This window comes from Ensifer sp. ENS09 (assembly GCF_014852425.1).
Taxonomy (GTDB): domain Bacteria; phylum Pseudomonadota; class Alphaproteobacteria; order Rhizobiales; family Rhizobiaceae; genus Ensifer.
Genome location: NZ_JACVBP010000003.1, coordinates 1 through 115,343, shown reverse-complemented (window position 1 = coordinate 115,343; position 115,343 = coordinate 1). Strand labels below are relative to the sequence as shown.

General features: G+C 62.5%; 93 protein-coding genes, 1 tRNA gene and 1 pseudogene. 29 read left to right on the top strand and 66 right to left on the bottom strand.

Annotation, left to right across the window (positions count from 1 at the left end; all coding sequences use genetic code 11):
- Positions 1–59 precede the first annotated feature (59 nt).
- Positions 60–191 (bottom strand): annotated as a pseudogene (locus tag IB267_RS33895) (LysR family transcriptional regulator); the annotation flags it as partial.
- Between IB267_RS33895 and IB267_RS15550 the strand changes: the two are divergent.
- The 5 genes from IB267_RS15550 to IB267_RS15530 all read left to right on the top strand — a co-directional run bounded on the left by IB267_RS15550 (position 180) and on the right by IB267_RS15530 (position 6,032).
- A complete protein-coding gene (locus IB267_RS15550) occupies positions 180–1,556 on the top strand; it encodes an MFS transporter (RefSeq protein WP_371742545.1) in 1,377 nt (458 codons plus the stop codon). The pseudogene IB267_RS33895 and the gene IB267_RS15550 overlap by 12 nt on opposite strands.
- Before the next feature lie 284 nt (positions 1,557–1,840).
- Positions 1,841–3,181, top strand: coding sequence for a sugar ABC transporter substrate-binding protein (locus IB267_RS15545; RefSeq protein WP_192448418.1), 1,341 nt, complete (start codon positions 1,841–1,843; stop codon positions 3,179–3,181).
- Between the two features lie 66 nt (positions 3,182–3,247).
- Positions 3,248–4,279, top strand: a complete 1,032-nt coding sequence (locus IB267_RS15540; RefSeq protein WP_192448417.1) for an aldo/keto reductase — start codon at positions 3,248–3,250, stop codon at positions 4,277–4,279.
- Positions 4,276–5,220 (top strand): carbohydrate ABC transporter permease, encoded by a 945-nt coding sequence (locus tag IB267_RS15535; protein ID WP_192448416.1) that lies wholly within the window; start codon positions 4,276–4,278, stop codon positions 5,218–5,220. The genes IB267_RS15540 and IB267_RS15535 overlap by 4 nt, the downstream gene beginning before the upstream one ends.
- On the top strand, positions 5,217–6,032 hold the full coding sequence (locus IB267_RS15530) for a carbohydrate ABC transporter permease (RefSeq protein WP_192448415.1): 816 nt from the start codon (positions 5,217–5,219) through the stop codon (positions 6,030–6,032). Before IB267_RS15535 ends, IB267_RS15530 begins: the two co-directional genes overlap by 4 nt.
- 17 nt (positions 6,033–6,049) lie before the next feature.
- Here the strand turns inward: IB267_RS15530 and IB267_RS15525 are convergent, their stop codons facing one another.
- The 4 genes from IB267_RS15525 to IB267_RS15510 form a co-directional block, all read right to left on the bottom strand.
- On the bottom strand, positions 6,050–6,883 hold the full coding sequence (locus tag IB267_RS15525) for a DUF3313 domain-containing protein (RefSeq protein ID WP_246810726.1): 834 nt from the start codon (positions 6,881–6,883) through the stop codon (positions 6,050–6,052).
- Between the two features lie 183 nt (positions 6,884–7,066).
- Positions 7,067–8,407: a sensor histidine kinase gene (locus tag IB267_RS15520; RefSeq protein ID WP_371742544.1), complete on the bottom strand. Its 1,341-nt coding sequence runs from the start codon at positions 8,405–8,407 to the stop codon at positions 7,067–7,069.
- A complete protein-coding gene (locus IB267_RS15515) occupies positions 8,407–9,078 on the bottom strand; it encodes a response regulator transcription factor (protein ID WP_043612112.1) in 672 nt (223 codons plus the stop codon). Before IB267_RS15515 ends, IB267_RS15520 begins: the two co-directional genes overlap by 1 nt.
- A 492-nt stretch (positions 9,079–9,570) precedes the next feature.
- Complete coding sequence (locus IB267_RS15510) at positions 9,571–9,903, bottom strand: hypothetical protein (protein WP_192448414.1); 333 nt, start codon at positions 9,901–9,903, stop codon at positions 9,571–9,573.
- A gap of 408 nt (positions 9,904–10,311) precedes the next feature.
- Between IB267_RS15510 and IB267_RS15505 the strand changes: the two genes are divergently transcribed.
- Positions 10,312–11,502 carry a DUF882 domain-containing protein gene (locus IB267_RS15505; protein ID WP_192448413.1) on the top strand — a complete coding sequence of 397 codons (1,191 nt, stop codon included), beginning with the start codon at positions 10,312–10,314 and terminating at the stop codon, positions 11,500–11,502.
- Positions 11,503–11,690: 188 nt separating this feature from the next.
- On the opposite strand, the gene IB267_RS15500 is transcribed toward IB267_RS15505, so the two are convergent.
- The 10 genes from IB267_RS15500 to IB267_RS15455 form a co-directional block, all read right to left on the bottom strand.
- Positions 11,691–14,255, bottom strand: a complete 2,565-nt coding sequence (locus IB267_RS15500) for an SH3 domain-containing protein (RefSeq protein WP_192448412.1) — start codon at positions 14,253–14,255, stop codon at positions 11,691–11,693.
- A gap of 225 nt (positions 14,256–14,480) precedes the next feature.
- Complete coding sequence (locus IB267_RS15495) at positions 14,481–15,326, bottom strand: CoA ester lyase (protein ID WP_192448411.1); 846 nt, start codon at positions 15,324–15,326, stop codon at positions 14,481–14,483.
- Positions 15,323–16,540, bottom strand: a complete 1,218-nt coding sequence (locus IB267_RS15490) for a CaiB/BaiF CoA-transferase family protein (RefSeq protein WP_192448410.1) — start codon at positions 16,538–16,540, stop codon at positions 15,323–15,325. The genes IB267_RS15495 and IB267_RS15490 overlap by 4 nt, the downstream gene beginning before the upstream one ends.
- Complete coding sequence (locus IB267_RS15485) at positions 16,537–17,586, bottom strand: ABC transporter ATP-binding protein (protein WP_192448409.1); 1,050 nt, start codon at positions 17,584–17,586, stop codon at positions 16,537–16,539. Before IB267_RS15485 ends, IB267_RS15490 begins: the two co-directional genes overlap by 4 nt.
- Positions 17,587–17,613: 27 nt before the next feature.
- On the bottom strand, positions 17,614–19,713 hold the full coding sequence (locus IB267_RS15480; protein WP_192448408.1) for an ADP-ribosylglycohydrolase family protein: 2,100 nt from the start codon (positions 19,711–19,713) through the stop codon (positions 17,614–17,616).
- A gap of 16 nt (positions 19,714–19,729) precedes the next feature.
- Complete coding sequence (locus IB267_RS15475; RefSeq protein ID WP_192448407.1) at positions 19,730–20,935, bottom strand: ADP-ribosylglycohydrolase family protein; 1,206 nt, start codon at positions 20,933–20,935, stop codon at positions 19,730–19,732.
- A complete protein-coding gene (locus IB267_RS15470; RefSeq protein WP_192448406.1) occupies positions 20,925–22,346 on the bottom strand; it encodes an extracellular solute-binding protein in 1,422 nt (473 codons plus the stop codon). Before IB267_RS15470 ends, IB267_RS15475 begins: the two co-directional genes overlap by 11 nt.
- Before the next feature lie 49 nt (positions 22,347–22,395).
- The gene (locus IB267_RS15465; protein ID WP_192448405.1) at positions 22,396–23,298 is read right to left on the bottom strand and encodes a carbohydrate ABC transporter permease; all 903 of its coding nucleotides are present in this window, start codon (positions 23,296–23,298) and stop codon (positions 22,396–22,398) included.
- Positions 23,298–24,263, bottom strand: a complete 966-nt coding sequence (locus tag IB267_RS15460) for a sugar ABC transporter permease (RefSeq protein ID WP_192448404.1) — start codon at positions 24,261–24,263, stop codon at positions 23,298–23,300. The genes IB267_RS15465 and IB267_RS15460 overlap by 1 nt, the downstream gene beginning before the upstream one ends.
- Before the next feature lie 2 nt (positions 24,264–24,265).
- Positions 24,266–25,315 (bottom strand): LacI family DNA-binding transcriptional regulator, encoded by a 1,050-nt coding sequence (locus IB267_RS15455; protein WP_192448403.1) that lies wholly within the window; start codon positions 25,313–25,315, stop codon positions 24,266–24,268.
- A gap of 64 nt (positions 25,316–25,379) precedes the next feature.
- On the opposite strand from IB267_RS15455, the gene IB267_RS33285 reads away from it, so the two are divergent.
- A complete protein-coding gene (locus IB267_RS33285; RefSeq protein WP_246810667.1) occupies positions 25,380–25,871 on the top strand; it encodes a hypothetical protein in 492 nt (163 codons plus the stop codon).
- A 45-nt stretch (positions 25,872–25,916) separates the two neighbouring features.
- Entirely contained in the window at positions 25,917–26,267 is a 351-nt protein-coding gene (locus tag IB267_RS33280) for a GNAT family N-acetyltransferase (protein ID WP_246810666.1), read from the top strand.
- A gap of 93 nt (positions 26,268–26,360) precedes the next feature.
- On the opposite strand, the gene IB267_RS15445 is transcribed toward IB267_RS33280, so the two are convergent.
- The 3 genes from IB267_RS15445 to IB267_RS15435 all read right to left on the bottom strand — a co-directional run bounded on the left by IB267_RS15445 (position 26,361) and on the right by IB267_RS15435 (position 35,209).
- Entirely contained in the window at positions 26,361–27,578 is a 1,218-nt protein-coding gene (locus IB267_RS15445; protein ID WP_192448402.1) for an ABC transporter substrate-binding protein, read from the bottom strand.
- Between the two features lie 10 nt (positions 27,579–27,588).
- On the bottom strand, positions 27,589–27,954 hold the full coding sequence (locus IB267_RS15440; protein WP_192448401.1) for a hypothetical protein: 366 nt from the start codon (positions 27,952–27,954) through the stop codon (positions 27,589–27,591).
- Positions 27,955–28,027: 73 nt separating this feature from the next.
- Positions 28,028–35,209 (bottom strand): VCBS domain-containing protein, encoded by a 7,182-nt coding sequence (locus IB267_RS15435; protein WP_192448400.1) that lies wholly within the window; start codon positions 35,207–35,209, stop codon positions 28,028–28,030.
- A gap of 480 nt (positions 35,210–35,689) precedes the next feature.
- Between IB267_RS15435 and IB267_RS15430 the strand changes: the two genes are divergently transcribed.
- Positions 35,690–36,616 (top strand): transglutaminase-like cysteine peptidase, encoded by a 927-nt coding sequence (locus tag IB267_RS15430; protein ID WP_246810665.1) that lies wholly within the window; start codon positions 35,690–35,692, stop codon positions 36,614–36,616.
- Positions 36,617–36,676: 60 nt separating this feature from the next.
- On the opposite strand, the gene IB267_RS15425 is transcribed toward IB267_RS15430, so the two are convergent.
- The 9 genes from IB267_RS15425 to phnD form a co-directional block, all read right to left on the bottom strand.
- Positions 36,677–37,285, bottom strand: a complete 609-nt coding sequence (locus IB267_RS15425) for a ribbon-helix-helix domain-containing protein (protein ID WP_192448399.1) — start codon at positions 37,283–37,285, stop codon at positions 36,677–36,679.
- 3 nt (positions 37,286–37,288) lie between these two features.
- A complete protein-coding gene (locus IB267_RS15420; RefSeq protein ID WP_192448398.1) occupies positions 37,289–38,569 on the bottom strand; it encodes an HlyD family type I secretion periplasmic adaptor subunit in 1,281 nt (426 codons plus the stop codon).
- 60 nt (positions 38,570–38,629) lie between these two features.
- A complete protein-coding gene (locus tag IB267_RS15415; protein WP_192449227.1) occupies positions 38,630–40,807 on the bottom strand; it encodes a type I secretion system permease/ATPase in 2,178 nt (725 codons plus the stop codon).
- Positions 40,808–40,841: 34 nt separating this feature from the next.
- Entirely contained in the window at positions 40,842–42,203 is a 1,362-nt protein-coding gene (locus IB267_RS15410; RefSeq protein ID WP_192449226.1) for a TolC family outer membrane protein, read from the bottom strand.
- Positions 42,204–42,646: 443 nt separating this feature from the next.
- Positions 42,647–43,408: a diguanylate cyclase domain-containing protein gene (locus IB267_RS15405; RefSeq protein ID WP_192448397.1), complete on the bottom strand. Its 762-nt coding sequence runs from the start codon at positions 43,406–43,408 to the stop codon at positions 42,647–42,649.
- 247 nt (positions 43,409–43,655) lie between these two features.
- The gene (locus IB267_RS15400; protein ID WP_192448396.1) at positions 43,656–44,822 is read right to left on the bottom strand and encodes an ABC transporter substrate-binding protein; all 1,167 of its coding nucleotides are present in this window, start codon (positions 44,820–44,822) and stop codon (positions 43,656–43,658) included.
- 49 nt (positions 44,823–44,871) lie between these two features.
- Positions 44,872–45,954 carry an ABC transporter ATP-binding protein gene (locus IB267_RS15395; protein WP_192448395.1) on the bottom strand — a complete coding sequence of 361 codons (1,083 nt, stop codon included), beginning with the start codon at positions 45,952–45,954 and terminating at the stop codon, positions 44,872–44,874.
- Positions 45,954–47,750, bottom strand: a complete 1,797-nt coding sequence (locus IB267_RS15390; protein ID WP_192448394.1) for an iron ABC transporter permease — start codon at positions 47,748–47,750, stop codon at positions 45,954–45,956. The genes IB267_RS15395 and IB267_RS15390 overlap by 1 nt, the downstream gene beginning before the upstream one ends.
- A 134-nt stretch (positions 47,751–47,884) precedes the next feature.
- Positions 47,885–48,847 (bottom strand): phosphate/phosphite/phosphonate ABC transporter substrate-binding protein, encoded by a 963-nt coding sequence (gene phnD / locus IB267_RS15385; RefSeq protein ID WP_192448393.1) that lies wholly within the window; start codon positions 48,845–48,847, stop codon positions 47,885–47,887.
- A gap of 111 nt (positions 48,848–48,958) precedes the next feature.
- Between phnD and IB267_RS15380 the strand changes: the two genes are divergently transcribed.
- From IB267_RS15380 to IB267_RS15370, 3 genes are read left to right on the top strand one after another with little or no spacing between them, the layout of a single operon-like run.
- Positions 48,959–49,651, top strand: coding sequence for a response regulator transcription factor (locus IB267_RS15380; protein WP_043620592.1), 693 nt, complete (start codon positions 48,959–48,961; stop codon positions 49,649–49,651).
- Positions 49,641–51,023: a sensor histidine kinase gene (locus tag IB267_RS15375; RefSeq protein WP_192449315.1), complete on the top strand. Its 1,383-nt coding sequence runs from the start codon at positions 49,641–49,643 to the stop codon at positions 51,021–51,023. Before IB267_RS15380 ends, IB267_RS15375 begins: the two co-directional genes overlap by 11 nt.
- Entirely contained in the window at positions 51,020–52,021 is a 1,002-nt protein-coding gene (locus IB267_RS15370; protein ID WP_192448392.1) for an ABC transporter substrate-binding protein, read from the top strand. The genes IB267_RS15375 and IB267_RS15370 overlap by 4 nt, the downstream gene beginning before the upstream one ends.
- A gap of 32 nt (positions 52,022–52,053) precedes the next feature.
- Here the strand turns inward: IB267_RS15370 and IB267_RS15365 are convergent, their stop codons facing one another.
- Complete coding sequence (locus tag IB267_RS15365) at positions 52,054–53,544, bottom strand: PLP-dependent aminotransferase family protein (RefSeq protein ID WP_192448391.1); 1,491 nt, start codon at positions 53,542–53,544, stop codon at positions 52,054–52,056.
- Positions 53,545–53,653: 109 nt separating this feature from the next.
- Here IB267_RS15365 and IB267_RS15360 point away from each other — a divergent pair, with 109 nt between their 5' ends.
- Together IB267_RS15360 and aztD are read left to right on the top strand one after the other, a co-directional pair.
- Complete coding sequence (locus tag IB267_RS15360; RefSeq protein ID WP_192448390.1) at positions 53,654–54,886, top strand: benzoate/H(+) symporter BenE family transporter; 1,233 nt, start codon at positions 53,654–53,656, stop codon at positions 54,884–54,886.
- Positions 54,887–55,261: 375 nt separating this feature from the next.
- Positions 55,262–56,494: a zinc metallochaperone AztD gene (gene aztD / locus IB267_RS15355; protein ID WP_192448389.1), complete on the top strand. Its 1,233-nt coding sequence runs from the start codon at positions 55,262–55,264 to the stop codon at positions 56,492–56,494.
- Positions 56,495–56,797: 303 nt separating this feature from the next.
- On the opposite strand, the gene IB267_RS15350 is transcribed toward aztD, so the two are convergent.
- Together IB267_RS15350 and IB267_RS15345 are read right to left on the bottom strand one after the other, a co-directional pair.
- Positions 56,798–57,730 carry an N-acetylglucosamine kinase gene (locus IB267_RS15350; RefSeq protein ID WP_192448388.1) on the bottom strand — a complete coding sequence of 311 codons (933 nt, stop codon included), beginning with the start codon at positions 57,728–57,730 and terminating at the stop codon, positions 56,798–56,800.
- On the bottom strand, positions 57,730–58,998 hold the full coding sequence (locus tag IB267_RS15345; protein ID WP_210335888.1) for an N-acetylglucosamine-6-phosphate deacetylase: 1,269 nt from the start codon (positions 58,996–58,998) through the stop codon (positions 57,730–57,732). Before IB267_RS15345 ends, IB267_RS15350 begins: the two co-directional genes overlap by 1 nt.
- A 27-nt stretch (positions 58,999–59,025) precedes the next feature.
- Here IB267_RS15345 and IB267_RS15340 point away from each other — a divergent pair, with 27 nt between their 5' ends.
- Positions 59,026–59,781, top strand: coding sequence for a DeoR/GlpR family DNA-binding transcription regulator (locus IB267_RS15340; RefSeq protein ID WP_192448387.1), 756 nt, complete (start codon positions 59,026–59,028; stop codon positions 59,779–59,781).
- Positions 59,782–59,876: 95 nt separating this feature from the next.
- Here the strand turns inward: IB267_RS15340 and IB267_RS15335 are convergent, their stop codons facing one another.
- Positions 59,877–60,296, bottom strand: coding sequence for an NUDIX hydrolase (locus IB267_RS15335; RefSeq protein WP_192448386.1), 420 nt, complete (start codon positions 60,294–60,296; stop codon positions 59,877–59,879).
- Positions 60,297–60,547: 251 nt separating this feature from the next.
- On the opposite strand from IB267_RS15335, the gene dsbD reads away from it, so the two are divergent.
- From dsbD to IB267_RS15320, 3 genes are all read left to right on the top strand, one after another.
- Positions 60,548–62,356 carry a protein-disulfide reductase DsbD gene (gene dsbD, locus IB267_RS15330; RefSeq protein WP_192448385.1) on the top strand — a complete coding sequence of 603 codons (1,809 nt, stop codon included), beginning with the start codon at positions 60,548–60,550 and terminating at the stop codon, positions 62,354–62,356.
- Positions 62,353–63,177, top strand: a complete 825-nt coding sequence (locus IB267_RS15325) for a TlpA disulfide reductase family protein (protein ID WP_192448384.1) — start codon at positions 62,353–62,355, stop codon at positions 63,175–63,177. Before dsbD ends, IB267_RS15325 begins: the two co-directional genes overlap by 4 nt.
- A gap of 109 nt (positions 63,178–63,286) precedes the next feature.
- On the top strand, positions 63,287–63,895 hold the full coding sequence (locus IB267_RS15320; RefSeq protein ID WP_192448383.1) for a DsbA family protein: 609 nt from the start codon (positions 63,287–63,289) through the stop codon (positions 63,893–63,895).
- Positions 63,896–64,086: 191 nt separating this feature from the next.
- Here IB267_RS15320 and IB267_RS15315 read toward each other — a convergent pair whose 3' ends face one another.
- The 8 genes from IB267_RS15315 to IB267_RS15280 all read right to left on the bottom strand — a co-directional run bounded on the left by IB267_RS15315 (position 64,087) and on the right by IB267_RS15280 (position 72,233).
- Positions 64,087–64,317, bottom strand: coding sequence for a hypothetical protein (locus IB267_RS15315; RefSeq protein WP_192448382.1), 231 nt, complete (start codon positions 64,315–64,317; stop codon positions 64,087–64,089).
- Positions 64,318–64,441: 124 nt separating this feature from the next.
- Positions 64,442–65,146: a gamma-glutamyl-gamma-aminobutyrate hydrolase family protein gene (locus tag IB267_RS15310; RefSeq protein WP_192448381.1), complete on the bottom strand. Its 705-nt coding sequence runs from the start codon at positions 65,144–65,146 to the stop codon at positions 64,442–64,444.
- Between the two features lie 102 nt (positions 65,147–65,248).
- Positions 65,249–66,211, bottom strand: a complete 963-nt coding sequence (locus IB267_RS15305; RefSeq protein ID WP_192448380.1) for an ATP-binding cassette domain-containing protein — start codon at positions 66,209–66,211, stop codon at positions 65,249–65,251.
- On the bottom strand, positions 66,208–67,119 hold the full coding sequence (locus IB267_RS15300; RefSeq protein ID WP_192448379.1) for an ABC transporter ATP-binding protein: 912 nt from the start codon (positions 67,117–67,119) through the stop codon (positions 66,208–66,210). The genes IB267_RS15305 and IB267_RS15300 overlap by 4 nt, the downstream gene beginning before the upstream one ends.
- The gene (locus IB267_RS15295; protein ID WP_043620630.1) at positions 67,116–67,937 is read right to left on the bottom strand and encodes an ABC transporter permease; all 822 of its coding nucleotides are present in this window, start codon (positions 67,935–67,937) and stop codon (positions 67,116–67,118) included. The genes IB267_RS15300 and IB267_RS15295 overlap by 4 nt, the downstream gene beginning before the upstream one ends.
- Before the next feature lie 5 nt (positions 67,938–67,942).
- On the bottom strand, positions 67,943–68,878 hold the full coding sequence (locus tag IB267_RS15290; protein ID WP_192448378.1) for an ABC transporter permease: 936 nt from the start codon (positions 68,876–68,878) through the stop codon (positions 67,943–67,945).
- A gap of 81 nt (positions 68,879–68,959) precedes the next feature.
- A complete protein-coding gene (locus IB267_RS15285; protein ID WP_192448377.1) occupies positions 68,960–70,552 on the bottom strand; it encodes an ABC transporter substrate-binding protein in 1,593 nt (530 codons plus the stop codon).
- Positions 70,553–70,607: 55 nt separating this feature from the next.
- Positions 70,608–72,233 carry an amidohydrolase gene (locus tag IB267_RS15280; protein WP_192448376.1) on the bottom strand — a complete coding sequence of 542 codons (1,626 nt, stop codon included), beginning with the start codon at positions 72,231–72,233 and terminating at the stop codon, positions 70,608–70,610.
- 204 nt (positions 72,234–72,437) lie between these two features.
- On the opposite strand from IB267_RS15280, the gene IB267_RS15275 reads away from it, so the two are divergent.
- Positions 72,438–73,379, top strand: a complete 942-nt coding sequence (locus IB267_RS15275; protein ID WP_192448375.1) for a LysR family transcriptional regulator — start codon at positions 72,438–72,440, stop codon at positions 73,377–73,379.
- Positions 73,380–73,432: 53 nt separating this feature from the next.
- Here the strand turns inward: IB267_RS15275 and IB267_RS15270 are convergent, their stop codons facing one another.
- Together IB267_RS15270 and IB267_RS15265 are read right to left on the bottom strand one after the other, a co-directional pair.
- Positions 73,433–75,883: an FAD-dependent oxidoreductase gene (locus tag IB267_RS15270; RefSeq protein WP_192448374.1), complete on the bottom strand. Its 2,451-nt coding sequence runs from the start codon at positions 75,881–75,883 to the stop codon at positions 73,433–73,435.
- A gap of 85 nt (positions 75,884–75,968) precedes the next feature.
- Positions 75,969–76,754 carry a DeoR/GlpR family DNA-binding transcription regulator gene (locus IB267_RS15265; protein ID WP_192448373.1) on the bottom strand — a complete coding sequence of 262 codons (786 nt, stop codon included), beginning with the start codon at positions 76,752–76,754 and terminating at the stop codon, positions 75,969–75,971.
- A gap of 214 nt (positions 76,755–76,968) precedes the next feature.
- On the opposite strand from IB267_RS15265, the gene IB267_RS15260 reads away from it, so the two are divergent.
- Positions 76,969–78,006 carry a GlxA family transcriptional regulator gene (locus IB267_RS15260; RefSeq protein WP_192448372.1) on the top strand — a complete coding sequence of 346 codons (1,038 nt, stop codon included), beginning with the start codon at positions 76,969–76,971 and terminating at the stop codon, positions 78,004–78,006.
- A gap of 73 nt (positions 78,007–78,079) precedes the next feature.
- On the opposite strand, the gene IB267_RS15255 is transcribed toward IB267_RS15260, so the two are convergent.
- The 7 genes from IB267_RS15255 to IB267_RS15225 all read right to left on the bottom strand — a co-directional run bounded on the left by IB267_RS15255 (position 78,080) and on the right by IB267_RS15225 (position 88,441).
- Positions 78,080–80,095 carry a putative 2-aminoethylphosphonate ABC transporter permease subunit gene (locus tag IB267_RS15255; RefSeq protein WP_371742543.1) on the bottom strand — a complete coding sequence of 672 codons (2,016 nt, stop codon included), beginning with the start codon at positions 80,093–80,095 and terminating at the stop codon, positions 78,080–78,082.
- Positions 80,092–81,273: a putative 2-aminoethylphosphonate ABC transporter ATP-binding protein gene (locus IB267_RS15250; RefSeq protein ID WP_192448371.1), complete on the bottom strand. Its 1,182-nt coding sequence runs from the start codon at positions 81,271–81,273 to the stop codon at positions 80,092–80,094. The genes IB267_RS15255 and IB267_RS15250 overlap by 4 nt, the downstream gene beginning before the upstream one ends.
- Positions 81,274–81,354: 81 nt before the next feature.
- Positions 81,355–82,377 carry a putative 2-aminoethylphosphonate ABC transporter substrate-binding protein gene (locus tag IB267_RS15245; RefSeq protein ID WP_043616072.1) on the bottom strand — a complete coding sequence of 341 codons (1,023 nt, stop codon included), beginning with the start codon at positions 82,375–82,377 and terminating at the stop codon, positions 81,355–81,357.
- A gap of 363 nt (positions 82,378–82,740) precedes the next feature.
- Positions 82,741–84,195 carry a phosphonoacetaldehyde dehydrogenase gene (phnY, locus tag IB267_RS15240; protein WP_192448370.1) on the bottom strand — a complete coding sequence of 485 codons (1,455 nt, stop codon included), beginning with the start codon at positions 84,193–84,195 and terminating at the stop codon, positions 82,741–82,743.
- 10 nt (positions 84,196–84,205) lie between these two features.
- Positions 84,206–85,468 carry a phosphonoacetate hydrolase gene (phnA, locus tag IB267_RS15235; protein WP_192448369.1) on the bottom strand — a complete coding sequence of 421 codons (1,263 nt, stop codon included), beginning with the start codon at positions 85,466–85,468 and terminating at the stop codon, positions 84,206–84,208.
- 15 nt (positions 85,469–85,483) lie between these two features.
- Complete coding sequence (locus IB267_RS15230; RefSeq protein ID WP_192448368.1) at positions 85,484–86,686, bottom strand: 2-aminoethylphosphonate--pyruvate transaminase; 1,203 nt, start codon at positions 86,684–86,686, stop codon at positions 85,484–85,486.
- Positions 86,687–86,788: 102 nt separating this feature from the next.
- On the bottom strand, positions 86,789–88,441 hold the full coding sequence (locus IB267_RS15225; protein ID WP_192448367.1) for a Na/Pi cotransporter family protein: 1,653 nt from the start codon (positions 88,439–88,441) through the stop codon (positions 86,789–86,791).
- 117 nt (positions 88,442–88,558) lie between these two features.
- Here IB267_RS15225 and IB267_RS15220 point away from each other — a divergent pair, with 117 nt between their 5' ends.
- Positions 88,559–89,434, top strand: a complete 876-nt coding sequence (locus IB267_RS15220) for a LysR substrate-binding domain-containing protein (protein ID WP_192448366.1) — start codon at positions 88,559–88,561, stop codon at positions 89,432–89,434.
- Positions 89,435–89,461: 27 nt separating this feature from the next.
- Here the strand turns inward: IB267_RS15220 and kduD are convergent, their stop codons facing one another.
- The 7 genes from kduD to IB267_RS15185 all read right to left on the bottom strand — a co-directional run bounded on the left by kduD (position 89,462) and on the right by IB267_RS15185 (position 97,297).
- Positions 89,462–90,226 carry a 2-dehydro-3-deoxy-D-gluconate 5-dehydrogenase KduD gene (gene kduD, locus IB267_RS15215; RefSeq protein ID WP_192448365.1) on the bottom strand — a complete coding sequence of 255 codons (765 nt, stop codon included), beginning with the start codon at positions 90,224–90,226 and terminating at the stop codon, positions 89,462–89,464.
- Complete coding sequence (gene kduI, locus IB267_RS15210) at positions 90,223–91,059, bottom strand: 5-dehydro-4-deoxy-D-glucuronate isomerase (protein WP_192448364.1); 837 nt, start codon at positions 91,057–91,059, stop codon at positions 90,223–90,225. Before kduI ends, kduD begins: the two co-directional genes overlap by 4 nt.
- Before the next feature lie 38 nt (positions 91,060–91,097).
- Positions 91,098–92,963, bottom strand: coding sequence for a DUF2264 domain-containing protein (locus IB267_RS15205; RefSeq protein ID WP_192448363.1), 1,866 nt, complete (start codon positions 92,961–92,963; stop codon positions 91,098–91,100).
- Between the two features lie 76 nt (positions 92,964–93,039).
- Entirely contained in the window at positions 93,040–94,323 is a 1,284-nt protein-coding gene (locus tag IB267_RS15200) for an ABC transporter substrate-binding protein (protein ID WP_192448362.1), read from the bottom strand.
- Positions 94,324–94,367: 44 nt separating this feature from the next.
- On the bottom strand, positions 94,368–95,450 hold the full coding sequence (locus IB267_RS15195) for an ABC transporter ATP-binding protein (RefSeq protein WP_192448361.1): 1,083 nt from the start codon (positions 95,448–95,450) through the stop codon (positions 94,368–94,370).
- 34 nt (positions 95,451–95,484) lie between these two features.
- Complete coding sequence (locus IB267_RS15190; RefSeq protein ID WP_223737547.1) at positions 95,485–96,258, bottom strand: carbohydrate ABC transporter permease; 774 nt, start codon at positions 96,256–96,258, stop codon at positions 95,485–95,487.
- 112 nt (positions 96,259–96,370) lie between these two features.
- Positions 96,371–97,297, bottom strand: coding sequence for a carbohydrate ABC transporter permease (locus IB267_RS15185; protein ID WP_192448360.1), 927 nt, complete (start codon positions 97,295–97,297; stop codon positions 96,371–96,373).
- Between the two features lie 141 nt (positions 97,298–97,438).
- On the opposite strand from IB267_RS15185, the gene IB267_RS15180 reads away from it, so the two are divergent.
- The 3 genes from IB267_RS15180 to IB267_RS15170 all read left to right on the top strand — a co-directional run bounded on the left by IB267_RS15180 (position 97,439) and on the right by IB267_RS15170 (position 100,307).
- Complete coding sequence (locus IB267_RS15180; RefSeq protein ID WP_192448359.1) at positions 97,439–98,629, top strand: glycoside hydrolase family 88 protein; 1,191 nt, start codon at positions 97,439–97,441, stop codon at positions 98,627–98,629.
- Positions 98,630–98,696: 67 nt separating this feature from the next.
- Positions 98,697–99,761, top strand: coding sequence for a LacI family DNA-binding transcriptional regulator (locus IB267_RS15175; protein ID WP_192448358.1), 1,065 nt, complete (start codon positions 98,697–98,699; stop codon positions 99,759–99,761).
- Between the two features lie 246 nt (positions 99,762–100,007).
- The gene (locus IB267_RS15170) at positions 100,008–100,307 is read left to right on the top strand and encodes a hypothetical protein (RefSeq protein WP_192448357.1); all 300 of its coding nucleotides are present in this window, start codon (positions 100,008–100,010) and stop codon (positions 100,305–100,307) included.
- A gap of 91 nt (positions 100,308–100,398) precedes the next feature.
- On the opposite strand, the gene doeB is transcribed toward IB267_RS15170, so the two are convergent.
- From doeB to IB267_RS15120, 10 genes are all read right to left on the bottom strand, one after another.
- Positions 100,399–101,409 carry a N(2)-acetyl-L-2,4-diaminobutanoate deacetylase DoeB gene (gene doeB, locus IB267_RS15165; RefSeq protein ID WP_192448356.1) on the bottom strand — a complete coding sequence of 337 codons (1,011 nt, stop codon included), beginning with the start codon at positions 101,407–101,409 and terminating at the stop codon, positions 100,399–100,401.
- A 3-nt stretch (positions 101,410–101,412) separates the two neighbouring features.
- Positions 101,413–102,594, bottom strand: a complete 1,182-nt coding sequence (gene doeA, locus IB267_RS15160; protein ID WP_192448355.1) for an ectoine hydrolase DoeA — start codon at positions 102,592–102,594, stop codon at positions 101,413–101,415.
- A 34-nt stretch (positions 102,595–102,628) separates the two neighbouring features.
- A complete protein-coding gene (eutC, locus tag IB267_RS15155; RefSeq protein ID WP_192448354.1) occupies positions 102,629–103,621 on the bottom strand; it encodes an ectoine utilization protein EutC in 993 nt (330 codons plus the stop codon).
- Positions 103,618–104,619: a hydroxyectoine utilization dehydratase EutB gene (gene eutB / locus IB267_RS15150; RefSeq protein WP_192448353.1), complete on the bottom strand. Its 1,002-nt coding sequence runs from the start codon at positions 104,617–104,619 to the stop codon at positions 103,618–103,620. The genes eutC and eutB overlap by 4 nt, the downstream gene beginning before the upstream one ends.
- A 2-nt stretch (positions 104,620–104,621) precedes the next feature.
- Positions 104,622–105,398 (bottom strand): ectoine utilization protein EutA, encoded by a 777-nt coding sequence (gene eutA, locus IB267_RS15145; RefSeq protein WP_192448352.1) that lies wholly within the window; start codon positions 105,396–105,398, stop codon positions 104,622–104,624.
- A complete protein-coding gene (gene ehuD / locus IB267_RS15140; protein WP_192448351.1) occupies positions 105,398–106,060 on the bottom strand; it encodes an ectoine/hydroxyectoine ABC transporter permease subunit EhuD in 663 nt (220 codons plus the stop codon). The genes eutA and ehuD overlap by 1 nt, the downstream gene beginning before the upstream one ends.
- Before the next feature lie 2 nt (positions 106,061–106,062).
- Positions 106,063–106,722 carry an ectoine/hydroxyectoine ABC transporter permease subunit EhuC gene (gene ehuC, locus IB267_RS15135; protein WP_192448350.1) on the bottom strand — a complete coding sequence of 220 codons (660 nt, stop codon included), beginning with the start codon at positions 106,720–106,722 and terminating at the stop codon, positions 106,063–106,065.
- Between the two features lie 69 nt (positions 106,723–106,791).
- Positions 106,792–107,634 (bottom strand): ectoine/hydroxyectoine ABC transporter substrate-binding protein EhuB, encoded by an 843-nt coding sequence (gene ehuB / locus IB267_RS15130; RefSeq protein ID WP_371742580.1) that lies wholly within the window; start codon positions 107,632–107,634, stop codon positions 106,792–106,794.
- Positions 107,635–107,706: 72 nt separating this feature from the next.
- Entirely contained in the window at positions 107,707–108,492 is a 786-nt protein-coding gene (ehuA, locus tag IB267_RS15125; protein WP_043616018.1) for an ectoine/hydroxyectoine ABC transporter ATP-binding protein EhuA, read from the bottom strand.
- A 122-nt stretch (positions 108,493–108,614) separates the two neighbouring features.
- Positions 108,615–110,036: a PLP-dependent aminotransferase family protein gene (locus tag IB267_RS15120; protein ID WP_246765130.1), complete on the bottom strand. Its 1,422-nt coding sequence runs from the start codon at positions 110,034–110,036 to the stop codon at positions 108,615–108,617.
- Positions 110,037–110,103: 67 nt separating this feature from the next.
- Here IB267_RS15120 and IB267_RS15115 point away from each other — a divergent pair, with 67 nt between their 5' ends.
- The 5 genes from IB267_RS15115 to IB267_RS15095 all read left to right on the top strand — a co-directional run bounded on the left by IB267_RS15115 (position 110,104) and on the right by IB267_RS15095 (position 115,050).
- Positions 110,104–110,586 carry an Lrp/AsnC family transcriptional regulator gene (locus IB267_RS15115; RefSeq protein WP_192448347.1) on the top strand — a complete coding sequence of 161 codons (483 nt, stop codon included), beginning with the start codon at positions 110,104–110,106 and terminating at the stop codon, positions 110,584–110,586.
- A gap of 117 nt (positions 110,587–110,703) precedes the next feature.
- Entirely contained in the window at positions 110,704–112,200 is a 1,497-nt protein-coding gene (locus IB267_RS15110; RefSeq protein WP_192448346.1) for an NAD-dependent succinate-semialdehyde dehydrogenase, read from the top strand.
- A gap of 37 nt (positions 112,201–112,237) precedes the next feature.
- Positions 112,238–113,617, top strand: coding sequence for an aspartate aminotransferase family protein (locus tag IB267_RS15105; protein ID WP_192448345.1), 1,380 nt, complete (start codon positions 112,238–112,240; stop codon positions 113,615–113,617).
- A 287-nt stretch (positions 113,618–113,904) separates the two neighbouring features.
- The gene (locus IB267_RS15100; RefSeq protein ID WP_192448344.1) at positions 113,905–114,369 is read left to right on the top strand and encodes a transposase; all 465 of its coding nucleotides are present in this window, start codon (positions 113,905–113,907) and stop codon (positions 114,367–114,369) included.
- A gap of 129 nt (positions 114,370–114,498) precedes the next feature.
- Positions 114,499–115,050 (top strand): hypothetical protein, encoded by a 552-nt coding sequence (locus IB267_RS15095; RefSeq protein ID WP_192448343.1) that lies wholly within the window; start codon positions 114,499–114,501, stop codon positions 115,048–115,050.
- Between the two features lie 171 nt (positions 115,051–115,221).
- Here IB267_RS15095 and IB267_RS15090 read toward each other — a convergent pair.
- A tRNA-Met gene (locus tag IB267_RS15090) sits at positions 115,222–115,298 on the bottom strand.
- Positions 115,299–115,343 lie beyond the last annotated feature (45 nt).

Here is a 115,343-nt window from a genome sequence, read left to right as displayed (position 1 = left end):
CGGCCCTCCTCGGTGAGGCTGACGCTGCGCGTTGTCCTATGAATGAGCCGCGTCGCCATATTGTCTTCAAGACGCGCGACGCATTTGCCGACCGCCGAACGGGAAAGTCCGAGCCGCTCGGCCGCCAGGGTGAAGCTCTGGTCGTCGGCGACACGAACAAAGGCGCGCACATCGCCGAGATGGTCCAGCATCGCAAGATCCTATTGGGGACAAATCGTCCCTTTTGTTTCCACAGTACGACAGTTTATCCAAGTTTCGGAAACAGTAAACAATGCCTCGCAACGTCCCCGCAACGGGACACAGGATGGGCGCGGCGCCACATCGCGGCCCGCCCCCCGAATGAAAGAGGCAAGCGAATGAAACTCCAGGAAGAAAGCGACAGTCTGCAATCAAAGGGAGGCACAAAGAGGGAAAGTTGGCTGCCGGTCTATGCCTCCGGCCTGGCAACCTTCTGCGTCGTGACGACCGAGATGCTGCCCGTCGGATTGATGACGCCGATCGCACACGACCTTCAAACGTCGATGGGGACCGCCGGCCTGACGCTCTCGCTGCCGGCACTGCTTGCCGCACTCTTTGCGCCGACCGTGGTGCTCGTGGCCGGCAGGATCGACAGAAGGCGCATCCTGACCACGCTTCTGCTGCTGCTCGTTGTTGCGAACATCGTTTCAGCGCTCGCCAACACCATCGGCCTGCTTCTGGCGGCGCGCATCCTTGTCGGCTTTTGCATGGGCGGCATCTGGGCCGTTGCCGGCGGCCTTGCGCCACGACTGGTGCCGAGCCGGTCCGTTGGCGTCGCGACGGCAATCATTTTTGGTGGCGTTGCAGCAGCTTCGGTTCTTGGCGTTCCGGTCGGAGCCATGATCGGTGATGCGGCGGGCTGGCGCTTCGCGTTTGCCGCGATGGCGGTCTTTTGTGGGATCGTGCTCGTGGTCAATCTCTGCGCATTGCCTGCTCTGCCTGTCCATCAGTCCGTCCGGCTCGGCCAGTTCAGCAATCAGCTCTCGAACTGCCGGATCCAACTTGGCCTGGCCATCACGTTCCTGTTCGTTGCAGGGCATTTCATGGCCTACACCTTCATACGTCCGCTTCTGGAAGTTGTTTCAGGCATCGGCACGGAATGGGTCGGGCTCATGCTGTTTGCCTATGGAGCAGCCGGGATCGGCGGAAACTTTGTTGCCGGCCCTGTCGCCGCCAGGCGCACCGGCGCGACCTTGCTGTGCATTGCCGCAGCTCTTGCCGCTGTCCTCTTCGGTTTTGCCCTCTTCGGACACTCGCCTCTTGGCGGTATCATCGTCCTCATCTTGTGGGGCGTCGCCTATGGCGGCGTCTCGGTCTCCTTGCAAACCTGGATGATGAAGTCGGCACCCTCCGACGTCGAAGTCGCAACGGCGCTGTTCGTCGCGATCTTCAACATCGCCATTGCCGTCGGATCCTTTGCCGGTGGGCGCATTGTCGATCAGTTCGATCTCGGCACCAACCTGCTCCTGGCGGGCATCCTGCCGTCCCTCGGGATTCTGCTCGTGTTCAAAGCGCGTCCTGCCGCGGGCCAAGGCTGATTGACCATCGGAGGCTTGGCGAGCGGATCGTATTCTTTCCGCTGGGTGGACCGGGGCGGCTGTCGTCCCGGCTCCAGCGGGCCGGACAATCTCTCGAAGAAATTCCTACTCCCGCGACAGGGAGAGAGCAGCAAAATCATTCCGTATTAATACATAAAAAACATAGACTATGTGTGTAATGATCGAGATTTCTCGCGCATGATGCTGGCAACACGTGAGCCGGACCCGCTCCGCCCGCGACGGATGACAACGCTGGCCAAGACCAGATTTCGACGGAGGATCCCATGTCCAGTTCCATTTTCAGCCAGGCGTATCGCCGCCGCAGTGTGCTGAAAACGCTCGCCGCTGCCGGCGCCCTGCCCTTCGTCGCGCCGCTTGCCTCCTCTACGGCGCTTGCATCCGGCACCAAATATGCCGGCCGCACGGTCAATCTCCTGATCATCCAGCCGCACGTCGTGACGGGCAAGAAAATTGCCGAGGATTTCGAAAGGCTGACCGGAGCCAAGGTCAACGTCACGGCGGTGCCCTACGACCAGGTCAGCGTCAAGGCAACGCTGGACGTGCAGTCGGGCGCCAACCAGTTCGACGTCATCGACTATTTTTATACCTACAAGGGGCAGCTGGCCGACGATGGCGTGATCGAGGACGTCACCGATCTCATCGAGCGCGACAAGGCCGAGATCCAGCCGGAAGACTTCATCCAGACCATCTACGACCAGTACACGCTGCATGACGGCCGCCGTTATGGCCTACCCTATGACGGCGACAGTCATCTGCTTTTCTATAACCGCGAACTGTTTGATCGTTACGGCCTGAAAGCGCCCGCCACCTGGGACGAATACAACGAGAACGCCAGGGTGATTACCGAGGCGGAAAAGAAGAACGGGATCTATGGTGCGGCGGTTCTGGGCGCGAAGATCCCGGTCATCATTCTGTCCACCTATGCCAACCGGCTCACCGGCTTCGGCGGCAACTTCCTGAAAGCGGACGGCACCTCGGCGCTCGACAGCACGGAGGCGGTCGAGGCCCTGAAGTCGCTGCTGGCGTCGGCACCCCACGCGCTTCCGACCCCACTCGAAACCCGCTTCGAAGAGGGGCTGCCCGCCTTTCTCAACGGCAAGGCGGCGCAGATCGACTTCTGGACCGATCTCGGCGGCTATGCGCAGGATCCCAAGGGCTCGAAGATCGTGGACAAGTGGGGCGTGGCGCGCATTCCCGTCGGCGGCAGCAACAAGACACCCCGCCTCGCCTTCAATGCCGGCTTTGGCTTTGCGATCACCAGCGGATCGAAGAACAAGGATGTCGCCTGGGACCTGATCAAGTTTGCGACCGGCAAGGACTACCACCAAGAGCTACTGGCGCTCACCGGCTCAGGCATTGACCCGGACCGCCATTCGGGGCTGAAATCGCAGAAGTTCAAGGACTTCCAGCCGCTGGTGCAACCGCTACTCGATGATGGCGCATTGGAAAACAGCCTGGCCTGGCCAACCGCCGTCTACGCGCCGAAACTCGAAAATGCATTGACCGACGAACTGGCCCTGGCGCTCGCCGGCACCAAAAGCGCGGAACAGGCGATCGCCGACGCCCACCAGGCCTGGACCGAAATCATCGAGACCAACGGCTGATTGCTTGCGGGGTGGCGCTTCCTCCCGGCGCCGCCCCGCCACTTTCTTTCAACGAGGCAAAAGACCATGAGTGCAAGATCCTTGCCGAAGCGCAGGCTCGGCCGAACCGATTTCGACATCACGCCCGTTGGCTTCGGCGCCTGGGCCATCGGTGGCCCCGATTGGGGGTGGGGATGGGGAAGCCAGGACGATACCCGGTCGATCGCGGCCATTCGTCATGCGGTCGAGCGCGGCATCAACTGGATCGACACGGCACCCGTCTATGGCCTCGGCCATTCCGAACAGATCGTGCGCGAGGCTCTCTCGACCATCCCGCGATCCGAACGTCCGTTGATCTTCACCAAGGCCGGGCTGATCTGGGACCCGGACAACCGTAACGCCCTTCCAGCCCGCATCGGCAATGCCCAGTCCATTCGCCGCGAGCTGGAAGCTTCCCTGAAGCGGCTCGGCGTTGACGTCATCGACCTCTATCAGGTGCACTGGCCTGCCAATGACGGCACACCGGTCGAGGACTATTGGGCGACGCTTGCCGAATTGAAGAAAGAGGGCAAGGTTAGGGCCATCGGGCTTTCGAACCACGATCGGGCGCTTCTCGAGCGCGCGGCAACGGTCGCGCCCGTCGATGTCGTGCAACCGCCCTTTTCGGCGATCAAGCGCCAATTCGCCAGAGCAGAACTGCCCTGGGTGCAGGCGCATGGCAGCGGCGTTATCGCCTACAGCCCGCTGCAATCGGGCCTGCTCACCGGCGCCTTTACGCCGGCGCGCGCCCGAGCCCTTCCGCAGGACGACTGGCGATCGCGCGACGAGGAATTTTCAGGCGAAGCGCTTCACCGGAACCTCGCCTTTACCGAAGGCTTGAGGCCGATTGCTGCACGACACGAAACGTCCGTCGCTGCGGTCGCTGCCGCCTGGGCGATTTCCTGGCCCGGCGTTACCGGAGCCATCATCGGTGCGCGCGAGCCGCTGCAGATCGATGGCTGGATCGATGCGGCAACCCTGGGGCTCACCCCTCGTGATCTCGATGATATCGAGGACATGTTGCTCGCCACCCGGGCCGGCAGCGGGCCGACGCGCCCGGATCTGGCCGAGGCCGCATGACCGCCTTCGCCGTCGAGGTGCTGGAACCCGCCGGTGCGGCAGGTGTCGCCGCGCGCAGCCACGCCCTTCGGGCGCGTCTCGGTCGGCTCGCCTGGATCGCGCCCGTCCTCGTCGCGCTGGTCGTCACGACGCTCTACCCGACCGTCTTTCTGCTGGCGCTTGCCTTCAGCAAGAGCACGCTCGGAAAGCCGTTCCGCGGCTTCGTCGGCATCAAGCACTTTGTAACGGCGCTTCAGGATCCGATCTTCCTTGCGGCCATCGGCAGAAGCGTCGCCTATGCACTTGCCACCTCGCTGGTGCAGCTTGCGCTCGGCTTCCTGATCGCGCTGCTTTTTACGTCCCTGTTGAAGGCCGGCCGCTTCCTGATGAGCCTCGTGCTGTTGCCGCTGATGACCCCGCCGGTCATGGTCGGCATCGCCTGGAAGCTCATCTTCGCGCCGGCAGGCGGGCTCTTGAACGGCACCCTGATCACCTATGGCGTGATCTCCGAGCCGATTTCCTTTCTCGGCCACCCGACGCTCGCCTGGCTGGCAATCGGCGTAGCGGATCTCTGGCAATGGACGCCCTTCATCGTCATTCTCTGCTTTGCGGCCCTTTCCACGGTGCCTGAGAGCGTTCACGAGGCGGCCATGGTGGACGGGGCCAATGGCTGGCAGCGTTTCTGGCACATCACCCTGCCGCTGGTCGCCGCACCGCTTTCGTCGATCTATCTGCTGAAGCTTATCTTGTCGTTCAAGCTCTTCGACCTCGTCTATATCCTGACCTTCGGCGGGCCGGGCTTTGCGACGACATCGGCCGGCTTTGCCATCTATCGGCGGGCAATCGAACAGTTCGACGTCGGCCGCGCCGCAGCCGAGACGATGATCTACGCGCTGGTCATCGGACTTGTGACCTTGCCCGTCGTGCGACTGCACCAGCACTTCGAAAGACGAGAACTATGAAACCCGCAGCGCGACATCTGTGGCTCGGACTTGCGGCAGCGCCCGTCGTCAGCTTCTTTGCCCTGCCCTTCCTCTATCTCATCGCGGTTTCCTTGAAGACGAAGGACGACGTGCTCAACGGCCGCTTCTGGCCGACGGCGCCGACGCTCACGAACTGGCCGGCGGCCTTCGAAGCGGCCAACATCCTCGGGTTCATTCTGAATTCCGTGACCGTGTCGCTGGTCTCGGGCCTGGTCACCATCGCACTGGCGCTGCCGTCGGCCTATGCCGTCCTGCGGCTGAAGATCGGTGGCAAGTGGCTGTCGGACGTTACGCTCTCGAGCTACATGGCCCCGCCGATCGTGGCGCTGATCCCGCTGTTTTTTCTATTGAAGACAACCGGCCTGCTCGATACGCGCGCCGGGCTTGTTCTCATCTACGGCTTCGCCAACGTACCCGTCGCCTTCTGGCTGCTGATGCCGTTCCTGCGCCGCATGCCGATCGAAATCGAGCAGGCAGCGGCGATGGACGGCGCCGGTCCGTTTCGCACGCTGCTGCAGATCGTCGTGCCGATCATCGCGCCGGGGATCGTCGCAACCTTCATCATCGTCACGGTCTTGTCCTACAACGAGTTCCTGTTTGCTTCCGCCTTCACCTTCTCCGACGCCACGCGGACCTTGCCGGTCGGCATCTCGCTCTTCCAGGGCGACCGGCTGGTGAATTTCGGCCAGATGGCAGCCGCTTCCCTGGCGGGCATCGCGCCGGTCTATCTGGTCGCGCTTTTCATGCAACGCTACCTCGTGACCGGGCTTGCCCATGGCGGCGTGAAGTAGGGAGTGCCGGCGGCAAGCTACCGCACAATGGGAGGCTTGAGCGCCTGTTCCGCCGCCGCTTTCGGCTTCTTGTCGGTCCATTGAGGCGGCGCGCCGTATTTGGCTGCGATCGCGCCGACCAGGCCCGGTGCCCGGCCGAAGGTGTCGCATGCGGCATATTTGGGTTTGCCACCCAACCAGGACTGCACGCGCTGCCGGGTCGGCAGCGAGATATCCAATGCCTTCGGTTCCTTGCCGGAAATCAGCACCTGCGAAAATTCGTTGGCGAATTTCGTCGCAAAGCTATAGGCGTCGCCGACTTCGGAAACACGGGGCTTGTCGAGGATCGAATTCGCGCCCCGCGCCCAAAGCATCGCAGCGCTTTGTTCGCCACCGGCATCGACGGCTTCGGCCTCGACGGCCAGGCCTCCGAGGCCCACGGGCAATCGCGGCACGCTGACGGGGAGCACGAACCCGGTGCCAACGGTCACGGCCGTCGAGACCCCTGCGAGCGCCTTGTCTGTCGGAACAATATCGGCGACCACGGAGCGAACCGTCAGGTCGGCAGGCTGATCGGCGGAAACCATCTGATACCTGTCGCTGAGCGCGACGCAGAGCGCCCGGTCGAGAGCGTTCGAGACCAAGTCGCGATCGGCACCGGACTTGATCCTGGAGGCGGCGGCAAAGGAAAACATCGTCGGCGCGATGCGGACGGTTTTTACGCCGGCCAGGCGTTGTCCGTCGACATAGAGGCGTCTCTTCGCCACCATGCCTTTCGACGGGCCGAGCTTGCTATAGGAGGTCAGCGTCCCCGCCTCCTTCAGCGGAACCGATTGGCATCCGGCCAGGGCCACCGAGAGTAGTCCTGCCAGGCCAACCGCGCGGGGCGGGACGAGTGATGAAAAAAGCCTGTTAAGAAATTGAATCAAATATTCTTTTAGCACGTTCCATGATCTCCGTTGGTATGCAACGGCGACCTTGGGGATGGACAATTGCTACAGAATTACAAGCTGGCTCGGGATGTCAGCAGCGGAAGCTGTGGGGCCGCTCGCCGATCAGAGGTGGACGGCAACTTTGGTTCCGATCGCTGAACTCGTGAGGCTGACGCGGCCCCCGTGGTTGGAAACCACCTGTTTCACAAGGCTCAAACCAAGACCCGCGCCCGTTTCTTTGGGAGAAACCCTGTAAAACGGCTCGAAAACGAGTTCCTGATGCTCGGCAGGTATGCCGGGTCCTTCGTCGGAAACCTCGACGCGCCCGTCGCTTGAGACGGAGACGGCAATCAGGCCGGCATTGCCGCCGTGATCGATGGCGTTTCGGACGAGGTTGGTGACCGCGCGCAAGACGGCAGGTGGGTTGCCCTTTCGCGCAAGCGTCTCCACGTCACTGTGGAATGACACCTGATAACCTCCCGCGATCGCCAGCGGGGCGAGATCGGCGACGGCCGATCGCGCGATATCGACCAGATCCATCGGCTCGTCCAGAACGAGCGCCTGGTCGTTGCGCTCGAAATCCAGAAGCTGCTCCGCCGTTTCTGCGAGCCGGGCAACGTCGTCCATCAGACGCGTTCGCTCCCGGCCCTCCGCCATGCCGTCGATGCGCGTCTGCATGATGGCAATGGGGGTTCGCAGTTCGTGAGCCGCATCGACCAGAAAGCGCCGCCGTTTCCTGGCCTCATCTTCGAGGCGCTCAAGTGCGCCGTTAAAGGCGACCAGAACCGGGGCGACCTCGTTCGGGATACCTGCGAGCGGCAGGCGCGTCCCGTGGCGGCGCGGATCGATCCGCGATGCTTCGTCGGCAACCTCGCTCACCGTCGCCAGCGCGCGACCGACGATATGGGGAACAGCAAGAAAAATCGCCGGAAGCGCACTGGCGATCAAAGACAGGTATATCGGATAGGCCTTCGCCAAAAGAGCCAGGGCACCCCAGCCCTTGTCCGCCACGCCGCCAAACAGGATCCGCACTTCGCCAGCCGGTGTCCTCGCGTTTTCGATCGTCGCAATCTCGAGGGTAGTTGCGGCTCCCCTGATATCGGCTTCGTCGAACAGGTGGATTACCTGGGGAAGTGCGGCATAGGCGGGCGGAATAGACCCATAGGAGGCGAAGGCACCGCTGGTGGTGGCGACCACGAACCACAAGGCACCGTTTTGTGCCTTGAGCGTCGCCAGATCGTCGGTCTCGGAAAGCTGCATTGCACCATCGCTGCCCCGGCCTACGGCACCGGACACGACCGAGACGACCGTCCCTTCCATGGCCGTGTTCGGCGACATGATCGTGGTTGCCCAGATGCAGAGCCCAATGATCACCGAGGCGACGACGGCGATGATCACGAGGCTCAACTGCCAGCTGAGCCGCCACCAGAGCGACGGATTGCGTCTTGCCGCCTGGCCCATCATCACTCTTCCTTCAGGAGGTAGCCGACCCCACGGATGTTGTGGATCGACACGCCGGCGCCAGCATCGGCCAGCCGCTTGCGCAGCCTTGAAATGTGGGCGTCGATCGCGTTCGACTGGATTTCTTCTTCGTAGTTGTAGACGGCAGCTTCGAGCGTCGAGCGAAGAACGGTCTTGTCCCGGCGCCTGGCAAGCGCCTGGAGCACGAAGAGTTCGCGCCTCGGGACGTCGAGTTTCACGTCATCGACGGTCACGGTGAGATTCAGCGGATCGAGCGCCATGCGCCCGACCTTGATCTCAAGTTCAGCGAGTGCCGCGGGACGGCGCAACACGGCGCGCAGGCGTGCCATCAGTTCCTCGACGAGAAAGGGCTTGCCGAGATAGTCGTCCGCCCCGATGTCGAGGCCTTCAACCCGCTCCATCGGCTCGTTGCGCGCCGTCAGGACGATGATCGGTGCATCCTGGCCAATGCGGCGCAATTGCGGAATGAAGCTGAGCCCTTCGCCGTCGGGCAGGCGGCGGTCGAGAAGAATAGCGCCGTAGTCGTTCTGACGGGCAAGCTCGGCTGCGTCGGCGAGATGGGTCGTATGGTCGATGACGATGCCATATTTGCTGAGCGCCACAGCCAGCGCCGCCGCCAGTTCCCTCTCGTCTTCGATGAGCAATATCCGCATCGGCCCCCCCTGGCTTCGGCCTTCCGAATCTGCCGCAAGAATTACAGCAGCATTACGGAAACCACAGGGCGGCCGAGCGTAACATTGCTGCAATTGTTGGGACCTAGCAAACCCGTCGAGCCGCCCTCGCGACATCTGCACGAGAGGGGTGGCCTTCAACGAACCGGAAAGGAAAAGGAAGCATGACGGCGTCGAAAGCGGAGTGCGCTTCCGCAACGGATTTGCAAACTGTCAATCAGCGCAATGCGTATGGGGCCGCCCGATGACCCGGAGACCCCTGCTGCGCTTCCTCCTGCGCTCGTTCCTGTCGGCCCTTTTCCTCGCGGCCTTCCTGGCGGGCCCGGCGATTATTCTGATCCTCACGTCCAATTGAATTGCGATGTAGCGCGCCATGGATCAGATCCCCGACGGCCATCTGACCGAACCCGCCAATTAGAACGTCGCCGCGCGGATTGAGGTCGGTCTCCATCGCTCGAATTGCTTCGGCCTCGTTCACGGCTCTTGGCTGGTATCTTCGCCGGACGCGGGTGCTGGAGCATTTTTGGCTTCCATCGCCGCTTCGATCTGCTTGATGACCTTGACGGCCTCCTGGAGGATCGCCCGCATCTCGTCGTCGTAGAGATGCACCGGCATGCCACCGGCGCGGATGACGTCCATCGTTTCGGCTGACTCTACGATGCGATCGGGCTGCCCCAGCAGCTCCCAACCTTCCTTGATCGTGACATAGGCCCGGGAGACAAGACGGAGCTTTTCGCCCTCCGTCAGCATGTGAACATCGCGCGCGGCGCGGGTCAGTTCGGCAATGACGTCTTTCGTGCTTTTCATGAGACACCTTGGCGATGCAAGTACCGCGGTGCAACCAACTCATCCATTCATAGTAACTAATGTATAGATTGCGGAAAACAAGGCCCAACACCCTCCAGCGACCGATCTGGCATCGGTAAACGGAGGCGCTGAAATCCAGGCACATCGCGGAAATGCGTCACCGGGAAACACGTCCAATGGCATCAACCGCTTCTTAATCCTTTATTGACCATAATCTCCGTCGAAGAGCCGAGCCGCCGGCCGTTGCCGCCGGTGGATTGTACCTCGTTTGAATCGGAAGCCGCTGTGTCTGAGTATCCTGTAACTGCGTATCCTGAGCCTGCCTCGCCTGCCGTCGTCAGAGGCGTCAAGCGTATCGCCCGGTGGGCCGCACGAGCGGCCACAGTCACCGCCCTTGCAGCGTCCGCCATGGCGTTCACCAGCACGGCGGCGTCGGCAGAAGTCCGGTCGCTTAAGCTATTCTTCACGCACACCGGCGAGCGCGCAACGATCACCTTCAAACGGGACGGCAAATACGACCAGAAAGGGCTGGCGCAGATCAACCGTTTCCTGCGCGACTGGCGCAGGAACGAGCCTGCCCGCATGGACCCGCGTCTCCTCGATCTCGTCTGGGAGGTCTATCAGCGCTCCGGTGGCAAGGACTACATCAACGTCGTCTCGGCCTACCGTTCGCCGGCCACCAACAGCATGCTGCGCGGCCGCTCGCGCAGCACCGGGGTCGCCAAGAACAGCCAGCACATGCTGGGTAAGGCGATGGATTTCTATATCCCGGGCGTGAAGCTTACCCGGCTGCGGGAAATCGCCATGCAGATGCAGGTCGGCGGCGTGGGCTACTACCCCACGTCAGGATCTCCCTTCGTGCATCTCGACGTCGGAAACGTGCGCGCGTGGCCGCGGATGTCGCGCCAGGAACTGGCCCGCGTCTTCCCGAACGGAAAGACCCTCCATCTTCCCGCCAGCGGTGGGGCTTTGCCAGGTTATGACCAGGCGATGGCCGACTACAAGCGACGGGTCAAGGCAACCTCGATCGTCGCTGCAAACAGCGCCGGTCCGGCAAAAGTCAAAGGCAGAGAAACCTCCGACAACACGCTGCTGACCGCGATGCTTCCGACCCGCAAGAGCCGCGGAGAAGAAGCCCTCGAGCTTCAGACCATGCGGAAGGAAGCTGCCGAAAAGTCGCCGTTCTTCGACCTTGCGGCGATCAGCGTCCCGCTGCCGACGCTGCGCGCCACGGCGACCGCCGCGACCGTTACGCCTACCCCCACGCCCGAGCGCGCGCTTCCCACGAACGTCTCGGCTTTCGTTCCCTCCTCGTCGTTCAAGGTCGCGCTTGGCGTGGGCATGATGCGCCATCCGGCTGCAGGCGAAAGCAGCCTCACCGGCCCGGCGTCTGCAAAAGCCCAATGGACAATTCGCGACGCCGCGCTCTTCAAATGGGCACTGGCGCCGGCCAAGGAGCTTGAGCGGCTAGCCCTTCCGGCGAACCTGGAGCTTTCGGTGGCAAGCGCCGACGATACGCCGCGCGTTCCGAAGCGCGCGTCCCCGGCCCGCAAGGAAGACAAGAGCTTCAACAAGGACCGCTTCTGGTCGGACGGCTGATGCGCGGACCGCCTGTCAGCGCTGAAGGCTCGATGGCCGATCCGCCGTACCACCAAGTCTGCGCCACACCGGCAGACGATCGGATTATCACGCCGCTCTTCTTCGCCTAAGCAGGCGCGACCCCGCACTCGCCATTGCCGCGCCTATCGCGGCCGCTCGGGAAAACGTGCCCGAACGGCCGTGTTTCCTCAGCGACCGCGACCGCCGCCACCACGCCCGCCACCGCCGCCGCGGAAAGCAGCTCCACCACCGCGACCACCTCCTCCGTGGAAGCCGCCGCGGTTGCCACCCTGGAAACCGCCGCCGCTGTAGCCGCCGCCACCACGGTCAAAGCTCTGGAAGTTCCGGCCGGACTCCTGATAGAGCCGCCCATAATTGCGGCTGAGTTCGTTCTGGTTGCCGAATTGCCGTCCGGCACGATCGAAGGACAGATGATCCGGCGCCCGTTGGCGAACCTGCGGGCTGCGGCGCGGTGTAGTTCTCGTCTCGGCCCGGTTCTGGATACGCTGTGCGGCTTGGGGCCGGTTGGATATCGCGCCTTGGGCGGCATTGCGCAGGTTTTCCCCGTTCGGCCGCTGAACCGGTTGCCAGCCATCCGGCGTGTGCTTCTGCCATTGGCCGTCCTGACGGCGATAGACGCTGCCATCGCGGCCGGCATAGACGTCGCCGCCCTTGCTGCCGACGATGAAGCCCTTGTCGCCTTCCGAATTTCGCCAGCGCAAGCCGCCGGCACTCCCGGTCGATCCGCCGCTTATGCGCGCGAACTCTCCGCCGTGCTTGACAGCTACACTGCCCCAGGAGCCGTAAACATTCTGTCCGCCCCGCGCGACCATCGCGTTGCCCGTGCGTGGATTGTAGGCAGAAATGAAACCGCGCTCGCCACCGGGACCCGCCACCGCGCCGCCGCGGAACCGTGTCCCCGTGACAGGGTTATAAGCGGCGCCGAAGACCAAGCCCCTTTCCGGGCCATAGGCGTAGCCATAGCGCCCGAAAGTGCCATAGGCCGGGTTGTACAAGGCGCCGAACCCGTAGCTGATTGGCGGCGGATAATAGGGCCAATCGTCGTCGTAATAGTCCCAATAGGGCGGATAATACCAGCCCGAGCCCCAGACGACGGTGTCCCAGGCAAGGTAGGTATAGAGATAGCCGAGCGTGTAGCCGTACCAGATGGCATCCGGCTCCGTGTCGTAGATGCGGACATAGGTCGCGTTATAGACCGGAGACGACGATGGGATCGTATAGATCTCATCGGCAACGGCGCGGGCAACGGCAAAGGGCCCGATCGGCGTATCACCGACGAACCAGATACCGTCTTTCAGAACGAAGTACTTGTCCGCAACCTTGATGACCTGCTCGTTGGCGTTGACGGCATAGAACATCGACGTGCCTTCGATCGGCTCGAACTTCGGCTCGCCATTGTAGTGCACATCCACCTTCAGCGATCCATCGGTCGAAACCCGTGCGAGCTTCGGAATGCTCGCCCGCAGACGCGCCGTTGCGCTTTCGGACGTGCCGGGGACCGACGCGCGCACGGCCGAGTAGGAGGCGTCGTCGGGCAGGTTCACGAAATCATCGGGCAGGTCAGGCGTGGCAAAGGTCCAGGGGCCTTCGAGCGACGTTGATGAAAACCACCGTCCGGACAGAAGCGTGTACCACGTCTTGCTGACCCGATGGAAAAACACAGAGCTGGTCGTGTTGGATACCCAATCCAGCCCCGTACCCGCGATTGGTTCGAGGGCCGGTTTTCCCTCAAAGATCAGAAGCTCCGCAGGCTTCTGCGAATAGAAGACCTTCGGAAGCTGATTATCGCTGAAGGGCGTGGGCGGAAGGGCGGCCTTTACCCCTTTCCAGTTGTCGATCTCCGGCAGCTTGGAAAAGACGTCCGGCACCGATGCCGCCGCAACCCAGCCGCTCTCCAGGGCCTTCGACGTCAGCCAATTCTTTTCGCTCCGCAGATAGTAGTCTGCCGACTGATCCACCTTGAAGAGATCCCAGTTCGTGTTGACCACGAAGGAGAGGCCTTCGACGCCCTTGACGGGAGCCGTCACCGGCTTGCCGTCCGTCTGCACCAGGATGGCCGGCGTTTCACTCACAAAGATCGGCGGCGGATCGGCCTTGATATCGGGGATATCGGCGAGGCGCTGGAAGTCCGCAAGGCTTGCCGCCAGGCGTTGCTGCGACACGACGATCGGATCGGTCGGGACAAGCTTGCCGATGTCGAGCGCAAGGTCCGCAAGCTGCTGCCGGTCCAGGGCGGAAAAATCGAGCCGCGTGGTGCGCACATCCGTCAGCGTGACGTTTTCCGTTGCCTCGTCGGCCACGGTCTTGGCCGAAAGCCCGATGATGCCATAGATCGGCTTGGCGTCGGCGGATGGTTTGAGCTCGGTGGCAACAAGGGCTTCGAGCTCCTTGAAATCCTTCCAGGACGTGATCTGCGGCTGGAAGAGCGTGATCGTCGCGCCCTTTTCGGTGGTGAACATCCTTGGCCAGGCTGGCGCGGTGGCATCGGACTGGTTGAGATACTTGCCAGCAACGAAGCCGTTTGCCCCGGCATAACTCACGGCGCACCACGAGGCTTCCGCGTCGCATTCCTTGATGTCGACTTCCTCGCCCTGGGGGATCACGCGCATCGCGTCAAATCCGATTCCCGGGCCCACCCTGAAGTTCACGTTTGCGGTCAGGATGGCAGGATCTGCAAGGGCTGAAGTTGAGAAGAACGAAGCGATCGTCAGGTACGCAAGAAGTCTACGCATGATCACGTTCCCTTCCTGGGTGTCTAAGTTGCTCAAATTGCCTGCGTGCTGGAGTGCCACTGAAAACGGGCCGGGACGACCAAGGCTTCCCGCGCGTCCGGCCGGTTTAAGTCGTACAATTTCAGGATCATTGCACATTCGGCGACAGGTGCAATCGCAAGACACGAAATCGCGGCGCGCACTTGCAGACCTCATGGTCGTGGCTGCGTTTCCGCCAGGCCGGACTCAGCCACCTGCCTGTTGCAGAATATGACGCGCGCGCTCGATGATCGGCGCATCGACCATGGCGCCGTTGAGCGCAAAAGCGCCACGGCCGTCTGCCTGAGCCGTCTTTGCTGCGTCGATCACGGTCTTTGCCCAGGCGATCCGTTCTGGGCTCGGCGAGTAAGCCTCGTTCAGCACTGGGACCACGGACGGGTGGACACAGCTCGCGCCGTCAAACCCGTGGGACGTTGCCTCACGAGCGGCTGCCTTCAAGGCATCTAGCCGCCTGTAATCGGCAACCGTCAGAAGCATCCCGAAGGACAGCTTTCCTTCCGCCTTGGCGGCAAGGTGGACCATCAGTTTCGGAAGGCGCAATACGTCTGGCAGAGGTTCTGCGCCCATGCTGGTCGCAATGTCTTCGCCACCAGCAGCAAGGCCGATCACACGGCTGACGCGCGCAATCGCGCGCGCATCGAGAACGGCGCCTGCATCCTCAAGGAGCGGCACGAAGGCGACCGGCGGCCGGCCGATCCGCTGCTCAATCGGCTCCAGATGCGCTGCAATATCCTCTAGCTCCTGCGGCGACCGGGCTTTCGCGACATGGAGGCCGAAGGCGCCCGCAAGGCAGGCAGCCTCTGCATCCGCCATCCGCAGTTCCGGCGCCGAATTGATGCGGACGAAGACGGTCGCGCCACCGCGTCCCACCTGGGCCACGGCGTCCTTCAGCCCATCCCTAGCGGCCTGCTTCTGCTCCAGGGCGACCGAATCCTCCAGGTCGAGGATGATCGCATCCGCGCCGCGCTCGTGCGCCTTGGCGATGAACTTCTCGGACGAGGCCGGGACGTAGAGAAGGGAGCGAAGCCTCATGCGGCCTCCCCTTGGACAATCGTCGCGATCGCGCCGCTATCCAGTCCCGCCTCAGCCAGAACTTCGGCCGTGTGCTCCCCAAGCGCTGGTGCAGGCCTCCGCCAGACACCCGGCGTCTCAGAAAGCCGCGGAACAATGTTGTGCATCGGAAGGCTGCCGAACTCGGCGTCCTCGACATCGACGATGATTTCGCGCTCGGCGAAATGGGGGTCGGACGCGGCGTCTGCAATATTGTAGATCGGCCCGACCGTCGCACCGGCGTCGCGCATGATCTTCAGCGCCTCGTCATGATCATGCCTGGCAAACCAGCCGCCAACGGCCCCGTCGACCAGGTCGCGGTTTTTGACGCGCTCCGAATTGGTGGCGAAGCGCGGGTCCTGGTTCATGTCGGCGCGGCCGATGATCTCGAAGATCCGCCTTGCGACCTGGGGTGTCGATCCGGACAGTGCCACATACTTTCCGTCGCGGCAGCGGTAGACGTTGCGTGGGGCGGCCGTGTTGGAGGCGCTGCCGACACGCTCCTTGACCTTGCCGGTCGTCTGATAGATCGCCGCCTCTGGCCCGAGCACCGAGAACATCGGTTCCAGCAGCGACAGGTCGATAACCTGCCCTCTTGCATAGCCGCGGTCGCGCGCAAGCAGCGCGGTCACGGTGGCCGAGCTGCCATAGACACCGGCGATCATGTCGGCAAGCGCCAGCGGCGGCAGCACGGGCTCGCGATCGGGAAAGCCGGTGCGGTAGGCAAAACCGCTCATGCCTTCGATGATGGTGCCAAAGCCTGGGAACTGCGCGTAGGGCCCGGTCTGGCCGAAACCGGAAATACGCACGATGATCAGGTTGGGATTGCGGGCGTGCAGCGCTTCCGGCGAAAGCCCCATGCGCTCAAGCGTTCCCGGCCGGAAGTTCTCGATGAAGACGTCGGCCGTATCGATCAGCGCCCAGAGCGCCGTCATCGCCACCTCCTGCCGGAGGTTCAGAACGACGGAGCGCTTGTTGCGGCTATAGGTCTTCCAATAGAGCGAGTGGCCATCGTCCTTCCAGTCGCGGAGCGGATCGCCTGCCGGCGGCTCGATCTTGATGACGTCGGCGCCGGCATCGGCCAGTTGCAGCGACAGCATGTTGCCGGCGACGAGCCGGGAAAGATCAAGGACCCTCGTACCTGCAAGCGGTCCCTTGGCATCGGGATCGAACTGTCGCTTCGCAAATACGCTCATCGAAGGCGCTCCCCGGTATCCTTGTCGAAGAGCAGAACCTTGTTTGCATCGATCGTCAGCGTCACGTCCTGACCGGCTGCAAGCAGCTTGCCGCCGTGGACGACGACCGTGATATCCTGGCCGCCCATGTCGACGACGATTTCCTGGTCCTCGCCAGTCGGTTCGACCAGGCTGATGCGGCCCGGCACGCCCGTTGTTCCAAGCGTGATGTGTTGCGGGCGAATGCCGCATACGACCCGCTTGCCCGCATCCACCTTTCGCCCGAGCGGCAGGGAGACGCCATCCCGGATCAAGGCCGTCTCACCCTCGGAGATCGCCTCGATCAGGTTGATCTCCGGCGAGCCGATGAAGCCGGCGACGAAGAGATTGGCGGGATCGTTGTAGAGGTCGAGCGGGGCGCCCGCCTGCTCGATCTTTCCGCCGTTCATGACCACGATCTTGTCGGCCATGGTCATGGCCTCGGTCTGGTCGTGGGTGACATAGACCATCGTGCGGCGCAGCCGCTGATGCAGCTTCTTGATTTCGCTGCGCATCTTTACGCGCAGCTTGGCATCGAGGTTCGACAGAGGTTCGTCGAAGAGGAAGGCGCGCGGGTCGCGCACGATGGCGCGACCCATGGCGACACGCTGACGCTGGCCGCCGGAGAGTTCGCGCGGCAGGCGGTCGAGCAGCTTTTCCAGGCCGAGGATTTCGGCCGCCTGGGTCACCCGCTTCTCGATCTCCGCCTTCGGCGCGCCGGCGAGCTTCAAGGCGAAGCTCATGTTTTCCGCGACCTTCATGTGCGGATAGAGCGCGTAGGACTGGAAGACCATGGCGATGTCGCGCTCCTTGGCCGGCATGTCGTTGACGACCTTGCCGCCGATGGTGATCTCGCCGGCTGAAATATCCTCCAGCCCGGCGATCATGCGCAACAGCGTAGACTTGCCGCAGCCCGAGGGGCCGACGAGCACGACGAATTCACCGTCGCCCATTTCCAACGAGATGTCGTTGAGCACGGCAACACTGCCGTAGCTCTTGCCGACGCTTCTAAGCTCTATCTCGGACATGTTTCCTCCCTTTCTTTCCGCCCGCAGTTAGCGCTCGGCGACCTCGAGCCGACCGATCGACATGCGCCCGGCAGACGCCATGCGAAGGCCAGCCATGCCGTAGCGTAGCGTCGCATCATCAGCCTGAAGCACTCGCTCGCCATCAATGGTGAGCGTCAGCTTGCCGCCTTCGACAGTGAGATCGATCGCATAGCTCCGGCCGTATTCGATACGGAACGGGCTGCGCGCGAGGATCTTGGTGCCGTGGTCTTCGAGCAGGATCACGGCTTCGCCGTTCTCAAAACCGGCGGCATAGAACCGGCTCGTGCCCTGAGCCCGAGCGACCAGCAGATGCGAAGCTCCCGAGTGCGGCTGAAGCTCGGCCTTGACGCTGACGTCGCGGAGATAGGCGTTGCCCGTCCAGGCGTCCGCGTCGGTTGCCGTGTGGGCATGGATGCGGCCCTGTTGCAGGCTCCAATGGCCGCGGTTCCAGGTGAAGCGGGTGATGCCGCCCCATTCATGCGCTTCCTTCGCCGGATCGATGACGGCGCGGCCCTTGCCGGAGACGGAGAAGTCCGCAAGGAAGAGCCGGCCGAGGAACTTCAGGCGACCGAAATATTCGACCAGGATGCCGATCTCGTCGACCGCCTCGCCATTGCCGTCGGGGATTGTGAAGGCGTAGTCCTGCCAGCCGCTCGCAGACGGCACGTGCCAGGCGCCGGTTTCCTGGATGGTGCCGCTCATCGCGCGGCGGACATAGGCGGCCACGCGCAGGTTGCCGTCACCGTTCCACGGGTCGAGCCAGAGTTTGAACGACACCGTTTGGCCGTCATCGGCAAGCGGCGTAAACATCGGGCGGTAGCGCTCATCGTCGAAGTCGGAGCGGCGATAGAAGGGCTTCCAGAAGATGCGTCCACCATGTCCGCGCTCGAGACGGTCGAGCAGGATTTCCAGCGATCCCTTGGCATTGTCCGTATGACGCTCCGCCGATGCCTTGACGGCGATCTGGTTGAACGGCTCGGTGCGGAAGCCATGGGTGGCGCCGGGTGCGTTGAAATCGAAGCGGACGCCGCGGCGCTCGAAATCCTCGACCCAGAGTGCTGGAGCTTCCCGCCCCTGCAGGCGCAGCGCCAGCACGGTCAGTTCGCGGGCAAAGGAAGGAATGTCGACGACGTTGACCGTACCCGTCACGCCCGAAGCGACGACGAAGTCGTTGATCGGCTTGCGGTACTTGTCCCAGCCCGGTTGCACCTGCTGCAGCGTGCCGACGATCGCACCGGCATTGCCGGCGTTGCAGTCCGTGTCCCAGCCGGCCATCGTCGCGATCTCGACGGTGCGCGGCAGATCGCCCTGGCCGTAGATCAGGCTCATGATCAAAACGCCGGCATTCGGAATGATGTGGCAGACGCCGGGATAGCGGTCATAGCCCCAATCCGCCGTCAACATGTCGCGGCAGGCGCGCCAGTCGTTCCGGTTGGCCTCGTGGAAGCGAAGCACCGCGCGGGAAACCTGGGCATAAAGCGAGTCGGCCGGGATGGTCGCAAGACCCGTCTCGATGACGTCCTCGATGTTCTTGGCAACAAACGCCTGGGCGATGGCTGCGGCGCAGAAGCGGGCGCCATGCAGGCCCTCGCCGTCATGGGCGACACTTGCCGCAAGTGCCGAGGCTTCGGCCGCCTTCTTCGGGTCGGCCGGATGCACCCAGCCCCAGCTGTCGATGAAGATCTGGCCGCCGATCTGTTCGGCAACCGTCGTGCCGTTCTGGGCGATCGAGCCGGATTGCGGCGCCGGGATGCCGGCACGCAGGTTCTGATAGGCGGTATGCTCGGTCGAGTTGCCGAAGCCGCCCCACCAGTACATGCCGTGTTCTTCGGCTGCATAGTTCAGCCAGGTCTTGCCGACCTCTTCGGCGGTGGCGCCGAGGCCGTAGTCGCGCAGCGCCCGGATGAAATAGACCGGGCCGTTGGTGTCGTCATCGGCAGCGAAATTCTTGAAATCGCGCAGATATTCCGTCACCTCGCCATAGGTGTCCCGGATGCGTTCATAGCTCCAGATCGTCGGCTCGACGGGCGCGCCCAAGCGCACGCCGATCGCCTTGCCGATAAAACCGGAATAGATACGCTCGAAGATTTCTGTGGTGCTGAGCATCGGATACTTTCGAATTCTAGAGACTGGAAACCTGGGTGAGCTCGGGGACGGCAAAGAGGCTTGCGCGCGCCGTGGCCCGCGCCATTTCGCGTTTGTGGTCAGCGGCCTGGATTGCGGTCACCGTTGCGGTAAAGGCATCGGCCGATCGGTAGAGATCGAGCTTGTTGACGCGGTCGAGCTGGGAGACCATCGCCCGGTCGATAATGCTTTCGCCGTACATGGCGCCGAGGATCGCGCCGGCCATGACGCCGATCGAATCCGTGTCGCGGCCGGAGTTGATGCCGTCAATGATCGACTTGTAGAAGTCACCGTCATTGACGACGGCAAAGCCGAGAGCCAGTGGCAGTTCCTCGATCGCGTGCAGACGCGACGGCTGGTAGGCGTCGGTGGCAATGCCGGCCTTCTGCGGCGTGTGCTGAACGTCGTCGCCCATCGGCGAATAGCGCGCGATGATGCGGTGGAATTCGGCGACGACAGTGGCGTGATCAGCACCCTTCAATGAGCGCGCAGCCTCGACGATATCGTCGATCGCGTCACGCGTGCCGTCCTTGGCAACGGCCAGCGTTTCTTCGATGACCGCATCGAGCGTGGTGCCCGGCACGAAAGCGGCAGCGACTGCTGCTGCCAGTACGCCGGCAGCCTCCAGGCCGAAACTCTGCTGGTGGCCGGAGGCAAAGGCGATTGCCTCATCATAGGCCGCCTTCGGATCGCAGGCATTGGCAACACCGATCGGCGCGATGTACATCGCAGCACCACAGTTCACCATGTTGCCGACGCCACCCTGGCGCGGATCGCAGCCCGAAAGCTGATGGCGCTGGAATATCCACTTCTCCGGGTAGAACAGACGCTCGATCAGCATCGTTTCGCGCTGCAGTTCCGGCACCCAGCGTGGCGTCCAGGCGATCTCGCGCACCATGCCCGACGCCATGTCCCAGGCATCGAGGTGGCGCTTGACGTCGTCGTAGATCGACATGACGCAAAGGGTCATCAGCGTATCGTCGGTGACGATGCCGCCGCCGCGCACACGGCCGTTGCGGGCCGCTTCGCTCTGCTTCATGCGGTGCCACTCGGTATCGAGTGACGCCACCCGGCCATAGCGCTCGCGGATTTCCGCGGCGGAGAGTTTTTCGACCGGCGCCCCGATGGCGTCGCCGTAAGCGACGCCAAAGAGAAGCGCCCGAACCCGTCCCTTGAGGGAGAGCCCTAGAGCATCATTTGTCATTGAGAACCGTCCTTGCATATTCGGTCATTTTCTCGCCGCCGGCGGCGTTCCATTCGGAAACGAACTGGTCCCACTGGTCCATCTTGGCTTCGCCGGAAACGAACTTGTAAACCCAGGCCCGGTAGACGTTTTCCGTGGCGTCGATGTCGGTGGCGAATTCGGCAGGCCAGACGAACGCGTTGTCCGGCTTGAAGTCGGCTGAGATCGTCTTCAGCGATTGCTGCGCGGCTTCGCTGAGCCACTGAACCGGTGGTTGCCAGTTGGCGGCAACGAGGAAACGGGCATACCATGTGGCGAGCTTGTCGGTCGGCTTGATGGTTTCGCCGTCCTTTGTGTACTGCTCACCCTCGAAGCCGAGCCGTTCGATCGCCTGGCCTTCGGGGCTGGCGATGAAGTCGAGCAGCTTGACCACCTCTTCCTTATGTTCGGAGGTCGTCGCGATCGCGAGACCGCGCGCTTCCTTGGAGACGTCGAGCGCCATCAGGCCCTGGCCGCCAGGACCCTTCGGTGGCGAAAGCAGGCTCAGGTTCACACCGGGATGGGCCTGGCGCATCTTGCCGCCATAGATGTCGATGACTTCCGCGGAGGAACCGAAGATCACGCCGGCACGGCCGGAGTAGAACTTGTCTTCCTTCACGTCCCACTTGGTGGTGATGAATTCCGGATCGTAGAGGCCCTGCTCACGCAGCGACGCGTAGAAGGCGATCTTTGCCTTTTCCGCAGCCGATACGCGGGCATGGATCCACTCGCCGGCCTCGTTCTTCATCCAGGTGCCGGTCACGCCGAAGGCCTGGTTGAAGATGGCATCGAGTTCCTGGGTGTTGTCGGCGGTGGTCACACCGTAGCTGTCGGCCTTGCCGTTGCCGTCGAAATCGCCATCCTTGATCGTCTTGAAGAGCGAGACGTAGTCGTCAGTCGTCTTCGGCGCCGCGACACCAGACTTTTCCAGCCAATCGGTGCGGATCACCGGCTGAGGCATGCGCGGCGGGTAGACATAGAGCAGATAGGGGTAGTTCTTCAGTCTCTCGACATTGTGCGGGAAAAGCGCGTCCTTCAGATAGGTCGTCTTCGGCAGCCAGTTGTTCCAGTCCTCGAGCACACCCTGCTCTGCCATCTTGGTGTCGCCACCCTGGAAATAGATGAGATCGGGGATATCGCCGGACAAAAGCATGGCGCTGAGCTTGTCGGCATAGCCCGAAGACGGCAGGTCGATAACCTGGATATGGATGTCCGTGCCCTTGGCCTTCAGCGCCTCCTCATAGGCCTTCATCAGCTTTACGTCGTCCGGATTGCTCGTCGTCAGATCTTTCGAGACGACCCGGATCGTCACCGGATCGGCGAAGGCGGGCATGGCAACGCTCGCCATCAATGCCATGGCGGTGGTTGCGCCAAGGATCAGTTTTCCAAGCATGTTTGTTCCTCCCAATATGCTTTGGCTTTTATCTCTGGGTTCTGCATCGTCAGCCCTTCAGCGCACCGCTCATGGTGCCCTTGGTGAAGAACTTCAGAATGAGTGGGTAGATCGCGAGGATCGGCGCGATGGTCAGCAGGATCATGCCGGCCTTCAGCGCGCGAATATTGATCTGGCTCGCACCGGTGTAGTTGTTGCTGTCGACGACCCCGACCATGGCGAGCTTGTCGCCCTCGACCACGAACTGGCGCAGCACCACCTGCAGCGGCCACTTCGACTGGTCGTTGAGGTAGATCATCGCCCGGAAGAACTCGTTCCAATGGAAGACGAAGTAGAAGAGCGCGATGGTCGCGAGCGCCGACTTGGCGAGCGGCAGCGCCACGTACCAGAAGATCTGGAAGGGATTGGCGCCATCGAGTTCGGACGCCTCGATCAGTTCCTTCGGCACTTCCTCGAAGAAGCGCACAAGAATGATCAGGTACCAGGCGTTGACGACCTTGAAGAGGATCAGCGACCAGTAGCTGTCGAGCAGACCGAGGCGCTTGTTGATGAAGTAGTCCGGGATGATGCCGGGCTCAAAGACGATCGTGACGAGCACGAAGACGAAGATGATGCGCCGCCCCGGCAGGCCGGGCCGCGATAGCGCCCAAGCCATCAGCGCTGTCAGCACGACGCCAAGGAAGGTACTGACCAGCGTGATGAAGATCGAATTGAAGAGGCCACGCTGGACGGCGGAATTGTTGATCAGCAGATCCCAGACCTCGGTCGAAAACCCGTTCGGGACAACCGTCAAGCCGCTCATGCCGGCAACCTTGCCCGGATCCGAAAAGGAGATGGCGAGCAGGTTGAGGAGCGGCTGCACCGTCAGGACAACAAGGAACATGAGCGTCGAGACGATGATCGCATATTCGAGCCGCTCAAGCGGCGTTCTGCGGACGTTATGGGCGGCCATCACCATACCCCCTTGCCGGTAAGACGTTTCGAGAGAAGGTGGGCGGCGACGATCATCAGCATGCCGAGCAGGGCCTTGAAGAGACCCGCGGCCGTTGCAAGCGAGTATTCGCCGGTCTGCAGGCCGATGCGGTAAACATAGGTGTCGATGATGTCGATCTTGGCGCGCACCACGTCGTTGGAAAAATTGATCACCTGATTGAGGTCGGCGTTCAAGAACATGCCGGCATTCAGGATGAAGAGTGTCGCAATGGTCGGCACGATGCCCGGAATGGTGACGTAGCGGATCTTCTGCCAGCGGTTGGCACCGTCGATCTCGGCCGCGTCATAGAGCTCCTGGTCGATGGCGATGATGGCGGCGAGATAAAGCAGGCTGTCCCAGCCCGCTGAGCGCCAGATCTCCGAGAAGACCAGGACCCAGCGGATCGAACCGGTATCGGTCATGAAGGAGACGGGCTGCAGGCCGAAGAAACCAATGACATCGTTGACCGCACCGTCGCTTGGCGAGAGCACGGCAATGAACACGCCGGCGATGACGACCCAGGACAGGAAGTGCGGCAGGTAGATCGCCGACTGGATGAACTTGCGAAAAGCGCCGCCCCGGATCTCGTTGAGCAAAAGCGCAACGATGATCGGGATTGGAAAGAAGAAGACGATCTTCATCGTCGAGATGATCAGCGTGTTCGCCAGCACCTGCCAGAAGATCGGCGAGGAGAACAGCGTCTGGAAATGCTTGATCCCGACCCAGATGTTCGGTGGGATGATGCGCAGCTGCTCGAAGGCGATCTTGGCTTCCCAGATCGGGAAATAATGAAAGATCACGAAGAAGATCAGGCCGGGCGCCATCATCAGGTAATAAGGCCACCATTGCCGCACGCTTTTCGTGAAGCTTTGCCGATGGATTTTGGGAACGTTCCCACTTCGTGGCATGGCTGCACCCGCTACAAGATCGTTGCTTACGGTCATTGTTACCTCCCTGCCGCCGCGCGCACGGGTGCCAAGGCCGAGACATCGGCAAGCGAACCGCGCTCGACCAGTCGGCACGGCAGAAATATCCGGCCGTGTTCCGGCCGGCCGGCAATCTGGTCGAGCAGGCATTCGACCGCGCGAATGCCGATCTGCCGGCCAGGTTTTTCGATCGTCGTCAGGCCCGGCCAGGAGAAGGCGCCCGCCGGAATGCCGTCGAAGCCGAGAATGGAAATATCTTCCGGGCACCGAAGCCCCGCCTCGCGAACGGCGATCATGGCGCCGAGCGCCATCAGATCGTTGGCGACGAAAACGGCGCGACTGCCTCTCCACGGCCCGGCAAGCAAGCGTCCCATGGCCTTTCGTCCGCCTTCGACCGTGTAGTCGGATTCTTCGACCTGCAGGATGTCGGGATCGAGGTCGCGCGCCACGCAATGCTCATGTACGGCGCGCAGAAACCGCGCGCGTGCAAGACGCGACCGCGGACCGAGCATCAGGGCTGGCGCCGGGTGTCCACGCTCGACGAGGATATCCATGCCGAGGCGGACTGCCTGGGCAATATCCGAACCGACGCTCAAGGTGTCGGGGAAACGCTCGGCGCTCGACCCAATGAAGACGAAGGGCAAGCCGAAGCGATCGAGATCATCGAAATTGTCGGCGACCGGATTGATGATCGCGCCATCGACGCGGGCGCGGCGCAGAGCGCGCAGATGCGTCGCTTCCTTGCCGGCATCCCAGTCCGACGAGAAGACGAGGAGCGAAATGTCGTCTTTGGCGGCGCGATCCTGGGCGCCACGGGCGACTTCGGCCCAGAAGGGGTTGGTGATATCGGGAATGACCAGGCCGAGCAGGCCACTGCGGCCCGAGCGCATGCCGACGGCCAGGTGATTGCGCTCGTAGCCGGTGGCCGCAACGGCCTTCAGCACGCGATCGCGTGCCTCGTCGGAAATGCTGGCAGAACCGGCCAGAACCCGCGCAACCGTGCTCTTCGAGACCCCCGCCCGCTCCGCGACGTCGATAATGGTGGCCCGTTGCCGGGGTCCGTTCTTCATGTTTCCTCCCGGGCCCGAAGCCATCATCAAATGTGACAGGCCTCAAGCTCGTGGGAACGTTACCATGAGCTTTTGGACTTTGGCAAGACATGAAATATCCCGCCTGGATACAAGGCTCATTTGTGGCCGATTGCGCGCGACCAAATTCGGCGTGGGCACCTTCTCCACGCAAGCCAGGAACGCACTCGACGGATGCGGAAAACTATTGAACAATCGCCTCATGATTTCAGTAAGCCATTGGCTGCAAACAGACTTCCACACATTGGTTCAAACACACGCCGACGGGCGGATCGTGTGTGAGAATGATCCGGTTCAGGCGCCGGGCCCGCGCTTCTGGTTCGCCGGATGCGCGGAGGCAAACCTGTGCGCAACGCGTGAGGACCTGTCGGACGGTCTGGCCGCGGAGCTTGAAGGGCTCGCCGCATCCGAACCGCCCTTCGTCCATCCCAACACGCCGGTGCACCTTGAACGCTATCTGTCGCTGCTTGGTGGCGAAGGACCCGCCGAACATAATTTCGGCCTTGTCTTCGAGCTGCCGCACGACACCCCTTATTAAGGCGACGCGCGGCTCGTTGGCAGCGACTCCGAAGAAGGCGCCGGGATGATTCGAAGCTGGGCGACGGACGGGATTCCCAAGGCCTGGCTCGACATTGGCTTCCGCGAGGTGGCCGACTTCTGGACGCCCTGGTGCGCTGCCATTGCCGACGGCGAGGTCGCCTCGCTCGCATTTGCGGCACGGCTCGCCGATACCGGGGTCGAACTGGGACTTGTGACCGCCAAGGCGTTTCGGGGACGGGGTTTCGGCGCCGCTGCGACCGCCGGCTGGTCACAGCTGCCGACGCTTCGCTCCCGCACCCTGTTTTACAGCACCGATCGAGACAACGTCTCATCGCAACGCGTCGCCGCCCGCCTCAGCCTGCGGCTACGCGGTGCCAGCTTGCGGATATCCTGAAGCTTAAGTGCTACGCTCTCGCCTGCCTCTTACCCCACGGACGCCACGCTAACGACGACCGTCACCGCATTCGTTTTCAGTGAGCAAGACCCGTCAGAACGAGCGGGGTGCAGGATCCAGAAGCTTCACGCTGCCGGCGGTCACCTGATAAATCGCGCAGGTTCGCTGCACCGAGCCGTCGCGTGTGAACCGGAACGTGGCGGCCGCACCGACAAAGCCGTTCGGCGCGCGGATACTTTCCTGGTTGATGGCACCCTCCCCCTGGGACCGCACGAGACCGGCTGCAAGGGCAATGACGTCGAACCCATAGGCCGCGTCCGCACTTGCTGCGCGCTCGTAGCGATCGAGAAAGCGCGACGTCATCCGCGAGCCGTTCTCCGGGCCGAAGAGACAAAGGTGGCTTCCGGCAAATTCCGGTCGCTTGTAGGCGGCATTCGTCCAACCCGAAGTTCCGACGACCATCGCATTCGGCTTCAGGTAGCCGTTGGCCTTGAGCTGTGACAGCGCACCGGTCTCGCCACCTTCCGACCCAAGCAGGAGAACGGCATCGACGTCCTTGAGTTTTGCCTTGGCGGCGGCGTCATTGGAAAAGGTGGTCGTACCGGTCACGGCGACGAGCACGGGCTTTATGCCATAACCCGCCAGGCCGCGGTCCAGCCTTTGCCGCTCGGCGGCCGAGACATCGCTGGGCAAGGGCACCACTACCCGCTTGCGGCCGGAGGAAAATGCATAGGAAGCGCCCTCGACAGCACTGTCGATGCGGTCGGAAACGAAGGCGAAGGTACCCGTGGGCCGTTCGGCGCCGTTGCCGCGCAATGCCAGCAGCGGAGCACGGGCAGAGCCTAGCCCCTGACGCACGGTGCTAACCGGCACGTCCGCCACCGACAGCGCGATCAGCGCCGCGTTCTGGCCCGCGAGGCGCCTGGCCGCGTCCTGGACCTGCTGTGGCGAGCCGTCGGTGTTTTCGACCAGTAGCGAAAGCTGGCCACCGCCCACCTCGTCCACGGCGAGCGACGCCCCGTCGCGGATATCGCGTTCGCGCACCGTTTCGCCAGACGGCGCCATCAATGCGGTGATCAGCCCGATGCGCGTTGCGCCGTTTCCGAAAGTCTCCTGCGGTTTCACCGCATGCTCGGCCGCGCGCCGGGCGTGCCTCGCCTGCGGCGATTCCACGTCGAGCACGTCAGGGGCGGTGGGAGCACCCTGGCAGCCGGAAAGGACACCAAGCGCGAGCACGCCGAGTGCCAGCCATTGCCGGCACGACGACGCGCGCCGCGCCGGTGAAACCACAACGTGGGGCATGACGATCATACCGGATGTCTCAATTCATGAAGTGCCGCATTTTGGCGTAGAAGCAATCGCACTTGGCGATGTAGTCCTCGTCGCGCCAGCTGGATTGCAGATAACCGTAGGCCTTGCCGCAGGCGACCTTGGCCTCCGATGCCCAGACGAAGGCCGGCCGCGTCGAGGCGATCCAGCGCGGATCATCGGCGACGGCAATCGCCTCGTCCATGCGCGTCACAACTTCCTTCGTCAACGTCGTGACGTCCTGCTCGACCGTCAGCGTGGACTGGCGGAGCTCGGCGCACTGTCTGGCAGCCGGCGCATAGTCGACGATAAGATCGGCCGCGAAACTGGATACGGGCATCAGTGCGAGCATTACCCCCGCCAGCATGCTTCTGCTCATGAAAACTCCCCCTGGAATACGCGGTTCCCGGATGATTGCCGAGAACCGCTGAACTGTCGAGACCGACGTTGCGTTAGTGAACATCTTGCTCTGTTTTCGTCCCGTTATTGTTGAACAGGATCTTCACCACATCAGTCGAGACCTGGAAATCCTCCAGCACTGCAACCGTATGCCAGCCGCCGCTGCCGGCGCTGCCGTCGGTGTCCACCTGCAGGTTGGCATCGCCGCTGCCCGCGTCCTGAACGCGAACATAATTATTCTGGAGCGTCGTGTCGGAAGCAAGGTTTCCAAGCAGTTCGGACAGGTCGACAGCGTCTTGATCGCCGTGATTGTAGTCGGTGATGACGTCTGCGATGCCAGGAGCGTCGGAACCGATCACGAAAGTATCTCCGCCTCCGCCGCCGGTCATGTGGTCGGAACCAGCACCTCCGTAGAGCATATCATTGCCTCCGCCACCGCTTATCGTATCGGCGCCACCGCCACCGTAGAGTTGGTCGTTCGAAGTGCTGCCGGTGAGACTATCGTTGAAATCGGAGCCGATCAGACCTTCAATATTCCGGTAAATGTCGGTTCCGAGCCCCACGCTCGTGAGGTTTACGGTCGTGTCGCTGCTGCTCTGCGTGAGCGTCAACGTCACGCCCGCGGTGGCATCGGACAGGTCGAGCAGGTCGGCGCCGGCCCCGCCATCAATCCGATCGTTGCCTGCGCCTCCCCTCAGCGTATCGTGCCCGCCACCGCCGTTGATCACGTCGTTTCCAGCGCGACCGATGATGGTATCGTCAAGGGCGCCACCGGTCAGGGTGTCGTTACCCGAAGTGCCGTAGATCAGGTTCGGCTTCGCATTGTCGCCCACCACAACGATGCCCGGGTCACCCGGATCGTTGTAGTAAAACTCAAACTTGGCCGTTCGTGCCTGGAAGTTACCGCCATCGTTGTCGCTATAATTAAGCGTCCAACTATCACCGGCATCAGCCGGGTTTTCTGTAAGAAATTGCGCGAGAGTCTTGCCAGACCCGAGCATGTAGATATTCGAGTAACTGACAGTTGCCGCCATCAGGCGGGAGGTGCTGTCGTAGAACCAACTCTGCTCAAATGATGTACTGGTATCTCTCTCGACCACCACGAACTTATTGCTGCCGATCCAAAGCTCAACCTGCAACTCCCGCTCACGCATTGTACCAGAACTGGCATCATTGTAGTTCGTCGGGTTGCGTTCGTCGGCGGGAATTGGAACATCGACAGGAGTCTTTTGGAAATCCGTCAGAACCTTAATGGTAGCGCCAGCCAAATTTGCATTGAGACCATCCGCAAAAGCCTGAGTGATGGGCAACTGAACATTGACGTTCTGGCCAGAATTCAGCGGGCTGCTGCCGTCTCCGATTTGTTTCGATTCTGCCGGAGCACGATTGGGTGGCAGCTCATTAATTGTGACGGAATAGGGCGTCGTATTCGTCCCGTCGCTCGCTGTCAGGTTCAAAGTTCTGCTGACGGTGTCGTCGATGGCGCTTGTGGGCCGGTAAACCAGGTCATCAAGCAGGTTGATCCCTGCAGTGGGACTGTAGAGTACCGTTCCGGCGGTGAGCGCGACGTAACTGCTGCCGTTGAAGTAGAAAACTTCGCTCGGCGCGGTGATATCGGTGGCGGTAACGGTTACGTTTTCGCCATCGACATCCGTCGGCACGGATACCTGCAGCGGGTAGCCGTTGCTGTAGCCGGGCGTCTGCTGCGCCGGATCGCTCGGGAGCCAGACGCTGGTGCTGGCGACCACCGGCGCATCATTGGCGCCGTTGATGGTGATCGTCACGGTCTCGGTATCGGTCGCACCCTTGTCGTCGGTCACGGCAACATTGTAGGAGAACGTAATCGTCTCGCCGCTGTCGAGGAACTGCACCAGTGCGTTCGAGACATTATAGTTCCAGCTAGAACCCGTCGTCGAGAAGTTGCTTGTCAGTTCGGCGATTTGCGTCGCGCTCAGCACTGCCGAAAGATTGCCGCCGGACCATACGGGTGCCCCGGTCAGCGTGCTCGACACCGTGTGCGTGTCGCCGATGTCGACGTCGGCGTAGCTCAGGCTTCCGCTATCGCTGAGCTTGCCCGCAACGACGCTAACGTCCTCGGTGACGGCACCAGAGTTGTCGACAGTGAGAATAGGCGCATCGTTGGTGCCGGTAATCGTGATCGTCACCGTCTGCGTCGCCGTACCGCCGTGGCCGTCATTGACGACCACGTCGTATTTCTGCGTCAGGGTCTGACCGGCCTGTAGCGAGTCGAGCACGCTGTCGGCAACCTTAAAGCTCCAGTCAACAGAGTCCGTTGCCTGATTCACCGCCGCCAGAGCGAACGTACCGAGATAGCCGCTACCCTGCGCCGAGAAGCTGGCATTGTGGGTGTCCAGCGTATCGACGTCGGCAAACGTCACGGCGCCGTTCTTCGCATGTAGAGTGGCGTTTTCACCCGTCACATTGTCGGCGATCTCCGTCACCGCACCGCTCTGTACTGCAGAGGTGATGACCGGGGCGTCGTTCGTGCCGGTGATCGTGATCGTCACCGTCTGGGTCGCCGTGCCGCCGTGGCCGTCATCGACGGTCACATCGTAGGTCTGCGTCAGGACCTGCCCGGCCTGCAGCGAATCGAGCACGCTGTCGGCGACCTCGAAGCTCCAGCCGACAGAGTCCGTCGCCTGGTTCAGCGAACCGAGCGAGAAGGTGCCGAGGTATCCGCTGCCGCCGGCCGTGAAGCTGGCGTTGTGGGTGTCGAGCGTATCGACGTCGGCAAACGTCACAGCCCCGTTCTGCGCGTGGAGGGTGGCGTTTTCTCCCGCAACATTGTCGGCGATCTCCGTCACCGCACCGCTCTGCACTGCAGAGGTGATGACCGGGGCGTCGTTCGTGCCGGTGATCGTGATCGTCACCGTCTGGATCGCCGTGCCGCCGTGGCCGTCATCGACGGTCACATCATAGGTCTGCGTCAGGACCTGCCCGGCCTGCAGCGAATCGAGCACGCTGTCGGCGACCTCGAAGCTCCAGCCGACAGAGTCCGTCGCCTGGTTCAGCGGGGCGAGCGAGAAGGTGCCGAGGTAGCCGCTGCCGCCGGCCGTGAAGCTGGCGTTGTGGGTGTCCAGCGTGTCGACGTCGGCAAAGGCCACCTTGCCGCCCTGAACATGCACCACCGAATTCTCGCCGACTGCACCGTCAGCGCGTTCCGTCACCGTAGCGCTCTGCGTGCCGGAGGTGATCACCGGTGCATCGTTCGTCCCGGTAATCACAACCGTCACGGTCTGCGTCGCGACGCCGCCATGGCCGTCATTGACGAACACGGTGTACTTCTGCGTCAGCGTCTGGCCGGCCTGAAGCGAGTCCAGCACGCCATCCGCGACCTTGAAGCTCCAGCCGACCTTGTCACCCGCCTGATCGACCGGATCGAGAGCGAAGGTACCGAGATAACTGCCGCCATGCGGCAAGAAGCCAGCGCTGTGGGTGTCGAGCGTATCGACGTCGGCAAACGTCACCGCCCCACCCTGCGCATGGACGACCACATTTTCGCCAGTCGCCTTGTCGGCGATCTCCGTCACCGCACCGCTCTGCGTGCCCGAGGTGATCACCGGGGCATCGTTCGTCCCGAGGATCACGATCCTGACCGTCTGGGTCGCCGTGCCGCCGTGGCCGTCATCGACGGTCACGTCATAGGTCTGCACCAGGATCTGGCCGGCCTGCAGCGAGTCGAGCACTCCGTCGGCAACCGCGAAGTTCCAGCCGACCCTGTCGGTCGTCTGGTTCACCGGGTCGAGCGAGAAGGTGCCGAGATAGCCGTTGCCACCTGCCGTGAAGCTGGCCGTGTGCACATCCAGCGTATCGACATCGGCAAACGTCACCGTGCCGTCCTGTGTGTGCGTTACCGTGTTCTCGCCCGGAAAACCGTCAAGGCGTTCAATCACGCCACCGAGCTGCCAACCGGAGGTGATCACCGGTGCGTCGTTCGTGCCGGTGATCGTGATCGTCACCGTCTGGGTCGCCGTGCCGCCGTGGCCGTCATCGACGGTCACATCGTAGGTCTGCGTCAGGATCTGACCGGCCTGCAGCGAATCGAGCACGCTGTCGGCGACCTCGAAGCTCCAGCCGACAGAGTCCGTCGCCTGGTTCAGCGGGGCGAGCGAGAAGGTGCCGAGGTAGCCGCTGCCGCCGGCCGTGAAGCTGGCGTTGTGGGTGTCCAGCGTATCGACGTCGGCAAAGGTCACAGCCCCATTCTTGGCATGGAGGGTGGCGTTTTCTCCCGCAACATTGTCGGCGATCTCCGTCACCGCACCGCTCTGTACTGCAGAGGTGATGACCGGTGCGTCGTTCGTGCCGGTGATCGTGATCGTTACGGTCTGGGTCGCCGTGCCGCCGTGGCCGTCATCGACGGTCACATCGTAGGTCTGCGTCAGGACCTGCCCGGCCTGCAGCGAATCGAGCACGTTGTCGGCGACCTCGAAGCTCCAGCCGACAGAGTCCGTCGCCTGGTTCAGCGAACCGAGCGAGAAGGTGCCGAGGTATCCGTTGCCGCCGGCCGTGAAGCTGGCGTTGTGGGTGTCGAGCGTATCGACGTCGGCAAACGTCACAGCCCCGTTCTTGGCATGGAGGGTGGCGTTTTCTCCCGCAACATTGTCGGCGATCTCCGTCACCGCACCGCTCTGTACTGCAGAGGTGATGACCGGTGCGTCGTTCGTGCCGGTGATCGTGATCGTCACCGTCTGGGTCGCCGTGCCGCCGTGGCCGTCATCGACGGTCACATCGTAGGTCTGCGTCAGGACCTGCCCGGCCTGCAGCGAATCGAGCACGCTGTCGGCGACCTCGAAGCTCCAGCCGACAGAGTCCGTCGCCTGGTTCAGCGAGGCAAGCGAGAAGGTGCCGAGGTATCCGCTGCCGCCGGCTGAGAAGCTGGCGTTGTGGGTGTCGAGCGTATCGACGTCGGCAAACGTCACAGCCCCGTTCTGCGCGTGGAGGGTGGCGTTTTCTCCCGCAACATTGTCGGCGATCTCCGTCACCGCACCGCTCTGCACTGCGGAGGTGATCACCGGTGCGTCGTTCGTGCCGGTGATCGTGATCGCCACCGTCGTCGAAGACTTGTCGCCGTCACCGTCGGTGATCTCGTACGTGAAGGTATCCGTTACCACCTGGCCTGCTGCAAGATTTTGGACGCCGGCAACCGTGTTGCTGAGCGTGTAGGTGTAGCTGCCATCGGAATTGAGCACCAACGTGCCGTACTGGCCCGTCGTCGAATCGCCGACCAAGCCTGCCGCGCCGCCGAATGAAACGGAGGTGACCGATACGCCGTCGGCACCGGCGACATCCTTGACGCCGTCCGTGTCTTTCACGTCTGCACCACCCGAACCGGTCAGCACATTGCCATCTGCAACGAGGACGCCGTCTTCGGATACACTGTCCGCATCCGCAGCAGCGACCGGCACGTCGTCGGAGACCGTGACCGTCACCGTGCCTTCCGCCTTGTCGCCGTCGGTATCGGTCGCGATCACCTTGATCTGGCCGAGGTTCGCAAGGTCGTCGGAATTGATGCCGGGATGGCTGGCGTAGTTGCCGTTCAAGGTCGCCGTCACCGTGGCGCTATCGCCTGTGCGAACAAGGTCCAGTGTGACAATCGTCGCACCGCCGGCCCGGCCAATGACCTGGGAATCGGATACACGATCCCAAGTCAGCGCGCCGGTCAGCCCGCTAATGTCGCCGAACGCAATCGTCGCGATCGCATCCGAACCAGCGACAAAGCCGATCGAGCCGCTGCTTTTTTCCGCACCACCCGCCGGCGTCGAGCCGTTCACAAGGTTCTGGTCATCGAGCGTCAGCGCTGCGGACGCGGCAAGCGGATCAACCGACGGACCGGCGCCGTCCACCACCTTGATCGTCTGGCTGTCGCCCGTCGTGTCGTTGTCACCATCCTTGGCCGACAGTGAGAACGTTACGTCGAGGCCGCCCGGATTGTTGAGGTTGCCCGCCGCTTGGAACGACCAGGTCTTGTCCGCATTGACCGTCAGCGTACCCTCGGAGAGCGTGAACTCCACCTTCTGGCCTGCGGTCAACGTCAGCGTCTGCGTGGTGTTGCCAACCGTCACGTCCACCGTGCCGACGCCGTCGGCACCTGCCGTCAGCGTCCAGTTGCCGGAAAGTGTCTGCCCTTCGGCCACTTGAGCCGTCTCGGGATTCGTGATGCCGATTAGAGGAATGTCGTCAACGACATCCACGCGCAGCGTGGCCGTGCCGGTGGCCCCGTCACCGTCGGTGACCGTAAGGGTGAAGATATCCCGGTCCTGCTCGACATTGGCACCAGGGTTGACGCCCGAACTGGTGACTGCGCTCGTCAGCTCATAGGTATAATGCGCGACACCGGTCGCGGGATCGTAGGCCGTGATGGTCAGCACGCCGAACTGGCCCGCAACCGACTGGCCGAAGAGACCGCCGATCGCAAAAGTCTGGCCGTTGATCGTCAGGCTGGCGATGTCGCCGGCACCATCCGGATCGGAAATGGTGAAGAAGCCCATGACCGACGTACTGCCGTCTCCGGCGCGCGAACCACTGGCCAGGCCCGCTTCATCGACCTGGCGGTCGCTGACGAAGATGCCGCTGGGGTCACTGTTGCCGTCAGGGATGATCGACGGCGCATCGTTGAAATCGAGCGTTGGAGCCAGAAGTTCGACCGTCTCGAGCGCCGGGAACTGCAGTGCGGTCGGCGCCAGCAAGTCGATAACCGGCCCAGCCTGACCGATGTCGCCGTCGGCTTCGGCGAAGTCGCCGCCGCTGCTCTGGTTCGAAACGACGCTGATGCTGCCGTCGGGGCCGGCCGCGACGTTGATGCCGTTTTCCCCGAGCACCGCCACGAGGGTTTCGCGTGGGATTTCGGCATCGCCGATCAGGAAGGTCGGGACTTTCAATGCCGCGTTGTGAATGGTGATCGTGGAGCCGTCAGGCTGTTCCAAAACGATATCGCTGCCAACGACCTTGATCTTCTCGATCGACGCGCCCTCAGGCAAATGCACGATGTTCGAAGCATCGGCGCTGACTTGCGTCGGCATGGGCGCTGTCTGAGGCGCGGTTTCGGCGCCTTTCACGGGAGCGCCCGTCGCGGGGTCGATGAGTTCCGGCTCTCCTGCGGGAGCGGCCTGCGCAACCAGGCCGTCAGCCTTGCCGTCCGGCGCGTTGCGGAATTCTATTGCCTCTGCCGACAGAGCGGCGGCTTCTTTGGAAATTGCGGTGCCTTCGGTTGCCATGGAAATACCCCTCGACCTTTGCGGGCGACGAAAACATCAACCTTGCGAGAGCGCAATTGGCACCGAAGAGCCTCACCTAGAACAGCATACTATATTATGCTAATACCCAAAATTGGTGACGTTAGTACAAATTTAGTATTTCTGGTCATCGTTCGGAAACCAACCTCGCTTCCGGATTAGCGCTGCAATGCGGCAACGGCAAAACGCGCGTCATTCAATGACCAGGACGTCTGTATGACTAGGTGCCGGCGCAAATATTTTCCGAGATGAGCGAATGTGATCGGCCACCGTCTCCATCAGCAAGTCCACGATATCATTTGTAAAGAAGGGGCTTGAGCCGAAAGAATACAAAAGTATAAAATTTGAATAAAAATTTAGATAAAACGTATCTATTCGCAACACTCTAAATAATACATACCGCTTTACCGGCGTTTTTCTTTTCATTCGTACAGTGTCCTCAAGAAGCGGAGAGGCACGGCGATGAACAAGAAGCGTTGGAAGCACGGCAGCAAATACCTGAAGACTTCGGTCTTCGCGGTCGGCCTTGCGTCGCTTTTCGCAACGACACCCACGCAGGCTGGCCAACCGGCCGTGCTTGGCCCCGGCCTGTCGCATCAGATGGTGAGCCTGGCAAGCCCACTCGCCGCCATCGCAACCCAAACCATCGACACCTGGTCGAAGCAGGCTTCCGAAGCCCTAAGGCGCCAGCACGTGCAGCAAGTGGCGCTGGCGACGCGCCCTGATCTCCGGCCCCAGTCGTCCGCACAGTCGGAACCATCCGCCGTTTTCCACTCGGTTGCGTTCCGGGTGTCATCGATCCCCGTCGCCCGCAACTGGAAGACCGTCTACCCGGCGGTGGTGGCTGCGGACTTCAACGATTGCACACAAAAGAGCGGTTGCGCCGCCCGCGACATACTCGGCGAGGCGATCGAAAACGCTAATGGTCTTACCTTTCGCCAGAAGATCAGCGCCATCAACCGGACTGTGAACCGGATCGTTCGCTACCAGCCGGACGCGGAAAACTACGGATCCAAGGATTATTGGGCGACGCCGGACGAAATTCTTGCACTCGGCAAGGGCGACTGCGAAGACTACGCCATTCTGAAGATGGCCGCGTTGAAGGCGGCGGGACTGCCGTCGGAGGCGATGTCGATCGTGGTTCTGCGTGACGTCAGGCGCAACCTATATCACGCGGTCCTCGCGATCACGACGAGCCAGGGCCACTTCATCCTCGATAACCTCAGCGACGAGGTGAAACTCGATAGCGCCTTGCCGAGCTATCAGCCGCTGTTTTCGGTCAGCGCCGAGCGTTCCTGGATCCACGGCATCAAGAGTACCGGCGACAAGGTCGCCTCCGCCGCACCGCTCGCCGACGTCATGCCCGGAGAAGGCATCGCCGTTCGCTGACCGTGCCCGCCAGGCTCGACTTGGCTGACGGCCTTGTGGTTAGCAGCGACCACTACTCAGTCAACCGAGAATGAAGCCGATGATCACGTCTTGATCCACGAGCGGGGCTAGTGCAGCCTTGAGCTTGCCGCGCGTAACCTGTCCCTGCACCCCGATGGTGAAGCCGGCCGGCTGCGGCTCGCCCGGAGCCGCTTTCAAGCGCTGGACCAGATCGACGAACTGGACGTCGAACGAAAGCCGCAGACCACGCGCCGCCTGCGGCTGCTGTGAGCGCAACACACGCGTCTGAACGAAGGAGAGAAAGGCCGCGTTGTAGGCGACGATGTGCTTGCTGCCCGTGAGCGCGAAAGCTGGCGACGGGCTGGCGCGCACTTGGCTGGCGACGGCCGCCAGGCTGCCGCGTTTCCTGGCCGTCTCAAGCTGATCGTGAAGGTGGCGGGTCGCGACATAGCGCAGACGTGCCGTCAGGTTGCCTTCGCCGTCGAGTTCTCTTTCGCAGGCCGCGACGATATCGGCAAGTCGGCAGCCTTGCCGGGTGGCAAGCTCGCCCAGGCAGTGCCAGTAGATTTCCTCGAGCTTGATGCCGCGGCGTTGACCGCCGACGGTAACGACGCGGAACCGCAGCGCGCTCATGTCCTCTTCCTGTGCCAGAGGCGGCGTCTCGTTCATCGGTCAGCGCTCCCGCAGCGCTTCCTCGCGGGCCTTGTTGATCGGCTTCATCAGATAGGCCAGGATCGTCTTCTTGCCGGTCATGATGTCGACCGAGGCGATCATGCCCGGCATGATCGCATATTCGCGCCCATCCTTCACGAGGGCGGCCATGTCGGTTTTGACGCGCACGAGATAATAGGTCTCGCCGCTGTTCTGGTCGACGAGACTGTCGGCGCTGACGGTCTCAACAATTCCACCGAGCCCCCCATAGATCGAGAAATCATAGGCCGAGACCTTGATCAACGCCGGCTGTCCGGTGCGAACGAATGCGACGTCCCGTGGCGAAAGCCGCGCCTCGACAAGCAGCGTCTCCGACGTCGGCACGACGCCGCCGATCACCGCTCCGGGCGTCACATAGGCGCCGACCGTGTTGACATCGAGCGTATTGATGATGCCATCGACCGGCGAGCGAATGTCGGTATTGGCAACCCGGCTGGTGGCGCCGCGAATGGTCTCCTCGATCACTGAAAGCTGCGAAAGCGCCTCGGTTTTTTCCGCCAGGGCCTCCTGCTTCAGCTGCAGCGAGAGTTCGGTCACCTGCAGCGAAGCTTCCTTCAGCGCCGCCTCGAGCTTGCCGACCGATTCTTTCCAGAGCGCAAGCTGCCCCCTTGTGTCGGTCAGTTCCTTCTCGACCCGCAGCAGCTCCGTCTGCGCCACGAGCTTGCGCTTGGCCATCGGCTCCAGCAGTCCCTGCTCGCGCTCGGTGAGCAGCAGGCTTTCGCTCAGGCGGGTGATGTTGGCCTGAGCCTCCGCCAGCTCCTTCTGACGCTGGCCCTCACGGGCCTGCATGACCGACAGCTTGTTGTTGAAATTGCCGGCCTTGGCCTGAAGCAGTTGCTCCTCGTTGGCGCAGATGGCGGGTGCAACCTTGTTGACATCCTCCGGGCAGGTGTACTGGGTGTCGTAGGCCCCCGTCTCTTCCAGCGCCAGCCGTGCGATCTGTGCGCGCAGCGAGCGGGCCTTGGCTTCGAGCTCGCCGAGCGACGAGCCGCTTGCCGTATCGTCGAGCCGCAGGATCAGGTCACCACGGCGCACGACCTGGCCGGGCTGTACGGCGATCTCGCGCACGATACCGGGCTCGCTCGATTGAATGATCTGCGTTTTCGAGACGGGAATGACCTTGCCTTCGCCGCGGGCGATCTCGTCGACCTCGGCGATCGCCGCCCAGGCGACGAAGGAGCTGATCAACAGCCCGATCACCAACAGTCCGGCGCGCGCGGCCAGCGGCGGTTTCTCAGTCATCTCGGCGCCCTCCGAAACGCGGGGACCGGCATTGCTTCGCCGTGACGTGGAGAAGGTGGATCACAGCCCCGCTCCTTCCGCCGGTCCGGCAGGACCGGGACGCCGCTGCAACTGCTCGATGACCGCAGCCTTCGGCCCGTCGGCGACGATGCGCCCCCGGTCGAGCACCAGCAGCCGATCGACAAGGCTCAGCATGCTGTGGCGGTGCGTCGAGATCAAAAGGGTGACATCGCCGCTGAAGACGTTGGAAAGCTTGTTGATCAACTCGCGCTCGCTGGCGAGGTCCATCGCACCGGACGGCTCGTCCAGAAACACCACCTTCGGCTTGCGCAACAGTAGCCGGGCGATGGCGACCGCCTGACGCTGTCCGCCGGACAGCTGGGAACCGCGTTCGCCGACCGGCATGTCGTAGCCCCGCGGATGATGCGAGACGAACTCATCGACGCCGGCCAGCCTTGCAGCCGCAACCACCTCTTCGTCGCTGGCGGTCGGGTTCGCCATCAGCAGGTTTTCCTTGATGGTGCCGGAAAACAGGTCGGAATTCTGCGAGACGAACGAGACGGCCGAACGGACGACGGAGGGGTGCAACTGCCGGATATCGACGCCGTCGAGCAGGATGCGCCCGGCGCTCGGCGCATAGAGACCCGCCAAAAGTCGGCCGATCGTCGTCTTGCCCGAACCGATCCGGCCGATGATGCCGACACGCTCGCCGGCCTTGATGGTGACGTTCATGCCGCTGACCACCTTGTGGTCCGTTTGCGGGTAGGCGAAATCGAGATTTGTAAAAGTGATGCTGCCGTTGCGGATCTCGCGGTTGACGAAGCCAATCGTGTCCGGCCGGTCTTCCGGCTGCTCCATCACGGCATTGAGGATCCGCAGCGACAGAATGGCCTGCCGCAGCCGCGCCAGCGTCATGGCGATCTGGCCGAGCGGCGCGACGGCGCGGCCGGAAAGCATGCTTGCTGCAATGATCGCACCGGACGAAATCTTGCCCTCGGTAAATTGGTAAGCGCCAGCCACCACGATGCAGACCGTGACCAACTGCTGCACGAACTGCGTCGCATGCGAAGCCCAGGAGGAAATCTCCTTGATCTGCTCAGACGTGTTGGAAGAATGCTTGGCGAGCTCGTTCCAGCGGCGAAGCAGCTGCTTTTCCGAATGCAACGTCTTCACCGTCTCGATCGCGCTGATCGTTTCAACCAAAAGTGCCTGACGCTGGGCCGATTCATTCGACGCGGCGGCGACACGGTTGCCGATCTTGTACTGCGCGACATAGCCGATCAGGAGGCTGAAGATGAAGGCGACCGCCGGGATGATGGCGATCCAGCCCGCCACCGCGTAGACGGCTGCGATGAAGACGAAGACGAACAGACTGTCGATGATCGTGCTGAGCGTGTTCGACGTGAAGAACTCCCGAACGAATTCGTACTGCATCGCCCGGTTGGCATATTCGCCGGTCGAAGGCGGCCGCGACGCCATGGTCGCGTGCAGGATCTTCTCGAACAGCATATAGGAGAGCTTCAGGTCCGCCTTGCGGCCGGCATAGTCGATCAGCGCCGCGCGCACCGTCTTCAAAAGGAAGTCGAAGAGAATGGCGGTGCTGATGCCGAACGCCAGCACCCAAAGCGTCGCGATCGCCTTGTTCGGCAGGATGCGATCGTAGACGTTCATCGTGAAGAGCGGGGCTGCAAGCGCCAGCACATTGATGAAGAACGCAGCGATGGCCACCTGCACATAGGCCTGCCAGAACGGCTTGACCGTGGCGGTCAGCCAGTGGCGGCGATCGATGTTGCGCGCCTCGCCGACGCCGCGCCCGGACGCGGTATTGAGGTAAGTGGCCGAGAAGGACAAGGCATAGGCAAGCCCGCCGACGTCGAGGTCGGAAAGCCTTATCGGCATCTCGCTGGGCGCAGCCAGCCTGTTGGAAAGGCTCAAAGTACCGTCGGGCGCCTCTTCCAGAAGCGCCATGGCACGGCCATCGCGAAAGACGAGCAGCAACGGATAGACGAAATCCCGATTGCCGATCACGCGCGCCGAAACGGGCTCCGTTTCCAGGCCGACCCGCTCGGCAATACGGGACACGTCCTCGGCGCTCGGCAACCGAGGGTCGAAGGGGACGTCTGAATAGAGCACGCTGTCTGACGAGGGGCGGTTCAAGAAGATGCATATCTCCTTGAACGCCTCGGAAAAGCCGGTCAGAGACGGGCCAATCTGCACATGCCTGTCAATGCCTTGCATCACCACCGATTGTGTCCACCCTGACGAGGACTATTCATTTCTGCCGGATCGGCGCCAACAGGTCGAGCGGCAGATCGTTCGTCTGGCGCGACGGCACACGGCGATAGGTTTCTGTGGCGGGCGCATCCGGGACATTGAACTCATTGCGCGCATAGGCTTCCGCCTGCGCCGGCGCCTTGATCTTCATGGTCGGCAATAGCTGGCCTGTTGCCGCCAGCAGCCGGTACTCGGCAAACAGCGCTGCATACTGCGCGGTCTTCGCGAGAACGCTGACGTTGAAACGCGAATTCTGCGCACCGAGCACGTCGAGCAGCGAACGCTGGCCGACTTTGAGCTGCTCGCGATAAGATTCGACGAGCTGCACGTTCATCTGCGCCTGCTGGTTCAACGTGCGGGCGATGTCGTACTGGCTGCCGCGGCGCTCCCAGGAGATGCGCACGGCTTCCTCAACCTCGCGATGCGCCTGGTGGAAGACCAGGCGCTGCTCGCTTGCGCGGCGCATCTGCTCCTGCTCGTTGGCGACATCGATGCCGCCACGATAGAGGTTCCACTTCGCGACGATCCGGCCCTGGGCGTCCCAGGTATTGCCGGTCGAACCGTCGATATCGTTGCCCGTGCGTACGCGACCCTCGGCGAAGACTTCAGGCAGCATGTTCGAACGCGCCGCCTTGACCTGCGAGTCCGCGACGTTGATGTCGGAATCGGCGGCCTTGATCCGCGGATTGTTGGTGCGGGCAATCCCGATCGCCGTCTCCAGCGTCTTCGGCAGCGCGCCGGCGACCGACTTCGGCATGGATGGATTGGTGAGCGGCTGTCCGACTAGGCGGTTGAAGCTGATCTTGACCGTATCGAAGGCTTCTTCCGCCTCCTGTAGGCGCGCCTTGGCCGCAAGCAACCGTTCGCTTGCCTGCTGGCGGTCCGCCTCGGTGAGGGCGCCGCCCGAAATCAGCGAGCTGATATCCGACAGGATCGACTGGTGCACGCCGACGTTCTTGCGCGCTTCGGCAACGATCTGCTGCTGGAGAATATATTCGAAATACTCGCGCACGATCTGCAAACCGATCGTCTCGGAGCGCTCCAACACGCGGAAGGAGGCGCTGTCGACGCGCGCTGCCTGACGCTCGAGTTCAGCGCGACGGCCACCGCCATCGAAGAGTTTCTGCGTGATGGTCAGTCCAACGTCGGAAGGATAGAGCGGATCGTTCTCGATCGAACCAAGGCGACGGCTGCTGTCTTCGAGATGGCGCACACCAGTCGAGGCTTCGACGTCGACACTTGGCAGATAGAGGCCACGTGCCTGCCGCAGTTCGAATTCGATCGCCTCACGGTTCTCGATCGACTGACCGATTTCCGGATTCGATTCCATCGCGATCTGAAGCGCTTCCCTCAGCGTCATCGCTTCCGCAGCACCACCCGCAAATACCGTCGACGCGAGCAGAATGGAAAGCAGCCCGCCCCCAATAAATTTCCCCACTTTCAAGTCTATCCCCCTCAGTACGCCATGCTGGTTAATCCAAGCCTACGTCGCAACTGCCTTAATTATCGACAGATAATACAGAGGTAATATAAAGCAGGGACCAATTTTGGGGTGATCCCGAAAAGCCTCAAGCTTTCGCACGGCTATGTTGCAAAAATGGAACAACAGTGTTGCGCCGAAAGATTCCAGTAACCTATTGAAATAAAATAGGCCCCACGACCGCACCGCTGATCACAAAAACCCCGTCGCAACAATGGGGTCAAGCGCACCGCAACCCTAACGCGATCTAAAGGCCTAACCTCAGCCGCTGCGAGCGATCGTTGCCTATCACCCCCGACGCAAGCAACGTCACGACCTATCCTTCAGGCCGAAGGCAAGCGTACGAAGTCAACACGCTGGGTCCCCTCGCCGGCGACCATCACCGTCTCGGAGGCTGCAGCCCGGCGCAGGCGTTCCAGATCGACGCCGCCATCGAACAAGGCGCCGCCGACGCTGAGTTCGAGGTCGACCTTGCTGCCATCGGCAGAGAAATGGGCGGACGACAGCGCCTTCGTCAGGCGGTTGGACACATGTTCCGCATCGGTCTCCGTTGCGCCCACAAGCAACACGTCGAAACTGGCGGGACCGGTTCGGGCGACGATATCGTCGCGACGAACGGACGTGCTGATCGTCGAGGCGACGAATTGCAGCAGTTCCTCGCTCCAGGACGGACCGAAAGCGGTTCCGACGTCATCGAGATTGTTGATGCGCAAATGGATGAGCGCGCCATGCAGTTCCTCGCCGGCATGCTGGCGGCGGCGTTCGAGGCCATTGACCTGCTGGACGAGCCCGCGACCGGTCACGCAGCCTGTCGTGGCGTCATGGGCGACGACGTGATTGATCTGGTTGCGCAGGCGTTGCGCCCGCCGAAACTGTGTCGCGGCCAAAACGATCAGCGGCACGCCCATCAAAAGGGAGATCAGCGCGGCACCGACAACGGCAGCCGCATAGGGCTGGTCGACCAGGGCGACCAGGCTGAGATAGACCAGGAGCTGGGCAAGCACGGCAAATCCAACAATGCCACCGACGGCATATCGCGCGATCCGCCAATCTTTCTGCCCGTTGAACTGCACGTCTCTTTGCATGCCTCGCTCCCGATTCACGAATGACGATCGGTCTAGCGCGAGTTTATGGATTTTCCATTTCGATGGTACCTACAACTTTATGCAGTGCGCAGGTTCTGGGCAAAAATGCACCAAAACGGGAAGCATTTTTCCGCCGCTGTGCCCGATGGGGCGCGCTCCGGCCGTCTGAGGCGAGGCACCTCACCCCTCATACAACACCGCGCCGGGGACGGAAAATAGTCCCCGGCGCGGTGCGACGTTGGTTTGCTTATCGCGAATTGACGATCCAGAAGTCCTGCCAATCCTGCAGCTTGGCGAAATCGGCCTCCGAGGTCTCGGAATGCGGGACGTGCAGTTCATGCACGACGTCGATGACGCCGGAGGCTTCTTCCTTCGGAATTTTCGCTTCCTGGTTGGAGGAGATCTTGCCGTCGGCGAGCTGCGGCGCCATGCCCTCTTCGGTCATCATGAAGTGAACGAAGAGCTTGGCCGCGTTCGGATGCTTCGAGCCCGAAGCGATAACCGCCACGCGCGGGGTCAGCTGTCCGACCCAGGGCTTCAGGCCGGCGCAGATGCCCATGCCGTAGCCATTCTTCTTCGCGTCACGGAAGATGGCCGAGCTCAGGAAGCCCATGAACGGTTTTTCCTGTCCGGCCGCACCGATGATCGGGCCGACATCGGTATCGCTGCGGGTCACGCTCGGCTTGTTCTTGGCCAGGCGCTTGACCCATTCGGCCGTTGCGCTTGCCTCTTCCGTTTCGAGCGGTTTGCCGAAGAAGGCCTCGTAGGCCTTGCGCATCGCCTCGTCGTCATGGGTTTCGATCTGGTTGAACCAGAACATCGTCTCGTTGCGCAGCAGCGGATCGGGAATGGCGACGCGGCCCTTCCAGTCTTCCGTCGTCAGCGCCCAGACGTTGTCGATCGGGCATTTGTCGCCATGCACGTCGGTGCTGTAGGCCCAGACCCAGGGGTTGAGGCTGGTGATCGCGGGCGTCTGGTACTGGACCGGAACGACCTCCTTCAGGTCCGGCGGCATCCAGCTGACACCGGCGCCCTGTGCAATGATTTCCGTGGTGACCGAGGGAAGATTGCTCATGTTGAAGACGTCGGAGCGAACGCTGCCTGCAACCGCTTCACGCAGGATGACCTGCTGCTGGTCCTGGCCGCTGAGCTTCACGCCGGTCGCCTGGATGCCGTACTTCGCCGTGAAGTTCTCGGCCATGGAAACGATCTTGCCGGTCGCATCGACGACGGTGATCGGTCCTTCCTTCTTGGCCGCCTCGATCAGCGCCTCCAGCGTGTAGTCGGCATCGGAAATGCCGAGCTCGGCTGCGTCCTGCGCTGCCGCGGGTGCGGCGAGCGCCACCAGCGACACGCCGGCCAGAATGGCGCGGCGAACGGACTTTGGCAGTCTACCCTCTTGTATTGACAGCATTTTATCCTCCTTACGATCAATTGCTCTGTCGGTACGGGATTGCTTCGTCTCAGGCGGCGATGCGCCGGCCCTCGGTATCGAAGATGTGCAGGTGATGGGGTTCGGCGTGGAAGAACACGGTGTCGCCGCGGGCAGCCGCCGGCAGCTCGCCGGCGATCGCGAAGAACTGTTCGCCGTCGACCGAGAGCTCGACGATCCAGCTTCCGCCGGTTGGCACCACTTCGACGACCCTCGCCTCCTTTGCGCCTTCCACCTTGGTGCGCGCCAGGCGCACGGATTCCGGGCGGATGCCGACGGAGCCCGCCGGCTGCGGCAATGTCCTTGAAGCCAGTTGGCCCCGCATCCAGGCGACCAGGGCGCCGGATCGCTCGCTGCCAAGCTCGATGATGTTGATCGGCAGGTTGCCGACGAATTCGGCGACGAAGCGGTTGGCCGGGCGCTCGTAGATGTCGTCGGGCGTGCCGAGCTGCTGCAGCTCGCCCTCGCTCATGACGGCAATGGTGGTCGCGAGCGTCATCGCCTCCCACTGGTCGTGGGTCACGAAGACGATGGTGGAACCGAGCTCCTGATGGATCCGCTTGAGTTCCGCCCGCATTTCCAGGCGCAGCTTGGCGTCGAGGTTCGACAGCGGTTCGTCGAGCAGGATGATGTCGGGCTTTAGTGCCAGCATGCGGGCGAGTGCCACGCGTTGCTGCTGGCCGCCGGAAAGCTGCGACGGCAGGCGTGTGCGGTAGCGGTCGATCGCGAGTTTTTCGAGGACCTCGGCGATGATCGCGTCGCGCTCGGGCTTGGCGACTTTGCGCAGCTTCAGCCCGAACTCGATGTTCTGTTCCACCGTCATGTGCGGCCAGAGCGCATAGTTCTGGAAGACCAGGCCGAGGCCGCGTTTTTCCGCCGGCACGTAGATGCCGTCTTCAACCGACACGATGGTGCGGTCACCCAGGTGAATCTGGCCGGCCGTCGGATGCTCGAGGCCGGCGATCATGCGCAGCGTCGTCGTCTTGCCGCAGCCGGACGGGCCGAGGAGGCAGAGGAAATCGGATTTCGGAATCTCGATGCTCAACCGCTCGACAGCTGCCTGTACCGTGTTGCCGTAGCTCTTTCTGACATCGCGGATGCTGATGCTTGACATTACTTGCCTCCCAAACCGTCGGACAATTTGCTTTTTGTGAGTTTCTGGACGATCAGCGTGCCGCCGAAGGCGATGATGCAGATCATCAGCACCACGGCGTTGGCCGCCTGGCCGTAGCCGTAGTCGACCAGCCTGAGCGCATAGGTCGTCAGCACGTCGGTCCCGGGGACGGCGAGCACCACGACGAGGCTCAGTCCCTTGATGCCGGAAATGAAGGGCAGCAGGATTCCGGTGACGAGCGCGCCCTTCTGGATCGGCACGACCACCGATGCGAGCCGCCGAAACCAGCCGGCACCGGCAATCCGGGCCGCCTCTTCCGGATCACGCCCGAGCTGCATCATCGCCGAGATACCGGCACGCGAGGCAAAGGGCATCTGGTCCGCAAGGATCGCCAGCACCAGAATGATCGGCGTACCGTAGAGTGCGGGAACGGGTCCGCGCTGAACGGCGAACATCGAGAGATAGGCGGCGGCAAAGGCTATTCCCGGCACCAGATACGGCAGGAACGTCACTTGCCGCAGGAACGTGGCAATCATCGTCGAGGACGTGCGGGTAACGGCATAGCCGACGAGGAGCCCGAGGAAGCCTGCGCCGGCAGCAGCCGAACCGACGATCCAGAGCGTATTCCACGTCGCCTGCCAGAATTCCGGCGTCAGGAGGATGCCCTGCTTGAGCGCCGTGGTGCCGAGATCGGAGCCGATCCAGTAGGCGAGCGTGAAGTTGTCGAGCGCAAAGACGCCGGGCACCTTCATCACCGTGGTCATGGCGAGCGCCAGCAACGGAACGACCGCGCTGAGCAGGAAGACCAGCGTGGCGAGCCCCGCTGCAGGCAACCGGTAACCCCGCAGCGACGTCGTGCGGTCCATCGACCCCTTCGAGCCGATGACCACGAAACGGCGTGCTTCCTTCAGCAGATACATGTCGAGCGTGATCGAGATGGTGCCGAGCACGACGATGGTCAAAGCGAGGATCGCGCCCATGCCGGTCTGGCTGGTGGAGATGGCGCGAAACAGCGAGGTCGCCAGCACGTCGTAGCCGACGGGAACGCCGAGGATATAGGCAACGCCGAAGTCACCGAGACATTTGGCGAAGATCAGCGTGCAGGCCGAAACCAGCGACGGCAGCATCAGTGGCAGGATGATCTTGCGGGCGATCACGCCGTTGCCGGCGCCGATGACACGGGCGGAATCCTCGAGCGTCGAATCGAACTGCCGCAACGCATTGCCGAACAGCAGGATGACGAAGGGCGTATAGTGCAAGGCCAGGATCAGCGTGATCGGCAAGGCGCCGTAGGCGAGCCAGTCAGGCGGGGCGAAGCCGAGCGCTTCCATCCAGCTCGGCTGTCCGCCGGTGGTCCGGTTCTTGAAGAGCGTCTGCCACGCAAGAGCAAAGGTCCAGGACGGCAGCATGTAGGGGATGATCAGTACGGTGGCGAACCACTTCTTGCCGGGCATGTCGGTTCGACTGATCAGCCAGGCCATCGGGATGCCGACCACCAGCGCGACCGCGATCGCACCGAGGGCAATGGTCCCGGTGTGGAAAAGCGGCTGCCAGAAGACGTCGGTGGCGATCTTCGACAGGAAGACGCGGTTGAAATAGTAAAGCGTCAGCTCGCCGATCGATTGCCCGGAGCGGGCCTGGTCGGCGAACTGCACGAAGAACGCGTCCGAAAGCAGGAGCAGGATGGGCGCGGCAATCAGATAGGCGAACAGCACGACCAGAGCGACGCCCACCATCGTGGTGGGGTCCTGGTTGTGGACCCTGTAGTTGTAAATGGCTTTGCCAAAGTTTCGCATAGCAATCCCGTGGGTTGGAAGCCGCACAGCAGCCTCGGGCGGGTTGGCCCGGCCTGCGGTGACGTTTTGTGGTAGGCGCGCGACAGGGCCTGCGCACGCGGCGCATCGGTCTTCCGTCGGGCTGTTGGATGAGGTCAGAAAGTGGAAGCGCCGGCCTTGTCGATGACCTCGCGCACGCTTGCCCAATCCCGATCGTAGCGGATCGGGAGGAAGCGCTCGTCGCCGTGAAACTCGCTCTTCATTTCCGCGGTGAACTCGAAGTCGAAGAAACACCGCTTCATCGCCGCGACCAGCGGCGGGGCGAGATCATGCGCATAGGCAAAGGACGACGTCGGAAAGATGCCGCTGGTGAAGATGACGCGCAGGTCTTCGCGCTTGACCATCCGCCGCTCGATCAAACGTTCCAACACGTCGGACGCGACGGCCGCCATGTCGTAGTCACCCGAGATCACGCCGAGAATGGACTTGTCATGACCGCCGGACATGATCGGCGCATAGTCCTCCCCCGGACTCAGGCCTTCGCCCGGGAAAAGCGCGCGCGGCGCCAAGTGCCCTGAGTTCGAGAACGCGGACGCGTGCGCCACGCGCCGCCCCTTGAGATCGGAGAGGGTCTTGAACGAGGAGTCGGCGCGAACGATGGCAATCAGATTGTAGCCGCGCACCACATTGCCGATGCCTTTTGCGGCAAAGGGAACGGCGCCGGCGCGATTGACCGCCTCGACCGTCGGTCCGGTCGAAAAGCCGGCGAAGTGGAGCCGCCCGGAGCGCATGGCTTCGATCTCCGCCTTGCTCGACTGCACCGGGTAATAGACGATCTGGCGACCGAGACAGGCGCCGAGATGGGTGGTGAAATCCTTGAACAGGCTGGCGTAGATGGCCGGCTCCTCGATCGGAGCATAGGCCCAGACGAGCGTCTGCGGATCCCGCCATTTCGAAGGGTCTGTCGGCGCATCGGCAACGAAGTCCTTGTCGGCGTCGCAGTAGCGCTCGTCGAGATCGGAGCTTGTCCCGCAACCGGCTTTCGCCGTTGTCGACACGGGCAACAGCAGCACGCACGCCAATGCGAGGCCGGCCAAAAACAGCCTGTGCGCGTTCATGTCTACCCCTCCCCGAAGCTCCGCTCTCCCGGCGAAAGCTTCATAGTTCTCATCTGCTTTTGATCTGTGTATGGGAGTATCACTGTCACAATCCTGTCACCTGGAAACGCGATGCGCATTCTCCTGATCGAAGACACCCCCGACATCGCCTTTGCCATTTCCATGCGCCTGGAAAAGGAAGGCTACGAGGTCACGACCGCGTTCGACGGCGCGGAAGGAGAGCGGCTCGCCCTCAACGCCTCGCACGATCTGGTGATCCTCGACATCAACCTGCCGAAGCGGGACGGCTTCGCCATCCTGAGTGCCATGCGCCAGGGTGGGCTGACGCGTCCCGTCATCGTCATCACCGCCCGCAACCAGGTGGCCGACAAGGTCGACCTGCTCGAATTAGGCGCTGACGACTATCTGGTCAAACCCTTCGACCTGCACGAGCTCGTTGCGCGCATTCGGGCCGTCTCCCGCCGGCACCTGGGGGCGGCGCAATCGGTTCTGCGCTTGGGCTCGATCTCCATCGACCTTTCGGCCCGCGCGGTGATGCTCGAAGGCCGCCCGCTCGACCTCGGCCGCCGCGAATTCGACGTGCTGGAGGCCTTGGCGACCCGCGCCGGCACGACGGTCAATAAGGAGCAGTTGGTCGTAAAGCTCTTCGGCTATGAGGACACGGGCACGCCGAATGCCGTCGAGTTGCTGGTTTCCCGGGTGCGCCGGAAGCTCGAGGACTGCGACATCGAGATCGTCACGCATCGCGGCGTGGGCTACATGCTGCGCCAGCGCACCGGGAGCGGCGCAAGCGGTGCGGTCTGACTATTCCATCGAGCGCCGCATTCTGTTCAGCGGCGCTGCCCTGCTCATCATCATCGGGCTTTTCCTGTACTGGATGGTGCGCTGGAATGCGCACAACGCGGCCGAAGAAGCCTTCGACCGGGTGCTTGGCGCGGCCGCACTTTCGATTGCCGACACGGTCTCTATCGAAGACGGCACCGCAAGCGTCGACCTGCCGCATTCCGCCTTCGCCATCCTCGGCACATCCCGGCTCAATCGCATCTTCTACCGGGTGGCGGCCCCAGACGGCACGATCATCACCGGCTCGCCGATCCTCGGCCTGGAGATCCCGCACGGCACGGGACCGCAGTTGCGGCTGGCCGACAGCACCTACAGGGGCGAGCGGATCCGCATCGCCGCCGTCGCCCGCTACAGCACCGACGCAGCCGGCGGCGGCTGGGTCGACGTTCTCGTCGGCGAGACCCGCGAGGCGCGCGATCAGCTCGGGCTGCACCTGACCTTCAACGCGGCCCTTCCTGCGATCGCCGTTTCCGTGCTGGCATTCCTGCTGATCTGGCTGGCGGTCCGCCAGGCTTTCGCACCGCTGAGAACGGTCGAGGCCGATTTGCGCCACCGAGCTTCGTCTGATCTGAGCCCGGTGTCCGGCCCAGTGCCAAGGGAGGTGAGCGCGTTGATCTCTGCGCTGAACGACTTCATGGGCCGGCTCGATTCCGTGCTTGTCGGCTTAAAGAGCGTGACGGCCGACGCCGCCCATCAGTTGCGCACGCCGCTGACCGCCTTGCGCGCACTTGCAGAACTTTCGATCGACGAAGCGCCGGCGGGCAGATTGCGTGACATTCTCGGCCGCATCCACGCCAACTCGGTCAACGCAAGCGTTCTCGCAAACCAGCTTCTGTCGGATGCAAGCACGCTGCACGGCATTGAATCGCGTCTGCGCGAGACCCTCGACATGCGCCTCGTTGTGCGGGAGGCCATCCGTCGCCTGCAGGCCGAAGGCTCCTATCCCGCCCTCGACGACATGCTCACGCTTAACCTGCCCAGCAACGCCGTCGAGATCGAGGCAGAGGCCGTCAGCCTACGCGAGATGATACGCAACATCATCGAAAACGCGCTGGTGCACGCGCCGGGAACTATCGAGGTCACCGTTACGGAGGCGGATCGCCTGGTCCGTTTCGTTGTTTCCGATCGGGGGCCCGGAATTCCCATGGAGATGCGCAAGCAAATGTTCGAACGTTTTTCCCGCGCCGACAGCAGCAAACCGGGCTCTGGCCTTGGGCTCGCCATTGCCAGAACCGTCGCGGAAGCCATGGGCGGCAGCATCAGCCTCGACGATCGGGATGGAGGCGGGTTGTCGGTCGCGGTTTGCCTGCCCAAGGGAGGAATTCCGGCATGATCGTTCGCTTCACGCTCATGCTTCTTGTCGCATTCTTTGCCGCATCGGCTCCGGCGCGGGCTGCTCCGGAACGTCTGACCATCGTCGGGGTCGATGCACAGCCGACGATGCAGCCGCTGCTCGACGCCCTTCGGGCCGACATGCCGCACACAAAGGGCCAGTACAGGCAGGCGCGGCCGAGCCAGATCATTTCGCGGCTGCTGGCGGGCGTCGATGACGCCGACCCGATCGACGTGCTCGTGCTGCCAACGCCGGATCTTGCCGTTTACCTCGCCAACGAAGGCAGTGTCTCGCGGCATGGCGCTTCGGCGCTCAAACACCGGCCGCAGCAACAGGCCCACTGGCGCAGCGAAGTCTTCAGCATCGGCTACGACCCGGCGGTCTTTGTCGTGCGCAAGGGCGCGCTGGCACCGTCCGACGTCCCGCGGACCCGAACCGAACTCGCGCGTACGCTGGAGCAGAACCGCGCGCGCCTGCTGCGCCGGGTCGGGCTGGTCAACATCGGCATCGACGATGTCAGCTATGCCTTCGCCTCGCAGGAGGCGCTTCGATCGCCGCTCTTCTGGCGCATATCCCGCGCTGTCGGTGCATCGCAGGCCCGCATGTTCGACAGCAACGAGGAACTGCTGCAGGCGATGGCGGAAGGCCACATCGACATCGGCTACAACGTGCCCCTGTCCGCCGTGCGCAAATGGATGCGCAAGACCGCATCGATCGAGATGGTCATCCCTGAAGACTACGTGCTGGCGCTGCCCTGGACGGCATTGATCCCGGAGAAGGCCCGCAATCGCTCGACCGCCGGCGATGTGGTCGATTTCCTGCTTTCCGATCGCGCCGACCGCGCGCTCGAACAGGTCGGCCTGACCCGGTCGCGCGACCTCGACACGATGAAGAACGTGCAATTCATCGAATTGGGACCGGAGCTGCTCGTCTATCTCGACGCCGTCAAGCGCAGCCGATTCCTCGACACATGGTTCCAGCTCGTCATCCAGGACTGAATAGCGAGACGTTGGGGCGACGCTCGCACGGCCTATGACTTCGCCGCAGCCAGGAGAGCGCTCGCCAGCTTGCGGACCGCCCCCTCGATCTCGCTTGGCGTATAGGCCGCAAACCCCATGAGAAACCCGGGCTCGGGCTTGCCGCCGGCGTAAAGCGCCGACAGTCCCATGATCTCGATCCCCACACGTCGCGCGGCATCGGCGGCTACGGCCTCCGAGATCGCGCCCGTCAGTGCGCACGGCATCTGCAGGCCGCCATCGGGCACCCGTGCTTCAAGGAACTGCGGCAGATGTTTTCCGACGAGCGTCGCCAGAAGGTCGAGCCGGTCCGCATAGATGCCGCGCATGCTGCGCACATGGGCACCGAAATGTCCGCCTTCCATGAACCGGGCGAGCGTCAGCTGCGCCATCGGCGCGGAGTGTCCGTCAAGCAGCGTGCGCGCGACGGTCATCGGCTTGACCAGCTCGGGCGGCAGAACGGCGTAGCCGATCCGGAGGCCGGGAAAGAGCGATTTGGTGAAAGTTCCGATGTAGATCGTCCGGTCGTGTGGATCGAGGCCCTGCAGGCAGGCCGTCGGTTTGCCGGCATAGTGGAATTCGCTGTCGTAATCGTCTTCGATGATCCAGGCCTGATGGCGGCTGGCCCATTCGATCAGCGCCAGACGGCGATCGAGCGCCAGCGTCGCGCCGGCCGGGAACTGGTGCGAGGGCGTCAGAAACACCGCCTTGACCTTGCGTGTCTCCGCCTTGATCTGGTCGACGGCGATGCCGTGGCGGTCCACGCGGATCGGCACACATTCGAGCCCCGCCGCATCGAACGCCTTGCGTGCGCCGTAGTAGGCCGGATCCTCGATGAAGATACGGTCGCCGGGATCGAGCAGCATGTTGGCGCACAAGGTCAGCGCCTGCTGCGAGCTGGTGAGGATCAGCACCCGTTCGGCCGTGGCACGGGCGCCGCGTTCAAGGTTCACATAGTCGGCAATGACGCGGCGCAGCTCTTCGATCCCTTGCGGGTCGCCGTGAAGCAGCGCCCGTCTGCCGGTTTCGCGCAGGACCTGCCGTCCGAGGCGCTCCCAGAGCGCGAGCGGAAAACTGCGCGTCTCCGGCACGCCATGGGCGAAGGGTCGCGGCAACAGCTGCTCGCTGACGCCGCCGCTGCCGAACATGGCATTGCCGCGCCTGCTCAAGGCCGGCGCCTGGTTGAGCGACTGCGTGCGTCTTGGAGTCTGGCGCCTGCCGGGCGCAAACTCCGTCACCTCGGCCACGAAGCTGCCGCTGCCGATGCGCCGGTCGATAAAACCTTCGGCATGAAGCTGGCCATAGGCCGCTTCGATCGTATCGCGCGACACGCCGAGGGATTTGGCCAGCGCCCGCGAAGCCGGAAGCGGCTTTTTCGGCCCAAGCGCACCGTCGAGGATCAGTTGTCGGATCGCCCGCTGGATGCGCGCATGAAGCGGCATGCCCGCCTGGGCGGGCTGGGCAATCCATGCCTTCACGGACTCGAGTTGCGAATGCTTGAACAAATGGTCTGGCCAGATTGAGGAAAATGGATGGGCATATCGGGCCATTGGCTGGCTATTTGTCAACGCGGCTTACCCGTCCTTCCCGAAAAATCAGGAGCCCCGATAGATCATGACCTCCCATGTCTCCCCGTCATCCCTTCGCTTCAACGATCTTGCCCATCCCATCGTCGCGGGCCTGATCTCCGTCATCGTCAACTATGGCGGCACCTTCATCCTGGTCTTTCAGGCCGCGAAGGTGGCTGGGCTCAGCTCCGAGCTGACGGCGTCCTGGGTCTGGTCGATATCCATCGGCGTGGGACTGACGGGACTCTGGCTGAGCTGGCGCTACCGCGAGCCGATCATCACCGCCTGGTCGACGCCGGCCGCAGCCTTTCTCGTCACAGCACTTGCGACCACGCCCTATGCCGAAGCCATCGGCGCCTACATGATCTCGGCCCTGGCTTTCGTCGCGCTCGGGCTTTCGGGCTATTTCGAGAAGGTCATCCGGCTGATTCCACCGGGCATCGCCGCTGGCCTGCTCGCCGGCATTTTGCTGCAGTTCGGCATCGGCGCGTTCGGCGGCGCAAGCGTCGACCCGCTGCTCGTCGGCCTGCTGATCGTCGCCTATGTCGTCCTGAAGCGCTTCTCCGCCCGCTATGCCGTGGTGGGCATTCTCGTCCTCGGGCTCCTGTTCCTGCTCGCAGAGGGCCGGGTCGACCTGTCGGGCCTGAAGCTCGAGTTCGCGGCCCCCATTTTCACGATGCCGGAATTCTCCCTGAACGCGCTGCTTTCGGTCGCTTTACCGCTGTTTCTGATCACGCTGACCGGCCAATACATGCCGGGAATGCTGGTGTTGCGGAATGACGGCTTCAAGACCAGCGCCAACCCGATCGTCACTGCGACGGGCCTCGGTTCGCTGATCATGGCGCCTTTCGGCTCGCACGCCTTCAACATCGCGGCAATCACGGCGGCGATCGCCACCGGTAAGGAGGCCCATGAGGATCCGTCCAGGCGCTGGATCGCGGGTATCGCTGCGGGCTTTTTCTACGTGCTCGTGGGCGTGTTCGGCGTTACGCTTGCGGCGGTGTTCATGGCGTTTCCGGCAACCTTCATCACCACGCTTGCGGGCCTTGCCCTGCTCGGCACGATCGGGGGTAGCCTTGCGGCAGCGACAGCCGACCCGGCCTCCCGCGAAGCGGCGCTCATCACGTTCCTGGCCTCCGCCGCGAACATCAAGCTGCTCGGCATCGGCGGGGCCTTCTGGGGTCTGGTGATCGGCCTTGTCGCCTACATCGTTCTGAACGGCCGCCTGCCGCAGCGCCGCGGGAACAAGCTGTCCTTGAGGCAGGGCGCAACGAAGTGACGGCACGACCGGACCCAGCCGCATTTTGGCGACCGCATCCGTGATGCGTGGCCCTATGGTGGGTCTGGGTCCATCTCGCCGCCCCGCCCTTCCAGGAAGATCGGCAAACTCCACCACAATAAAACCAAACGTTTCGGCGGATGGCGGCGAGACAGGCCGCCATCCGCCTTCCACAGGCGAAGTCACAAAGTGACCATCGCATTGGCGAGACCAAGCCTCACCACCCTTGACGTCAAGGTCACGGCAGAACTCTCGGCGAACCGCCTATGCCGTCCTCGCCGACACCGATGCAAACGCCAGGTTGTTGCCGCTGGACAAGAGAAACGTAACGCTATAACACAACGAACGTTACGTTATTACATTATAGGAGATTTCATGTCCCGCTCCGGTTTGCCCGCGCTTTTTGCCACGACCATTCTTGCGACCCTCGCTTTTCCGTTGACCTCCCATGCCGAGGAAGAACAGCAGCGCGAGACCTGGCGTTTGTTCATTGCCGACCACACCAAGCCCGTGGTTCGCGCCATCGATCTGGAAACGGACAAGGAAATCGGCCGTTTCGACCTTGAGGGCTACGCCGCCCTTTCGTTGAGCGATACCGGGCGCACGGTCTTTGCTGTCCAGGGCGAACAGAACCTGATCCATGCCATCGACACCGGCATCGCCCTTTCCGATCACGGCGAGCACCGAGACATCGAAGTCGAGGATCCAAGGCTTCTCGAGACGACGATCCGCGGGCAAAAGCCGGGCCACGTGGTTGCCCATGGTGACGATCTCGCCATCTTCTACGACCGCGGCGGCAAGTTCGATCTGCTTGGCGAAAGCGCGCTTCTGGACGGCAAGGCGGAACTCAAGGCTTACGACACGACCGCCGCACACCATGGCGTCGCGGTCTCGACCGGCAATCATCTTCTCGTTTCGGTCCCGAACCTCGAAGCCCCTGTCAAGGAAGGTGAGCTTCCTCCTCGCCTGGGTCTGCGCGTCCTCGACAAGGAAGGCAAGCAGGTCGGCGATGTTGCAACCTGCACGGGGCTCCACGGTGAAGCAACGTCCGCACGTCTGGTCGCCTTCGGTTGCGCCGAGGGCGTCCTGGTCGCGCGTCCGGGCGGGCTCGACGGCCCCAAGCTCGAGATGCTCGCCTATGGCGACAAGCTGCCGGAAGGCAAGGTCTCGACCCTGCTCGGCGGCACCTCCATGCAGTTCTTCCTTGGGAACTACGGAGAGGACAAGGTGGTGCTGATCGACGCCGACGCAAAGGAACCCTACCGCCTCGTCGAACTGCCGCTGCGGCGGGTCGACTTCATCCTTGATCCGGCAAAGTCACGCAACGCCTACATCCTGACGGAGGACGGCAAGCTTCACCTGCTCGACGTCGTGGATGGCGTGATCACCAAATCGGAGACCGTCACGGAACCTTACAGCAAAGACGGTCACTGGCGCGACGCAAGGCCCCGCCTGGCCGTCGCCGGCAACCACCTGGCCATCACCGATCCGCGCCAAAGCCTGGTGCGCCTGATCGACACGGATACCCTGAAGGAAACCCGCACCATCGCTGTCGAAGGACAACCCTTCGCGATCGTCGCAGCCGGCGGATCGGGTGCAACCCACTAGGAAATACAGGCAATAGAGCCTGGGCGCCGGCCGAAGGGCCGGTGCTCTCAGCAGGCGAGCCGACTGAATGCCCACGATCGTTCGGCCGTCACTCTCGAAGGGCCGGCACACTCTCTAACTGCCCGATCGAAGGGCGCCGACCGGCCGTCCAGAAAGTGCTCGTCCGGTACAAGACAGACATCGAACAAATGTCGATTTCTTAGAGCCACCAGTCGATCAAGGGCGACTGTTCGGCGTGGTCGATCGCCACACCCGACCGCAGCGCCACCGGACAGCAATCTCCCTACGCGCTCTCCCAGCAGCTTAAGAAGCGAGACCAATGCTCGGCGAGCATTCACGGGTGCCTGGCGCCACACCCCTCTCGCACGCCAGCTTCACCGCGCCGACCACAGGTGGATCACGCACGAGAAACACGATGAGGCCGTATCGCTCCCGGATTAGGCGGCTCACATGGCTGAAGAACCGGGCCTGGCTTTCCAATAGGCCGCCTCCGGCAAAAACCGGGCCGGGTGCGCCGCGTCGGTGAAGCCTGCCGACCAGATCTGCAAGACTGGACGCCCCGTCCTCCAGAACGCGCCCGGCGATCCTGGAGCCACGTGCTGCAACCTCGAAGATCGCAGGTACGTGACATGCCAGGGAAGCCGCAGACGGCGCCTCCGCCAGCCGCTCGTTCGCGCGCAGAAGTCTTGGGATCGCCAGGCTCTCCATCAGCGCCTGCGAAAGCTGGCGATCCGGCATTCCAATATCCTCGGCGGCGAGCGCCTCCTGAAGGGCGCGCCGAACCAAACCGGCCCCGCCGCCGTCATCGCCAATGAGCCATCCCCAGCCACCGGCCGATATCAGCGTGCCGGCGCGGTCTCTCGCGACAGCAATGGACCCCGTTCCGGCAATCAGCGAAATGCCTCGCCCATGGCCTGCAGCCGCAAGCAGCTCTGCGTCGTTCACGACCCGGATGTTCCACCCCGTCACATCACGAAGCGCGGTCTCGCAACGGCGGAGTGCCTGTTCGTCGTTGCAGCCGTTCGCCCCCATGACAACCCTCGACGGCGTAACCCCGTCGAAGGTCGCCTCCACGAGGCGCTTCAACCGAAGGCAATCCTCGTCGGAATAGCTGGCGTGCCTCCAGGCAACCGTCGGAACCTGATGATCGGCCCGAAGGACTCCGTCGTGAGCGATCATCCAGCGCGTCTTAGTGCCGCCGACATCGATGCCGAGAGCGACTTCGGGCGCCCGCATCAGATCTGTTGCCCGAGGTTTGCACCATCGCCGACGGCAACGACACCCCCGATGATCACCGACTTCACGTTGAGATCACGGTCGAGCACCACGAAGTCCGCCAACTTGCCCGCCTCGATGCTTCCGATGTCGCCGGCAGCGCCAACCAGTTCCGCCGGCGTCAGCGAAGCCATCCGAATGACCGAAGGCAGGTCGCGTCCGACGGCATGCGCCATCGTTCGAACCATCCGGTCCATCCCGTGCATGGAACTTGCAAGGCTTCCATCGGCGCCTCTGACCGAATTGCCGTCGCTGAACACCCAGGTGCCGTCATCTTCCGAGCCGAACCTATACTTGCCGGGAGGCGCATCCATGGCGCGGTTTGCGTCCGTAACCAGGCAGGTCCTTTGCGGGCCGATCATCTCGAAGGCGAAACGCAGGAGATCGTCGGAGAGATGGATGCCATCAGCGATGACCTCGGTGCTCATCTCGTCGTTCATGAGAACGTATTGTTCCATGCCCGCCTGCATCGGCGTGCCAAAGCGCTGCCGCAACGACGACACGGAGCTCATTGCGCACCAAAAGTGATCGACATGCCGCATGCCGCGCGCGAACGCCGCCTCCAGCTCGCCCCATGCCGCATTCGAGTGGCCGCAGGTGATGAAGCAGCCTTGCTGGCGCGCGAACTCGAAAAACTCGAGCGCGCCTGGCAGCTCGGATGCGCATGTCGCGATCCGGACGATATCCTTGGTCAGGAAGTATTCGTACTCTTCCCGAACGGGATCCCGGCGGCCTTCCTTAGAATGGACCCCCACCTTGTCCTCGGCGAAATAGGGACCGTAGAAGTGCACGCCGGCGATCCGGGCACCATCCGAGGACAACCAATTCGATTGCACGTTTTCGCACGCTTTGATCATTGCATCGAGTTGCTCGAACGATCCGGTGGTCGTCGTCGGGAACACCGAGGTGGTGCCATGTCGCGCATGGGTGCGATTGACCGTCCTTACCGCTTCAGCCGTGCCGTCCATGTAGTCTGCGCCCGCGGCCCCATGGATGTGGATATCGACAAAACCCGGGCAAATAAAGTAATCGGACATGTCGAGTACGGTCGCGGTCTCGCCAATTTCCCCGTCGGCGGAAACGGTCGCAATGCGATCACCGCGGCATTCGACCACCGCGTTTTCCAGAACCCTGTTCGGGAGGACGACATTTCCTTTGATAGCCAAAGCGCTCATCACATAATCCTTGTTGAGATCTTGTGATTCCTGTATATGCACGAATACGTACAATCGTGCAATCTGGATGGAGCAACGAAATTGGAATCGACCCCGGACGAGCGCCGTAAATTCATTCTTGCTGAACTGCAGTCAAAGGGCCGACTTTCCACCGCCGACTTGGCAGAGCGCTTCTCGCTGTCGGAGGACACGGCACGGCGCGATTTTCGGGAACTCGCAGCCGACGGCCTGATCAAGCGCGTTCACGGCGCTGCCCTCCCGGTGACGCCCGGTGAACAACCATTCCAGGGGCGATACAAGATTGCCAGGGACGTAAAGACGAAGCTTGCACGCGTCGCCGCCGAGATCGTTCTGCCCGATCAGATCATCATGATCGATGGCGGAACCACCAATCTCGAGCTTGCCAAGCATCTGCCACTGGACTTGAGGGCAACAGTCATCACCAACAGCCCAACCATTGCGACGGCGACAGCCGAACACCGAAACCTTGAAGTCATCCTTCTCGGCGGGGTCTTCGACAAGCGGAGCCAGATGACCTTGGGCGCGCGTGTCCTCGAGCAAATCCACGCCCTGAGCGCGGATATCTGCTTTATCGGTGTTCATGGTCTCCATGAGGAGTACGGCCTAACCACCGCCGGCTATGACGAAGCGGCGGTCAAAGCCGCGATGCTGCAGGTGTCTGCCGAGGTGGTCGCGATCGCGACACCTGACAAGATTGGAACGGTCGGCGCCTACAAATTTGCCCCGCTCTCGGCGGTCGATGTTCTGGTGACCGACCGCAGTGTCCGCGACAACCCGACGCTGGAGAAAGTCAGCGCCAAGGTCTTAACGGACTGACCCTTGCTGCATCGGTGGCGGCGATCCAAATAGTGAAAATCCAGCGTTGCCTGCACATAGCCGCAAGTGTGCGAAAGCGGCGTTGAAAGATCAGATCACGTGTTTTTCACAAGGTAGTCGCGCAATCTGTTTTTCAAGCTCTGAACGACCTTTGGGTGGCCCAGGAATTCGGCAATGGGCATGAAGGCCCATTGCTGGCCCTCGTCGCCAAATCGTATCGCCCCGAAGCCATCTTCAAGCTCGGCAACGAAGAAATAGCTTCCGGGCTCCGTCGGGATGGCGGCTGGATAGTGCTGTTCCCACACGATCCACTTCGGATCGATCTCGATGTCGAATTCTTCGCGGGTCTCCCGGATTGCACACTCCAGCGGACTTTCATCCTCTTCGCGCCCACCGCCGGGAAGGTCCCACATGTCCGGAAACGGAATTTCCGGCTTGTCGTCACGCTGATAGGCGATCAATTGCCCTTGGTGGAGCAAAGCGATTTTTGCGCCTTTGAAAGGAATGGAGGTCACCTAAAAATCACTTCTCAATCTCGTCCAGCGAGCCCGTCGCCGACACTAAACCACAGCGCGAGATCGTCGTCGACGCAAGCCTTCTAGCGAGTTCAACCTATCTCCAACACCACACCGTCTCAGGGCATTGGATCGCGCATCCAGTTTGCGCGGCCCTTTCCCATCCTTTTGCCCGATCCGTCATTTTAAGGCTGCCTTAAGGTAGCGGCTTGATCGCTCCGCCCTCGAATGAAGACGAGGACGCAAGAACGATGCGGAAAGTAAGTCTGCTGGCACTGGTTTGGGTTTTGATTGCGGCGATCCTGCCGGCCCGGGCGCTCGAAGCGCCCCTGCCGATGGATCAGGCCTTCGTGCCTGCAATCGCCAGGCAGGACGACGGCCGGCTGGCGATCACGTGGACGATCGCCGACGGTTACTATCTCTACAGGGACTTCCTGGCAGCAGAAGATGAGGGCAATCAACCGATCGCCCTGCAGACCGATCCGGGCACGGGCAAGGACGACCCGGGCTTTGGCACGACCGAGGTCTATTATCGGAACGCTTCGGCCTGGGTCGCCGATGCGCCTCAGACCGTTCGCCTCACCTATCAGGGCTGCCAGGACGGCGGGCTGTGCTATCCGCCGACAACGCGCACAATCGATACCGCCGCGATGACCATCAGCAAGCCGGTGGGTGGCTTTGCCTTTGCACCTGCCAAGGACGCACGCCCCGTGGAAGCGCCGGCCACAGGGTTTACCATCGCAGCTGACGGCGGCGAGACGGCGGTCGATCGGTTGATGACCGGGGGCGGGCTTGCGCTGCTTCTCGCCGGCTTCCTCGGCTTCGGACTGCTGCTCGCCTTCACACCCTGCGTCTTCCCGATGTATCCGATCGTCGCGGCCATGCTGACGCGCGAGGGAGAGGGGCTGACGGCACGACGCGGTTTCATGCTCGCCTCCGCTTATGTGCTGGCCCTTGCGTCCGCCTTCGGTCTCCTTGGCATCGTGGCCGCTTGGTCGGGGCAAAACCTGCAGATCGTGATGCAATCGCCCGTCGCGATCGGCGTGGTCGCGGCACTGTTCGTGCTCCTGGCGCTCTCCAGCTTCGGGCTCTTCGAGGTCAAGCTACCGGCAGCGATCGGCAACCGCCTGAGCGGCGGCCGGCAGAAGGGCGGCTCGGTCGGTGCTGCCGCCCTGCTCGGTCTTTCCTCCGCCCTCCTCATCGGCCCTTGCGTAACCGCGCCGCTTGCCGGCGCTCTCCTCTACATTGCCCGGACCGGTGACATTGCGGTCGGCGCACTCGCCCTTTTCGCGCTTGGACTTGGCAAGGGCATTCCGCTGATCATCATGGCGACGATCGGCGGCAAGACGCTGCCGCGCGCCGGCGCGTGGATGGAACGTGTGCGGCACGTCTTCGGCTTTGCCTTTCTGGGAACGGCGATCTGGCTTGCGACGCCACTGGTGCCGGAGCGCTTCCTCCTCCTGCCCTGGGCCGTGCTGGCCCTTGCTTTCGGCATCTACGCGGGCGCTTTCGACGGGCTGCGCCCGACGCGCGGCTATGGCGTGCTGGCGCGCTTGACCGCTGTCGTCTCGCTCATTTGGGGCAGTCTCCTGCTGGTGGGCTTCGGCCTTGGAGCCAGCGATCCGCTTACCCCCCTCGGTCCGCTCAAGGGGACAGCGAGCGGTGGGCAGACAGCCACCATCCAGAAGTCGGACTTTACCAAGGTCGGCTCGGCCGGTGCACTCTCCAGCCTTCTCGACACCGCAGCAGCCGACAGGCAACCTACCCTCGTTTATGTCACCGCGGACTGGTGCGTCACCTGCCGCACGATCGAACGATCCGTGCTGACGGCGCCTGATGTCGTTGCCGGCCTCAGCGGGGTCCGGCTGGCAAGCCTCGACGTCAGCACCCTCGATGCGGAGAACGGCGCGCTGATGCGCGCACTTGCCGTCGTCGGCCCGCCGACCATGATCTTCTTCGACCCCAGCAAGGACGAGGCGCCCGGTACGCGCCTCGTCGGCGAAATCACGTCCGCCTCGCTTGCGGAGGCGGCACGGATCGCCAAGAGTGGTGCGCAATGAACGCCGTCGCGATAGGCCCCTTCGCCTTCTCTGCCGATCGCTTTTCGGTGATCGTCGGCCTGGTCGTGTTCATGCTGATCGGCGCTCTCCTTGCTGCGCGCGTCGACAACCGGCTTGGCAGCTTTACGACGACGGCCACACTTTTGGGCGTTGTCGGCGCGCGGGCGGGGCATGTGCTCGCCCATGCCGAGAGCTTCCTGCAGGAGCCGTTGCGCGTTCTCGCCATCTGGCAGGGCGGTTTTTCCCCGACAGGCGGCCTCCTCGGCGTTCTCCTCTCCGCGCTGATCCTCTGGCGAAGAGCACCAAAAGCCGCACCCTGGGCGATCTTGCCCCTCGCTGCCGGCCTCTTCGTCTGGGTCGTCGTTACAACCCTCACCGATAGCGGCACGGCACCCCGTGCCCCGGAAACGTCCTATGCCGTGCTCGCACGGGAGGAAGCCCTTGCCATCGCCGAGCGCAAGGGCCGGCCTGCGGTTCTCAATCTCTGGGCAAGCTGGTGTCCGCCCTGCCGGCGGGAAATGCCGATGATGGCGGGGATGGCCGAAGGCAATCCCGAGGTCGACTTCCTCTTCGCCAACCAGGGCGAAAGCCGCGCTGCGATAGAATCCTATCTGCGCCAAACCGGCGTCGACCTGGAAAACATTCTTCTCGATCCTTTCTCGGACCTATCCCGGCACTACGGCGCGATCGGCCTTCCCGCCACACTTTTCATCAATCCGGACGGTACGCTCGCCGCGACCCACCTCGGCGAAATCTCGCGCGAGGCAATCGCCGAGCGGCTCGCCGCCTTTTCATCTGAGGACAGGAAGCAGACAGAATGATTGCTCCAGCCTTTCCGACTTCCCCCGTTTGCCTGCGCGGCATGGCCCTTGCCATCGCCACACGCGCCGTCGCTTTCGGCGTCACCCCATTCGCACAAGGAGAAATCTAATGCTCACCCGCAGAACCGTTCTGACCGCCACGGTCGCGACCGCTGCCGCCGTGCTTGTCGGAGGCCGACCATCCTTCGCCCAGCAATTGACCAAGGAGGAAGTGTTTTTCGACAAGGACGCGCCTGTCCTCGGCAATCCGAAAGGCGATGTCACGATCGTCGAATTCTTCGACTATCAGTGCCCCTACTGCAAGAAAGTGCATCCGACGGTCGAAAAGGTGGTCAAGGCCGACGGAAACGTGCGGCTCGTGCTGAAGGACTGGCCGATCTTGGGCGAGGCCTCTGTCTTTGCCGCGCAAGCGGTGCTTGGAGCCGCCCAAATCGGCAAGTACCAGCCGGCGATGGAAGCACTGATGAAGACCAAGGCGAGGCTGTCGCAGGACGACATCGAGAAGGCGCTGATCGGCGCAGGTCTTTCGATGACGGAGCTGACCGCAGCCGTGAACACGCATAATGCCAAGATTTCCGGACTGCTCGACCGCAACTACAGCCAGGCACTCGCCTTCAATTTCGCTGGCACGCCATCCTTCGTCATCGGCTCGGCGATCATTCCCGGCGTTCTGGATGAAAAAGGACTGAAGGACGCCATCGCCAAAGCGCGGGGCTGAAGCGCGAACGTGGCGCGCTTACCGGACGCGGCTACAAAATGCGGCCAGAGGCCGTTTGCGCGCGAGATGACCGATTGAAAGGGTCGCGCGCCGAGAGGTTCGGCCGGGGTAGTTCGCCGACCGCTCCACATGGACCAGGAATGCCACCTCATAGGCCGCCTTGCCGCGGCCTATCTGTGTGGAAGACATCCTTAAGCGGAGAATTTCACCGTTACGCCGCGCTGCCGAAAGTATGCCTGCATCAGCTTCCGTCCGGAACGGTTGTTTTGCACGAGCCTGGTCGGATCGAAGACGGCCTCTTTCAAACCAGCCCGCGTCAATGCTGCCTTGAGCGTCGCGATATGAAGATCGATGTCGGCATTGTCTGCCTGCAGCGATGCGTAAATGCGATCTGTTGCCTCTGCTACGGTCGGTTCGCTCACTCTACACTCCTGTTGCTGTCTGCCGGCGTTCGGCACGCCTCTCGGCTTGGCCCTATTTGCTGGCGCCGCCAACGTCAATCGCGAGACGGCAAAATGTGCTTCCGGAAGAGCGCAACAAGGCAGGTTATCGAAGGTGCCGGTTTGACGCCTCGACGAAGGCGTCGAAAACGCGAGCGCCCGGATGGCTGTCCGCATCCAGCATTTCAGGGTGCCATTGCAGCCCCATGGCAAAGGTCTGCGAGGCGACCTCGATCGCTTCGACCACTCCATCGGGGGCTCGGGCAGTCACGGTCACGGCATCGGAGACCTCGACGATCGCTTCGCGATGAAACGTGTTCACGGCGAATGTTTCGACGGCGAGGATGTCGGCCATTCTGGTGCCGGCGACGATGCTGACGTCATGCGAGAAATTGGCCTGGTCGTGATTGAGCGCGCCGGGCCACGACGAATGGACATCGGAAACCATCCGGCAACCGTTGAGGCAGCCGAGCATCTGCATGCCGTTGCAGATGCCCAGCACCGGCTTGTCGCGCGCAAGGAAGCTTTCCATCAATGCCATGTCGACGGCCAGTCGATCCGAGGGCGGATATTGGGATTGGTCTCCTTCGACATACCAGCTTTTCGGGAAGTTGATGCGGCCGCCGACGCTTAGGAACCCATCAAACTCCTCGACGACCTGGTCGACGATGTCAGGGATATAGGGAATGCCGAAGGCAAAGGCGCCGGCGCGGCGAAGAGCGGAGAAGTAGTTTCTCGAGACGTCATAGCGTCCGCCACCCGCACTGGTGTTTTCATCCATGATCACGGCGATCTTCGGCATGCGTTTCATTGGCTCATCCTAGATTTCAAAGATTCCACGCTCGGATGTCGAGCAACCTAGCCCATCTTTGCCGCAAGGCGGAACGAGGCTTCGCTCAACACATTCCATCGGTTAGGCCACAGCCATCCGAACCCGATGGTTTCTGCCGATCTCGATCAGCTCGGACCGCACGGGGGCAGTAAAGACATCCGGCGCGGTGCTGCCATCGGAAACGAAGCTGCGGCCGGAAAGGTGCGGCACGGCGACGTCGCTCGCCTGCCCCGCCGCCGGCTTCAACGCCGCATCCGGATCGGGGATGGCGGCAATCAGCCGGCGCGTGTAGGGATGAGTGGGTGCTTCGAAAATCTCGCGCCAGCCGCCCTCTTCCACGACTTCGCCGAAATACATCACCAACACCCGGTCGCTCATATGCTCCACCACGCTCAGATCGTGGCTGATCATCAGATAGGACAGGCCGAGCTTTTCCTGAAGGTCGAGCAGGAGATTGATGATCTGCGCACGGATCGACACATCGAGGGCAGAGACCGGTTCATCGAGCACGACGATTTCAGGCTCGAGGATCAGCGCGCGGGCAATGCCGATGCGCTGACGCTGGCCGCCGGAGAACTCGTGCGGATAGCGCCCGGCCTGTTCGGGCGTCAGGCCGACATTCTTCAGCATCGCCTCGATGCGGCCCTCGATTTCCGAGGCGGCGGTAACACCGTGCAGGCGCAGCGGTGCAGCGAGCGAAGTGCGCACGGACTGGCGCGGGTTGAGCGAGGCATAGGGGTCCTGGAACACCATCTGCACCGCCTTCGCCCGGTCCATCCGGTGCGGCGCGCCGGGCCCCGCCAGCGGCTGACCACGATAGCGGATCACGCCCTCGGTCGGTTCCTGCAGGCCGAGGATGGAGAGCGCCGTCGTCGACTTGCCGCAACCGGACTCGCCGACGATCGACAGGCATTCGCCCTTGGCGAGCTCGAAGCTGATGCCGTTGACGGCGTGGAGCGTACGTCGTCCTTTGCCGAGCAGGCCGCCGCCGGAAATCGGGAAACGGACGTGGAGATCGTCCACCTCTAACAGCGGAGCGGTCATGGCTGGCTCCCCTCCAGTTCACGGGGCATGATGAAGCGGCTTTCCGTCAGCTTCGAGCGGTCGGCGATGATGCTGTCGATATCGACGAGCCGCTGCCGCCCATGCTCGCTGCGGCTGCCAAGGCGCGGCAGAGCGCCGAGCAGGCCGCGGGTGTATTCGTGCTTCGGGCTTTCAAAGAGCGCCCGCGTCTCGTTCTCCTCGACGAGGCAACCCGAATACATCACCCCGACGCGCTGGCAGATGCTGGCGATGACGCCGAGGTCGTGGCTGATGAAGAGAACGGCCGTGCCGCGTGCCGCACAGAGTTCCTTGATCAGCCGCAGCACCTCGGCCTGCACGGTCACGTCGAGGGCCGTCGTCGGCTCGTCGGCGATCAACAGGTCCGGACTGCAGGCAAGCGCCATCGCGATCATCACCCGCTGGCGCAGTCCGCCGGACATCTGGTGCGGGTAGTTCCTGGCACGCCGATCAGGATTGGGCACGCGCACGTTCCCGAGCGCCTCGACCGCGAGCTTTTCGGCTTCCGCCCAGCTTTTTCCCTGATGCAGCACGAACATCTCCGCGATCTGTCGTCCGACCGTCGAAAGCGGGTTCAGCGCCGTCATCGGCTCCTGGAAGATCATGGCGATACGGTTGCCGCGCAGCCGCCGCATCTCACGCTTCGGCAGTGCCAGCAGGTTCTGCCCCTTGAACAGTATCTCGCCGCCGGTGACGGCGAGCGGCCGTTTCAAAAGGCCCATGACGGCAAGCGATGTCACCGATTTTCCGGAGCCGGATTCGCCGACGAGACCATAGGCTTCGCCGGGCATGATCTGGAAGGAGACGCCCTTGAGCAGCGGATGGTGGCTGGAACGGCTTAGCGAAACGCCAAGCTGGAGGTCCTTGATGTCGAGAAGGGGCGCGGTCATGGCTTGCGCGTCCTCATATGCGGATCGAGGCTGTCGCGCAGTCCGTCGCCGAGAAGGTTGAAGCCGAGCACCGAAAGAAAGATGGCAAGGCCGGGAAAGAGCGCCGCCCAGGGGGCGAGCTGGATGAGTTGGCGGGCATCGGTCAACATCGAGCCCCAGCTCGGGAACGGCGGCTGGATGCCGAGCCCGAGGAACGAGAGTGCAGCTTCTGACAGCACCGCCGAGCCCATGCCGAGCGTCGCCATGACGAGGATCGGCCCCATCATGTTCGGCAGGATTTGCGTGAACATGATGCGCAGGTCGCCATAGCCCAGCGTCTGGGCCGCCTGCACGTAGCCCTGCGATTTCAGCGACAGCGTCGAAGACCGGGCGATGCGGCAGGTCCAGCTCCAGTTGGTGAGGCCGAGCGCGATCAAAAGCGACGGCAGCCCGGGGCCGAGCACCGCCATCACGGCAAGCGCGAAGATCAGCGAGGGGATCGCGAGCATGACGTTGGTCAGGCCGTTGACCAGGTCGTCCCACCAGCCGCCCCAATAGCCTGCGGTCATACCGAGCGTGACGCCGATGATCGAGTTGATCACCTGCGACACGATGCCGACGGTCAGCGAGATCTGCGCGCCGTAGAGAATGCGGGTATAGACATCGCGTCCCTGCGCGTCCGTGCCGAACCAGAAGGTGGCGTCCGGTGGCAGTTCGGAATTCATCAGGTCCGCATCGAGCACCGGGTCGAAGGGTGCGATCCAATGGGCAAGGAGACCGGCGAAGATAACCAGCGCCGTCAGCGTCGCACCGAGCCAGAAGTTGAAGCCGAGGCGCATGGGCGTCACTCCTGCTTGATGCGCGGATCGATCGCGGCATAGACCAGATCGACGGCGGTATTGATGATCAGGAACCACAGCACGATGACGAGGATCGTGCCCTGCACCACGGGAATGTCGCGGATCGCCACACTGTCGACCAGGAGCGAACCGATGCCGGGCCAGGCGAACAGCTTTTCGATGACGACGGCCTGGCCGATCAGCGAGCCGAACTGCAGGCCGACCGTGGTGACGATCAGCACCAGCGCATTGCGGGCCACATGCCAGCGCACGACCTTCGCCTCGCTCATGCCTTTGGAATGGGCGGTGCGGATGAAATCGGCGTTCAACACGTCGAGCACGCCGGCCCGCGTGGTACGCGCAAGCAGCGCCAGCGGTGTAACGCCGAGGGTCACGGCCGGCAGGATGAGGTTTTGCAAAGAGCCGTCGCCATAGCCGAAACTGGGCAGCCAGTTCAGTTGCAGCGCGAAGAGGTACATCATCAAAAGGCCGAGCCAGAATTGCGGCATGGAGAGGCCCGAAACCGCGCCGATCATCGTCACGGTATCGAGGATCGAACCGGGCCGGAGTGCGGCAAGAAAGCCGAGCGGCACGCCGACGACGATGGCAAAGACCATGGCGGCAACGGCCAGCTGAAGCGAGGCGCCCATGCGGTCACCGATGAGGTCGATGATCGGCTGGCGCGTGCGGAAACTGGTGCCGAGATCGAACTGGGCGAGATCCGTGACATAGGTCACGAAGCGCTCCATCAGCGGCTTGTTCAGACCGAACTCCTCGTTGAGGCGAGCGATCATTTGCGGATCGGCGGCGCGCTTGCCGTCAGCAAAGAGGCTGGCCGCGAAGGTACCGGGGACGACGGAGAAGATAACGAAGATCAGCAGCGCCACCACGACGATCGTCGGGACGACCTGCAGAATGCGGCGCAGGGTAAAACGAAGCATGAGCGGTTCCATTTTGGCCACCCGACTGGGTGGGACAACTGATGTGTGGGGCGGCCGAAGCCGCCCCGAACCTCTCAAGGGCTATTTGCGTGCGTCCGGAGCCGTGTCGTCGATCCAGATCTCGTCATAGGGCTGAACCGCCAGTTCCGTCGCGTTCGGGACAAGGCCGTGGATCCAGGGCTGGTAGGCCATGACGGCCTTGTTGTAGTTGAAGAACCAGACCGGCGCATCGTCCTGCACGATGTTGTTGGCCTGGCGAAGCAGATCGCCCTGCTTGGCCGGGTCGCGTTCCTGCTGGGCCGCCTCATAGAGCTTGTCGAAATCCGGGCTCGAATAGCTCGCGTAGTTGCAGGCCGACTGCGCCGTCTTGGAATAGAAGCAACGCAGCGCATTGAGCGGGTCGGGACCGGACAGGTTCGACCAGATGAAGGCCTGAAAGTTGTTCGACGTCACGGCATCGCCAAGCGCCGAGCTTTCGACCGGTTTCGGCTTCACGGTGATGCCGACCTTCTTCAGCATCGGCAGGATGGCTTCGACGATCGGCACGCCCCAGCTTTCGTTCGGGCTCGCCGTCACTTCGAATTCGAAGCCATCGGCATAGCCTGCTTCTGCAAGGAGAGCCTTGGCCTTCTCAGGATCGAAGGCGTAGGGCGCCTTGTCCTTGTCGAAGGCCGGCGAAGACAGCGGCAGCCAGCCGGAAGCCGGGTAGGCCTTGTTCTTGACGAGCCGTTCGATGATCAGTGGTGCGTTGATCGCATGGTTGATCGCCTGGCGGACCCGCTTGTCCTTGAAGGGTTCGAAGGCCGGGTTGAAGCCGATGTTGCGCGTATAGACCTCGGCGACTTCGAGCAAGTGGTCCTTGAGCGCGTCCTCACCCTGATAGGCCTGGTACTGGGTAGGCCCGAGGATGGAGACATCGATTTCCTTGTTGCGGAATGCGACGTCGCGCGCGGCGTCCTCGGCCATCAGCACGATGTTGATGCGGTCGAGATAGGGTTTGCCCTCCTCGTAGTACTTGTCGAACTTTTCGACGACGACCTGCGAACCCGGCACGTGTTCCTTGAAGACGAAGGCACCGAGGCCGACGGGGGTCTTGGCGAAGCTCGATTCATCCTCGACATTCGACGGATAGATCACCGTCGTGTTCTGCATCAGCGGGAAGCCGGGGTTGATCGGTCCGGTATAGGTGATCTCCAGCGTGTGGTCGTCGATCTTCTTGAGACCGGAAATCTCCTCGGCCTTGCCGGCGATGAACTCATCCGCACCCTTGATGACGGCAATATAGCTGGCGCCCGGGAAGGCGTTCTTCGGGTTGGCGATGCGCTTGTAGCTGTAGATGATATCGTCGGCCGTCAGCGGCTTGCCGTTGTGGAAGACGGCATTGTCGCGCAGGCGATAGGTGTGCACCGTACCGTCCTCGGACACCTCTTCCGAGCTTGCGAGTTCCAGCACCGGCTTGTTCTGGATTGAATCCCAGCTGTAGAGGGCGCGGTGGATCGCCTGGGTGATGAATTCTTCCTGCGTGTTCGGGCTTGCCTGAACATCAAGCGTGGCGAAGCTCGAGCCATAGGGTGCGGTAAAGACGAGCGTTCCGCCTTGGCGTTCACCGGCGGCCAGCGCTCCGCTTGCCACTCCGAGGCCGAGCATTGCGGCCAATGTCAATCTTTTCAGCATGCTGTTTTCCCTCTCGTGCCGTTTTCGGCTTTGTGTTGGTCAGTCCGGCAGGCCGTCAGCGCGCGTCATGCACGACGCGGCCTGCAAGCAGGGTCATCAGGCAGCGTGTGCCTGAGAGGATGGTGTCCGCCGGTGCTTCCAGCAGGTCGTTGTCGAAGACGGCAATGTCGGCCCATTGGCCCGGCACCAGTTTGCCCTTCACGCCCTCGGCCTTCTGCGAATAGGCGCCATACTCCGTGTAGGCCTGCAACGCTTCCTCGCGGCTCAGCTTCTCCGTCTCCACCATCACGGTGCCCTTGCCGGTCTTGCGCGTGATCATGGCGTGAAGGTTCGGGAAGGGGTCGGGGGAGCAGACCGGCGAGTCCGAGCCTGTCGAGGGCTTGAGGCCCATGCGCATCCAGGTGCCGATCTGGTAGGACGCCTTGCCGCGCTCATCGCCCAGCACCGAGATGTAGCTGTCGCCGAAGTCGTGGATGAAGGCCATCTGCGGCGCCGGCAGAATGCCGGCCGCCTTCATGCGCCGATCCTGCTCGGGGCTCGAGAAGCCACAATGCTCGATGCGATGACGCCGATCCGGATCGGGATTGGCGGCCAGCGCCTTTTCATAGGCGGTGACCAGCTGCTCGATCGCACCGTCGCCGATCGCGTGGCAGGCCATCTGATAGCCGCGGTCGTGGCAGGATTTGACGATCGCCTCGACGTCGGCATCCGGCAGCATCTGCACTCCGAGATTGTCGGGCTCGCCGAGATAGGGCTTCGTCATCCAGGCGGTGCGCCCGCCGGCCGAGCCGTCGAGGAAGATCTTCACGGCACCGACGCGCAACAGGTCGTCACCCGCGCCGGAAATAAGCCCCGCCCGCCAGGAATCCTCGACGATCGAGACGCCGGGATCGCCCAGCAGCGTCAACCACACGCGCACCGGCAAGCGGCCGGAAAGCTTGGCCATCTCATAGGCCTGGATTTCGGCAAAGCCGGCGAGTTGGCCGACCGCCGCATCCATGCAGCTCGTAATGCCGAGCGACAGAAGATAGCGCCCTGCCCGCTCGATGCCGTCGATCAATTCCTCCGTCGTTACCTCGGGAATGGCCGTCTTGATGAGGTTCTGCGCGTTTTCCGCCAGGAACCCGTTGAGGCGCCCGTCCGTGGTGCCGATCACTCCGCCGTCGGGCACCGGCGTCGCCTCGGTGACACCGGCCAGGCTCAGCGCCAGCGAATTCGCGATGGCCACATGGCCGCAGGCGCGCGTCAAAAGCACGGGATGATCCGGCGCGGCGCGGTCGAGCTCCTCGCGGGTCGGATGCCGGCCGACATCGAGCTTGACCTGATCATAGCCCCGCGCCCGCACCCAGGCGCCTTTCGGCGTGGCGGCGGCGCGTTCAGCGAGCTTTTCCATAAGGGCGGCAAGTGTCGGCGCGGCGGCAGGCGTCGCATCGACCCAGCCCATGGTGATGCCGGTGGAAATCAGGTGCAGGTGATTGTCGATGAGACCGGGGCTGGCAAAACGGCCTTCGAGATCGATCACCTCGGTATGCGGCCCCTTGAGGCTCGCCATCTCGGCATCGCTACCGGTCGCCAGAACCTTGCCCTGCCAGATGGCAACGGCCTCGCTGGTCCCCTCCTCCCTGCCCCGCCAGATACGGCCGTTGTGCAGAATAAGATCAGCGTGAAGCTGGAAGGCCATTAACAATCCCCCTTTTGTTATCAGCTTGATTTCGTGAGCCTCCTCGCTGCCTCGAAATCAGAACTGTTTGCCTTGGGCGCAACGTGGAAGGTTTGTCGGGGTTTGGCTAATTCGCTTTTAGCAAAGGCTGATGCAATATCGGCATAGCGATTTCTTTCCAAGGACTTATGATCCCCTCAGCTGCAACGCAGGGGAGATCTGGGCATGGAGATCAAGTGGCTGGAGGACTTCGTGACACTTGCCGACACATCGAGTTTTTCGCGCGCTGCCGAGTTGCGCAACGTGACTCAGCCTGCCTTCAGCCGTCGCATCAAACAGCTGGAGCGCTGGCTCGGCGCAACGCTGATCAACCGCGCCACCATGCCGGCGGAACTGACGTCGGCAGGTCGCAATTTCCTGCCCATAGCACAGGAGGCAATCCGAACCTTCTATGCAGCACGCGAGTCGCTGCGCCCGTCGCACGAAGAAGGCCTCATCCGCTTTGCCGCGCTCCATACGCTGACGGTAACGATCTTCCCGGGCTGGCTCAAACTGCTGGAAAATGCAGGTGGCGCCTTCAGCACCTCGCTGATGCCCGACCGCGGCGGCATCGAGGCCAATCTTGACGCCCTGATCGGCGACGAGGCGGATTTCTTCCTGACCTATGCGCATTCGGAGGTGCCGTTCCATCTCGACCGCGCACAATTCTCGTCGTTGACGATCGCCCATGACCGGCTGATCCCGCTCGCCGCGGCAAAGGTCTCCACCCCCGATGGCACGCTACCGGGACTGCACATCCTCGATCGGGCCGTGGCGCAGCCGCGGCTCTCCATTCCCTATCTGAGCTACGGGTTCAATTCCTTCTTCGGTGTCGCCCTTTCGCGTCTCATGCTGCGGCGCCCGCCCTTTCGGCGTCGCACCACGCATGAAAACACGATCAGCGCAGGGCTGATGAACATGGCGATGACGGGTGCCGGCGTTTGCTGGCTGCCCGAAAGCCTCGCCCGTGACGCGATCGATGCGGGGGCTCTCGTACCCGCTTCCGCGGATCGGGGCTGGAATCTCGACCTCGAAATTCGCCTCTACCGTCACGCCGCAACGCGCAGCCGGAGGGTCGAAGATCTTTGGCAGACGGCAAAGCTCCTGCTGGAACGCGAGCCCGCCTAGACAGGCTCGCGGAAAGATCAACGCGCGCAATTCGCCGTGTCACAGACGGTGGTCTAAATCTTGACCTTCAGCGCACGCGGATCGTAGGCCGGCGCCACATGCGCCGTCGCGGCATAACGAACGCCGGCAAGATCGATCTCGAAGCGCTCCCCCTCGAGGAAGGTTTTGTCCACGCCTTCGGGGTTTTCGAGCAGTCCGAGTGCGACCGAACGCCCGAGCGTGTGACCGTAGGCGGCAGAGCGGACCTCGCCGACCGGTTTTCCCGCACGCAGGATCAGTTCGCCGCCCCAAAGCATCGGCAAGGGATCGTCGAGCGTAAACTGCACGATGCGACGCGACGGCGTGCCCTTCGTCTTTGCAGCCACGAGCGCATCGCGGCCGACGAAGCCGTCGGGTTTTCCCAGAGCAACAGCAAAGGCAAGACCGGCCTCGTAGGGGTTGATGTCGGGTGTCAGTTCCCGGCTCCAGGCGCGATAACCCTTCTCCAGCCGCAACGCCTCAAGCGCATAGTAGCCGCAATCCATGAGGCCGAACGCGCGACCGACCTCGTGCAGCGCCTCGTAAACACCAACCGCGAATTCTGTCGGCACGATCAGTTCCCAGCCGAGTTCGCCGACATAGGTCATGCGGTTGGCAAAAGCCGTGGCGTAGCCGATATCGATCTCGCGAATGGTCGCGAAGGGAAAGCCCTCGTTCGAGATATCGGCCGAGGTGAGCTTCGCGAGAATTTCGCGCGACTTCGGCCCCATCAGCGCCAGGACTGCATAGGACGACGTCACGTCGGTCAAAGTCACGTGGGCGTCCGCGGCAAGGTTCTTGCGGATCCAGTCCGCATCATGCACCGCTTGGGCCGAACCTGTGACCAGCAAGAAGCGATCGGCGGCAAGTCGCATGACGGTCAGGTCGCTCTCGTAGCCGCCCCGGGCGTTCAAGAGGCCGGTATAGACGGAACGGCCGATCTCGCCGTCGATGTCGGCAGCGCAGATGCGATTGAGCGCCGCTGCCGCATCCCGCCCCTGGACAAGCAGCTTGGCGAAGGAGGTCTGGTCGAAAATGCCGGCAGCGTCGCGCGTCGCCTTCATCTCGCGCCTGACCGCTTCATGCCAGTTCTGCCGACCGAAGGAATGCTCGGTCACCGGGCGCTCGCCTTGCGCGGCAAACCAGTTGGCCCGTTCCCATCCCATTTTCGAGCCGAAGCACGCGCCCTTGGCGGCAAGGCGATCGTAGAGAGGCGAGCGGCGGAAGGGGCGCGCCGTATCGAGCTCCCGATTTGGCCAGGGCATCGCATAGTGCAGACCGAGCGTTTCCTTGACGCGATCGTGCAGCCAACGCGGATTGTTGTTGAAGCCGGCGAAGCGACGGATATCGACCGGCCAAAGATCCATGGTCGGCGCGCGGTTGACGATCCACTCAGCAAGCGCCCGTCCGGCCCCGCCGGCGCTGGCAATGCCCATGGAGTTGAAGCCTGCGCCGACAAAAAAGTTCTTCAGTTCCGGCGCCTCGCCGAGAATGAAGTTGTTGTCCGCAGTAAAACTCTCCGGGCCATTGTAGAACTTCTTCACTTCTGACGTCGCAAGCTGCGGCACACGCTGTAGCGCATTGTGCATCAGGATTTCGAACTGGTCCCAATCGTCAGGCAGAAGCGCAAACTCGAAATCATCGGGAATGCCGGCCATGCCCCAGGGCTTGGCTTCCGGCTCGAAGCCGCCCATGATGAGCCCGCCGACTTCCTCCTTGAAATAGATGTAGCCGTCGGGATCGCGCATGACCGGCAGATCCGGATGCACGCCCTCGATGCGGCCGGTGACGATGTACATATGCTCGGCCGAGTGCAGCGGCACGGTGACGCCACACATCTGGCCGACCTTGCGCGCCCATTGTCCGGCACAGTTGACGACGATCTCCGCGGCAATGGCGCCCCGATCGGTTTCGACGCCGGTGACGGCGCCGTTCTTGGTCGAAATGCCGGTGACCCGGACGCGTTCGATCACCCGCGCACCACGATTGCGTGCGCCCTTGGCGAGCGACTGGGTGAGATCGGTCGGATTGGCCTTGCCGTCGCCCGGCAGCCAGACGGCGCCGACGAGATCGTCGATCGCCATGACCGGCCAGAGATCCTGCGCCTCCTTCGGCGAGATCACCTCGATCGCCACACCTTGTGCACGGGCCGAGGCGGCCGTGCGTTTCAACACGGTCATGCGGTCTTGCGTGCGGGCAACCGAGAGCGAGCCACAATTCTTCCAGCCGGTGGCAAGTCCGGTTTCGGACTCCAGCTCGCTATAGAGCTTGGTCGAGTATTTGATCAGACCCGTCATGTTGGCGTGGCTGCGCAGCTGACCGACGAGACCGGCCGCATGCCAGGTCGTGCCACCGCTCAGCTGCCCCTGCTCCAGCAAAACGACGTCGTTCCAGCCAAGCTTGGTCAAGTGATAGGCGACCGAGCAGCCGATGATACCGCCACCGACGATGACGACCTGCGCATGCGTTGGAAATTCCTGTGCCATGAAACGACCTCCCGAACCCATGGAAGGCCGCACGGTAACAAAATGCGGGTAAAGAACAAGACATAAAGTTACAAAATATTACATTTCATAATTCTGCGACGACCAAGGCTGGACCTTTGCGCTCAAGCGCCTCGCGGATTGCCTCCGGCGGATGCCGGTCGACAATCACCCCGGCCGCCGCTTCGAACCGGGGAATACGCAACGGCGTCAGCCGCCCGAACTTGGAACTGTCGAGGACGAAATAGGCCTTGGCCGCCGTTGCCACCATGCGCGAGCGCTGCTCGGCGCCGCTGCGGGTAAAGTCGGTCACCTCGCCATCCGGCGACAGGCCGCCGCCGCCCAAGAACGCGACGTCGACACGGAAATGGCTGATGGCCTCGAGCGCATCGATACCGATGGCCGCTTCTTCATCCGGATCTATTTCGCCGCCGAGCATATGGACGCGCACCTGGGGCTGCCGGCACATCAACAGGGCAATCGATAGAGAAGTCGTACAAATCGTTAGGTTTTTTCGCCCAGCCAGAGCATGGGCCACAGCAAGCGTCGTCGTGCCGGAATCAAGGAAGATCACCATGCCGTCGCGCACGAGACCTGCCGCCGCGCGGCCGATCAGCGCTTTTGGTCCGGCATTCTCCTCCCGCCGCTCGACAAAGGCTGCCTCGGTTGGCTCGAACAGGGTGGCGCCGCCATGGACGAGATCGAGCTGGCCGCGATCGGCAAGAAGCTTCAGGTCGCGCCTGATGGTCTGACGCGAAACATCGAAGAAGTCCGCAAGCTCGCTAATACCAACGGTACCGTCGACTGCAAGACGTCTGAGGATCTCGCCGTGACGGCGAGGAGCAAGAGCGCGAGCGTTTTGTTGTTCTGACATGTGACTATCTGTGTTCATTTTTGTCCATTTGACAAGCTGCGGTGCCTGTCCACGCCGCGACGCACGCGCAAAACCACTTCACCTCCCCGGATTCAAGCGAATTTCATTGGATCCTCGCTCAAACGGGGATTGGCAACGATGCGAAATGTTGCATAATGTAACTATTATTCCCCAGTCGTACCACGTTGACGCCTTTCGTGATCAGGAAGAGACAATGCAACAGGCATGTGCGCAGGCTCGCCACTTCACCTTCTACCTCCTCGATGGGTTCGCCCTGCATGGCTTTTCGGCAGCGATCGAAGCGCTGCGTCTTGCCAATGACGTTGTCGGCCGCCCGATATACGGCTGGCACCTGGTAACGGCAGATGGTGAACCCGCCATCTCATCCTGCGGCACAGGCATCCCGGCAGCGGGGCCGCTCTCGGCCGAACGCACCCGGTTTGGCCGCGGTACCGACACAGGCTTCGTCGTCGTCTGCGGCGGCCGCACGAAGCCGCCGGCCGACAGGGCCCTTGAGGCCTGGCTGCGATCAGGCGCGCGCAGCAATGCGTGCCTCGCCGGGTTTGGCGGCGGCGTCTACTGCCTGGCGCGTGCGGGGCTGCTTGATGAGCGTCGCTGCGCCGTCCACTGGGAACACTTTCCCGATTTCTCCGAACGGTTTTTCGTCGCAGACGCGCACCAGACCGCATTCGAAATCGACGGCGGGATCTACACCTGCGCCGGCGGCAACGCGCCCTTCGACATGTTCCTGCACATCATCGAAGCGGACCTTGGTCGGGACGTGGCCACCCGTATCTGCGAGGCAGCGCTCTGTGAGCGGCTGCGCGAGACCGGCGAGCGCCAGCGCCTGCCGCTGCAGGCGCGCCTCGGCATCGACAATCCGCTATTGATCCGTGTCATCGAAAAGATGGAGGCAAATCTTGCCGAGCCGTTGAAGCTCGCCGACATGTCACCATCGACCGGATTGTCCCGGCGCCAGATCGAGCGCCTGTTTCGAAGGGAAATGGGCCGCACGCCGGCGCGCTACTATCTTGACCTGCGGCTGGAGCGCGCCCACCTGCTGCTGCTCACCTCCTCCCTTCAGGTCATCGAGATCGCAGTCGCCTGCGGCTTTTCCACCGCCTCGCACTTTTCCCGAACCTACCGCGAACGCTACGGCCTTACGCCGCAGCGTTCACGTCTCAACGAGATGGAGCGCCTGCGCACCGGAAGCGGCCGCAAGGCTGTGATGGCGGAGCTCCGGGTGGCTTAGGGAGGGGCGCAGAAAAAGCGCCGCCCCCTTCAGAGCGAAGGGAGGCGGCGCTTTGCAAAGGCCTGGAAGCGACTTAGCGCCAGGCCTGGGTGCGGGCGAGCAAGCCGCGGGAGATCAGCGCGTGGACAAGCTTGGCCGCAACGTTCGTGTAGAAGATCATCATGCCCATGGCCGCCGCCGGCGCGATGTCGCCGGCGTCATCCATGTTGAGTACGGCAACCGACGCGAGTTTCGTATCGGTCGAGTAGAGAAACACCACCGCCGAGACGGTCGTCATCGCATTGACGAAGAGATAGATCGCGATGTTGAGGATCGCCGGTAGGCAGACCGGCACCGTGACCCGAAAGAACAGCCGATGGAAAGGCTGCTTCAGCGAGGCGGCGACGGATTCGAATTCCGGGTCCATCTGCTTCAGTGCCGTCAACGCGGTCAGGTGCGCGACCGTGTAGAAGTGCGTCACGGTCGAAACGACCAGGATCGTCATCGTGCCGTAGATCGGGTGCAGTGGATTGGCCGGGTTGTTGAAGAAGAAGATATAGGCAAGGCCGAGCACCATGCCGGGCACGGCCATCGGCATCATTGCGAGGAAATGAAACAGGCCGCGGCCGAAGCGGAAGCCATCTGCCTTCTCGACCATGTAGGCGCCGGCAAAGACGATGACCGAACCGAAGAGCGCCGTCAGCAATGCGAGCTGGATCGAGTTGCCATAGGCGGCCCAACCGCCACCATCCATCAGGTCGAACGCGAAGTTCTTGGCTGTCAGCGTCAGGTCATAGGGCCAGAATTTCACGACCGCTGCGATCTGGCACATGGCGATCATGCCGAGAATGAACAGGCTGACCAGGCAGGCGAAGGCAAAGCAGAGCGTATCCGTGCGAGCATTGCGTTTGGGCGTGTAGGGCACGGCGCGCGCCGACAGGAGCGCCACCTGACGTTTCTGCATGCGCTGGTCGACATAGAACGCAAGCACCGCCGGCACGAGCAGGATGACGGAAACGACGGCTCCCATCTCGAAGTTCTGCTGGCCGATCACCTGCTTGTAGATATCGACCGCGAGCATACCGTATTGCCCGCCGATCACCTTGGGCAAGCCGAAATCGGTGATCACAAGCGTGAAGACGACGAAGGCTGCCGAGACGATCCCGTAGCGCGCGCCGGGCACCGTGACCGTCGTAAACGTGCGCCATTTGCTGGCCTTCAACGAAGCCGCTGCCTCGTAGTGCCGAGCATCGGCGACGGAAAGGGCGGTCAGGATGATCAGAAAGGCGTGCGGCAGGGTGAAGAAGATCGAGCCGATGACGATGCCGATCGGTCCATAGATGGAATAGCCGAGCAGCCAGTCCTTGAAGACCCCCTGATTGCCGAAGAGATAGACGAGCGCGATGCCCGGCAGCAGCGAGGGGACGAGGATCGGGATCGTCAGGATGCCGCGAAAGAGCCCTTTCAACGGCATGCAGCTTCGTGTCAGCCCAAAAGCGAGCGTAAAGGCGATCGCGACCGTGAACACGGTGCTGATGACCGCCATCAGCACGGAATTGTAGATCGACTGGGCAAGGGCTGGCGTCGAGAAGTACGTGCTGAAATTCTCGAAGCCGAGGCTGCGTGCGGGCCGGAGCACAACACGCCGGAACGTGCCGGAATCGTATTCGCGCCACTCCGTGCCCTTCTCCAGCGTGGAGCCGACCAGGAAGGCCGCGTCATCGCTGGTGCCGCGAATGCGGTAGTGGACGGGACTGCGGAATTTGAACTCCGGGAAGAACTTCGTGGCCGCAAGCCGCCCGTCGGAACTCACCGACAGCTCGGCTTCCGTCACGGCAACGAGTGTACGGTTCAGGTCTTCGGCGCTAGCGATTGGACCCCAGTTCGCACCGGTCTCGTCGCTCACCTGGAACTCGAAGGCTGAAAGCTCGAACCTATAGGTCGAAAGCGACTTCGACAGCATCACGAAGAGCGGTGCGCCGAGTGCCACCACCAGATAGAGCCCGATGACCGCCATGAAGCCGAGCTTGACGCGATCGTCTTTGGAGGACTCCTGGCGCAGCCGCTTGCCGATCAGGGGAAGGTGGGGTGCTTCCAGAACCATGTTCATCGTCCGGCACCCCTCGGATAGAGCAGCAGGCGCTCGCGCGGGATCTCCACCTGGATAGCGCCGCCGGTTTCGATCCGCAGACGTCTGACCGCGTTGACCGAGAAGTCGGCAACCAGCGTGCGTTCGCCGAGACGGGGTGCCGTCAGGCGCGTGCGCCAGAACATGCCGAGGAACTCCATCTCGCGCACCTCGGCGTCAATCAGGTTTTGCGGTGTGGCCGGCCGGTCGCTGGCGTTGACGGCATGGGCATCCGCTCCGTGGGGAATAATGTCGACCGGGCGAACGACTGCCGTTGCCGCATGGCCGGTGGAAAAATCCTCCGTCGAACAGCAGAAGGCAGAGTGGCCGATCTCGACTTCGCCGTCTCCGAGTACACGGGCTTCGAACTGGTTGGTCTCGCCGATGAAGTCGGCGACGAACAGCGTCTCGGGATGACGGTAGATTTCGGTCGGCGAGCCGACCTGCTCGATGACGCCGTGGTTCATGACGACGATCCGGTCGGCCATGGCGAGCGCCTCCTCCTGGTCGTGCGTCACCATGATGGTGGTGACGCCGAGCTTTCGCTGCAGCGCCTTGATCTCATGGCGAAGATGCACGCGGACCTTGGCGTCGAGTGCCGAAAGCGGTTCGTCGAGCAACAATAGCCCCGGCGAAATGGCGATGGCGCGGGCAAGCGCGATGCGCTGCTGCTGGCCGCCGGAAAGTTGGGCCGGATATTTTTTGCCGTGAGCGGAAAGGCCGACGGTTTCCAGGAGTTCGGCGACCCGGGATGCAACACCAGCCTTCGATCGACCTGTGTTTTCCAGGCCGAAGGCGATGTTCTGTTCGATGGTCAGGTTGGGAAAGAGCGCGTAGGACTGGAAGACGATGCCATAGTCGCGGCTCGAGGCCGGTAGCGTCGAGATGTTGCGTCCGTCCTGCAGGATGGCGCCCTTGGTCTGAAGATCGAGACCGGCAATCGCCCGAAGCAGCGTAGTCTTGCCGCAGCCGGAGGGGCCGAGGAAACAGATGAACTCACCCCTGGCAATGGAGAGCGAAATATCGCGCAGCGCGACGAAATCGCCATAGGTCTTCCACAGGTCCGAAATCTGCAGATAGGGGGCGGTGTCCGTCGCCGCGTAATCGGCAGTCAGCGAACGGCTGGTTGGTGTCGGTTCGATCGACAGGGCATGCCTCATCTGCAAGCTCCGCTGGCTTGAGGAATCTCAGGAGAATGCGAGCGGGCGCAGCGCAATCGCGCTGCGCCCGGCCGATCAGGCTCAGCTCTTCGGCTCAGACTTGGCGTCGTAACGCTTCTGCCATTCCTTGAGGATTGCCGCGCGGTTGTTGGCGGCCCACTCGAAATCGTTGACGATCATCCTGGATGCAATGTCGTCCGGCAGGTGCTCGACCTGCTTGGCGACGCCCGGATAGGCAACGACGGCATAGCCGGCATTGTACATCTCGTTGGCTTCCTTGGTGACCGACCAGTCGACCAGGGTCTTCGCGGCTTCGAGATTTGCCGTGCCGGCGATGATCGCGGTTGCCTCCGCCTCCCAGCCCGAACCTTCGGCGGGGAAGATGATGTCGATCGGTGCACCGGCGCTCTTGGCCTTGGCGCCCGGGAACTCGAAGGACACGCCGATCACCGCTTCGCCGGCGCCTGCCATCTTGCACGGCTTGGAACCGGAATGGGTGTAGGCGGAGATGTTCTGGTGGAGCTTGTCCATGAAGTCCCAGGCCTTCTCGTCACCCCACATCTGCATCCAGCCCGAAACGTCGAGGAAGCCGGTGCCCGAGGATGCCGGGTTCGGCATCACCACATGCCCCTTGTATTCGGGGTTCGTCAGGTCCTTCCAACTCGTCGGCGGCTTGAGGCCGAGCTTTTCACCTTCGGCCGTGTTGTAGCAAAGAGCTGCGACATAGGCGTCCATGCCGACCCAGCTCGGCGGCGTGTCCTGGTCGACGAATTTCGGGTCGAGCGCCTCGACGCCGGCCGGCTTGTAGGGCTCGAGCATGCCTTCGGTTTTCAGGAGCAAGAGCGAGGTGGCGGCGAGCCCCCAGACCACGTCGGCCTGCGGGTTGTCCTTTTCGGCCAGCAGCTTTGCCGTCATGACGCCGGTGGAATCGCGCACCCAGTTGATCTTGATATCCGGGTGCGCCTTCTCGAAGGTCGCCTTGTAGCGGTCAAGGTCGACGGCCTCGACGGCGGTGTAGACAGTCAGCTGGGTTTCAGCAAAAGCGACGGCGGGAAGCACAGCGGAAGCAGCACTGGCAAGCATGATGAGCATGCGTCTGTTCATGTTGAAGTTCTCCTCTGAAGTCCTGGAAATACCGGGGAAGCACGGCGGGCAATCTTGCTGCTGCCCTGTTGTGATCGGCTTCGGGAACCATTCTGCGCAGCGGTTTCTGGTAAGTAAAATTTATTATTCTTATCGTTCAGAAGATAAAAACTATGGATGCTCTGCCGCAAAACGAGGCAAGCCGGCAGGCAGACGATGAAGCCATGAGCAACGCCCAGGACAACGTCGCCCGACCTGCAAAACGAAGAGGCAAATCGACGATTGCGCGGGAAACGAGCTGCGGCGACGGTCCGGCGTTCAATAAAAAAGGGAGCCGCCACGGCAGCTCCCAGAGGGGTGAACCTGCGGGGGAAGCGCGTCAGATCACCATGGCAAAGAGAAGGTCTTGACGTTGGTAAAGCTCTTCATCGCCTCGATGACGCCTTCCTTGTAGCCGTTGCCCGAATCCTTGATGCCGCCGAAGGGGCTCATCTCGATGCGGTAGCCCGGCACTTCCCAGATGTTGACCGTGCCGACCTTGAGGCCCGCGATGTACTTCTGCATGCGCCGGAAGTCGTTGGTGCAGACGCCGGACGAGAGGCCGAAGGCGGTCGAGTTCGAGAGCGCGATCAGCGCGTCGTCGTCATCCGGTGCGCGCACGATCGGTATGATCGGCGCGAAGGTTTCCTCCATCACCAATTCGCTCGAATGCTTGACCCTGTCGACGACGATCGGCGGCAGGAGGGCGCCCTTGCGACCGGGATCGTAGAGGATCTCCGCCCCCTCTTCCGCTGCCCGGTGCACCCGCTTTTCGAAGACTTCCGCGGCCTTGGCATGGACGACCGTGCCAAGGTCCGTCGCGCGATCCATCGGATCGCCGAACTTCAGCTTTTTCGCCCGCTCCAACACCAGCGGCACGAAACGATCGGCAACGCTTTCCTGGCAAAGGATGCGCTTTACTGCCGTGCAGCGCTGGCCGGAATTCTTCGTCGCGCCGGCAACGGCCAGATCCGCCGCCCTGGCGAGATCGGCGTCCGAGAGATCGTTAAGGATGATCAGCGGGTCATTGCCGCCGAGCTCCAGGATCTGCCGCTTGTAGTGGGCGTGAGCCGCGATCAGCTTGCCGACAGGAACGCTGCCGGTAAAGGTAATGAGGTCGAAATTCGGATTGGTGATCATCTCCATGCCGATATCGGCCGGCCAGCCGGTCACGACCGAGAGCATTTCCGGTGGCAGGCCGGCCTCATAGAGAATGTCGGCGAAGATCAGCGCCGTCATCGGCGTCAGCTCGGTGGGCTTCAGCACCACGCAATTGTTCGTCGCGACCGCCGGCGCCACCTTGTGCGCCACCATGTTGAGCGGGTGGTTGAACGGCGTGATTGCCGAAATGGCGTTGAGCGGTTCGCGTGTGGTGAAGATCTTGCGCGCCTTGCCGTGCGGGGTGAGGTCGCAGGAGAAGATCTCGCCGTCGTCATGGATGCACATCTGCCCCGAAAGCGTCAGCACGTCGAAGGCACGGCCGACCTCGTAGAGCGAGTCCTGTTTGGAGATCCCGAGCTCCAACGTGATCAGATCGGAAATCTCCTCCTTGCGGGCAACGAGCAGGTCCGCGGCCTTGAGCAGGATACGCTGGCGCTCGTAGCGCGTCAGCTTCGGCTGGTAGGCAGCCGCGATCTCGAAGGCCTTGCGGGCATGCTCGGCGCTGCCCGCCGGCACCGTGCCGATGACGGCATCGTTGAAGGGGTAGCGCACCTCGACGCGCCCTTCGGTATCGACCGCCTTGCCGGCGATGCGCATGGGCTCGTGGCGAATTGCAAATGCCGTTTCCACCTTGGTCATCGCTCCCTCCCTAGTGTGCTGTCTGGGCTGCGGCGACGAGCGCGTAGTAGAACGCATCGAAATTGCGCAGCGATGCGGATGTCAGCAATTCGGGCAGCTTGCGGTTGGCGATGAACGGCACCGCCTGTTCGGTCAGACCACCATGCGAGCGCAACGGTTCGTTCAGTGCCGCCAGATCATGGCGATGTTCGCTGGTGCCGAGCGTCTTGTTTTCCGACGAAATCAGCACGAGATCGCCGATCCGGTCGTCCGGCAACTCGAAGCGTACGCAGGCTTCCGGGCGGGAAAGCACCACATCGATGCCTTCGATCGCCTGCAGCCGCTCGATGATCTCCTCCTTGTCCGCACCTTCGGGCAGGTAGGCCGTGGCAAACGAGCCGAGTGCGCCGTGATGCACGACATAGGGGTCGGTGATCGGCAGGATGACGCGGGCCGCGTCCTTTCCGAGCCATTGGTCGAGCAGGTCCTGTACATAGATGACGTCAGGCGAACCGTCCGCCTTGTGCTTCGGCTTCATGCCGTGGTCGGCCGTGACGATGATGGCCGCGCCAAGCGCGTCGAGTTCGGTCAGGTACTTGTCGAACATCTCATAGAAGGCATTCGCCTGTGGAACGCCCGGCGCATATTTGTGCTGCACATAGTCGGTCGTCGTCAGGTACATGACGTCAGGGCGGAATTCCTTGAGCAGCTTGACGCCGGCGGCAAAGACGAATTCGGAGAGATCCGCCGAATAGACTTCCGGCACCGGACGACCAAGCCAGGCCGAGGCATTGTCCAGGCCGTTTTCCGCCTTGGTCGTCTTGTCGGCCTTTTCAGACGAGAAGCAGATTGCCCTGCCCTCGTCGAACTTGAGCCCGTGGCCAAGCAGCGCCCTGAGCTTGTCCTTCGCCGTCACCACGGCGACCTTCGCACCGGCATCGTAGAACGCCTTGAAGATCGTCGGCGCGCGCAGGAAGCGCGGATCGTTCATCATCACTTCGTTGCCGGTCTGCGGCTCGTAGAGATAGTTGCCGCAGATGCCGTGGATCGCCGGCGGCCGGCCGGTGGCGATGGAAAGGTTGTTCGGGTTGGTGAAGCTCGGGATAACGCTGAGCGCGGTGCGCTCCGTCCCGATCTTGCGGATGCGCTCGAGCGTCGGCATCAGCCCAGCCTTGATGGCTTCGTCGAGATAGGCCGGTTCGCAGCCGTCGAGGCAGATGGCGATGGCCGGGACATTCGGCCAGGGATAGGTGCGGCGATTGGCGGTAACGGTGATCTTGGACATCTTGTTCATCGTAATTTCCTCAGTTCAGGCGGCGAGACGGCGGCGTTCTTCAAGGGCGACGGCCGGGGGAGCGGCGCTGTCGACGCCCATTTCGGAGAGTGAGTTGCGGGCGGCATCGACCACACGGCGCATGACATGCTCGTCCATGCGGCCGATGCAGCCGACGCGGAAACTGTCGACCACGGTCAGCTTGCCCGGATAGATGATGAAGCCTTTGTCCTTCATCAGGTCGTAGAAGCGATCGAAGGCGAAGGCGGGATGCGCCGGGCTGAAGAAGGTGACGATGATCGGCGACAGCCACTGGTCGGCAAGCAGCGTCTCGAAGCCGGCCTCGCGCATGCCAGCGACCATGACGTCGCGGTTGCGGGCATAGCGGGCTCCACGACCGGCGACTCCGCCCTCTTCCCGATGCAGGCGCAAGGCTTCCAGGAAAGCCGCGACCACGTGGGTCGGCGGCGTGAAGCGCCACTGGCCCGTCTTGTTCATGTAGTCCCACTGCGCGTGCACATCGAGGCTGAGCGAATGGCTACGCCCCTTTGCGGCCTCCAGCTCGCTCTTGCGGGCGATGACGAAGCCGAAGCCGGGCACACCCTCGATGCACTTGTTGGCGGAAGAAACGATCGCCTCGTAGCGGAAATCGCCAATACCGGCCGGCACTGCGCCGAAGGCGCTCATGGAGTCGACGAGCAGCTTGCGGCCACGGGAGTAGACCGTGTCGGAAATCTCCTTCAGCGGATTGAGGATGCCGGAACTCGTTTCGCAATGGACGACCACGACATGGGTGATAGCAGGGTCGGCATCGAGTGCCGCTGCAACCTCCGGACCGCGCGGGGGCATGTAGTCGCCCTTGTCGATCGTCACATGGTCACGACCGAGATAGGAAAGCGTCTGGGCAATGCGCTTGCCATAGGCGCCGTTCATCAGCACCAGCACCTTGCCGTCCTTCGGGACGAAGCTGCCGAGCATGGCCTCGACCGAAAACGAGCCGCTGCCCTGCATCGGCACGCAATCGCACTCGCCCTTGGTATCGCCGGCGATCTCCAGCAGTTCCTGGCGGAGCTTGGCGGTCATTGCCCGGAAATCGCCATCCCAGGAACCCCAGTCCCGCAGCATGGCTTCCTTGACCTGATAGGCCGTGGTCAGCGGACCGGGGGTCAGGAGATAAGGCTCGCCCAGCCTTGGCGTTTCCAGGGGCGCGATGGTTCTTTCAGAAGCGGTGTTTGGCATTGTCCGTCCTCGCGGTTGGCGTGTTCGAGAACGACAATGGGGCGGAAAGATCTATCTGTAAAATCGTTCTTTTGTATCAATCTATCGATAGAAATTATACATCTAGGCGGCCGGCACCAGCCGGCTTTCCAGAAGGTCGCCACTCTCACGCAGGCGCGGATAAGCCATGGTCGTCACCAGCGAATTGACCTCCTTCAGCGCCCGAACGATCTCCAGGTGCATGTCGCTCGAAAGGATGCTGGTCGCGATGCCTTGCCGAAGCCGTTCCAGATGGCATTTGCTGCTCTCTTCGACCAACCGACGCACATGTTCCTTCTGCCGAACCATTTCGCGCGCGATCACCGGGTCCGGGGAGACGAGAAGATTGGCCGCCAGCCTGACGTTGGACGACACGGCCGCATGCAGCAAAGTGAGCTCCTGCCATCCCTCCTGCGAGAAGGTGCCTGCGCCCGCAAGCCGCTCCTCGGCCATTTGCAGAAGGCTCTTTGCGACGACGTCTCCGGCATATTCGAGATGGATCGCCGCTTCGGTGAGTTCGATGCCGCGTCGCGATTGGTCTTCAGTGAGGACGCCGCGGTTGACGGCGGCGATGTAGAGCTTGATCGCGCTATGGGCCACGTGGATGTCGCCGTCGATGCTTCTGAGCGCCTTCACCGCCTGCGGTGTCGGCGCGTGAATGACGGTCATGACGGGCTCCAGCATCCGGGCGATAAGATTGCCCATGTGGAGCACCTCGCGTGCCGCGGCCGCGAGCGCCTGCGCCGGTTTGTCGATCAGCGCCGGGTCAAGGGCGCTCACATGAGCCGCTCGGTCATTGGCACCGGCGGCCTGCGGCATCAGCAACCGAACGAGGCGCGCCATCGGGCCGCAGAAGATCACCCCGACGAGCACCAGGGCAGCGTTGAAGAGCACATGCAGATTGACGAGCTTGCCCGCCACGGTCTCCCCGGGCAGCCAGTCGAACGGAGAATGCAGCGAAAAAAGGCCGAAGATCGCTGCGCCGAACAGGGCGCGGAAGAGGAGATTGCCAAGCGGCAGGCGCCGGCCTTCGACCGGTAGGCCGCGGGTCAGCCAGAGTGCGATGAGCCCGCCGCCGACGTTGACGCCGAGCACCAGGGGAATGCCGACCTCCAGGGGCACGATGCCCTTCACGGCAAAGGTCAGGATCAAGAGGATCGCCGCCACGCTGGAGTGCAGCGCCCAGGTGAAGACGGCAGCAAGGATCATCACGGTCAAGGCATCCTTGCCGATGAAGGCGACGACGGAAGGCAGCATCGGGCTCTGCGAGAGCGGCTGCGTCGCATGGCCGATCATCTGCAACGAGAGCAGCAGCAGACCGATGCCGAGCAGGGCGCGCCCGGTTTCCACCGTCTTGCGGGTCGATGCCTTCAGATGCGCGAGACCGCCGACGGCGATCAGAAGCGGCGCCAGCCAATGCAGGTCGAAGGACAGGATCTTGACGACGAGCGCCGAGCCGAGATCGGCGCCAAGCAGCACCGCCAGGCCTGTATCAAGCGCCAGCGCACCGCTGACGGCAAAACCGGCGGCAAGCATGGCGACCGCGGTCGAACTCTGTAGCGCAATGGCAACGGCGCAGCCGCAGATGGCCGCACGCGGTCGTCCACCGGCGCCGCCGACGGTGCGCGCGACGATGTCGCCTGCCGCTGCCTCGACACCCTTTTTCACGAGGCTGACGGCGTAGAGCAGGAGGACGGTGGCGGCGGCGAGCTCGAGGACGACGGCCGGGAGGTTCATGAGGCGCGCTCCGGATAGAGGTGCAATCCGAAAACTATCCGCGCCCGCTTTACATAAATCAAATCGTTCGTTTTAATCAAACCATCGATCAAATCTATTCAAAGAGGCGCCGTACGCATGCGCTATGTCCAGCTCCGCGCCTTTCACAACGTCGCCATCCACGGCGGCTTCTCGCGTGCCGCCGAGGCGCTCTTCCTCACCCAGCCGGCGGTCTCGGACCAGGTGCGCAAGCTCGAGGAAGAATATGATGTCCTCCTCTTCAACCGGAACAAGAAGCAGGTGACGCTGACCCAGGCCGGCCAACAGCTCCTGGAAGTCACCCGCCGCATGTTCGACGTCGAGCAGCAGGCGCTCGATCTCTTGTCGGAATCACGGGCGCTGAGAGCGGGAAAACTGCGGATCGTTGCCGATGCCGCCCACCACCTGCTGCATATCCTTGCCGCCTTCCGGCGCACCTATCCGACCGTCCAGGTCTCGATCGATTCCGGCAACACCGAAACCGTCATCACCAGCCTGCACGCCTATGAAGCGGACATCGGCGTTCTCGGCGAGATCCCGCAGTCGAGCGACTTCGACATTCTGAAACTCAACTCCACGCCGATTATCGCCTTTGCGAGCCGCGACTACCCGCTGCAAGGCAAGAAAAAGGTGACTTTTGCCGAACTCGTGAAACACCCCCTGGTCATGCGCGAGCAAGGCTCCAAGACGCGGCAAAAGCTCGAAACGATGTCGCAGCAATGCGGCGTGCAACTGACGCCGCTCATCGAAGCCGAAGGTCGCGAAGCGGTGCGCGAGATCGTCGCCGCCGGCGGCGGCGTCGGCTTCGTATCGTCGGCAGAGTTCGGCCAGGACAGCCGCCTCATTCCCATCGAGATCGACGCGCCCGAGATGCTGATGGACGAAGCACTCATCTGCTTGCGCGAGCGTAGCAACGGAAAACTGGTCAGCGCCTTTTTCGACATTGCCCGCAGGCTCACCGCTGCACCGGCCTGATCATCACCCGGACGGCAGCGACGCAATTCATCGCGCCAACCAGCCACCGTCGACCGGGACGACCGCGCCATGCATGTAGCGCGATGCCGGCGCCAAAAGAAACACCGCAGCCTCGCCGATATCCTCAGGCGTGCCCCAGCGGCCGGCAGGAATACGGTCCAGGATTGCCGCCGAGCGGTCCGCATCCGCGCGCAACGCCTCGGTGTTGTTGGAGACGATGTAGCCAGGTGCGATCGCGTTGACGTTGATGCCCTGGCTTGCCCATTCGTTGGCAAGGATGCGGGTAATGCCGAGCACCCCATGTTTTGAGGCAGTATAGGACGCGACACGAATGCCGCCCTGAAAGGACAACAGCGAGGCGATATTGACGATCCGCCCGGCCCGCTTCTCGTCCAGGAGTTTTCGGCCATAGGCCTGGCAAAGAAGAAACGCCGCCTTGAGATTGAGGTCGATCACGTCATCCCAGTCGGCCTGCGAGAGTTCGGTGGAGGCCGACCGACGAATGATGCCGGCATTGTTGACCAGTCCGTCCAATGGCCCGCACTGTCCCCAAACGCGGTCAATCAACGTTTTGACCGCATCTCCATCGGCGAGATCGCAGGCAACCGGAAGGATCCGGCCGCCCGCCGCCTCGACCTTTTCGACCGTCTCGGCCATCGACGAGCGCCCGACCGCGATCACTTCACCGCCGGCCCGGCCGATCGACACCGCGATGCCTTGTCCGATCCCGGTGTTGGCGCCCGTGACCAGCACGCGCTTGCCTTCGAGGCTGAAGGCCGAGAGATCGCTCATCGCAGCGTCTCCATCGGCACCGGGTCGGCGTCGGTGTAGTCGACATTGTCGCCCGCCATCGCCCAGATGAAGGCATAGCTGGCGGTGCCGCAACCGGAATGGATCGACCAGACCGGCGACAGCACGGCCTCCTCATTGGCCATCACGATGTGACGGGTCTCGGAAGGCTCGCCGAGAAAATGGAAAACCCGCGCCGGCTCCGGAAGATCGAAATAGAGATAGACCTCCATGCGTCGATCATGGATGTGCGCCGGCATCGTGTTCCACACCGATCCCTTCTTGAGTTCCGTCATGCCGACGACCAGCTGGCAGGTCTCGATCCCATTGGTGAACTGAAAGATCGATCGTTCGTTCGATGTTTCCAGACTGCCGAGATCGAGCCGCTTCGCGCCCGCGATCGTCAGCAGCGCCGTCGGGCAAGTACGGTGCGCCGGGGCCGACAACAGATAGAACTTTGCCGGCTTCGACCGGTCGTCCGACGAAAACACCACGTCCGCTCCCATGCCGACATAGATCATGTCACGGGGGCCGAGCGCATGGCTCTTGCCGGAAACGACGGCCCGTCCCGGCCCGCCGATGTTGACGGCGATCAACTCGCGGCGCTCGAGAAACGTCTTCGTTCCCATCGGCTTGATGGCTTCGAGCGTCAGCTCCCCCTCTACCGGCATCGCCCCACCGATCACCATGCGGTCGTAATGGGTATAGGTGAGGTTAACGCGATCGCTCGCAAACAGATCGCCGATGTGGAAATTGTGGCGCAGCTCGTCGGTCCCCATCGCAGCGGCAGCAAGCGGATCGATGGCGTGGCGGGTTGTAAAATCGGGGATCGTCATATCAAGTCTTTCGGTCGTTGTGGGAGGATCGAGGGAGGTCAGAGCGGCACGCCGCGCATTAGCGTTACGGCGGTCCCCGTCTCACGCAGGCGCCGTCGCAGCGCTTCGACGTCGGGTGCTCGAGGCAAGCGGGACAGTTTCCTTGTGCCCTGTGACGCGTCGGCCTGCGCAAGCACGGCCACGGCGAGCGTGCTGACGCCGGCTGGAACGGTGCCGCGCAATTGCGGAACCAAGGTTTTTGCGGAAACCAGGTTGGTGTTCGGGGCAGCGATATGGCAGCGGCCTTCACGATGAACCGTCGAACCGATGTCGAGGATCGCTGACAGGTCCGTCGCCGTGGCAACCACAGCGCGGCCGACATCCTGTTTGCAAACTTCGCCGGCGTCTCGCCCGACTGCAAAGCCGCCTTCAATGGTGGCGAGCGGCCGCGGCGTGTCGATGCGGTGAAACCGGACCTGAAATTCGCCGTCCCAGTAAAGCCAGGTCTCGACCGAGACATCGGCAAAGGACCGCCAACGCGCATAGAGAAGATTGTCGGCGACCAATGCTTCCTCGTTGGTTTCGCGCACGCGGAAATGCACGCCGTCGTCGCTGAAGCCGATCATGGATTCGAACACGGAATTATCGAACCGCCAGAGATCGTTCTCGACGCTGAAACCGTAGCGCGCCGAATAGGCGAACTTCGCGTATTTCTCGGGCGCGAAGCGGATGAAGGTGTTCTCGGCGCTCGTGTGCTGGCCACAGGAGAGCGCAATCGCATCCCCTGGCGGGTTTGCAATCAGGAAACCGATATGCGGCTGCGTGGAGACGGCGGATCGCTTCGGGCAGGCGCCCTCGTCGCTCGCCCAGAACGGATGGTCCGCCGGCAGCATCAGCGGAAGGAAGGCCTTCAGCGCCCAATAGGGCGATTGCGCGGAATTGTATGGTTCCGACATGATGAGGCTGGGATAGGCGTAACCGACGGGCATCACGCCATCGCGCGCGGCGAAGGGGTGCTTCGCCCACCAGCGCAGATGACGCAGGAAATAACCCTTCTGCTGGCCAAAGGGGATCTCCTCGTCGCCTGCAAGCGCCATGGCGCCGAAGAAGCCGGCAATGGCAAAACGATAGGTCATCGAGCGGCCGAAGCAGAGCGCCGGCCCGTCATCGGCAAACCATCTCGCCATGTCTGCGGCGATCAGTCGGGCCCGTTCGCGATACCTTTTCGTCCAGTCGCCGCCATCAAGCACGGCCAGGATCAAGCCGTAGAAATGGAAGGCGAAGGGAATGTAGTGGTCGGCGCGGCGCGTATCCCCATCGTGATACCAGCCATCGCCGAGGTAGAACGCGTCGAGTTCCCGCCGGTACTCATCGTCGAGTTCTCGGTCGCAGTCGACCCCGACGTGTCTCAAACCCATGCTGACGAGCAGCCGGAAGAACTTCCAATTGTTGTCGCTGTATTCGCAGGCATGGCCTTTGAGCAGATAGGCAGCGACGTTGCGCTGTTCCGCCTCGGACAAGGGTGTCCAGAGCCTCTCCGGTACGAGCCTCAGTGCAAAACCGATCGCGGCCAATTCCACCAGGCGCTGGCTGCGGTCGAACGGGTCGCCCCAGTATTCCGGGTGTGCCGGATCACAGCCATTGGCGAGCCCGCGCGCGATCGGCGTCCAATCGATCCACGTTGCGCCGCCGACTTCGGCGGGTGCCAGGCCCCAGAGCAGGCGCGAATAGCCCTCCATGTCGGCGGACGCCTGGTCGAAATGCGCCGCATGCGTGTCCAGCCGGATGCGTGCGCCACCGGCGGACCGATATTGTTCAACCGGCTCCACCAGCGCCTTGAGTGCGGCCTCGACATCGGCGCGGTCCTTCAGCGGATTGCCGGCCCAGGGCTTGAAGAGAGTTTCGGGGAAGATCGTGTCGGTCATGCGAAAAGCTTCCGTTCAAACATTGCTGCGCGGGAAGGATGATTTCCCGCGCAGCCCGGCAAAATCGAGCGGATGCTCAGGCCTTGAGAATGCGGTCGGCCGACGAAACGAGCTCGCTGCCTGCTTCGGCAGGCGTCAGTTGGCCAAAGGCGACCTTGTCGGCGAGCGGCCGGAAAACACGCTCGTCAAGCTCACCGGCGCCGAGCGGCACGGCCGGCGGGTAGGCTCCGACGCGGCCGGCGATGCCGTTGACGTAGTCGACCGTCTTTTTCGCCGTGGGGTCGATCGAGGGAAGTACGGCAGTCTGAACGTCGGTGTTGACGGGCACGCCGCGTTCGACCTGAAGGATCTTGCCGGCATCCAGGTCGTTGACGAAAAAGTCGATGAATTGCGCTGCCAGCTCCGGGTTCTTCGCGGTGCTTGCGATCGACCAGTGCAAGCCGGGGCGATAGAACAGGCCGGAGGGACCATCGGCGCTGCTGACCGGTAGCGATGTGATATCGAGCGTGCTCTTGGAGATCTTCTGGAAGGCCGGCAGCTGGTTTGAGAAGGCAATCGCGATGGCCGCGTTGCCGTTTGCCAGCGGATTGCTGTCGACCAGCACCTTGTCGAGCGCTTGTATCTCCGCCGACACGCAGCCGCCGTTCTTGGTGAGGCTCTCCCAATAGCCGAACCAATCGGCCGCATCGCCGGCCTCATAGCCGAGCTTTCCGGCTTCGGTGTAGAGCTTCTTACCGCGCTGATGCAGAAACGCCTCGAAGGCGTATGTGTAGCGCGACGCGTTTCCAACCGCCCAGACGTTCTTCTTGCCGATCGCCTTGGTAAGGTCGATTGAGAACTTCGCAAAGTCGTCCCAGGTGGTCTTGGCCGAAGGCGGCGCAAGCCCTGCTTTCGTGACGGCATCAGCGTCGTAAATCATGGCAAAGGCGTTCAGCGACAGCGGCATGCCGGTCACCTTGCCGTCGACCGTTCCGAGGTCGAGCACACCTGGCACCAGCTTGTCCGTACGGATCACCTTGCCGAGATAGTCGTTGAGCGGCAGGTTGGTGGACCGGCGGCTATAATCGGCAAAGCGGCTGGGCTCGAGCTGGAAAATGTCCGGAGCATTCCCACCGGCAATCATCGTCGTCAGTTTGGCCCAGTAATCGCTCCCGCCCACTTCGCCGACGATCTTGGCACCGGAATGCGCCGCCTCGAAGAGCTTGGCAACGCCAAGCGTGCGCTCGGCTCGGCTGGGCGTACCCCACCAATAAAGGCGCATGGATTCCTCCGCAAAGGCGCGGAACGCGGGCATTGTCGTCAGCGTGGCGCCCGCCCCGAAAAGCGCGGCGTTACGCAAGAAGTGGCGTCTGTTGATCATGTTCTCCTCCTCCATGATTTGTTTCTTGAGATCTCTCTTCGCGATTAATGGCCGATGCGGTCGCCGGCCTCGTCGAACAGGTGGCAGTTTTCCGCAGCAATCCTGACGTCCAGCGTCGAGCCGGCAGTGATCGGGCGCTGGCCATCGAGCGCCACCGTCAGCGACTGCCCGTCGGCAAGCCGGCCGTAAACGATGGTCTGACCGCCTAGATGCTCGACATGGACGACGGTCAGCGCGCCGAGCTCGAGCCCGCCGGTCGCATCGATACTGATATGTTCGGGCCGCAGGCCGAGGCTGACCTTTGTGCCAGCGGCGATGTGCTCCTCGATCGGGAGCCGCGCATGTCTGCCCGCAATATCGATCGAAATACCACCGTCGCGGATTTCGCCGGCGACGGCATCGAGGAAATTCATCTTGGGCGAGCCGATGAAGCCGGCGACGAAGCGGTTGGCGGGCCGGTTATAGATCTCGAGCGGCGTGCCGTGCTGTTCGATGACCCCGGCGCGCAAGACGACGATACGGTCTGCAAGCGTCATTGCCTCTACCTGGTCATGGGTGACGTAGATCATCGTCGCCCCGATGTCCTTGTGCAGCTTGGCAATCTCGACGCGCGTCTGGACGCGAAGCTCCGCATCCAGGTTGGAGAGCGGCTCGTCGAACAGGAAGATCTTCGGATCACGCACGATCGCCCGGCCGATCGCCACGCGCTGCCGCTGGCCACCGGAGAGCTGCTTCGGCTTACGGTCGAGCAGATGGGTAATCTGCAGGATGTCGGCCGCCTTGCGCACCCGCCTGTCGATCTCTGGCTTCGGCATCTTTGCCGTTTCGAGACCGAAGGACATGTTCTTGTAGACGCTCATATGCGGGTAGAGCGCATAGGACTGGAAGACCATGGCGATGCCGCGCTGGCTCGCCTCCTTCTCGTTCATGCGCTCGCCGCCGATCGACAGTTCGCCGCCGCTGATCGGCTCGAGCCCTGCGATCATGCGCAGAAGGGTCGACTTGCCGCACCCCGATGGGCCGACGAAAACCACGAACTCTCCCGACCCGATCGCCAGATCGACGCCGCGGATGATGTCGAGATTGCCAAAGCTCTTCTTGATCTTGTTCAAAGCCAGCGTCGTCATCGTTTCCGTCCCTATCTCTCGATTCCAGTTGATGTCAGCGCTTCATGCCGGTTGTCGCGATGCCTTCGATCAGAAGTCGCTGGAACAGCATGAAGAGGATGAAGATTGGCAGCACTGTCAGCGTCGACATGGCAAAGAGCGAGCCCCAGTCCGACGTCCCGGTGGAGTCGACGAAGGTGCGCAGACCGAGCTGGGCGGTATATTTTTCGATGTCGTTCAGGTAAATGAGCGGCGCGAAGAAATCGTCCCAGGTCCAGATGAACGAGAAGACTGCTGCCGTCGCCAACACCGGCGTTGAGAGCGGCAGGATCACCTTCAGGAAGATGCGCAACGGGCCGCAACCATCCATGATGGCCGCCTCGTCGAGCTCGCGCGGGATGCCCCGGAAAAATTGCACCATCAGGAAGATGAAGAAGGCGTCGATCGCCAGGAACTTCGGCACCACCAGTGGCAGGATGGAGTTCACCCAGCCAAGCTTGAGGAACATCACGTATTGCGGAATCAGGACCGCATGTTGCGGCATCATCAAGGTGCCGAGCATCAGTGTGAACCAGAAGCCGCGCCCCTTGAAACGCAGCCGCGTGAAGGCATAGGCGGCCATCGAGCACGAAAAGAGATTGCCGATGACGACGAGCAGCGAAATCACCAGCGAATTGAAGAACATCCAGCCAAAGCCGACGCTCAAGCCGCTCCAGCCGCGACGATAGGCATCGACCGTCGGATCGGTCGGGATCAGGCCCGTCGAGGTAAAGATCTCGCTGTCCGGCTTGAACGAGCTCGCCACCATCCAGAGCAGCGGATAGAGCATGAGAAAGCTGACCGCCACGAGCAGCGCATAAAGCAGAGCACGTTTCCACGGGGATGCGGCGGATGCGCCGGCGTCAGCGCGCGAAGCGATGGTGGTCGTCGAAAGAGCGGCATCAGTCATCATAGTGAACCCAGAACCTGGCCGTCAGGAATGACATGGCGGTGAAGAAGGCGATGATGAGCACCAGGACCCAGGCCAGCGCCGAGGCATAGCCGAAGCGGAAATTGGTGAAGGCCTCCTGGTAGAGGTAGAGCGTATAAAACAGCGTGGAGTCGATCGGGCCGCCGGTTCCGTCGCTGATGACAAAGGCCGAGGTAAACGCCTTGAAGGCATCGATCGTCAGGATCACGGCATTGAAGAAGATCACCGGCGTCAAAAGCGGCAAGGTGATCTTGAAGAACTGCCGCGCCTTGCCGGCGCCATCGATGCTTGCCGCCTCGTACATGTCCTGCGGGATCTGCCGCAGACCGGCAAGAAAGATGATCATCGAGGATCCGAACTGCCAGACCGCCAGGAGAACGAGCGTATAGAGCGACGTCGAAGGGTTCGAGATCCAGCTTGGCCCTTCGAAACCGAACAACGTGTTGAGCGCCTGATTGAGCAATCCGTCGCCGGCAAACACCTGTCGCCACAGGACCGCCACGGCGACGCTGCCGCCCACAAGCGAAGGCAGATAGAAGATCGCACGAAAGAGCGACAGGCCTTCAAGCCCCCTATTCAGCGCCACGGCCACAGCAAGCGCAAAGAGCAACTTCAAGGGAACGGACAACAGCACGAAGGTGAAGGTCACGTTCATCGCGGTCCAGAAGCGTGGATCATCGGTCGCGATGCGCACGTAATTTTCCGCTCCAACCCAGTTTGCTGCGCCAAGGCCGCTGTAGTCGGTCAGAGACAGGTAGAACGAAGCGACCGCCGGCCCGAGCGTCAGCAGAAAAAAGCCGATGAGCCACGGCGTCAGAAAGCCGTAACCGGCCAAGCTCTCTGCGAACCTGAGCCCGTGGCCGGCAACCGGTCTTTCAGTTGTCCCTAATATGGACATGGTACCTCTCCTGCGATGCCCGGCTCCTCCCGAGCATCCGATTCCTACCGGTTAGAAATTTTCCCGTCAACAGAAAGTTTCGTAGTTGACGAAATTATCGTAATCGTGCGAAAACTTCACGAAACCAACGTGAGGCTTATTATGCGCATCGAACGAAACGGCTACTTCAACGCGGTCGAAATGGTTGGCAATCGTCCCAATCGCGAACGTCACCAGCAAGCTTTGGAACGCTGCATTGCCAAATTGCGCCAGACCATGCCGACGATCGGCCTGCGCAATCCGAAGATCGGCTTACCGGATCAGACGTGGAGCTATTGCGGACCCTTTGACTGGGTCGTGAGCTTTCAAGCCGGCCAGCTCTGGCTTGCGCTGGAACTCACGGGCGACCCCTGCTTTCTGAACGCCGCGCGGGCCCGCCGCGCCGTCTTTCGCGACATCTTGCGCCATCGCGATGCGCAAGACCACGATCTCGGCTTCCAGTTTTCATTGAGCTGCGTTGCGGAGTGGCTGCTGACGGGCGATCGGGAGGCTCGCGAGCTCGCTCTCGAGGCTGCGGCAAGACTGCTTGAGCGCTATCGCCCGGATGCACGGTATATCCAGGCCTGGAATGCGCGTCCGATCCATGGCGGCATTCGCTCCGAATTCGTCAATGGGCGCGTCATCGTCGATACGATGCAGAACCTGGCGCTGCTGCACTGGGCCCACCGCGAGACCGGCCGCAGTGATTTTGCCGAAGCCGCCGATGGCCACGCCGAAACGACCCTGAAGCACCTGGTTCGCGCCGATGACACGAGCTTCCACACCTTCCTGTTCGACCCTTCGAGCGGTAAGCCGCTGCGCGGGGAGACCCATCAAGGATATGCGGACGATTCCTGCTGGTCACGCGGCCAGGCCTGGCTGATCCATGGCTATGCGCAATGCGCGGCAACCACCGGCAACCCTCACTTCGCCGACGCGGCCCGGCGTCTGGCTGCCAAGGCCGAAGCCCTGATGGGCAACGACGACGTTCCGGTCTGGGACTATTCGGTTCCCGATGCCAAGTCAGCGCCCCGCGACAGTTCCGCGGGCGCGATCATGGCAGCCGGCATCTTCATCCTCGCCGGGCTTTGTGAACCGGAGGAGGCACAGCGATGGTACGCATTCGGCGATCGCCTGATCGGCGGCCTGCTCGACAGTTGCGACCTGACCGGCGATCCGAAGGCGGAAGGGCTGCTCGCCCATGGCGCAGCCCATGCCAGTGCCGGCTACTCCGATGCGATGCTGCCCTACGGCGACTATTATTTCATGGAGGCGTTGATGCGTTCGCTTGGGCACACGCGCTTCTTCTGGTAGTGGACGATCATGACCATGCAGCCGCCACCAATCTCGCCTTCAGCGGCCAGTTAGGATCTTCGTCGATATGGATGACGAATCGAACGCCCCGACACTCAAGGACATCGCCGACGCCGCGGGCGTTTCGGTCGCATCCGTATCGAAGGTGCTCAACAATCGCGGTGGCGTCGGCGACGAGAGCCGGCGCAAGATCCTCGACCATGCGGAGCGGCTGGGTTACCAGGTCCGCGCGGCACGCTCGCTGATCCGCGCCGGCGTCGAGAGCACTGTGCTCGTGATGCCCGCGCAGTTTTATGCAAGTTCGGCTTTCTACGAGGACGTGATCCAAGGCGTCCTCGCAGAGGCCAGCACAAGCTCTCTCAGGATCGACGTCCGGCTCGTCTCGCTGGATCCGGAGATCGCCATCAGCGAAATCTCCGACATTCTGCGCGACATCCGGCCTGGCGCCCTTGTCGTGCTCGGCATGGACCATCCCGTCATGATCGACAGGATTGTCGATAGCGGCATCCCGGCCGTCATCATCAACGGCATGGACCGGACGATGCGGCTCTCCTGCGTACTGCCCGACAACTGGTCCGCCGGTTGGCTCGCTGCGCAAAGGCTGCTTGCAGCCGGCCACCGCGAAATCGTGCACGTGACAATTCCCCACCGCCTGTCGCTGCGTCGGCGCCTCGAAGGCTTCCGGATCGCGCTGGAGGAAGCCGGAATGACCTTCGACGAAAACAGGCACCTCTTCGATCTCGGCCGCATGGGCCTGCAAGAGCCCGACACCACGCCGGCGATACGGCAGGCCATAAAGCAGGGACGTTTCACCGACACGACCGCGTTCTTCTGCAGCACCGATCTGATCGCGATCAACGTCATGCAGGCTCTCGAAGCCAGCAGCCACGCGGTTCCGGAAGACTTCTCGATCATCGGGGTCGACGATATTGCCATCGCCCGGCACAGCCGCCCGCCACTGACGACGATGCGCATCGACCGGGGTGAGCTTGGCCGCGCCGGCATCCAGCTTCTGCTGGAACGGATCAACGACCCCGAAATCAATGTGCGCCGGGTCAATCTCGGCGTCCGCCTGGTTGAACGCTCCACCGTCGCTGCGCCGAGAAGCACCCGCCACGCGAAAAGGGCGTGAGGCAGCAAGGGGCGAACTCTGCCCGGAGAGAACCGCGATCGACGGCCGAAGACCCTGTTTACCGGAAACATGGAGCTGTAGAACGGTGCAGCCAACCGCTCGGCCACTCTGAAACGCAGCCTCACCTCACGTGACATCGATTGTAGCTTCGTCACGTCTCACAAGGCATGTCACGCAACTGTCACGCGCAATAGATCAGCAAGACTGCTAAGAAGTAGAAAAAGCAATCATTGCTCGAGTGGCAAAATGCCCCGATACCTCTTTCATATTCACCTGTCCGGCAGGATCAGTCGCGATGACCATGGGGCGTTTCACGCCAATGACAGTCAGGCGGTGACCAATGGCAGGTCGATCGCCGACAGGATCGCGGAAGACGACAGGCACCGTAGCGTCATCGTGACTGTCGAACGCGCAGGCGGCATTGTCCTGGCGCGCGTGACTGCCAGGCGGGCCATGCCACCCTGGCAATCTGCGAGTTCGAAATTCGAGCACGCCTGGAGAGAACTGGCCGGCTTTGACGTCAGCCAATTCCGCAGGGTGCGTTAGAAATTCAACTCACGCCTTATCGACGCGAGCACGGACTTCCCCATCGAGGGGCGATGGCTTGCGAGCCACGGCCGCCGGTGGTCCATAAGCCCTATGCAGGGACAATGGTTGCCAGCACGCTGACGCAATCGCCAGATTTGACGAGGCCGGGGAAATGGCGGGCGACGAGGACGCCGTCCATCTTTGCCCTGATGTCCAGCGGTTCGGCGCCGGTGCGGCCGATCGCATAGATGCGGGCGACGACTTGCCCGCTCTTCACCTGGTCGCCGAGATCGACGAACGGCTCGATAAGGCCGCTGTCCTCGGCAAAGCAAAAGCAGTTTCCGTCGGGCATGTCGAGCCACGTGGTTTCTGCGCTTGCGACCGTGCCTTTCAAGATGCCCGCCGCCTTCAGCACGTTGGAAACGCCCGTCTTGGCGATGGCAGCACTCCTCGCGGTCACCGTCCCACCACCGCCAAGCTCGGTGGTGATGAAAACCTTGCCCATCTCCTCCGCGGCCGTGTCGTACATGCCGACGGCATCGATCTCCAGCATCTTCATAGACCATGGGGCGCCGAATGCCCTGACGAGGTCAAAGGATTTTTCCTCCTGTGCCTTGTCCAGCAGGATGTGGGCCGCGCAGAAGGGCAGGAAATCGAGCGTCTTTCCGCCGGAATGAAAGTCGAGCACGATATCGGCAAGCGGTAGCAGCGTGCGCTGGAAATAGTCGGCAATCTTCTGGGTCACAGTGCCGTCCGGCGCGCCCGGGAAACTGCGGTTCATGTTTCCCTTGTCGATCGGCGAAGTGCGGGCGCCGGCCAAAAAGGCCGGATAGTTCATCGCTGGCACGATGATCACGCGACCCGTGACGTCCTCGGCCTTCAGCGTGCGGGCGAGATCGAAGAGCGCAATCGGCCCCTCATATTCGTCGCCGTGGTTGCCGCCGGTGAGAAGGGCCGTCGGGCCCTTCCCGTTCTTCACGACCGTCACCGGGATCATTACCGAGCCCCAGGCGGAATCGTCGCGGCTGTAAGGCAGACGCAGAAAACCGTGATGAACGCCTTTGGCCGAAAAATCGACCGTAGAACTGATCGGCGACGGACGAAGCGTTGCTTCCCGCATGGTTCAATCCTTCACGAAAAGCTTGCGCGGCACGTTGGCGAGGCACTCGACGCCGCTATCGGTGATCAGGATGCTTTCCGTGGTCTCGAAGCCCATGTCCTCGAGCCAAAGCCCCGTCATGAAGTGGAAGGTCATGCCCGGCTTCAGTTCGCTGCGGTCGCCGGGTCGCAGGCTCATTGTGCGCTCGCCCCAGTCCGGCGGATAGGAAACGCCGATGCCGTAGCCTGTGCGATTGTCCTTCACGATGCCGTATTTCTTCAGCACGGCGAAGAAGGCGTTGGCGATATCCTCGCAAGTATTGCCGGGTCGCGCCTTTTCGAGGCCTGCCTCCATGCCCTCCAGCGTGGCCTTTTCCGCGTCGATGAAGGCCTGCGTCGGTTTGCCGAGGAAGACGGTGCGCGAGAGCGGCACGTGGTAACGGTGATAGCAGCCGGCAATCTCGAAGAAGGTGCCCTCGCCTGTCTTCATCGGCCGGTCGTCCCAGGTCAGGTGTGGCGCAGAAGCCTCCACGCCCGAGGGTAACAGCGGCACGATTGCCGGGTAGTCGCCGCCGATGCCGTCGACGCCACGGGTTCCGGCATCATAGATTTCCGCGACCAGATCGCATTTGCGGATCCCGACCTCGATCTTGTCGAAGATGCGCTCATGCATCTTTTCGACGATCCTTGCGGCGTTGCGCATGTAGCCGATTTCCGCCTCGCTCTTGACCGCGCGCTGCCAATTTACGAGGGCGGTCGCGTCGACGAAGCGGGCGTTCGGCAGGTGCTTCACAAGCGACGCGAAGGCGGCGGCGGAGAACCAGTAATTGTCCATCTCCACGCCGATCGTCAGCTTGTCGAGGCCGCGTTCGGCAAGCTTGGCCGCAAGGTAATCCATCGGGTGGCGCTCGGTGGACTGCACATAGTGGTCCGGATAGCCGATGATGTTTTCATGCTTGAGGTAGGCGGTGAACTTGGCGCCGTTGGCATCCTGGCCGCGGCCGTACCAGATCGGTTCGCCCGTCGGCGGCACGACGACACATTGGTGCACGTAGAAGGACCAGCCGTCATAGCCGGTCAGCCAGTTCATGTTCGACGGATCGCTGACGATCAGCACGTCGATGCCCTTGGCCTCCATGGCTTTCCGCGTTTTTTGAAGACGCGTTTCATACTCCGGAAGTGAGAACTTCAGGTTCGCTTGTTTCATCGGTTTTTCCTCTATACCCGGCGAAAAGCCGGTCTCAACTCTCGAAGATCGTGCCGGTGCCCGTCGCTGCCGCGCGGGCGGCAGCAAGCGTTGCGATGGCCGTGTCCTGAATGCCCGTGCCGGTCAGGTCCGCCACGGTGATCTGCTCGGGGCTGCTACGGCCCGGCTTGCGCCCGGCGATTATCTCGCCGAGTTCGGGGAAGATCGTGCCCTCCGTCACGAGGCCCGCTTCGATGGCATGGTGGAGTTCGCCGAGCCTGCGCGTCTGCTTGAGGCTGTCGGCGACGTAGAGGCCGACGCCGGCGACAATGGCGGGCTCGATCTCGTTTTTGTGCTCGGCGTCCGACCCCATGGCCGTGACATGCTGGCCAGGCTGGAGCCAGTCGGCCCGAAGCACCGGTGTTTCGGACGGCGTGGTGGTGACGATGATGTCGGCGCCATCGACAGCGGCGCGGCCGTCGGCCTCGGCACGAACCGGAAAGCCGAGCTTCACCGTCATGTCCGCTGCGGAGGCCTTGGCCTTTGCAACGTCTCTTGCCCAGATGCGCGCTTCGCGGATCGGCCGCACGAGGCTTAAGGCCTCGAGTTGCAACCTTGCCTGCCTGCCGGCGCCGAAGATGGCGGCGACCGTGGCATCCGGGCGCGAAAGCTGCCGAGCCGCGACGGCGCCGGCGGCCGCTGTGCGCACATCCGTCAGGTAACCGTTGTCGAGCAGCACGGCCTGCACCAGGCCGGTCTTCGTCGAAAGCAGCACCATCAGGCCGTTGGTGCTCGGCAGGCCGATCTTCGGGTTATTGAAGAAGCCAGGACTGATCTTGATGGCGAAACCATCGAGGCCGGGCACGTAAGCCGTCTTCACGTCCACCTCACCGCGCGCTTCGGGAATGTCGAGCCTCAGGATCGGCGGCATGGCGACCGCCTTGGTAGCAAGCGCGCGGAACGCGTCTTCCACACAGGCAATCGCTTCAAGATCGAGCGGAACGATGCGCCTCAGTTCTGCCTCGGTGAGAATCTTCATCGTGGTCATGCCGCTGCCTCCGCCAGCGGATCGACCCCGCCATTGATGACCCGCCGATGCAGGTCCATGTCGACATTGCGGCCGGAGAGGATAACTGCCACCGGCCGATCCAGCCCGCCAAGCCGGCGGGAAAGCAGAGCTGCGATGCCGACCGCCCCTGCCCCCTCGATCACCTCGCGCTCCTGGGAATACGCATGCCGCATTCCGACGGCGATCTCGTCTTCGGAAAGCAGGATCACGTCGTCGAGCAGTGCCCGGCACATTTCGAAGGTCACGGCGTTATTGAGGCCGATGCCGCCACCGAGGGAGTCGGCAAGGCTCGCCACCTCCTCGACGGCAACGGGCCCTCCGGCGTCAAGGCTCGCCTTCATCGCGGCCCCTCGCTCCATGGTAAGACCGATGACGCGGATCTTCGGTGACCGCCCTTTCACTGCCGCGGCGACACCCGCCGCAAGCCCACCGCCCGAAAGCGGCACAAGCACTGTCGCCACGTCCGGCATCGCCTCAAGGATCTCCAGCCCGAGCGTGCCCTGGCCGGCAACGACAACCCGATTATCGAAGGGTGCCACCATGACGAGACCGTCTTCAGCAACCAGGCGATCCACCTCAAGCTGCGCCTCGTCCTGCGATTTGCCGACGATCCGGACATTGGCGCCGAGCCTGCGGATCTCCGACACCTTGTTGTCGGGCACAAGCCTGGACATGCAGATTGTCGCAATCGAACCTTCAGTCCTGGCGGCATGGGCGAGCGCCCGACCATGATTGCCGGTCGAGGCAGCGACGACACCCCTTGCCCGCTCCTCAGGCGTCAGCGAGAGCACGGCATTCGTGGCGCCGCGAAGCTTGAAGCTGCCCGTCGTCTGGTGGTGTTCGAGCTTGAGGCCGACAGGAACACCGCAGCGTTCGGAGAGCGACGCGGAAAATACGAGAGGGGTATTCAAGACCCGACCGTCGATGCGCCGGGCCGCCTGTTCGATATCCGCCAATGTTACGGGAAGGTTCGACATCGCTACCGGTCCGAATAGGCAAGCGTCATGAGGCGACCGAGTTCCGGCCGCGCGGTTTCATTGCCGCAGAGGCGCAGGCACGCCCAGGCGGTGGCAAGGTTGCTGGTAACGACAGGCTTGCCGATGATGGCCTCGATCTCTGCCGCGACGCTTGCCGCGCGCACAGCCGTGCAGGATATGAAGAGTGCGTCGCTATCGGGTGCAGTCGCTTGCCTCGCAAAGGCAACGATTTCGTCCGGAGAAATGCGCGCCATCTCCCGGTCGTCGTTAAGACCAAGGCAGGTGAAACGGGCGATCTCGAAGCCGAGGGACAGGAAATAGTCGGCCATCGGCTTGCTGGTCTCGATTGTATAGGGCGTGAGCACCGAAATGCGCTTGGCGCCGAAGGCCTTGAGACCAGAGACGGCCGCCGCAGTCGGCGTGACGACGGCGGCACTCGGTTTGGCGGCGCGCACGGCCGCTTCCACTTCCGCGTCGCCGATGACGACGGAGGCGGAGGTGCAGGAATACATGACGACGTCGAGGGGCTCGTCCGGCAAGATGAGCGCGGCCGCCGAGGTCAGCGAGGGCTGCATGGCGCGCAGGTTTTCCGGCGTCACCGGGTTCGCGTAAGGAATGCGCGTTGTGTAGACGCCGATCCGCTCGCTTGCCACCATACGCTGAAAGTCCACTTCCGTGGTGTGGTCGGTCGCAAGGATGATCAGCCCGACGCGCTTTTCGAGCGGACGCTCATCCAGCTTCGGCATGCGCGAGGCGAGAGTAAGGTCGAGCGTCTGCATCAGCGTTCCTCCACCCGGGCGTAGCGTTCTTCCAGCCAGCGCAGGAAGACGACGGAGATCAGGCTCATAATCAGGAAGAAGACCCCGACCAGCGTCATCGGCTCGATATAGCGATAGCTGCTGTTGGCGACGCTTTTCGCCTGGTTCATCAGCTCGAGCACGGTGATGGCGGAGAGCAGCGGCGTCTCCTTGAACATGGCGATCAGATAGTTGGCGAGCGCCGGGATCATCGGCGGGATCGCCTGCGGCAGGATGACGTGGATCCAGGTCTGGCGGCCGGTGAGGTTCGTCGCCCTGGCCGCCTCCCATTGGCCGCGCGGCACGTTCTCGATACCGGCGCGGTAGACCTCGGCCGCATAGGTCCCATAGTGAAGCCCGAGGCCGATGATGCCGGCGAGCATTGCCGGCAGGCGGATGCCGATATCCGGCAACACGAAGAAGATGAAGTAGAGCTGCACCAGAAGCGGCGTGCCGCGAATGAACTCCACGATGAAGCCCGTGGCCTTCGCAATCGGCCTGGGCGCGGTCATGCGAAGGATGGCAAAGACGAGGCCGATGACGGCGGCAAGTGCTGCGCCGAACACGGTCGCCAGAATGGTGATCTTCAGGCCCTCAAGCAGGGTCGGCATGATTTCCCAGACGAAATTCCAATCCCATTCCATCGTCAGGTCCTCACGCCATCAAGGCCACGCGTTACCCGGCGCTCCAGCCAGCGCATGCCATTGGAGATGGCGAGTGCCATCAGGAAGTAGAGTACGAGGATCGTTGCGAAAGGAATGAGCGTGCTGCCGGTCTGGGCGCGGACCACCTGGGCCTGAAAGGTCATGTCGGTGAGCGAGATCAGCGACACGACGGCCGTGCCCTTCAAAAGCTCGATCGCGTTGTTGCAGAAGGTCGGGAGCATCAACGGCAGCGCCTGCGGAAGGATAATGTAACGCATCGACTGATAGCGCGAGAGATTGAGCGCGATGCAGGCCTCGCGCTGCTCGCGACCGATCGCCTTGACGGCGCCGCGCACGACCTCCGCCCCATAGGCTCCCACATTCAGTCCCAGCGCCAGCACGCCGGCCTGAAGCGGCGACAGGGTGACGCCGGCGAATGGCAGCACGAAATAGACCCAGAAAAGCTGAACGAAGATCGACGTGCCGCGGAAAAACTCGATATAGGTAGTGGCAAGCGCGCGAACCACGAGAAAGCGGCTGACGCGCCCGAGACCGGCGACGAATGCCATGACGACGGCGAGCATCGAGCCGAGCACGGTAAGCTCAAGCGTCACCAGCGCGCCTTCAAGGATCAGCCCTATGTAACCAGACCAGTCGGTCATCGATCTTCCAACTACGAGGGAGTGGATTGCCTCTCCCCGGCTCGGGAAGAGGCCGAATTGCTGCGGTGCCTACTTGGCGGCGCAGAGCTTTTCGCGGGTCGTCGACATCGCGGCTGCGGCCGAGAAACCATAGGGCTCGATGATCTTGGCAAACTCACCCGACTGCTTGAGCTTTGCCAGTTCCACATCGAAGGCGTCACGCAAGGCTTCCTCACCCTTCTTGAAGGCCGCGCCGTCGCAATAGACTGGAGCGCCTTCAACCGGTGCCACGACTTCGACGCTGGGGTCGTTCGCCTTGGAGACAAGAGCGTTGATCGAAAGTACCGGGAGCGAATAGACGTCGATACGGCCGTCCTGCAGCATCTTCAGCCCGCTTTGGCCATCCGGCACAACAATAACGCGGTCGCGCGGGACGCCGGCTTCAAGTGCGAGCTTTTCTTCCGTACCGCCACCTGGCGCACCGATCTTTGCGTCTGGATTATCGGCGATGTCCTTGTAGCTTTTCAGCTTCAACGGGTTGCCCTTTTTCAGCGCGAAGGCTTCGGCGTCGCACAGGATCGGTTCTGAATAGGCAACGGCGTTGCACCGTTCCGGCTTCATGAAGAGGCCGGCAGTGATGACGTCGTGGCGGCCGGCCTGCAGGCCCGGGATCATCGCACCGTATTCCGAGATCGAGGCGACGATGTCTTCGACCCCGAGGCGTTTGAAGACCTCTCGTGCAACGTCCGGAGCCGCGCCGGAAACCTTGCCGTCGGCGGCGACTGCCGTAAAGGGCGGCTCGTTGGCGATGGCAACGCGGGCGAAACCCTGTTCCTTCAGTTCCTCAAGCTTGCCGTCGGCCCAGGCTGGTGCTGCGGCGAGCATTGCCGCCAGGGCGCCCGTGCTGGCGGTTATGGTCAAAAAGGTTCTCATGCTCATAGTTGCGAACTCCTCTGGCTGTCCCTGGTTTTTGTTTGGAGCCTTGTTTCCGGGCGGCAAAGCCGCTCAGACGCGGTGCCCTGCCGCGATGATCTTGCGCAGGAAGGTCTGCGTGCGTTCCTGCTTGGGTGCGCGGAAAATCTCGTCGGGCTTGCCCTCTTCGACTATTCTGCCGCGGTCGAAAAAGAGAATGCGGTCGGCAAAATCATGGGCGAAGCCCATCTCATGCGTGACGAGCAGCATGGTCATGTCTGTTTCGACCGCGAGCTTGCGCATGACATTCAGCACTTCTTCGACGAGTTCCGGGTCGAGCGCCGAGGTCACCTCATCAAAAAGCATGATCTTTGGCGAAAGAGCCAGCGCCCGGGCAATCGCAACGCGCTGCTTCTGTCCGCCGGACAATTGCGCCGGCATGCTCTTTGCCTTGTCGGCCATGCCCACCATGTCGAGAAGCTCCATCGCCCGCTTCTCCGCCGCGGCCTTCGCCATGCCTTTCGTCAGCATCGGCGCCAGCGTGACATTGTCGAGCACGCACTTGTGCGGGAAGAGATTGAAGTGCTGGAAGACCATGCCGATCTTCTCGCGCATCTTGTGCAGATGGCGGTCATCGGCCGGCGCGAGACTGCCGTTCTTCGGCATGTGATAGAGCTGGTCGCCGTCGACCTCGATATGGCCGGCGCTGATCGCCTCCAATGTCATGAGAATGCGCAGGATCGTAGTCTTGCCGGATCCGGAGGGACCGATCAGCGCTAGCTTTTCGCCCGGCAGCACGTCCATCGACAGACCGTCGAGTACGGTCAAGGGACCGTAGCGTTTGGTGATGTTGTCGATGCGGATGATCGGCGCTGCCATGCATGTCTCTCCCTATTGAGACAAGTGATGGCGCAACGATGCGCGGCAATCAAAATCATGTCAATGTCAATAATAATATCAGTACAATTATTCTGACGTCGCCCATTTGCAAGGCAGATCACTCAAATCGCGAGCAACAGCGCTTCCGGATTTCCGCTGGCGAGTGAGGCGAGAATGCCAAGTCCAGTGCGCAATTCCTGCTCGGTGGTCGAGCCGAGCGAGATGCGCACCGCCGGCTGCCAGCCCTGGTCGGCCGTGCGGAACGAAGAACCGGGCGCTATCGCCACACCGCGCAGACGCGCCTGGGAGACGAAGCCGTCTTCCGTATGCCCTTCCGGCAACGGCAGCCACACATGTAAGCTCTGTGGATGGGTATAATAGGGCAAGCCGGCGAGCGCCTCCTCGGCGATCGCGTGACGAACGCCAAGTGCCCGGCGCTGCCAATTGACAAGTTCCATCGCCGTGCCGTCGCTGACCCAGAGGGTCGCGATCTCGGCGATTGAGGGCGTCGCCATCCAGTTGGAGACGAGATGGCGGTTGGCAACCGCTGCGACGTAACGATCCGGGGCGGCGAGATAGCCAATGCGCAGGCCCGGTACCGTGATCTTCGTGAAGCTGGTGACGTAGAGGGTGCGCTCCGGCGCATAGGCCGCAATCGGCGGCGCCCGACCTTCCACAAGCGGCCCCAGGATGTCGTTCTCGATGATCGCGATATCGTGGCGCCGTGCGACGTCGGCAAGCGCCTGCCGGCGCTCAGGCCCCATCAAGGCCGCGGTCGGATTGATCACCGAGGGCTGGAGAAAGACGGCGCGGATGACGCCCGTGCGGCAAGCTTCATCCAGCGCCTCGGGGATCATGCCTTCGCGATCGATCGGCAAGCCCTCGAGATGAAGGCCAAGATAGCTGGAAAGCGGCACGAGCGTGTGGTGGCTGATCGCTTCCGTCGCAACGGTCGAGCCTGGCGGAGCAACGCTCATCAGCGCCACTGTCATGCCCGAGGTGGCGCCGTTGGTGAGGCTGATGTTGAGCGGAGACACATCCAGTCCACAACGCGACAGCCATTCGGCTGCGACGTTACGATGGCGCGGGAAAACCATGTTGGGCCGGAAGGAAAGCGCCGAACTCGACGGAAGGTTTTCCGCCAGCCACCCGAAGGCTCCGCGCATGCGCTCCAGATGCAGCTGTTCGCACACGGGCTTGAGGATCGAAAGGTCGACAAGCTCGCCAAGACGCTCGGGCAGATAAGGCGGCTCAGGCTCTTTCGGCCTTGTCTGCACGAAGGAGCCGCGACCGATTTCGCCGGAAATGAGCCCCCGTCGGATCAGCTCGTCATAGGCACGACTGACGGTCTGCACGGAAAGCTTCAGGTCGTCGGCGAGCTTGCGATGAGGCAGAAGGCGCGTCCCGTTCGGCAAGTGCCCTTCCTGGATGGCGCGAGCGATCTGTTCGGCGAGAGAGAGATAAGCCGGCCGGCGCAACTGGGATATATCGGGTCGCCAATTTGTCATGATTTTAACAGTGCTCAAAATCAGTTCAATTGACAACGCCAAAATGGTTTCCCATTGTCTTTTCCTCCACTTTGACACGATCCCCGCCCGGAGGGCGCCCTGAATGAAACTCGACGCCATCGACCTGCGTATCCTGGAGGCGATCCAGGAGAACGGGCGCATCACCAAGCTGGCGCTGGCGGAACGGGCGGGCCTCTCACCAACGCCCTGCTGGCTGCGTCTGCGCAAACTTGAGAAGGCAGGCATCGTCGCAGGCTATCACGCCCGCGTTGCCGTCAGACGCGTTGCGCCTGTTGCCAGCGTCTTGATGGAGGTGACGCTCGCCAATCATCGGCAAGTGGATTTCGAGCGTTTCGAACGCGCTGTCGCGACAACGCCAGAAATCGTGGCTTGCTGGTCGGTCGGCGGCGGCGTCGATTACATCCTGAAGATCATGGCCCCCGACATCGACGCCTACCAGCGTCTTGTCGACAGCCTGCTCGACCGCGAACTCGGTATCGACCGCTACTTCACCTACATCGTCACCAAGACGGTGAAGGAGGAGACCGCGCTTCCGCTGGAGACGTTGCTTCCCGCGTCTGAATAGAGAGATTGTCTACGGCCGAGCCCATCTTTGGCCAAAGTCTCGGGTGGCCACCCCGGCAATAGACAATCTGTCGCGCGCCCTCTGGCAGACTTCCTCCACCAACAGGAGGAGGCCGCCATGACCGCCGTATTTGCCCGAACGACCTTTCACGACGCGCTTGCCCGCCTTGCCGATCCTCATCTGCTCAGGGAACTCGCCTATGTCGGTGGTCGATGGATCTCTGGCCGTGACGGCGCAAGCTTCAAGGTGACGGATCCCGCCTCGGCGGCGACGCTTGCCTGGGTCGCCGCCCTTGATGGTGAGCAGACCGGGGAGGCCATTTCGGCGGCGCGTGACGCGCTGCCCGCCTGGCGCAGCATGCTGCCGCAGCAGCGCGCCGCGATCCTGCGCAAGTGGCACGACCTGATGCTGAAGGCGCGCGAGGATCTTGCCCTCTTGATGACCCTGGAGCAGGGCAAGCCCCTTGCCGAGTCCCGCGGCGAGATCGACTACGCGGCCTCGTTCATCGAGTGGTACGCGGAGGAAGGAAAGCGGCTGAATGCGGAAAGCGTCACCAGCCATTTGCCCGGAGCAGAGATGATCGTGCGGCGCGAGGCGCTCGGTGTCGTCGGGATCGTGACGCCGTGGAACTTCCCCTCCGCCATGATCACACGCAAGGCCGCTGCCGCGCTCGCAGCTGGCTGCACGGTGGTTGCGCATCCCTCCAGCGAAACACCGCTTTCGGCACTAGCCCTTGCCGAACTCGGCGAACGGGCCGGAATTCCCGCGGGCGTCTTCAATGTTGTGACCGGAGACGCCGCCACCATCGTCGGCCGCATGAACGCCGATCCGCGCATTCGCGCCATGAGCTTCACCGGCTCGACGGAGATCGGCAAGCTGATTGCAGGCCAGTGCGCGGAGACCATGAAGCGGCTGGTCATGGAACTCGGCGGCCATGCGCCGCTGATCGTCTTCGCCGACGCCGATGTGGAGAAGGCAGCCGACATCGCCGTCGCCGCGAAGTTCGCGACCTCCGGCCAGGATTGCCTCGCCGCCAATCGCATCTATGTCGAACGGCCCGTCGTTGCGGCCTTTACCAAGGCGTTTAAGGTTCGCATCGAAGCGTTGAAGGTTGCCTCGGGCCTCGAACCAGACGCCGAGATCGGTCCTCTGATGCACGAGCGTGCCATCGCCAAGGTGGAAGAACAGGTCGCCGATGCGTTGAAGCGCGGCGCGAAGCTCCTCACCGGTGGCAAGCGCCACAAGGCAGGCCCTCTGTTCTTCGAGCCGACCCTTTTGACGGATGTACCGAACGAAGCGCTGATCATGCGTGAGGAGACCTTCGGCCCGGTCGCCGCCGTCTCCGCCTTCGACACAGAGACTGAAGTGATCGACCGGGCAAACGACACCGAATACGGCCTCGTCGGCTATGTCGTCACCGAGAACGGCGCACGCCAGATGCGTCTTGCGCGGGCTTTGGAATACGGGATGGTCGCGATCAATCGGGTGAAAATCACCGGCGGACCGATCCCGTTCGGCGGCTGGAAACAGTCGGGCCTTGGCCGCGAAGGCTCGCGCCACGGCATCGAGGCCTTCACCGAACTCAAATATCTCTGCATCGACACGGCCGCCTGAACGCGGGCGCCACATTTCATACGCGAAAGGAAAGACCATGCTCGAGAAAAGCAACGAACTCAGCGCCTGGGACCGTGATCACTTCTTCCACCCGTCCACGCATATGGGCATGCATGCGCGTGGCGAAACACCGACCCGGGTGATCGGCGGCGGCGAAGGTGTGTACATTACCGACACCAGCGGCAGAACGAGCCTCGATGCTTTTGCAGGTCTTTACTGCGTCAATGTCGGCTACGGCCGGCAGAAGATCGCCGACGCGATCGCCGAGCAGGCGAAGAACCTCGCCTACTATCACGCCTATGTCGGCCACGGCACGGAAGCCTCGATCACGCTCTCGAAGATGATTATCGACCGCGCGCCGGAGGGCATGAGCCGCGTCTATTTCGGTCTTTCAGGCTCCGATGCAAACGAGACCAACATCAAGCTGATCTGGTACTACAACAACATCCTCGGTCGGCCGGACAAAAAGAAGATCATCTCTCGCTGGCGCGGCTATCACGGCTCGGGCGTCATGACGGGCTCGCTGACCGGACTGCATCTCTTCCACACCGCCTTTGACCTGCCCCGCGCGCCGATCCTGCACACGGGAGCACCTTACTTCTTCCGCCGCCCGGATCGCTCGATGGATGAAGAGCAGTTCTCGCAATATTGCGCCGACAAGCTTGAGGAAATGATCCTCAGTGAAGGCCCGGAGACGATCGCCGCCTTTATCGGTGAGCCGATCCTCGGTACGGGCGGTATCGTGCCGCCGCCGAAGGGTTACTGGCGGAAGATCCAGGCCGTGCTCGAAAAATACGACATCCTGCTCGTCGCCGACGAGGTGGTGACCGGGTTCGGGCGCCTCGGCGCGATGTTCGGATCCGACCACTATGGCATGAAGCCCGACCTCATCACCATCGCCAAGGGTCTAACCTCGGCCTACGCACCGCTTTCCGGCACGATCGTATCGGACAAGATGTGGCAGGTGCTGGTGCAAGGCTCCGACGAACTGGGCGCGATCGGCCACGGCTGGACCTATTCCGCCCATCCGATCTGCGCCGCCGCGGGCGTTGCCAATCTCGAACTGATCGACGAGTTGGGACTGGTCGAAAACGCCGGCAGCACCGGCGCCTACTTCCGCGCGGAATTGACGAAAGCCCTCGCCAATCACAGGCATGTGGGCGAGGTGCGTGGCGATGGCCTGATGGCCGCAATCGAATTCGTTGAGGACAAGGACGACCGGATCTTTTTCGATCCGGCGAAGAAGATCGGTCCGCAAGTGGCGGCCGCCCTGCTTGAGCGCGGCGTCATCGGCCGCGCCATGCCTCAAGGCGATATCCTCGGCTTTGCGCCACCGCTTTGCCTCACCATGGACGAGGCCGACATTGTCGTCAAAGCGGCGGCCGAGGCCGTCACGTCAGTCCTGGATAAAGCATAGGCGCAAAGCAGCCATAGATGCCTCAGTCTTGAACCCTGTCGTCGATGGGGCGGGAAACTCCCGCACCATCGACGACTGCCAGGCCTGCAGTGGAGTTGAAGCCTAGACGGCGAGCGTGAATGTGAACTCCCGCGGATATCGGGCCGAGCTGCACCGACAACAGCTGCGAGAACGACGAGGCAATTCGTATACCCTATTGGATCGGCATCGAAAATCGGCCGGCGAGTCGTGTTGACTCTGGCCTTCACTCGGTTGAAAAAAGGACGATCTTAAAAAAAGGATTACTAATGCCTGAAGAAAACACGACGCCAGCCACCCTGGTTGCCGAGGGATCAGCGACTGTGCACACACCTGAAAGCGCAAAGCGAAGCACAGCAAAACGTCAAAAAGCGGCCGGGGAAACGAAGAGCGCGACTTCGACGGCAACAGCATCAAAGCCCTCCGCCAAGTCCAGAAAATTCAGCGAACAAGAAAAACTCGAGAAGCTCAGGCAGATCGGGGCACAGGTCGCTGACGGCGCGAGTACGATGAAAGATGCGATCAAAAGCGCGGGAATATCCGAGCAAACCTACTATAACTGGAAGGGTAGCTTGAAGGCGGATGGTCAGCCTCGCAGAAAATCCGCTTCGGCCGGCGACGAGTTTGCCGAACTCGTGCAGCTCGAGGCCGAGAACCAGAAGCTGCGAAAGCTCTTGGCGGAAAAGTTGCGCGCGGAGAATGCCGAGTTGCGCAAGAAGCTTGGCATCGATTGAGGCAGGGAGAAGCCACGCGCTGAGCGCTGTGGCTCCACTGCTCCTTTAGCGGTCGGCTGTGATCCAAGCACCTGACTTTGTGCAACCAATCGTGCCGCAGCATTTCGATCCACATTGGGTTCAAACTATATGAAAACGCCACAACGCAGGTTCGTTGTTGAGTTCAAATCCGGCCGCCGTCAGCCAAAAGTGCCAACGGGTTCGATATGGGGAAACACCGACCTCAAGACCCTCGCGCGCGAGATTGAGACCGAATCGGCTCATCTGTTCGGCCACCGAGAATTGGGCGGCAACGGTGGTACTGATCACGCCGCGGATGCTGATGTTCCGAATTTTGTGGAAGAACCGGCCGTCGTGACAGCCTCCGATCCGGCCCATGTAGTGGCTGACCCGGTTGCTGGCGCACAGTCGGATGACGAAGTAGCTGGTTCCACGTCCGCCCCGCTCATGGTCGCCAAGACCCGCAGCGCACCAAAGCAGATGTCCCGGAAGAAAGCTTCCCGCCCAGCGCCGACTACAGCTGTGGGCAAAGACTCGGATCTACAATCGAGATCGACGCCAACGACGTCTCTCGAAGAACTGGCTGCACTTGATGCGGAAAACAGTCGCCTTCGAAAATTGTTGGCGAACCAGCTCCGTGTACAGAACGCGACGCTCAAGAGAATGCTGGAGCGGTTTTAGCTTCCGGCTTTATGTTCCGCTGAAGCGACCGTTGGCGCTGAATACCATCCTGCGCGATGTCATTGGGTCACAGGAGCGAGGTTGAGTTTCGCGCCGGCTTTGCTCGGTTTTCCGTGCCTTAGAACGCACAAAAGCCCGCCGGATTTCTCCTTGCGGGCTTTTGTTTTGATTTGGTTGCGGGGGCAGGATTTGAACCTGCGGCCTTCAGGTTATGAGCCTGACGAGCTACCGGGCTGCTCCACCCCGCGCCATCGCGGTAAATCCCTTTGGGATTTATCCGCTCATTGCGGGTT

What these genes read in the sequence shown, in the direction of transcription:
- IB267_RS15550 (WP_371742545.1), top strand. Translation starts at nt 180, where the DNA reads ATGGTCCAGCATCGCAAGATCCTATTGGGGACAAATCGTCCCTTTTGT.
- IB267_RS15545 (WP_192448418.1), top strand. Translation starts at nt 1,841, where the DNA reads ATGTCCAGTTCCATTTTCAGCCAGGCGTATCGCCGCCGCAGTGTGCTG.
- IB267_RS15540 (WP_192448417.1), top strand. Translation starts at nt 3,248, where the DNA reads ATGAGTGCAAGATCCTTGCCGAAGCGCAGGCTCGGCCGAACCGATTTC.
- IB267_RS15535 (WP_192448416.1), top strand. Translation starts at nt 4,276, where the DNA reads ATGACCGCCTTCGCCGTCGAGGTGCTGGAACCCGCCGGTGCGGCAGGT.
- IB267_RS15530 (WP_192448415.1), top strand. Translation starts at nt 5,217, where the DNA reads ATGAAACCCGCAGCGCGACATCTGTGGCTCGGACTTGCGGCAGCGCCC.
- IB267_RS15520 (WP_371742544.1), bottom strand. Translation starts at nt 8,407, where the DNA reads ATGATGGGCCAGGCGGCAAGACGCAATCCGTCGCTCTGGTGGCGGCTC.
- IB267_RS15515 (WP_043612112.1), bottom strand. Translation starts at nt 9,078, where the DNA reads ATGCGGATATTGCTCATCGAAGACGAGAGGGAACTGGCGGCGGCGCTG.
- IB267_RS15510 (WP_192448414.1), bottom strand. Translation starts at nt 9,903, where the DNA reads ATGAAAAGCACGAAAGACGTCATTGCCGAACTGACCCGCGCCGCGCGC.
- IB267_RS15505 (WP_192448413.1), top strand. Translation starts at nt 10,312, where the DNA reads ATGGCGTTCACCAGCACGGCGGCGTCGGCAGAAGTCCGGTCGCTTAAG.
- IB267_RS15500 (WP_192448412.1), bottom strand. Translation starts at nt 14,255, where the DNA reads ATGCGTAGACTTCTTGCGTACCTGACGATCGCTTCGTTCTTCTCAACT.
- IB267_RS15495 (WP_192448411.1), bottom strand. Translation starts at nt 15,326, where the DNA reads ATGAGGCTTCGCTCCCTTCTCTACGTCCCGGCCTCGTCCGAGAAGTTC.
- IB267_RS15490 (WP_192448410.1), bottom strand. Translation starts at nt 16,540, where the DNA reads ATGAGCGTATTTGCGAAGCGACAGTTCGATCCCGATGCCAAGGGACCG.
- IB267_RS15485 (WP_192448409.1), bottom strand. Translation starts at nt 17,586, where the DNA reads ATGTCCGAGATAGAGCTTAGAAGCGTCGGCAAGAGCTACGGCAGTGTT.
- IB267_RS15480 (WP_192448408.1), bottom strand. Translation starts at nt 19,713, where the DNA reads ATGCTCAGCACCACAGAAATCTTCGAGCGTATCTATTCCGGTTTTATC.
- IB267_RS15475 (WP_192448407.1), bottom strand. Translation starts at nt 20,935, where the DNA reads ATGACAAATGATGCTCTAGGGCTCTCCCTCAAGGGACGGGTTCGGGCG.
- IB267_RS15470 (WP_192448406.1), bottom strand. Translation starts at nt 22,346, where the DNA reads ATGCTTGGAAAACTGATCCTTGGCGCAACCACCGCCATGGCATTGATG.
- IB267_RS15465 (WP_192448405.1), bottom strand. Translation starts at nt 23,298, where the DNA reads ATGGCCGCCCATAACGTCCGCAGAACGCCGCTTGAGCGGCTCGAATAT.
- IB267_RS15460 (WP_192448404.1), bottom strand. Translation starts at nt 24,263, where the DNA reads ATGACCGTAAGCAACGATCTTGTAGCGGGTGCAGCCATGCCACGAAGT.
- IB267_RS15455 (WP_192448403.1), bottom strand. Translation starts at nt 25,315, where the DNA reads ATGAAGAACGGACCCCGGCAACGGGCCACCATTATCGACGTCGCGGAG.
- IB267_RS33285 (WP_246810667.1), top strand. Translation starts at nt 25,380, where the DNA reads ATGAGCTTTTGGACTTTGGCAAGACATGAAATATCCCGCCTGGATACA.
- IB267_RS33280 (WP_246810666.1), top strand. Translation starts at nt 25,917, where the DNA reads ATGATTCGAAGCTGGGCGACGGACGGGATTCCCAAGGCCTGGCTCGAC.
- IB267_RS15445 (WP_192448402.1), bottom strand. Translation starts at nt 27,578, where the DNA reads ATGATCGTCATGCCCCACGTTGTGGTTTCACCGGCGCGGCGCGCGTCG.
- IB267_RS15440 (WP_192448401.1), bottom strand. Translation starts at nt 27,954, where the DNA reads ATGAGCAGAAGCATGCTGGCGGGGGTAATGCTCGCACTGATGCCCGTA.
- IB267_RS15435 (WP_192448400.1), bottom strand. Translation starts at nt 35,209, where the DNA reads ATGGCAACCGAAGGCACCGCAATTTCCAAAGAAGCCGCCGCTCTGTCG.
- IB267_RS15430 (WP_246810665.1), top strand. Translation starts at nt 35,690, where the DNA reads ATGAACAAGAAGCGTTGGAAGCACGGCAGCAAATACCTGAAGACTTCG.
- IB267_RS15425 (WP_192448399.1), bottom strand. Translation starts at nt 37,285, where the DNA reads ATGAACGAGACGCCGCCTCTGGCACAGGAAGAGGACATGAGCGCGCTG.
- IB267_RS15420 (WP_192448398.1), bottom strand. Translation starts at nt 38,569, where the DNA reads ATGACTGAGAAACCGCCGCTGGCCGCGCGCGCCGGACTGTTGGTGATC.
- IB267_RS15415 (WP_192449227.1), bottom strand. Translation starts at nt 40,807, where the DNA reads ATGCAAGGCATTGACAGGCATGTGCAGATTGGCCCGTCTCTGACCGGC.
- IB267_RS15410 (WP_192449226.1), bottom strand. Translation starts at nt 42,203, where the DNA reads ATGACGCTGAGGGAAGCGCTTCAGATCGCGATGGAATCGAATCCGGAA.
- IB267_RS15405 (WP_192448397.1), bottom strand. Translation starts at nt 43,408, where the DNA reads ATGCAAAGAGACGTGCAGTTCAACGGGCAGAAAGATTGGCGGATCGCG.
- IB267_RS15400 (WP_192448396.1), bottom strand. Translation starts at nt 44,822, where the DNA reads ATGCTGTCAATACAAGAGGGTAGACTGCCAAAGTCCGTTCGCCGCGCC.
- IB267_RS15395 (WP_192448395.1), bottom strand. Translation starts at nt 45,954, where the DNA reads ATGTCAAGCATCAGCATCCGCGATGTCAGAAAGAGCTACGGCAACACG.
- IB267_RS15390 (WP_192448394.1), bottom strand. Translation starts at nt 47,750, where the DNA reads ATGCGAAACTTTGGCAAAGCCATTTACAACTACAGGGTCCACAACCAG.
- phnD (WP_192448393.1), bottom strand. Translation starts at nt 48,847, where the DNA reads ATGAACGCGCACAGGCTGTTTTTGGCCGGCCTCGCATTGGCGTGCGTG.
- IB267_RS15380 (WP_043620592.1), top strand. Translation starts at nt 48,959, where the DNA reads ATGCGCATTCTCCTGATCGAAGACACCCCCGACATCGCCTTTGCCATT.
- IB267_RS15370 (WP_192448392.1), top strand. Translation starts at nt 51,020, where the DNA reads ATGATCGTTCGCTTCACGCTCATGCTTCTTGTCGCATTCTTTGCCGCA.
- IB267_RS15360 (WP_192448390.1), top strand. Translation starts at nt 53,654, where the DNA reads ATGACCTCCCATGTCTCCCCGTCATCCCTTCGCTTCAACGATCTTGCC.
- aztD (WP_192448389.1), top strand. Translation starts at nt 55,262, where the DNA reads ATGTCCCGCTCCGGTTTGCCCGCGCTTTTTGCCACGACCATTCTTGCG.
- IB267_RS15350 (WP_192448388.1), bottom strand. Translation starts at nt 57,730, where the DNA reads ATGCGGGCGCCCGAAGTCGCTCTCGGCATCGATGTCGGCGGCACTAAG.
- dsbD (WP_192448385.1), top strand. Translation starts at nt 60,548, where the DNA reads ATGCGGAAAGTAAGTCTGCTGGCACTGGTTTGGGTTTTGATTGCGGCG.
- IB267_RS15325 (WP_192448384.1), top strand. Translation starts at nt 62,353, where the DNA reads ATGAACGCCGTCGCGATAGGCCCCTTCGCCTTCTCTGCCGATCGCTTT.
- IB267_RS15320 (WP_192448383.1), top strand. Translation starts at nt 63,287, where the DNA reads ATGCTCACCCGCAGAACCGTTCTGACCGCCACGGTCGCGACCGCTGCC.
- IB267_RS15310 (WP_192448381.1), bottom strand. Translation starts at nt 65,146, where the DNA reads ATGAAACGCATGCCGAAGATCGCCGTGATCATGGATGAAAACACCAGT.
- IB267_RS15305 (WP_192448380.1), bottom strand. Translation starts at nt 66,211, where the DNA reads ATGACCGCTCCGCTGTTAGAGGTGGACGATCTCCACGTCCGTTTCCCG.
- IB267_RS15300 (WP_192448379.1), bottom strand. Translation starts at nt 67,119, where the DNA reads ATGACCGCGCCCCTTCTCGACATCAAGGACCTCCAGCTTGGCGTTTCG.
- IB267_RS15295 (WP_043620630.1), bottom strand. Translation starts at nt 67,937, where the DNA reads ATGCGCCTCGGCTTCAACTTCTGGCTCGGTGCGACGCTGACGGCGCTG.
- IB267_RS15290 (WP_192448378.1), bottom strand. Translation starts at nt 68,878, where the DNA reads ATGCTTCGTTTTACCCTGCGCCGCATTCTGCAGGTCGTCCCGACGATC.
- IB267_RS15285 (WP_192448377.1), bottom strand. Translation starts at nt 70,552, where the DNA reads ATGCTGAAAAGATTGACATTGGCCGCAATGCTCGGCCTCGGAGTGGCA.
- IB267_RS15280 (WP_192448376.1), bottom strand. Translation starts at nt 72,233, where the DNA reads ATGGCCTTCCAGCTTCACGCTGATCTTATTCTGCACAACGGCCGTATC.
- IB267_RS15275 (WP_192448375.1), top strand. Translation starts at nt 72,438, where the DNA reads ATGGAGATCAAGTGGCTGGAGGACTTCGTGACACTTGCCGACACATCG.
- IB267_RS15270 (WP_192448374.1), bottom strand. Translation starts at nt 75,883, where the DNA reads ATGGCACAGGAATTTCCAACGCATGCGCAGGTCGTCATCGTCGGTGGC.
- IB267_RS15265 (WP_192448373.1), bottom strand. Translation starts at nt 76,754, where the DNA reads ATGTCAGAACAACAAAACGCTCGCGCTCTTGCTCCTCGCCGTCACGGC.
- IB267_RS15260 (WP_192448372.1), top strand. Translation starts at nt 76,969, where the DNA reads ATGCAACAGGCATGTGCGCAGGCTCGCCACTTCACCTTCTACCTCCTC.
- IB267_RS15255 (WP_371742543.1), bottom strand. Translation starts at nt 80,095, where the DNA reads ATGAACATGGTTCTGGAAGCACCCCACCTTCCCCTGATCGGCAAGCGG.
- IB267_RS15250 (WP_192448371.1), bottom strand. Translation starts at nt 81,273, where the DNA reads ATGAGGCATGCCCTGTCGATCGAACCGACACCAACCAGCCGTTCGCTG.
- IB267_RS15245 (WP_043616072.1), bottom strand. Translation starts at nt 82,377, where the DNA reads ATGAACAGACGCATGCTCATCATGCTTGCCAGTGCTGCTTCCGCTGTG.
- phnY (WP_192448370.1), bottom strand. Translation starts at nt 84,195, where the DNA reads ATGACCAAGGTGGAAACGGCATTTGCAATTCGCCACGAGCCCATGCGC.
- phnA (WP_192448369.1), bottom strand. Translation starts at nt 85,468, where the DNA reads ATGAACAAGATGTCCAAGATCACCGTTACCGCCAATCGCCGCACCTAT.
- IB267_RS15230 (WP_192448368.1), bottom strand. Translation starts at nt 86,686, where the DNA reads ATGCCAAACACCGCTTCTGAAAGAACCATCGCGCCCCTGGAAACGCCA.
- IB267_RS15225 (WP_192448367.1), bottom strand. Translation starts at nt 88,441, where the DNA reads ATGAACCTCCCGGCCGTCGTCCTCGAGCTCGCCGCCGCCACCGTCCTC.
- IB267_RS15220 (WP_192448366.1), top strand. Translation starts at nt 88,559, where the DNA reads ATGCGCTATGTCCAGCTCCGCGCCTTTCACAACGTCGCCATCCACGGC.
- kduD (WP_192448365.1), bottom strand. Translation starts at nt 90,226, where the DNA reads ATGAGCGATCTCTCGGCCTTCAGCCTCGAAGGCAAGCGCGTGCTGGTC.
- kduI (WP_192448364.1), bottom strand. Translation starts at nt 91,059, where the DNA reads ATGACGATCCCCGATTTTACAACCCGCCACGCCATCGATCCGCTTGCT.
- IB267_RS15205 (WP_192448363.1), bottom strand. Translation starts at nt 92,963, where the DNA reads ATGACCGACACGATCTTCCCCGAAACTCTCTTCAAGCCCTGGGCCGGC.
- IB267_RS15200 (WP_192448362.1), bottom strand. Translation starts at nt 94,323, where the DNA reads ATGATCAACAGACGCCACTTCTTGCGTAACGCCGCGCTTTTCGGGGCG.
- IB267_RS15195 (WP_192448361.1), bottom strand. Translation starts at nt 95,450, where the DNA reads ATGACGACGCTGGCTTTGAACAAGATCAAGAAGAGCTTTGGCAATCTC.
- IB267_RS15190 (WP_223737547.1), bottom strand. Translation starts at nt 96,258, where the DNA reads ATGCTCTATCCGCTGCTCTGGATGGTGGCGAGCTCGTTCAAGCCGGAC.
- IB267_RS15185 (WP_192448360.1), bottom strand. Translation starts at nt 97,297, where the DNA reads ATGTCCATATTAGGGACAACTGAAAGACCGGTTGCCGGCCACGGGCTC.
- IB267_RS15180 (WP_192448359.1), top strand. Translation starts at nt 97,439, where the DNA reads ATGCGCATCGAACGAAACGGCTACTTCAACGCGGTCGAAATGGTTGGC.
- IB267_RS15175 (WP_192448358.1), top strand. Translation starts at nt 98,697, where the DNA reads ATGGATGACGAATCGAACGCCCCGACACTCAAGGACATCGCCGACGCC.
- IB267_RS15170 (WP_192448357.1), top strand. Translation starts at nt 100,008, where the DNA reads ATGCCCCGATACCTCTTTCATATTCACCTGTCCGGCAGGATCAGTCGC.
- doeB (WP_192448356.1), bottom strand. Translation starts at nt 101,409, where the DNA reads ATGCGGGAAGCAACGCTTCGTCCGTCGCCGATCAGTTCTACGGTCGAT.
- doeA (WP_192448355.1), bottom strand. Translation starts at nt 102,594, where the DNA reads ATGAAACAAGCGAACCTGAAGTTCTCACTTCCGGAGTATGAAACGCGT.
- eutC (WP_192448354.1), bottom strand. Translation starts at nt 103,621, where the DNA reads ATGACCACGATGAAGATTCTCACCGAGGCAGAACTGAGGCGCATCGTT.
- eutB (WP_192448353.1), bottom strand. Translation starts at nt 104,619, where the DNA reads ATGTCGAACCTTCCCGTAACATTGGCGGATATCGAACAGGCGGCCCGG.
- eutA (WP_192448352.1), bottom strand. Translation starts at nt 105,398, where the DNA reads ATGCAGACGCTCGACCTTACTCTCGCCTCGCGCATGCCGAAGCTGGAT.
- ehuD (WP_192448351.1), bottom strand. Translation starts at nt 106,060, where the DNA reads ATGGAATGGGATTGGAATTTCGTCTGGGAAATCATGCCGACCCTGCTT.
- ehuC (WP_192448350.1), bottom strand. Translation starts at nt 106,722, where the DNA reads ATGACCGACTGGTCTGGTTACATAGGGCTGATCCTTGAAGGCGCGCTG.
- ehuB (WP_371742580.1), bottom strand. Translation starts at nt 107,634, where the DNA reads ATGAGAACCTTTTTGACCATAACCGCCAGCACGGGCGCCCTGGCGGCA.
- ehuA (WP_043616018.1), bottom strand. Translation starts at nt 108,492, where the DNA reads ATGGCAGCGCCGATCATCCGCATCGACAACATCACCAAACGCTACGGT.
- IB267_RS15115 (WP_192448347.1), top strand. Translation starts at nt 110,104, where the DNA reads ATGAAACTCGACGCCATCGACCTGCGTATCCTGGAGGCGATCCAGGAG.
- IB267_RS15110 (WP_192448346.1), top strand. Translation starts at nt 110,704, where the DNA reads ATGACCGCCGTATTTGCCCGAACGACCTTTCACGACGCGCTTGCCCGC.
- IB267_RS15105 (WP_192448345.1), top strand. Translation starts at nt 112,238, where the DNA reads ATGCTCGAGAAAAGCAACGAACTCAGCGCCTGGGACCGTGATCACTTC.
- IB267_RS15100 (WP_192448344.1), top strand. Translation starts at nt 113,905, where the DNA reads ATGCCTGAAGAAAACACGACGCCAGCCACCCTGGTTGCCGAGGGATCA.
- IB267_RS15095 (WP_192448343.1), top strand. Translation starts at nt 114,499, where the DNA reads ATGAAAACGCCACAACGCAGGTTCGTTGTTGAGTTCAAATCCGGCCGC.